The following is a 112,016-nucleotide window of genomic DNA, read 5'->3' on the forward strand; positions in this document are numbered from 1 at the left end:
CCGGCAAATTGCTGGACAACGGCAAGGGCCCGAGCCCCAAGACAGGTGAACTCGACAACCGCGGCAGCCACTTCTACCTGACCCTGTACTGGGCCCAGGAGCTGGCCGCCCAGACCGAGGACGCCGAGCTGGCGGCACGCTTCAAGCCGGTGGCCGAGGCCCTGGCCGCCAACGAAGCCAAGATCGTGGACGAGCTCAAGGCCGTGCAGGGCAAGCCGGCAGACATCGGCGGCTACTTCCTGCCGGACGATGCCAAGCTCGAGCAGGTCATGCGCCCGAGCGCCACCTTCAACCAGGTGCTGGCCTCGCTGGCGGCCTGAACGGCTTGAAAGCCGCTCGCCTGCCCGGCACGGGACGGAGGCGGAATGACCCAGGGGCGCTGCGGCGCCCCTTTTCTTTGGCGAGCCCCACACATGCACCCTGAGGCCAGCGCCTCTTCCGCCCGCGAGCATCCCTGCCGTGCGCCACGCCTGCCGGCGGGTGTGGCGGCCCATTGCGAAGACGCACGGTGGCATCGCGACCGGGTCGGTGAGGCCGGCGCCGCGGTGTACCGGGTGGCGCGGCCGGGCCGGGCCGACCTCTATCTGAAACACGGCCGCGGCGCCGTGGCCGAGGCCGTGGTGGACGAGATGGTGCGGCTGCGCTGGCTGCAAGGACACCTGCCGGTCGCGCGCCTGCTGCATTTCGAGGTGGCTGCAAGCGAGGCCTGGCTACTCACGCACGCCCTGCCCGGCCGCACCGCCTACCAGTGGCTGTGCGACGCACCGGCGCACATGCCGCAGATCGTCACCACACTGGCCCGCACCCTGGCACAGCTGCATCGCGTTCCCGTGCCGAGCTGCCCCTTCCAGGCGCCGCTCGATCAGCGCCTCGCCCACGCGCGGCAACGGCTTGACGCCGGGTTGATCGACCCGGACGACTTCGATGACGCTCGCCAGGGATGGACGCCCGCACAGGTCTGGCGCGAGTTGCAACGCCTGCGGCCGACCGGGCATGACGCGGTCGTCTGCCATGGCGACTATTCGCTGGACAACCTGTTGCTTGACGCCCAAGGCCGCCTCACCGGTCTCATCGACCTCGGCCGCCTGGGCGTGGCCGACCGCTTCCAGGACCTGGCCATCCTGTGGAACAGCCTCGGCGAGTTCGGCACTGATGCGCAGCGCCACCTCTTCTCCGCCTACGGCCTGGCGCCGCCGGATGCACGGCGACTGGACTTCTACCTCTGCCTGGACGAGTGCTTCTGAGCCTCGCTCAGCCGCCCACGCCGTCAACCACCTCGGCCGCCGCGCGGAAGGCATCCACCGCCGCCGGGAAGCCGCAGTAGACGCTCGCATGCAGGAAGACCTCCTGCAGCTCCTGCACCGTCACGCCGTTGTTCAGCGCACCGCGCACATGGGTCTTGAGCTCATGCATTCGGCCCAGGGCCACCAGCATCGACACCGTCACGATGCTGCGCGTGCGCAGGTCCAACCCTGGGCGCTGCCAGGTGTTGGCCCACGCATGCCGCGTGACGAGTTCCTGCAGCGGCTCGGTGAAGGGCGTGACCTTGGCGAGTGCGGCATCGACATAAGCATCGCCCAGCACCGCGCGACGGGTGGCCAGGCCTTGGGGGTCGAGATCCATGAGAGCTCCTCGGTTGATGCGGTTCAGCATACCGAGCGGGCGCTCGTGCGACGTTCAAAAGGCAGGAAGCCCATCGCCGTGTCCGACGATGGGCTTGCACAATGGCGTTGCGGGCACCGCCCGCCGGCCTCATTCCATGCAGTCGATCATGACCTGGCCGAAGCCCGAGCAGGAGACCTGGGTCGCGCCATCCATCAGGCGGGCGAAGTCATAGGTGACCTTCTTGCTCAGGATGGCCTTTTCCATGCTGCTGATGATGAGGTCGGCCGCCTCGGTCCAGCCCATATGGCGCAGCATCATCTCGGCGGACAGGATCTCGGAGCCCGGGTTCACGTAGTCCTTGCCGGCGTACTTGGGCGCGGTGCCGTGCGTGGCTTCGAACATGGCAATGGAGTCGCTCATGTTGGCGCCCGGCGCGATGCCGATGCCACCCACCTGGGCGGCCAGCGCGTCGGAGATGTAGTCGCCGTTGAGGTTGAGCGTGGCGATCACGCTGTACTCGGCCGGGCGCAGGATGATTTGCTGCAGGAAGGCGTCGGCGATGCTGTCCTTGATGGTGATGTCCTTGCCCGTCTTCGGGTTCTTGAACTTGCACCACGGGCCGCCGTCGATGGGCTGTGCACCAAACTCCTTCTGCGCCAAGGCATAGGCCCAGTCGCGGAAGCCGCCCTCGGTGTACTTCATGATGTTGCCCTTGTGCACGATGGTCACGCTGGGCTTGTTGTTGTCGATGGCGTACTGGATGGCCTTGCGCACCAGGCGCTCGGTGCCTTCGCGGCTGACCGGCTTCACGCCGATGCCCGAGGTCTCGGGGAAGCGGATCTTCTTGACGCCGAGCTCCTCCTGCAGGAACTTGATGAGCTTCTTGGCCTTCTCGCTCTCCGCCTCGTACTCGATGCCGGCGTAGATGTCCTCCGAGTTCTCGCGGAAGATGACCATGTCGACCTTGTGCGGCTCCTTCACGGGGCTGGGCACGCCGTCGAAGTACTGCACGGGGCGCAGGCAGACGTAGAGATCCAGCTCCTGGCGCAGCATCACGTTCAGCGAGCGGATGCCGCCGCCCACCGGCGTGGTCAGCGGGCCCTTGATGGAGACGATGTAGTCCTTCACCACCTCCAGGGTCTCGTCAGGCATCCAGACGTCGGGGCCATAGACACGCGTGGCCTTCTCGCCGGCGTAGATCTCCATCCAGTGGATCTGGCGCTGACCCGCATAGGCCTTGGCCACGGCGGCATCGACCACCTTGAGCATGACCGGCGTGATGTCGGCGCCCGTGCCGTCCCCTTCGATGTACGGAATGATGGGGTTGTGGGGCACGTTCAGGGAGAAGTCGGCGTTGGCCGTGATCTTCTGGCCGCCTTCCGGCACTTGGATGTGTTGGTACATGACAGCAGCTTTCGCAGCGAAGCGACAGAAACGAAACCCGCGAAGTTTAGGGCGCGCGCCGGGCGCTGCTCAGCACAGGAGCTGTGCCCGCTGCCACACCCCGTGGACGAGGGCCCAACCGGAGGCCGCCACCAGGCCGAGGCCTGCCAGGCGCAGGGCCGGCGAGGCATCTCCCACGCGACGGGGTAGCCGCGCAATCCACGCCGGCGCGATTGCCAAGCCCAGGGTGCCGGTGGTGGCAAACGCCGCCATGGCCAGGCCGCCACTCCAGGGCGAGTTCGACAGCGCCGACAGCAGCAGCGCGCCATGCAGCAGGCCGCAGGGCATGACCACCCAGGCCAAACCGGTCACGAAGGATCGCCCCGGCTGCGGGCGCCAGCGCACCCGTGTCAGCCACACCGGCACCTGCCCGCGCAGCAGCAGGCTCAAGCCCAGCACCAGCAGCGCCGCCTGCAACATCGCCCACAGCGGTTGAAGCACGGCGACGCCGGTCGACATCTGCGCCAGCGCCTGCGCCGACAGGGCCGCCACCACGCCAGCCGCGCTGTAGCTGACCAGTCGCCCCGCCAGCAACCGCATCTGCTGCGGACGCCCGCGGGCCGCCAGCGCACAGGGCGTGCTGCACATGAGGGCGCAGTGCGGCGCACCGGCCAGCCCCATCAGGGCGGCAGACCCGATCAGCGCAGCATCCAGCGACATCGCAACCGCGTCAGATGATCTTGGAGAAGCGCTCGCGGCTGGCGTCGGCCTGCAGGTAGCGGTCGAAGACCAAGGCCACCGCCCGGACGAAGTACCAGCCCAGCGGCGTGACCTGGATCGCGCCGGGCTCCATCACCAGCAGCCCTTGGTCCGCCAGTGGCTGAAGCCGCTCGAATTCGGGCGCGAAGTAGGTTGGCACGTCGACGAGATACGACGCCGCGATGGATTCGAACTCCACGCGGCCCTGGCACATCAGCGCCATGATGACCGCACGGCGCAGCAGGTCGTCGCGCGTCAGGGCCAGGCCGCGCTGCACGGGCAGCTGGCGTTGGCGCAGCGCGTCCTCGTACTCTTCCAGCGTCTTCGCGTTCTGGGCGTAGGTGGCGCCTACGCGGCTGATGGAGGACACGCCCAGGCCGACCAAGTCGCAGTCGGGCTGCGTGGAATAACCCTGGAAGCCGCGGTGCAGCAGCCCCTGGCGCTTGGCCACGGCCAATGGGTCTTCCGGCAGCGCGAAGTGGTCCATGCCGATGTAGGTGTACCCCTCGCCCAGCAGCGCACTGATGGCGCCGGACAGCATGGCGAGCTTGTCGCCCGCGGGCGGCAGCAGCTCGGCCACGATGCGCCGCTGCGGCTTGAAGCGCTGCGGCAGATGGGCATAGGCGTACATCGCGATGCGGTCCGGGCGCAGTTCGGCGACCTGCGCAATGGTCTGCGCAAAGCTGGCCGGCGTCTGCAGCGGCAGGCCATAGATCAGGTCGACGTTGGTGGACTGGTAGCCCAGCTCGCGCGCATCCCGCATCAGCGCGGCGACCTGCTCGAACGGCTGCACCCGGTGTACCGCCTTCTGCACGCCGGGATCGAAGTCCTGCACACCGAAGGACAGCCGGTTGAAGCCCAGCGAGCGCAGATGCGCCAGCCGCGCGGCGTCCACGGTGCGCGGGTCCACCTCCACCGACAGCTCGGCACCCGGCAGCAGCTTGAAGCGCTGGCGCAGTGCGGCCATCAACGTGGTGAGTTCGGCGTCCGACAAGAAGGTGGGCGAGCCGCCGCCCAGGTGCAGCTGCGACACCGGCGCCTGGCCCCCGATGGCCTCGGCCACCAGATCCATCTCGATCGCCAGGGCATCGAGGTAAGGCTGGGCCCGCTCGTGGTGCTTGGTGATGATCTTGTTGCAGGCGCAGTAGTAGCAGAGCTGCTCGCAGAACGGGATGTGCACGTAGACCGACAGCGGCTGCGCCGTGCCTCGCTGGCGCAGCGCCTGCAGATGCTGGCCTCCCTGGTGAGCCTCGACGAAGCGGTCGGCCGTGGGGTAGGAGGTGTAGCGCGGCCCCGCGACGTCGTGGCGGCGCAGCAGGTCGGCATCGATGGGGCGGTCGGTGACAGCAGACATGGCTGCACTGTGACGCCGGCCCTCGCCCGTGGCGTTGATCCAGGTCAAGGCCGCAGCGGGACCGGACAAGAACAATCAGCCGCATGCTGACCACCCTCCGCCCCCCCATGAGCGTGCCCATCCACCCCGACGTGCCTGCGTCCTCCTGCAGCGGCACGTTGGAGCCGCTGAAGGTCGCCTGCGCCAGTTGCAACCTGCGCGAGCTCTGCCTGCCCGTGGGCCTGAATGCGGCCGACCTGCAGCGCCTGGACGGGCTGGTCGAAAAACGCCGCAGCGTGCCGCGCGGCGACCACCTGTTCCGCAACGGCGATCGTTTCGAGGCGCTGTACGCCGTGCGCACGGGCTTCTTCAAGACCTGCGTCGGCAGCGAGGACGGCCGCGACCAGGTGACGGGCTTCCAGATGGCCGGCGAGCTGCTTGGCCTGGACGGCATCAGCAGCGACCAGCATCACTGCGACGCAGTCGCCCTGGAGGACTCGTCGGTCTGCGTCATCCAGTACCGTGACCTGGAAGAGCTGTCGCGCGAGTTCACCGTGCTGCAGCACCAGTTCCACAAGATCATGAGCCGCGAGATCGTGCGTGACCACGGCGTGATGCTGCTGCTGGGCAATATGCGCGCCGAAGAACGCCTGGCGGCTTTCCTGCTGAACCTGACCCAGCGCCTGCAGGCACGCGGCTTCTCGTCCAGCAGCCTGGTGCTGCGCATGACCCGGGAGGAGATCGGCAGCTACCTCGGGCTCAAGCTGGAAACCGTGAGCCGCACGTTCTCCAAGTTCCAGGAAGACGGTGTGCTGGATGTGAAGCAGCGGCAGATCACGGTGCTGGATCCGCAAGCCCTGCAGCGCCTGGTCTCCAACGCCGCGGGCTGAGCCAACCGGCCGGCGGAGCTGGCCTGGCCCCATGCCGACTTCGCATGCTGCACTGCAGCAGCGCGGGCGTAGGATGGGCTCATGCGTCCCCAAGTGCTCATCATCGGCTGCGGCTTCGGCGGCCTGGAAGCGGCGCGGGCTCTGGCCCATGCCGACGTCGACATCACCGTCGTCGACAAGACCAACCACCACCTCTTCCAGCCCCTGCTTTACCAGGTGGCCACCGCGGGGCTGTCGGCGCCGTCGATCGCCGCGCCCATCCGGCATCTGTTCCGTCGCCAGCGCAACGTCACGACGCTGCTGGGCGAGGTCGTCGGGCTGGATGCCCAGGCCCGCACCGCGACGCTGAAGGATGGCGCCTTGCTGCGCTGGGATCACCTCATCGTCGCTGCCGGCGCCACCCACAGCTACTTCGGCCGCGACGACTGGGCCACCTTCGCGCCAGGGCTGAAGACGCTGCAGGACGCCTTCGAGATCCGCCGCCGTGTGCTGCTGGCCTATGAGGCGGCCGAGCGGGAGGACGACCCGGCCCGGCGCGCGGCGCTGCTGCAGTTCGTGGTCGTGGGCGGCGGCCCGACCGGCGTGGAGCTGGCCGGCACGTTTGCCGAGATCGCCCGGCACACCCTGCCCGGCGAGTTCCGCCGCATCGACCCGCGCCAGGCGCGGGTGCTGCTGGTCGAAGGCAGCCCGCGCGTGCTGCAGGCCATGCCCGAGGCGCTGAGCGAGCGGGCTCGGGAGCAGCTGACCGCCCTCGGCGTGGAGGTCAAGCTGGGGGCGCGCGTCACCGGCATCGATGCCGAAGGGCTGGACATCACGACAGCCGACGGGCCGCAACGGCTGCACAGCCGCTGCGTGGTGTGGGCGGCCGGGGTGGCGGCGTCGCCGCTGGGTCGCGTGCTCGCAAGCGCCACCGGCTGCGCGCTGGACCGCGCCGGTCGCGTTGTGGTGGAGCCCGACCTGAGCCTGAAGGGCTTTGCAGCCATCCAGGTCATCGGCGACCTCGCCTCAGCCCAGAGCCATGTGCCCGGGCGCGAACCGCGCCCCGTGCCCGGGGTGTCGCCCGGGGCCAAGCAGATGGGGCGCCATGCGGCCGCCAACCTTCGGCGCACGCTGGCTGGTCAGGCCACCCTGCCCTTCCGCTATCGCGACTACGGCAACCTGGCCACCATCGGCCGCAACAGCGCGGTGGTCGACCTCGGCACGCCGGCCGGGCCGCTGCGCTTCTCAGGCTACTTCGCGTGGCTGTTCTGGCTGTTTGCCCACGTGTACTTCCTGATCGGCTTTCGCAACCGTTTCGTGGTGCTGCTGGACTGGGCCTGGGCCTACTGGACGCACGACCGGCATGCCCGGGTCGTCAGCGAGGCCAACCCGGGGCGCGACGCGCCGGTCTAGCGTCTTCCGTTGGCAAGTTGACCAGCAGCAATGCGAGGCTCGACGCCAGCGCGATCACGCCCCAGAACACGAGAAAGGCCAGCGTGTAGACCGCCTGGGACGACAGCTCCACGGGTGCTGCCCCGAACCAGCGCAGCTCACCCGGGTCCACCACCGCAAACACCAGCAGCTCCAGCACACCGGCGCTGAGGAAGGACGACCAGGCCACCGCCATCGCGAAACGCGCGATGCGCGAGGGGCCGGCCGGGCCGGTCACCGCTTGACTCCAGCCGTGCCCGTGGCGGCATGGTTGCGCGCAATCAGCGCAGGCACGTCCCCCTCCTTGGCGCGCATGTCGGCAGGCTCGACGTCGTCGGCCGAGCGGGCTGCGGTGGTGTGCAGGTCCAGCGGCGGGTCGGGGTGCTTCAAGGCCAGCGCCAGCGTGAAGAAGCTGGCCACCACGACGGCTGCAGGGCCGCCCACGACCAGCCAGACCATGGGCTCGCGCCAGGCCGGCTTGGATGTAACTGAGGTCATGCGGTTCTCCTTGCCGTTCATCGCGGCAGCATGAAGGTGGACTTTTCGACGATCGCCTCCGGGGCGCCGTCGCCGATGCGGCTGATGCGCCACTGGATGGGATGCGCACCGGGTTTGAACTGCTGGGCCGCGCTGGGCGGCAGCCTCAAGGCCACGGCCACCCAGCGGGCCTCGGCCGGGCCGAGGTCGACCGTGGTCGCCTGGCTCAGCACCAGGCCGGGCAAGCCCTCGGCCTCGATGCGGTAACGCTGCGGCGACTCGGTCGCGTTCATGACCTGCAGGCGGTAGACGTTCTCCACCCAGCCGTCTTCCACCAGCCGGGCCAGCGAAGCACGATCGCGCACCACGTCCACCCGGAAGCCATGCCGTGACGACAGGCTCCACAGCAGCGCCGAGCAGATGACGAGCAGCACCGTCGTGTAGATGATCACGCGCGGCCGCAGCACATTGCGCCAGCGCTGGGCACTGGACAGGCCCTGCTCCAGGCCGTTCTCGGTGTCGTAGCGGATGAGGCCGCGGGGCGTGCCCATCTTGTCCATCACGCCATTGCAGACGTCGATGCAGGCCGCGCAGCCGATGCATTCGTACTGCAGGCCCTTGCGGATGTCGATGCCGGTGGGGCAGACCTGCACGCAGAGTTCGCAGTCGATGCAGTCGCCCAGAGGCTCGCTGCTGGCGACGCCCTTCTTTCGCTTGGCGTTGTTGCCGCGAGGCTCGCCGCGACCGGGGTCGTAGCTGACGATGAGCGTGTCACGGTCGAACATGGCGCTCTGGAAGCGCGCATAGGGGCACATGTACTTGCAGACCTGCTCGCGCATGTAGCCGGCATTGCCGTAGGTGGCAAAGCCGTAGAACAGCACCCAGAACGTCTCCCACGGGCCGGTGCCGAGCGACAGGACCTCGGCACCCAGCGTATGGATGGGTGTGAAGTAGCCAACGAAGGTGAAGCCTGTCCAAAGCCCGATCGCGACCCACACGAGCTGCTTGCCGGCCTTGCGCCAGAGCTTGTCGAGCGACCAGGGCGCCTTGTCGAGCCGCAGCCGCGCATTGCGGTCGCCCTCGAACCAGCGCTCCACCTTCATGAAGATCTCGGTGTAGACCGTCTGCGGGCAGGCGTAGCCGCACCACAAGCGCCCGGCCACCGCGGTGAACAGGAACAGCGCATAGGCCGAGATCATCAGCAGGGCCGTGAGGTACACGAAGTCCTGCGGGTAGAGCACCAGGCCGAAGATGTAGAAGCGCCGGGCTTCCAGATCGAACAGCACGGCCTGCCGCTGGCCCCAGCTGAGCCAGGGCAGACCGTAGAACACCGCTTGAGTCAACGCGACGATGACCCAGCGCCAGCGGGCGTAGAAGCCATCCACCGAGCGGGGATGGATCTTGTCTTCCGACTTGTAGAGCCGGATGACGTGGACTGCATCACCCGTGGCGGGTGCGGAAGGGGCAGGCATGGGAGATCAGTTCGCGGCTGCGACGCCCTGCGGTTGCGACAGGCCCCAGACGTAGGCGGCCAGCACACGGATCTGCTCCGGCGTGAGGCGCTCACCGTGGGCAGGCATGACGTTGTGCTTGCCGTTGTTGACCATGGCCATCACGGCTTCCTCGCCCCAACCGTGCAGCCAGATCTTGTCGCTCAGGTTGGGCGCACCGATGGCCGGGTTGCCCTTGCCGCCAGGGCCATGGCATGCCGCGCAGACCACGAACTTCTCCTTGCCCAGCTGGGCGTAGAGCGCGTTGTGCGGGCTGCCCGACAGCGACAGTACGTAGTGCGCCACATTGCGCACGTCCTCGCTGGTGCCCACCGCCGGCGCCATGACCGGCATATTGCCCTCGCGGCCCTTGGTGATGGTCTCGACGATGGTGTCGTAGCTGCCGCCCCAGAGCCAGTCGTTGTCCGTCAGGTTGGGGAAGCCCTTGGAGCCCTTGGCGTCGGCACCGTGGCACTGCGCGCAGTTGTTGGCGAACAGGCGCTCGCCGATGGCGTGGGCCTTGGGGTCCTTGGCGAGCTGCTCAGGCGCCATGTCCTTGAAGGCGGCGTAAACCGGGGCCATCGCGGCACGGGTTGCGGCCAGTTCCTTGGCGTGCTCGCCCTCGCTCGTCCAGCCCAGCTTGCCCGCCTGGCTGCCCAGACCGGGGTAGAGGGCCAGGTAGACGCCGGCGAACACGATGGTGATGACGAACAGGCCCATCCACCACGCGGGCAGCGGGTTGTTCAGCTCACGCAGGTCTTCGTCCCAGACGTGGCCGGTGGTGTTGTCTGCCGCCATGACCTGGCGCCGGCTGGCGATCACCAGCAGGATGCCGCAGGCGATCAGGCCGCCAATCGTGACCGCGGCGATGAAGAGGGACCAGCCGCTGCTGAAGAAGTCACTCATTGCTCATCTCCTTCGAAAGGAAGGCGGGCAGCCTCGTCGAAGCGGCCACGCCAGGCCCAGGCGACGATGCCGAGGAAGACGGCCAGCGACACCAGGGTCACGGCCACACGGAGTTCGTTGATGCCCATGATTGCGGGCTCCTTACTTGTTCGCGGTGCCGAGCACCTGCAGGTAGGCCACGAGCGCATCGAGCTCGGTCTTGCCCTTCACCTCCTCAGCAGAGGCCTTCACCTCGGCGTCGGTGTAGGGCACGCCCAGGGTGCGCATGGCCGCCAGGCGGGCCGGCATGCCGGCGGCATCGACCGGCGCGCCGGCCAGCCAGGAATAGGCCGGCATGTTGGACTCGGGCACCAGGTCACGCGGGTTGTTCAGGTGGATGCGGTGCCAGTCGTCGCTGTACTTGCCCCCCACGCGGGCCAGGTCGGGGCCCGTGCGCTTGCTGCCCCACTGGAAGGGGTGGTCGTACACGAACTCACCCGCGGTGGAGTACTTGCCATAGCGCAGCGTCTCCGCGGCGAGCGGGCGGATCATCTGCGAGTGGCAGTTGTAGCAGCCCTCGCGCAGGTAGATGTCACGCCCGGCGAGCTGCAGCGCGGTGTAGGGCTTGAGGCCCGGCGCGGCCTGCGTGGTGGAGCGCTGGAAGAACAGCGGCACGATCTCGACGATGCCACCGACCATCACGGTCAGCAGCACCAGCACGATCATCAGCAGGTTGCTGGTCTCGATGCGCTGGTGGCCGGAGACGGCTTGGGAATGGTTGCTCATGAAATCTCCTTCAAGCGTGAGCCAGGGCAGGCGTGGGGATGCGCACCGCCTGTGCGCGGCCGGCCTGCACGGTCTTGATGACGTTCCAGCTCATGACCAGCATGCCGCCGAGGTACAGCAGGCCGCCGCTCAGGCGGATCACGTAGAACGGCCAGGTGGCCTTCACGCTCTCGACAAAGGTGTAGACCAGGGTGCCGTCGGGGTTGACCGCACGCCACATCAGGCCTTGCATCACACCGGCGATCCACATCGCGGCGATGTAGAGCACGATGCCCAGGGTCGCGATCCAGAAGTGCAGCTCGATGGCGCGCTTGGAGTACATCTCCGTGCGGCCGAACATGCGCGGGATCAGGTGGTAGAGCGAGCCCATCGAGATGAGGCCCACCCAGCCCAGCGCGCCGCTGTGCACGTGGCCCACCGTCCAGTCGGTGTAGTGCGACAGCGAGTTCACCGTCTTGATCGACATCATCGGGCCCTCGAAGGTGGACATGCCGTAGAACGACAGGGCCACGATGAGGAACTTCAGGATGGGGTCGTCGCGCAGCTTGTGCCAGGCGCCCGACAGCGTCATCACGCCGTTGATCATGCCGCCCCAGCTCGGCGCCAGCAGCACCAGGCTGAAGATCATGCCGATGCTCTGCGCCCAGTCCGGCAGGGCCGTGTAGTGCAGGTGGTGCGGGCCCGCCCACATGTAGGTGAAGATCAGCGCCCAGAAGTGGACGATGGACAGGCGGTAGCTGTAGACGGGGCGTTCGGCCTGCTTGGGGATGTAGTAGTACATCATCCCGAGGAAGCCCGCCGTCAGGAAGAAGCCGACCGCGTTATGGCCGTACCACCACTGCACCATCGCGTCCTGCACGCCGGCGTAGGCGGAGTAGCTCTTGGTGAGGCTGACCGGGATCTCGGCGCTGTTGACGATGTGCAGCAGGGCCACCGCAATGATGAAGGCGCCGAAGAACCAGTTGGCCACATAGATGTGCCGGATCTTGCGCGTACCCACCGAGCCGAAGAACACGACGGCATAAGCCACCCAGACGACCGCGATCAGGATGTCGATCGGCCATTCGAGTTCGGCGTATTCCTTGCCGGTGGTGTAGCCGAGCGGCAGGGAGATCGCTGCCAACAGGATGACGAGCTGCCAGCCCCAGAAGGTGAACCAGGCCAGCTTCGGCAGGAAGAGCCGCGTCTGGCCTGTGCGCTGGACGACGTGATAGGAAGTGGCGAACAGCGTGCAGCCGCCGAACGCAAAGATGACCGCATTGGTGTGCAGCGGTCGCAGGCGGCCATAGCTGAGCCAGGGAATGCCGAGGTTCAACTCGGGCCAGGCCAGTTGGGCGGCAATGATGACGCCCACCAGCATCCCCACCACACCCCACAGGACCGCTGCCAGCGCGAATGCGCGTACCGGTCCGTCCTCGTATGTCGCCCCAGTGGTGGCCAGGGCCTTTTCGTTCGCCATCGCGACTCCTTCAGTCTGATGCGAACGATTCTTCGCGCGTAGGGCGCTAGGGGCCTTGATCCTCGTCAAGCAGGATACGTTCGCCCTCTCGGGAGAGGTCCTCCAGTTGCCCGGAGTTCACAGCCCAGCCGAACACGGCCAGGATGAGCAGCACCAGCACGACGGAGAACGGGATGAGGAGATAGAGGATGTCCATATCGAAGTCGGCGTGGGTTCAGCGTTGCAGGCGCTGGGCGTTGAGCACCACCAGCAGCGAGCTGCTGGCCATGCCGATGCCGGCCGCCAGCGGCGGCAGCCAGCCGGCCAGCGCCAGCGGCACGCAGGCCAGGTTGTAGAGCGCCGCCCAGGCCAGGTTCTGGCCCAGCACGCGGCGGGTGCGGCGCGCCAAGGCCAGGGCCTGCGGCACGGCCATCAATCGGTTCGACACGAGCAGCGCATCGGCCGCGCTGCGGGCCAGCATGGCGCCCTGTCCCATCGCGATGCGCACATCGGCTGCCGCCAGCACCGGGGCATCGTTGATGCCGTCGCCCACCATCAACACGCGCTCCCCCGCGGCCTGCCAGCCGCGCACGGCGGCGAGCTTGGTGTCAGGGCTTGCGCCAGCACGCCAGTCGTCGATGCCGAGTTGCTCAGCCATGCGCGCCACCGCCACCGGCTGATCACCGGACAGGAGCCGCACCTGACGGCCCTGGGCGTGCAACGCCGCCACCGCTTCGGCGGCATCAGCGCGCGGCGCCTCTTCGAGGTCCAGCCACAGCACAGCCCCCTCGCGGCCAAAGGCCAGGCGCGCCCGCGGGTCGGGATCAGCAGACACCCAACCGGGCGAACCCAGGCGCCAGGGGCGCCCCTGCACATCCGTCGCCTGCACACCGCGGCCGGCCACTTCCTGCACATCGGCCCAGTGGGCGCCATCGCCTCCGTCGGCCAGCGCCTGCGCGTGCGGGTGCCGTGAGAAGGTGGCCAGGCCGCGAGCCAGCGCCAGCAAGGCGTCGGCATCGCCGCTGGTGCTCCAGTGCGCGCTCAGGCGCAGGCGGTCTTCACTCAGCGTGCCGGTCTTGTCGAACACCACGGTGTCGACCGTGCACAACCGCTCCAGCGCCGACAGGTCCGCCAGCAGCAGGCCACGGCGGGCCAGGGCGCCGCTGGCCGTGAGCCAGGCAGCGGGCGCCGCCAGCGTCAATGCGCAGGGGCAGGTCACGATGAGCACGGCAACGGCCACCGCCACCGCGCGGGCCGGGTCGATCCACCACCAGGCCCATCCGGCGCCGATCGCCAGCAGCAAGACGGCCGCCGTGAAACCGGCGGCCACGCGATCCAGCAGGCCATGGCCACCCGGGCGCTGGCTTTGTGCCTGCTGCATCAGCCGCACGATGCCTTGCGCCGTGGTGTCGGCGCCCACGCGCTGGACAGCCACCGTGAAGACCCCGTCCAGGCTCAGGCTGCCGGCCACCACCGCGGCACCGACGGCCTTGGCCACGGGCGCCGACTCGCCCGTCAGCAACGCCTCGTTGACCCAACCCTGGCCCGCCAGCACCGTGCCATCGGCCGCGAAGGCCTCGCCGGCCTTCACGCGGATGCGATCGCCCACGGCCAGCCGCTCGGCAGGCACTTGCTCGCTGCGGCCGTCAGGCAGCAGCCGCTCGGCGGTGGTCGGCAGGGCGCCAGCCACGGCCTCCAGCGCCTCGGCCGCTCGATGACGGGCGCCGAGCTCGAACCAGCGCGCCAGCAGCAGCAGCGCGACGAACATCGTCAGCGAGTCGAAATACACCTCGTGGCCCAGCAGCCCGCGCGGGTCGAACAGCGCACCGGTGCTCGCGACGAAGGTCACGGCAATACCCAAGGCCACCGGCACGTCCATGCCCAGCCGGCCCGCACGCAGCTGCCGCCACGCCCCGCTGAAGAAGGGCCCCGCCGAGAACACCATCACCGGCAGCGTGAGCACCCAGCACCCCCAGCGCAGCAGTTGATCGAGATCGGGCGAGAGCTCGCTGGCGGCGGCCACGTAGGCCGGCGTGGCCAGCATCATGACCTGCATCATCAGGAAGCCCGCCACGAACACGCGCCACAGCGCCTGGCGCTTCTCGCGGCGGCGCAGTTCACGCGCCGAGGCGGCCACATCGGGTGTGGCCTGGTAGCCCACGGCCTGCAGCGCCGCCAGCACCTCGGCCAAGGGCAGCCGCGAGGGCTGCCAGCGCAGGGCCAGCCGGGCAGAGGCGGCGTTGACGCTCGCCCCCTCGACACCGGGCAGGCGCCCGAGCGTGTCTTCGATGATGCCGGAGCAGGCCGCGCAATGCATGCCCGCGACCTGGAACTGCGACACGGCCACGCCACCCGGGCCATCCGGCCAGGTGGTGAAGGGGGCGAGAAGGCGCGCGTCGGCTTCGGCCGCGTGCAGCCCGAGGGGTGGAGCGCTCACGCTGGCAATCTAGCGGCGCGGGCCACGGCGCCCCATGACATGAATCAAGGCGCAGGCAATCGGCCTGCGGCAGACGCGGGAACGCATATTGCGTGCTGCCGGTCACCTGCCGCTTTACAGGAGCCTGGTCATGACGGATCTGTCGATCCCCGTGGGCGCCGCCAACGACGCCTCCACCACCGAGTTCTCTCACGTCAAGCCCGGGGACACGCCCTGGCGCAGCGACGGGCTGAGGGATTTCTTCCTCTACCGCGATCTCGGCGTGGCCGCTGCCACCCACGGCCGGGTCATCGCGCACCTTGTGAAGGCGAACATGGCCCCTGAAAAGGGCACGGGATGGCACCGACATGAGGCGGACTTCCAGATCGTCATCATGACCAAGGGCTGGGCCAAGTTCATGTATGGCGACCAGGTCACGCTGGTGGAGGCGGGCGACTGCGTGCACCAGCGTCCGGGCATCGTGCACTACCTGTTCGACTACTCGCCCGACATGGAGTACCTGGAGATCGTGTCGCCCGCCGACTTCAAGACGGTGGACGCGCCAGCCCCCTGCGAGGTGCCGGCGCCCTCGACCTGGGCGTGACCCGTTGCCCGGCGCGGCCGGGTACTCAGAAGTCCATGTCCAGCTGCTCGATCTCGTCGGGTTCCAGGCGAGCCGCGGCGATCCATTCCTGCAGCTCGGGCATGGTCATGATGGTGTCGCAGTAGGCGAGGCAGGCCGGGTTGACCGGCACGTCGTAGGTCAGGAAGCGCGTGACGACGGGCGCGAACATCGCGTCGGCCGCGCAGCGCTTCTTGCCGAACAGGAACGGGCCGCCGTAGCGGGCGAGGCACTCGCTCCAGATCTCGACGATGCGCTCGATGTCGGGCTTGGCGCCGGCCCAGATCTTGTGGCGCGGGAAGTGCGCCTTGAGGTTCATGGGCAGCGAAGCGCGCAGGTTGGCAAAGCCCGAGTTCATCTCGCCGCAGATGGCGCGGGCATGCGCGCGCGCGACCCGGTCGGCGGGCCAGAGCCCGGCCTTTGGAAAGGTCTCGGCCAGGTATTCGGCAATCGCCAGCGTGTTCCAGACCGTCACGCCCTCATGGCGCAGGCAGGGCACGAGAATGGAGGGCGCGAGCAGCAGCAACTCCTTGCGGGCGCTCTCGTCATCCGTTGGCAGCATGACCTCCTCGAAGGGCAGCGCGGCAAACCGGGTCAGCAGCCAGCCCCGCAATGACCAGGACGAGTAGTTCTTGCTGCTCAGCGTGAGCGAGGCAGCCGGCCGCGCCGCGGCGCGCGGTGCCGGGCGGGACTTGGTGACGGTGGCCGGTGTGGGCGATGCAGGCGCTGCGGCCCTGGCACCCCGCAGGCTCTTGCGGGCGGCGGGTTTGGTCGGCGTGGCAACGGGCATCAGCGTCTCCTCGGCGGTGGGTGGTGAGCCTCGTCGCAAGGCCCATGCCATGCCGCGCTGGCGCGCTCCTTGCGTTCAGTGGGCCGTCACCGCCACGCAGGAGATGCCATGTACCCCGCCTACCAGGCCCAAGCCGATCTCCTCTGGCCCCTGCGCACCCTGAACCGTCTGACCCTGCCCCTGCTGGACCAGCCCGGCCTGGACGACTTTCCCTGGCTGCCCACCCGCCCTTGGCGCGCGGCGGGCAAGGTCTTCGACCTCGCCCAGGTCACGCACACCCGGCCACCCTGGCGCATCGGCGAGGTGACCCAGGGCGGCGAGCGTTGGCCCGTCACCGAGGAAGCCGCGCTGACCACCCCCTTCGCCACCCTCCTGCGGTTTCGCAAGGACGGCGCACCCGCCCAGCCCAAGGTGCTGGTGGTGGCGCCCATGTCCGGGCACTTCGCCACGCTGCTGCGCGACACCGTGCGCACCCTGCTGCAAGACCACGACGTCTACGTGACCGACTGGCACAACGTGCGCGACGTGCCGCTGGCCGCCGGCCGCTTCGGGCTGGACGAGTACACCGGCCATCTGATCGACTTCCTCGCCGCCATCGGCCCGCAGGCCCATGTGGTGGCGGTGTGCCAGCCTTGTGTGAGCGCGCTGGTGGCGGTGTCGGTGATGGCCGAGGACGACCACCCCGCCACGCCGGCGAGCCTCACGCTGATGGCGGGCCCGATCGACTGCCGCGTCAGCCCCACGGCCGTCAACAAGCTGGCCACGAGCAAGCCGATCGACTGGTTCCGCAAGAACCTCATCAGCCATGTGCCCTGGCAGCACGCAGGTGCGGGCCGGCGCGTCTACCCGGGCTTTGTGCAACTGTCGGCCTTCATGAGCATGAACAAGGACCGGCATGCAAACGCCTTCAAGGACTACTACAAGCACATCGTCGCCGACGAGTTCGACAAGGCTGAGGTGACGCGCACCTTCTACGAGGAGTACCTCGCCGTGGCCGACCTGGCGGCTGATTTCTACCTGGAGACGGTGGAGCGCGTGTTCCAGACCTTCGACCTGCCGCGCGGCGAAATGACCTACCGGGGCCGCCGCGTGAACCCCGCCGCCATCCGCCGCACCGCGCTGCTGACCATCGAAGGCGAACGCGATGACATCTGCTCCGTCGGCCAGACCCTGGCTGCGCAGGATCTCGCCAGCAGCCTGAAGCTGTTCATGCGCACCCACTACATCCAGCCCAATGTGGGCCACTACGGCGTGTTCAGCGGACGGCGGTGGCAGCACCAGGTGTACCCGCTGGTGCGCCACGTCATTCAAGTCTCGCAATGAAAGAAGCCGGCTCGATGCCGGCTTCTTTCAGGGATTTCGGGCCGAGCGCCGGGCCGCCCCAAGCCGGCCCGCGCTGGCGATGTGCAAGCGGCTCGATGCCGCTTGCATCGGCGTCCCCTTGGGGGACCGACCAGCCTCGCCGCGTTCAGCGGGCGAGACTGGGCGAGGGGCCTCCTCGTCAGGCGAAGTTGGCTTCGGCGAACTGCCAGTTCACGAGGTTGCTCAGGAAGGTCTCCACGAACTTCGGGCGCAGGTTGCGGTAGTCGATGTAGTAGGCGTGCTCCCACACGTCGACGGTCAGCAGGGCCTTGTCGGCGGTGGTCAGCGGCGTGCCGGCGGCGCCGGTGTTGACGATGTCGACCGTGCCGTCCGCCTTCTTGACGAGCCAGGTCCAGCCGGAACCGAAGTTGCCGACGGCGCTCTTCACGAAGGCTTCCTTGAAGGCGGCGTAGCTGCCCCACTTGGCGTTGATGGCATCAGCCAGCGCACCGCTGGGTTCGCCACCGCCATTGGGCTTCATGCAGTTCCAGAAGAAGGTGTGGTTCCAGATCTGGGCGGCGTTGTTGTAGATGCCGCCGGAGCTCTTCTTGACGATCTCTTCGAGCGTCAGGGATTCGAACTCGGTGCCCTTTTGCAGGTTGTTCAGGTTCACCACGTAGGCGTTGTGGTGCTTGCCGTGGTGGAACTCCAGCGTTTCCTTGCTGTAGTGCGGGGCCAGCGAATCGATGGGGTAAGGCAGCGGGGGCAGCGTGTGTTCCATGGTGTCAACCTCGGTGATGAATGGGGGAAGAGAAACGCGGCGGATTGTAGGGAGAGCCGATCACCCCTGCGGCAATGGCCGTACCCGCAGGACTTGCATGTCGGCGCTACCGTCCGCCAGCACCGTGCGCACCTCCCGGCCGGGCGCCAACGCCGTGATCGACGTGATGGCACCGCCCTGCCCGTCGTCCAGCCAGGCATAGCCGCGGGCCAGCACGTGGTGCGGGTCCAGCGCCTGCAATCGGGCCTGCAAGGCGTCAAGCCGGCTGCGTTGGCGCAGCACGACCTCTCGCTCAGCGCGGTCCAGCCGCTGGGCGAGGTGGGCCAGGCGCTGGGCCTGCAGCTCCACCCGGCGGCGCGGCGCCGCAGCGGCACGCTGGGCCAGCAGACCGAGCAGGCGCTGCTGGCGCGCGATCAGGTCGCTTGGGCGCGACAGGCGCAGCGCCAGGCGGTCCAGCCGCTGGGCCAGCGACTGCAGGCGGTGGTCCAGCCGCAGCGCCAGCGCGCGCTCGAGGCTCGCCAGCTGGCTCAGCAGCGCGTCGCGTGCAGGCGCTGCCAGCTCCGCCGCTGCCGTCGGCGTGGGGGCTCGAAGGTCGGCCGCCAGGTCGCACAGCGTCACATCGGTTTCGTGGCCGACACCGCACACCACCGGCAACCCCGACGTGGCCACGGCTCGCACCACGCGCTCGTCATTGAAGGCCCACAGGTCTTCGAGCGAACCGCCTCCGCGCACCAGCAGCAGCACGTCCACCTCCGCGCGCTCATTGGCTGTTTGCAGCGCACGCACCAGGGCCGGGGGCGCCTCCACGCCCTGCACCGGGCTGGGGTAGACCACCACCTCCACCTGCGGCGCACGACGCGCGAGCGCCGTCAGCACGTCATGCAGCGCGGCCCCGGCCGACGAGGTGATGACGCCGATGCGCTGCGGATGCGGCGGCAGCGGCCGCTTGGCTTGCGCATCGAACAGGCCTTCGGCCGCGAGCCGCGCCCGCAGCTTCAGGAACTGCTCGTACAGCGTGCCGGCACCCGCCCGGCGCATGGCCTCGACGACGAACTGCAGCTCGCCCCGCGGCTCGTACACCGCCACGCGCCCGCGCACCTCGACCAGCACGCCCTCACCCGGCGAAAAGTCCAGCAGGGCCGCCGCTCGGCGGAACATCGCGCAGCGCAGGCTGGCCGCCTGGCCGTCAGCATCCTTCAGGCTGAAATAGCAGTGGCCACTGGCCGCACGGGTGAAACCGGCGATCTCGCCGCCCACGACGACCACCGAGAAGCGGTCCGTGAGGGTCTGAGACACCGCGGCCAGCAGCCCGGCCACGCCCCAGATCCGACGTCCCGATGCGGGTTCGCGAGGCTCAATCACGCGCAAACCCAATGCCGGCGCGGGTCGGGAAGTCCACAGCCGCGCCAATGCTTGCTTGGCGGGCCATTTCGCGCGGCAAGCGCGTCACGGCGTTGTCATGCACCCATAACCTCTTGTTTTTCAATTCGATTTCCGCTGCTCAAACTTGAGGCAAGTTGTTCAAGGCCTTGATTTGACGGCCCTCGCGGCCCACCGCCCCGAGCTTGTCAACAAAGTTATCCACAGCAACGGTGGATGGTTGTGAGCGGGCGCAACTTGGGGTGCGCCATGGGCAGACCGTGCGATTCCAGGGGCCATAATCCCGCGCACTCAGCGGCCGGTGGGCGGCCGCTCTTTCGACGGGGACGACCTTGTTTTCGATCATACAAGCCGCCGGTTGGCCGATCTGGCCCTTGCTCCTGTGCTCCGTGGTGGCCCTGGCCCTGATCATCGAACGGCTGTCGAGCCTGCGGGCCAAGCGCATCATGCCGCCGCGCCTGCTTGACGATGTGCTCAACGTGACCTCGCAGCAGCTGCCCGCGCCCGACGTCGTCGACCGCCTGGCCGAGTCGTCCATCCTGGGCGAGGTGCTGGCCTCCGGCCTGCGCGCCGTGCGCACCGAGCCTCAAATGCCCGAGGGCAAGCTGCGCCTGGTCTTCGAACTGGCCGGCCGCCGCGCGGTGCACCAGCTCGACCGCTACATGAACACCCTGGGCACGATCGCGACTGCCGCCCCGCTGCTGGGCCTGATGGGCACGGTGGTCGGCATGATCGAGATCTTCGGCAGCCAGACACCCGGCGGCAACAACCCGGCGCAGCTGGCGCATGGCATCTCGATTGCGCTCTACAACACCGCTTTCGGCCTGATGATCGCCATCCCGGCCTTGGTGGCCCACCGTTACTTCCGCGGTCGCATCGAGGAATACGTGCTGGAGCTGGAAGCCGCCGCCGACCGCTTGCTGGGCCAACTGCGCCGCTACACCGTCTGATCGCCGCCCACCCCGGATGAACTGACCCATGAGATTCCGCTCCCCGCAAAGCGAGCCGCCGGAGATCAACCTGATCCCGTTCATCGACGTGCTGCTGGTCATCCTCATCTTCCTGATGCTGTCGACGACCTACTCCAAGTTCACCGAACTGCAGATCACGCTGCCGTCGGCGGACGCCGAGAAGCTCAAGGACCGGCCGCGGGAGGTGATCGTCGGCATCGCGGCGGACGGCCGCTTCGTGGTCAACCGGCAGCCGGTGGAAGGGCGCTCGGTCGAGATCCTCGTCACGTCGCTGCGCCAGGCGTCCGGCGGCAACACCGAGGCTTCGCTGATCATCTCCGCCGACGCCGCCACCCCGCATCAGGCGGTGGTCAATGTGATGGATGCGGCACGCCGCGTGGGGCTCACGCGTGTCACCTTCGCAGCCCAGACCGACGCTCGCTGAGCGAGCGAGCCGGCGCCTGCAGGAGGAGTGGCTGACGGGCGGCGCCCTTTCGGCGAGCCTGCTGCCCCTGTCCTGGCTTTATGGGGGCCTGCTGGCCCTGCGCCGGCTGGCCTACGCGACCGGCCTGAAGCGCGTGGAACGCCTGCCCGTGCCGGTGATCGTCGTGGGCAACTGGATCGTCGGCGGCGCCGGCAAGACGCCCACCACCCTCGCCTTGCTCGAACTGCTGCGGGCGCGCGGCCTGCGGGCCGGCGTGGTGTCGCGCGGCTATGGCCGTGAAGAAGATGGCATTGGCCTGGTCACGCGGGTGTCGACCGCCCGCGAGGTCGGCGATGAACCGCTGCTGCTCCACCTGCGCGGCCGCGTACCGGTCGCCGTCGGTCGCGACCGCGTGGCGGCAGCACGCGCGCTGCTGGCGGCTGAACCCGGGCTGCAAGTGCTCGTCAGTGACGACGGCTTGCAGCACTGGCGCCTGCCGCGGCAATTGAGCGTGCTCGTGTTCGACGAACGCGGCCTGGGCAATGGCCGGCTGTTGCCGGCCGGCCCGCTGCGCCAGCCGCCGCAGCGGCTCGCGCCTCATGAGCTCGTTGTCTACAACGCGCCGCGTGCCAGCACCGCGCTGCCGGGCGCTGTCGCCGAACGGCGGCTGTCGGGCGCGGTGGCCCTGGCCGACTGGTGGGCAGGGCAGCCGGCGCGCATGGAGACCCTGCTGGCCCTGCGCAACAAGCCAGGGCTGCTGGCCGTGGCGGGTGTGGCCCGTCCGCAGCGCTTCTTCGACATGCTGGCCGGTCTGGGCCTGAACCTGCAGACACTGGCCCTGCCCGACCACGCCGACTTCGCCGCCCTGCCCTGGGCCGCCGACGTGCCCGGCATCGTGCTGACCGAGAAGGACGCGGTGAAGCTGCCGCCGTCACGTGTCGGGGACCTGCCCGTCTGGGTCGTGGCGCTAGACTTCGCGCCCGGCGCCGGCTTCGAGGCCGCGCTGGACGACCACCTCCCCACTCTTTTGCGCCGAGCCTGATGGATCAACGCCTCATCGAAATGCTGGTCTGCCCGCTGTGCAAGGGGCCGCTGACAATGCTGCGCGACGGCGAGCTGCCCGCGCTGGGCTGCCGTGCCGACCGGTTGGCCTTCCCCATCCGTGACGGCATCCCGCTGATGCTGGAAAACGAAGCCCGCCCCTGGGACCCGGACACCACCAGCACGCCGGCCCCGCTGGCGGCACCGTGACGCCCGTGAGGGTCTGAACCCGTGAGCTTCACCGTCATCATCCCGGCGCGGCTGGCCTCCACGCGGCTGCCGAACAAGCCCCTGGCCGACATCGCCGGCCTGCCCATGATCGTGCGCGTGGCGCGCCGGGCCGCCGAATCCGCCGCCGGCCGCATCGTCGTGGCCACGGACGCCCCCGAAGTCGCCGCCGCCTGTGCGGCCCACGGTGTGCAGGCCTTGATGACTCGCGCCGACCATCCCTCGGGCAGCGACCGCCTCGCGGAAGCCGTCGAGCAGCTCGGCCTCGCGGACGACGCCGCCGTGGTGAACGTGCAGGGCGACGAACCGTTGATCGCGCCCGCCATGATCGACGCCTGCGCGGCCACGCTGGCCGCCCAGCCGGACTGCGTCATGGCCACCGTGGCCCACGCCCTCACCGAGCCTTCCGAGTTTGCGAACCCGAATGTCGTCAAGCTGGTGACCGACAAGTCGGGCCGGGCGCTGTACTTCTCGCGCGCCCCCATCGCCTGGTGGCGCGACGGTGCCGGCGCGCCCAACCAGGCGCTGCGCCATGTCGGGCTGTACGCCTACCGCGCCGGCTTCCTGCGGCGCTTCCCGACGCTGGCGGTCAGCCCGCTGGAGCAGATCGAATCGCTGGAGCAGCTCCGGGTGCTGTGGCACGGCGAGCGCATCGCGGTCCATGTGAGCCAGGAACGACCGGGCCCGGGTGTCGACACGCCCGAGGATCTCGCCCGCGTCAGGCAGCTGCTTCAGGGTTGATGCCCGGGCTGGCGCGTCAGGCCAGCGAAAGTCCGCATGCGATACTCGACCGCTGACCCCGGGGCGGCGCGCTTGACCGTGACGCCCCCGCGCGAATAGTTCGAGGAGACCCATGCGATTGATCCTTCTGGGCGCCCCTGGCGCCGGCAAAGGCACCCAGGCTGCCTTCATCTGCAAGCAATACGGCATTCCGCAGATCTCCACGGGCGACATGCTGCGCGCGGCGGTCAAGGCGGGCACGCCGCTGGGCCAGCAGGCCGATGCCGTGATGAAGTCAGGCGGCCTGGTCAGTGATGACCTGATCATCGCGCTGGTGAAGGAACGCCTGGCCCAGCCCGACTGTGCTGGCGGCTTCCTGTTCGATGGCTTCCCCCGCACCATTCCGCAGGCCGACGCGATGAAGGCGGCCGGCGTGAAGCTCGACTACGTGCTTGAGATCGATGTGCCGTTCGACGCCATCATCGAGCGCATGAGCGGCCGCCGCTCGCACCCGGCATCGGGCCGCACCTATCACGTCAAGTTCAATCCGCCCAAGGTGGAAGGCGTGGACGACGTGACCGGTGAACCGCTGGTGCAGCGCGACGACGACAAGGAAGAAACGGTCAAGAAGCGCCTGGAGGTCTACTCGGCCCAGACGCGCCCGCTGGTCGACTACTACTCGCAGTGGGCCGCCACGGGCGACGCGGCGGCACCGAAGTACCGCCGCATCGAAGGCCTGGGCTCGGTCGACGACATCACGCGTCGCGCACTGACCGCGCTGAGCAGCTGACAGCCCCAGCCCCGACAAAAGCCGCGGCGCCTCGAGCCCCGCGGCTTTTTTGTCGGCCACAATTGACGTTTACGTCAATCAACCCAGGAGATCCTCATCATGGAAATCGCAGGCAAGGTGTTCATCGTCACCGGCGGCGCCTCGGGCCTCGGCGAAGGCACGGCACGCATGCTGGCCGCCCACGGCGGCAAGGTCGTCGTGGCCGACCTTCAGGCAGAGCGCGGCGAGCAAGTGGCCAAGGACATCGGCGGCGTGTTCGTCAAGTGCGACGTCAGCCAGGAAGCCGATGGCCAGGCCGTGGTGGCTGCGGCCACGGGTCTGGGCAAGCTGGTCGGTCTCGTCAATTGCGCGGGCATCGCCCCGGCGATGAAGACGGTGGGCAAGGACGGCGCGCATTCGCTCGCGGCCTTCAGCAAGACCATCACGGTCAACCTGATCGGCAGCTTCAACATGATCCGCCTCGCGGCGGAGGCCATGGCGAAGAACGAGCCGGAGTCGACCGGCGAGCGCGGCGTGCTCATCTCGACCGCCTCGGTCGCGGCGTATGACGGCCAGATCGGCCAGGCGGCCTATGCAGCCTCCAAGGGTGGCGTGGTGGGCATGACCCTGCCCATCGCCCGCGACCTGGCGCGCAACGGCATCCGCAACATGACCATCGCCCCGGGCATCTTCGGCACGCCCATGCTGTTCGGCATGCCGCAGGAGGTTCAGGATGCACTGGCGGCCAGCGTGCCCTTCCCCAGCCGCCTGGGCAAGCCGGAGGACTACGCGAAGCTGGTGCATCAGATCGTCACCAACGACATGCTCAATGGCGAAGTCATCCGGCTGGACGGCGCGATCCGTCTGGCGCCGAAGTGAGCTAAAAGGCTGCAGGGGCGCACTGCCCTGACCACGAAAAAAGAGGCCCCACGGGGCCTCTTTGTCTAGGCACGTGCCGGCTCGGGGCCGGCAAGCCTGCATCACTTCTTGGCGCTGCGCGCCTGCACCTGCCACAGGCGGGCCAGCTCGCCGGAGCCGTCCGTGCCCTTGACACCGCGCCAGGCGGCGATGGCCTTGGAGGTCTCGCCCGCGTTGTAGTAAGCCAGGCCTTGGTAGAACTTGGCATCGTCGGCGCGGGTGAAGTTGTCCTTCGCCATGCCGGCGTCGACCAGCGCGAGGCCACCGGCCTTGTCGCCCGCAAATACGCGCTGCAGGCCCAGCTTGACCAGCTCGTCGCCCGTCTTGGCGTCCTTGGCGGCCTTCTCGGCATTGGCGGCATCCGCCTTGGCTTCGTTGGACTTCTTGACCATCAAGTCCAGCAGGCGCTTGTGACGCGCACCTTCGGCACCCTGACCGAGGATGTTCGCCGACAGGCCCTGCTCGACGATCTTCTTGCCTTCGTCGGGGTAGCCCGCCTGCGCGGCCAGTTGGGCGGCTTCCATGTAGTCGTCAGCCGTCTTCAGGTTGCCCGTGGCCAGCTGCAGGCGATAGACGTCCATCGTGAATCGCGATGCGAAACCCTTCTTGCCCTGCAGGCCACCGAGCACCTGGGCCCAGAGTTCCTTGCGCGGGTAGTAGTTGAGCAGTCGCTCGACCGCATAGGACTCGGTCGCCGCATCACCCTTCTTCTGGGCGGCGTAGAGCAGGATGTTGAGCTTGTCCTGGCTCGGCGCCTTGCCGGCCTTCTCATCGGCTTGGACTTCGGCCAGGGTGTCCTTCAGGACGGCCGTCATGTCGCCCGACTTGAACTGGGCCTGCTGCTGCATCTGCTTGACCGACGCGCTGCTACCGCCTGCGGCAAAGTACTTGTTGGCCCATTCCAGCGTCTTGGCGGCGTTGCCAGCACGCAGGTAGGTGCCCGCGATGGCTTCCATGTATTGCAGCTGCTGCGGGCCGCCGAGCTTGGCCTTCAGCACCTCGAAGGAGCGAGCCATGGTGTCGGGGTCGCTGGCGCCCATGGCGGCCGAGAAGCGCACGCCTTCGATGGCGTTGTTCTCGCCGGGCGTGCGGCCACCCACGGCTTCTGCATCACGCAGCTTGGCCAGGGCTTCCTTGTACTTGCCGGCCTTGACCAGCTTGCTCGCCTCACCCAGCGGGGTGCCGACTTCCTTGCGCACGGTGTCCTGCGCAGCAGCCTGGCTCATGCCGAACTCCGCGCCGGGCGCGCCGTTCAGGGACAGGGCCAGGGCGCCAACGGCGACAGCCACGATGGATTTCAAAGCTTTCAACTTGCTCTCCTGAAAAGCAAAAACGCGCCGCCCTTTCGGGCAGCGCGCATCACAGTATCGGTGTCAGCGGTCCCGAGGTCACGTCACTTGACGTATTGCTCGTTACCGACCATGCCCATCTTCTTGACGCTGTTGCGCTGGGCCGAGGCCATCACGGCAGCCACAACCCCATAGTCCACCAGCTTGTTCGGCTTGATGTGGACTTCGGGCTGCTCACCGATCGGCTTCGAACCGATCTCCTGCATCTTGGCGTTCACGGCGTCGATGTTCGGCAGCGCGGTTTCGTCCCAGTACACGGTGCCGTCAAAGTCGATCATGACGGTGTGCACGACCGGCTCTTCAGTCGGCGGGTTCGGGCTCGGCGGCGGCATGTCGAGATTGATCGTGTGCAGCTGGATGGGGATGGTGATGATCAGCATCACCAGCAGCACCAGCATCACGTCGATCAGCGGCGTCGTGTTGACGTCCATCATGACATCGGGTTCACCGCTGCCCGAAGAACTTCCAACATTCATTCCCATGTTTGACTCCTGGGCTCAACCGCCGCGCGCAGGCGGCTCGGTGACGAAATTGATCTTCATGATGCCGGCGCGTTGGCAGGCGAAGATCACACGACCGACCGACTCGTAGCGGGACTTGTCGTCGCCGCGGATGTGCACCTCGGGCTGCGGATTCTTCACCGATTCCTTGCCGAGGCGCTTGACGAGCTCCTCCATGTCGGGAATCAGCTTGGTGTTCCAGTAGACGTCGCCGTCCTTGCTGACCGAGAGTTCGATGTTTTCCGGCTTCGTGACGCGGACGATGTTCGTCTCCTTTGGGAGATTCACAGCGATCGTCTGCGTCACCACCGGCACGGTGATGAGGAAGATGATCAGCATCACCAACATCACGTCCACGAGGGGCGTGGTGTTGATGGTTGCATTGACTTCGTCCTCGCCGGAAGCAGATCCGACGTTCATGCCCATAGCTTGAGCTCCTTATCGAGAGCGAGCCAGGACTCAGCGCTTGGCGACGGCGCGGTTGCCCATCAGGACGCCGTGCAGGTCACCGGCGAACGAACGAACCTGACCCATCACGGCCTTGTTGCGGTTGACCAGCCAGTTGTAGCCCAGCACGGCCGGCACGGCGACGACCAGACCGATGGCGGTCATGATCAGAGCGGCGCCCACGGGGCCGGCCACCTTGTCGATCGAGGCCTGACCGGCGACGCCGATGGCGGTCAGCGCGTTCAGAATGCCCCACACCGTACCGAACAGGCCGATGAAGGGAGAGGTCGAACCGACGGTCGCCAGGAAGCCCAGGCCGGCGGAGATCTTGGTGTTGACGTCAGCGACGGCGCGCTCGACGTTCATCGTGACCCAGCTGCTGTGATCGATGTTCTCGGTCAGGGCGCCTTCGTGGTGCTCCGAAGCCTCGACAGCGGCGGTGGCGATGTAGCGGAAGGCGCTTTCTTCCTTCAGGCCCTTGATGCCATCAGCCAGGCTGGGCTTCTTGAAGAAGGTGGCGCGGACTTCCTTGGCTTCGGAAGACAGCTTGCTCGTGTCCCACAGGCGCACGACCAGGATGTACCACGAACCCATGGACATGATGGCCAGGATGGCCAGCACGACCTGGTCAACCACGTTGCCGTGGGCAACGATGTTGGCCAGGCTGTAGGGGTTTTCTTGCTTGGCGGGAGCAGCAGCGGGCGCGGGGGCGGCACCTGCGTCGGCCACAGCGGCCGAGGCGGCGTCGGCCGGCTTCTGGTCTTGCGCGTGGGCGGGCGAAACAGCCAGGGTCGCGGCCATGGCGATGGCGGCCAGGAAGCCGGTGATGCGAGAAATCATGGAGTCAACTCCTAGGGAAAGATTCTGGTTTATGCGGTTCTGAATGCGCCCCGCGGGGCGCCGGGATCACAACGGAGAAGTTCTTATTCGATCTTGAACTGGAACTCCTGCTCGAACACGTGATCGCCTGGGCATTCGTAGGTGTCACGCAGTGCCGCTTCGATCGACTGGACCAGTGCGCGCTGCGCCTTGCGGTCCACACCGCCTCGCAGCGAGGTGATTTCGACGGCCGTCACGCGACCGGCCTTGACGGTGGCCACGGCCTTATAAAGGGCGTCGCCACTCCAGTTGACCGACGGCACTTCGGGCTTGCCCATCTTCGTGCAGACCATGCCGGCGGTGACCTTGCCAGCCGGCTTCGGTGCTGCGGGCGGTGCTGCCGGGGCGGGCGCCGGCTGCGGCCGGATTTCGGCCACGGCAGGCGGGGCCACCTGGGTGGACTGGATGGCCGGGGCCGGCGGCGCCGGTGCGGTCACCTGGAACTCGGGCGGCGGCACGAAGGGCGGCGGCGGCGCCTTGAGATCCGGCGGCGGAGGCACCACCTTCTCGGGCGGCGGCGGAGGCTTGACCTTCTCCTCGATCACCTTCACGTCGATCGGGCCGGTGACCTTCTTGACGAGATCCTTCGCGAGGCCGCTGGCCAGCGCGTAGATGGCCACGACGTGGATCAGGACAACGATACCGAAGCCCGTGAACCGGGACGCGCCCTGCTTCTCCTGCGCAAAATTCATGCGCGCTCCTTCTTGCAACTACAAATCACAGTCAAAGACTTCTTCTGAGGAACGTGACCACCGCCGCAGCAGGAAGTTGCGTCCCTGCCGCCAACAAGTCCCCGAAGGGCATGCATTCTAGACCGCGGAAATAACCGTTCCGCCTCGTCGAAAACACGCAGTAGGGCCAGTGTGCAAGGCTTCTTTACAGCACCTGTTCGCGCCAAAAAAAACGCCCGGTGGCCTCAGCCGTCGGGCATGCGTTTCATCGCCACGAGCCAGGCGCAGGGAAACTGCACCTCTGGCCGAACCTGGCCACGCGGCATCTTAGCCCCCCGGTTTGGGGCACTTTCCTGGGGCTAACCCGGGCAGCGGGAACAGCGCGATTACACGCATCTCGACACAAATGCAGTCGGCGCCAGAGCGCTCACGCCGCGATCAGCCATCCCGTGATGGCATTGCGCTGCCCCTGCGCGAATGGCGGCACATACGATACGAAGTGCGTTTGTGGTACCGCAAACACCGACATTGAATTGAAATGCGGGAAGAAGGTGTCGCTGACGCTGCCATCCGGACGGCCGAAATGCAGCAGGCCGCCCCAGTCCGGGCGCCATTGGCGGGTCAGATTGATCACATACGCCAACCGGCGGTTCTCGGCGTCCACATGATCATCGTGTGCCAGCAGGAAACTCCCCGGCGCGTACATCGTGGCCTGCGCGTACACGCGGTTCACCTCCGGGATGCCGGTGATGCGGCGCATGATGGACAGGAAGGCCTCGTCGGCCATGTAGCGAATGAAGCGCGCGAGCAGCCCTTCGTCACCTCGCTTCAGGGCGTCGCCGAGCGACTCGGTGTAGAAGGAGAACTGAAACTGTCGCCGCGCCACTTCGACGATGCCGTCCACGAGATAGGCGCGCTGGCTGTCGTCAAGGCTGCGTAGTTGTTCGCCGGTCAGGCGGCGATCGCCCTTGGCATCGCGATAGCACAGGCTCCAGTCGATGGCCTCGACGGCACGAGCGAGTGCCTCGGCCACCTCGGGCCTGAAGAAGTCGCGGATCAGCAGTCGGCGCTCGGCGCCGAACTCCGCATGGAGGCGGTCCAGGTCGAGTGCGGGGTTGAGGTAGTCCATGAGGGGCGCCTCTGAGAAAGAAAAAAAGCAGGCCCGAAGGCCTGCTCATTGTGGTTCGACCGGGAAGGGTCAGAACTTGTAGTTGGCGCGCACGTAGAAGCTGCGGCCCTTGACGTCGGCATAGGTCGGGTCGAAGCCGACCTGGAAGTAGTCTTCCTGCACCGTGACCGGGGGCTTCTTGTTGAGCAGGTTCAGCACGCCAGCGGTCAGGACCAGGTTCTTCACGCCCTTGTACTGGCCTTGCAGGTTCCACAGGTCGTACTTGGAGACGTGACGGACTTCGTCGTAGTCGCGGTAGCCGCTCTGGCGGAAGTAGCGAACGCCGGCCGCCCAGGCGCTGGTGTCCCAGTCGAGGCTGAAGTTCTGCTTCACGCGCACGATGGGGCCGCCGAGGTAGTACTTGCCGAGGTTGTCTTCGACGTCACCGGTGACGACGTTGGTCTCGCTGCTCTTGGTGACGATGGTCGCTTCCCAGGCGGGGGTGAAGCTGCCGAACTCGGTGCGCACGCGGTACTTGGCTGCCAGGTCGAAGCCCTGTGCCGTGGCCTGACCCACGTTCTCCAGAGAGGCCTTGACGTAGTCGAGGTAGCCCTGGGCGTTCTTGATCAGGCGGTTGGCGTAGACCGAGGAGCTGGTCGTCGGGCCGGTCTGGTTCTTGTACCAGTCCTTCAGGATGTCGTCGCCAGACAGCGACTTGATGCCGTCGGTGATCTTGATGCTGAAGTAGCCGACTTCCATCGAGAGGTCCTTCATCGGCTCGAACACGACGCCGACGGTGGCCGTCTTGGACTTCTCAGGCTTCAGGTTGCGGTTGCTGTTGTTCTGCACCGTCAGCTGCGTGTCGCAGTAGTTGGTGTTGGGCTTGGCAGCGCAACCCACGGCGGTGTTGTAGTACGGGTCGTTGAAGTTGCCGCCCGTGTTGGTCAGCGACGACGGGGCGTACAGGTTGTCCAGCGCCGGGGCGCGGAAGCCCTTGCCGTAGGAGCCGCGCACCAGCAGTTCCTTCATCGGCGTCCAGCGCAGGCCCACCTTCGGGCTGGTGGACGACAGGTTGGGCGAGCTGAAGGAGCCGTCACGCGAGGAACCCGAGGCGCCCGTGTAGCGGTCGGCACGCACGGCGGCGTTCAGTTCCAGGTTCTTGATGACGGGCAGGTTCAGCTCGGCGTACAGACCCATGGTCTTGCGTTCGCCGCTGACCTTGCCGGCCGTGCCGGAGCCACCGACGATGTCGCCGGATCCGGCGATGTCGGAGTAGCCGTCGAGGTACTTTTCCTTGCGGAGGTCCAGGCCGGCGGCCAGCGCCGCGTTGCCGCCCGGCAGCGCGAACAGCTCACGCGAGGCCGACACGTCGAAGGCATCGAGCGTGGTCTTGGACGAACGGTTGTTGCCCGACAGCTCGGCCTCCTTCAGCAGGGCCAGGCCGACGGCGTCGTTCGGGCCAAAGGGGTTGACCAGGCCGGTCTTGAGCACGCGCACCAGCTGCGTGTCGGAGAAGTTGCCGGTCAGGAAGTCTTCCTTGGCCTTGGAGGTCGCGCGCATCAGGCCGACCTTGTAGTCCCAGCCGGCCAGGGTGCCCTCGGCGCCCACCAGGGCACGGGTCATGTCGTTGGTGACCTTGGTCAGGCGCTGACCGCCGTCCACGATGCGCCAGGCGATGACGAGGTCACCGCGATAGCCTGCGCTGGAGGACGCATCCACGGCAGCGGTGGGGTAGTACTTGCCACCGGCGGGGTAGTAGTAGTCATCACGGCCCGAGGTGCTCGACGGGGTCTGCGACGAACCCAGCGTGATCTCGTTGCGCGAGTAGGACAGTTCGGCGAACAGCAGATGCTCGGCGCTCAGCTCGGCCGTGCCGCGCAGCAGACCACCGATGCGGGTGGACGCCGGCACGATGTCGATCTTGCTGGTGTAGTCGTAACGGCAGTTGGCCGAGCCCTTGAAGCTGTCCGGCGGGTTGCAGTTCGGGAAGCCGGCGACGCCCGGGATGTAGGCGCCGGTCTGCGCGTTGTAGGCGTTGGCCGGGAAGGTGTTGCCCGAGGACTTCACGACGCCCAGGTCCGGGCGATTGCCGGTCTTGGCGAAGTCACGGTCAGCCGCGCGGATCACGTCGTATTCCTGGAAGCTGAAGCTGCCGAGGATGTTGAACTTGTCCTTGGCCAGGTCGCCGAAGCCGACGCCGCCCTGGGCCGACACGACGGTGCCGCCGGTGGCCTGGGGCTGCTCGTAGCTGGCGGTGATTTCGCCGCCACGGAAGTCCTTGCGGGTGATGAAGTTGATGACGCCGCCGATGGCGTCGGAGCCATAGGTAGCCGAGGCGCCGTCACGCAGGATTTCGATGCGCTCGATGGCAGCCAGCGGGATGGCGTTCAGGTCGACGCCGGCGCCAGCGAAGGGATAGATCGCCAGCCGGCGACCGTTCAGCAGCACCAGGGTGCGCTCGCGGCCCAGGCCGCGCAGCGAGGCGCCGCTCTGGCCGGTGGCGTTGGAGTCACCGATGGACTGGCCGAGCGAGCGGCCGCCGCCGTTGTTGGAGCTCAGGCGGTCCACGAGTTCCTGCACGTTGGACGCACCGGACTTGTCGATGGATTCGCGGGTCACGATGGTCAGCGGCACCGCGGTTTCGGCATCGATGCGCTTGATGCTGGAACCGGTGATTTCGATGCGCTCCAGTTTCTGGGCGTCCTGCGCCAGCGCAGTGCCGGCGGCAACGGCCAGCACGGCGCTGGTGATGATGGTTTTCTTGAACACTGTGACTCCTTGAGGGGTGAGGCTCGCCGTGATTGGCCGGCGATGCTGGACCGGGGTGTGGTCAGCCCAAGTTCTGGGGTGGCAGGAGTTTGTGCGGGCGCAACATGGCACCAGGCCAAGGAAAGCCCCTAGGCAAGCGAGATGCCCAGATAACCCTTTGATGCGTAAAGATATTTGCCGAAACGTTGCCCCTAGGTTCAAACCCGGGGTCGTTGTCGCCACGCGACGACTTGGGCTTCAGCCGTGGCGCAAACGCGGCACCGCCGCGAGCAGGGTCTTCGTGAAATCCTCACGCGGCCGGGTGAGCACATCGTCACGCGAGCCCTGCTCGACGATGCGGCCGGCCTGCATGACGGCCACCTCGTCGGCGATGTAGTCCACCACGCCGATGTTGTGCGTGATGAAGAGATAGGCCAGGCCCTGCTCCCGCTGCAGGTCGCGCAGCAGGTTGAGGATCTGGGCTTGCACCGACACATCCAGGGCCGAGGTCGGCTCATCGCAGACGATCAGCTGCGGCTCGACCGCCAGGGCGCGCGCGATGGCGATGCGCTGGCGCTGCCCACCCGAGAACTCGTGCGGCCAGCGTTGCAGCGCATCCCGGCGCAGGCCCACCTGATCGACCAGGCGCAGCAACCGTGCCTGGCGCTGGCCGGCATCCAGGTCCGGGCGCAGCGCGATCAGCCCCTCCTCCAGCACCTCCGCCACGCGCAGGCGCGGATTCAGTGACGCGAACGGGTCCTGGAAGATGATCTGCACTTGGCGCCGCGCCTGCAGCAGGGCCTCACCGTGCAGCCCGAAAAGGTCACGCCCCTGGAAGAGCGCCTGCCCGCTTACCTCGGCCTGGCGACGCAGCAACTGCACGATGGCCTTGCCGGAGGTGGTCTTGCCGCAGCCCGACTCGCCCACCAGGGCCAACGTCTGCCCTGCTCGCAGCTGGAAGCTGACGCCGTCGACCGCGTCGAAGCGACGCGGCCCGCGATGCAGCCAAGCGCCCTTGAGCCTGAAGCGCACGCGCAAGTCGCGCACGTCCAGCAGCGGCTCACCGCCCTGCTCCGCCGCCACGCCCAGCTCAGTCGAGCGCACAGGCGGCGGCTCACCTGGCCTCGGCGCCGCGGCCTCCCCGGGCTGGCTGTAGAGCCAACAGCGCACCTGGTGCCGAGGGCCTTCCTCGGTCAGCGCGGGGGCGGCCCCGGCGCAGCGGGACAGCGCGCGGTCACAGCGCGGGGCGAAGCGGCAGCCCTCGAAGCTGAGCCACAGCGGCGGCACCGTGCCCGGGATGGCCGCCAGGGGCTCACCCCGGCGTGCCGCCTCCGGCAGGGCCTGCAGCAGCAGCCGGGCGTACGGATGCCGAGGCCGGGCGAAGAACTCGGCGGCGGGCGCCACCTCGATGATCTGGCCGGCATACATCAGCGCCACGCGGTGCGCCATGCCGCTCACCACGGCCAGGTCATGCGTGATCAGCAACACGCCCAGTTGTCGCTCCCGCTGGAGATCGCGCATGAGGTCCAGGATTTGCGCCTGGATGGTCACGTCCAGCGCCGTGGTGGGCTCGTCGGCGATCAGGTAGTCGGGCTCGGCTGCCAGCGCGATGGCGATCATCACGCGCTGCTTCTGGCCGCCGGAGAGATGAAAGGGGTAGTCGTCGATGCGCCGTTCGGGCGCCGGGATGCCCACGCGCCGCAGCCAGTCCAGCGCGCGGGCGCGTGCGGCCTTGCCCCGCAGCGGCGTGTGCGCCTCGATCGCCTCCACGATCTGGTCGCCGACACGCATGACCGGGTTCAGGCTGGTGGCAGGCTCCTGGAAGATCATCGCCACACGCCCGCCGCGCACCTCGCGCATGCGGCCCTCGGGCAAGGCCAGCAGCGACTGGCCCTCCAGCCGCACGGAGCCGCCGGCATAGCGGCCGTTCTCGGGCAGCAGCCGCATCAGCGCCAGCGCGGTCATGCTCTTGCCGCAGCCACTCTCGCCCACCAGCGCGAAGGTCTCGCCGCGCGACAGGGCCAGCGCCAGGCCATCCAAGGCTTTCACGAGGCCAGCCTCTGCCTGGAGGTGCACCTGCAGGTCGTCGATCTCAAGCATCGGAACTCCTGCGGCGCAGCAGCGGGCGGGGACGGCTGGCGCGGGACTTGGGATCGAAGGCGTCCCGCACGCCATCGGCAAACAGATTGGCGGCCAGCACCAGGCTCACCATGAAGCCAAAGGCCGCCGCAAAGCTCCACCACACCACCGGCTCGCGCGACATCTCCACGCGGGCCAGGTTGATCATGCCGCCGAAGCTGTTCATCAGCGGGTCCACGCCCACGCCGATGTAGGTCAGCACGGCCTCGTACAGGATGAGCTCCGAGAAGCTCAGCACCACCGTGATCAGCACCAGGTGCATGACGTTGGGCACGATGTGCCGCGCCATGATGCGCAGGTCGCTCACGCCGAAGGCCGCCGCCGCCTGCACGTAATCCAACTCCCTCACCTTCAGCGTCTCGGCACGTACCAGGCGGCACAGGCCCGCCCAGCCGGTCAGGCCGAGGATGAGGCAGAGCATCAGCATCTTCAGGTCCGACCGCTCCGCCGCGGTCTCGAACAGCTCGGGGTTCTTGTCGAGAAAGACCTGGACCATCAGCACACAGGCCGCGATCAGCAGGACGTTGGGCACCGAGCTGAGCGTTGTGTAGATGTACTGGATGACCTCGTCGACCCAGCCTTTGTAGTAGCCCGCCAGTACACCCAGCAGCAGCGCCAGCGGCAAGGTGGCCAGCGTGGCCAGCGCGCCGATGACGAAGGCGGTGCGGATGCTTTTGAGGGCCTGCACCAGCACGTCGTTGCCGGTGCGGTCCGTGCCGAAGACGTGATAGTGCGGCATGAGCGCGATGACCGGCCCGGCCAGCAGCATCACGACGGCCAGCGTCAGCAGGACGGCGCGCAGCGGGTAGACGGTGCGGTCTGTCGCCAGGTCGGCCAGGGCCGCGCCCCAGCCGCCGTGGGCACGTGCCAGCAGCACGGCCGCAAGCGCCACCAGCAGCAGGGCCGCCAAAACACCGCCCGCGACGCCCACGCCCGCGCGCAGGAGGACATCGGCGGCCCAGTCGCGCGCCGGGTCCGCCAGGTGCGCGCCGCCGAACTGCAGGCGCGGGAAGTCCCGCTGCACCTGACCCTGCGCATCGACGAGGCTCTCCTTGCTGAAGCCGTGCGTGCCCAGCGGCAGCGAGTAGCTCACCTCGCGCATGGCGAGCTGCCGGGCCAGCAGCAGGTCCAGCACCGACACCGTGCGGGTGTCGTAGATCGTCTCGCCGCTGCTCGATGGCAGTGCCTGGCGCAAGTGCAGGCTGTCGAGCAGCGTGACGCCCAGGAACAGAGCCATGACCACACCCGCGCAAGCGGCCACCGGGTCGCGGGCCACCCGCGCCCAGTTGGCTCGCAGATGCACCTGTCGTCGCACCCGCCAGGCATAGGCCAGGCCCGCGGCGGCCATCAGCCACAGCGCCAGGTCGGTCCACAGCAGCACCGGCTTCATGACAGCCTCACCCGCGGGTCCACCCAGGTGTAGGCGATGTCCATCAGCGCATTGCTCGCGATGTAGAGCACGGCACCGAGGAAGACCATGCTGCGCACGATGGCGAAGTCCTGCCCCGTGATCGCCTCGATGACGAAGGCGCCCAGGCCCGGGATGCCGAAGAAGCTCTCGAACACCAGGCTGCCCAGAAAGACATACGGCAGGTAGCTGCCCGCGCTCGTGATGATGGGGATGAGCGCATTGCGCAGCACGTGCCGCCGCAGCACCTGCCCCTCGGACAGGCCCTTGGCCCGGGCGGTGCGCACATAGTCCTTGCCCATCTCCTCCAGGAACATGGCGCGGTACAGCCGCGCCTCGCCCCCGAGTCGGCTCAGCAGCGACAGTCCGATGGGCAGCAGCAGGAACTTCACCGCGTCCAGCCCGGGCGCGAAGCCGTTCATCGGCACCAGCCGGAGCACCCGTGCGAACAGGTACTGCCCGACGATGATGTAGAACAGGCTGCTGATCGACAGCATCAGCACGCACAGCACCACGCCCCAGAAGTCGATGCGGCTGTGGCGGAAGAACACCAGCAGCAGCGCAAACGCCACGCTGACGATGACCTGCAGGATGAACAGCGGCAGGGCCAGCTGCAGGCTCACGCCCATGCGGGTCTTGATCTCGTGCCCGATGTTGACGGCCTGGCGCGCATCGCTCTTGCCGAACTCCAGGGCAAACAGGCTCACCGAACGCTCCCACAGGATGGTGTGGGTCAGCCGCTCCGCGCCTTGCCGGCTGGCGTCGTAGTACAGCGGTTTGTCATAGCCGCGCTCGGTCTTCCACTGCTCGATCTGGGCCTGCGTGACGCGCTTGCCGCCAATGTTCAGCCGCGCCATGTCGTCAGGCGTATTCACCGAGAAGAACAGCACGAAGGTGAACAGGTTGACCCCCACCAGGATGGCCAGCCCGTACAGCAGGCGGCGCAGCACGAAGCGCGTCATCAGCGCCCTCCCCCGAGCGCCGTGGCCGTCTCGCGGGCCCGCCAGGCCCGGCGCGTGGCCACGCCGATGGCCAGGCCGCCGGCGGCCAGCGCCAGCAGCGGCCACCACACCGGCTGGTTCCAGGCCGCGATGCTCCGCGCGCGGTCCTGCACGTCCACCCGCAGGTAGCGCGCGCGGTCCCGCACCACCACGCCGGGCTTGCCGTTGTGCACCCAGCGCTGGAACGCCAGCCCCGAGTAGCTCCAGAACCCCCAGGCCCAGGGCGCATCCTGGCGAACGATGTCGTTCATGCGCGCCATCACGGCCGCCTTCTCGGGGCCGTCTTCCAGCGACTGCAGCCGCTTGAACAGGCGGTCGAACTCCGGGTTGCTGTAGTTGGCCACGTTCTCGCCTTCGTGCAGGCTCTTGCTGTTCGGCCCGTAGAGCAGGAACAGGAAGTTCTCGGCGTCGGGGTAGTCGGCAAACCAGCCCCACCAGAAGATCTGGTGCTTGCCCTTGAGCACCTTCTCCTGGAACTGGTTGAAGTCGGTGGCGCGCACATCCAGCTGGATGCCCAGCTTGGCGAACTGCCGCACCAGCCAGTCGTTCTCGGCCTTCAGTTCCGGCGTTACCACCCGCTGGAAGTCGTAGTTCAGCACCAGGGGCTTGCCGGTCTTGGCGTCGCGTCCGCCGGGGTAGCCGGCCTCGTCCATCAGGCGCATCGCGTCTTCCAGCGGCCGGCGGACCGGTCGGCCGTTGACGAGTCGATGCGTGACCGGGTTGAACTCGCCGGGCTGGCCCTCCTTCGACCCGAACACCCCGGGCGGGATGATGCCGTGCGCCGCATCGCCGCCCTTGGCGCGGAAGATGCGGCCATAGCCTTCTTCCCAGTCGATGGCGATGGAGATGGCCTGGCGCAAGGCCCGGTTGCGGCGCTGCTGCTCGGGTGTGTCACCACGGCCCACCACCGGGTCCAGCCAGTTGAAGCCGAGGTACCAGTTGGTGATGTCCACATCCATGGGCAACTGGAAACCGCGTTCCTTGAAGAAGGCCTTCACCTCGTCGGAGTCGTCGCGGTCCACGCCGAGGTTCACACCCCAGTCGGCGCGGTCCATCTCCGGCAAGTCAAGGTAGCCCTGCTTGAACATCTCCTTGATGGGCAGCTCTTCCTTCACGTTCACCGCCACCACCTTGTCCACGAAGGGCAGGCGCTTGCCGCAATCATCCAGCCGGCCCGCCTCGCGGTCACCCGGGCTGCCATCGCAGGGATAGGTGTCGACGCGGTAGTTGGGGTTGCGGCTCATCACATGCCGCCGGTCCTGCACCGACTCGGTCATCATGAAAGGCCCGCTGCCCACCGGCCATTGGTTCCAGCCCAGGCCGTTGGCGGCCATGCCGGGCTGGGCGTAGAAGGCATCCACCTCCCAGGGAATGGCAGACAGGAAATTGGTGGCCAGCCAGTACTGCCACTGCGGGTAGCGGCCTTTCAGGCGGATGCGCAGCAGGTGGTCATTCACGGCCTCGGCGCCAGCCAGGGGCCAGCGGCGCAGGTCCAGGAAAGGCTTGTCGGCCAAGGTCTGCGGCAGGCCGGCGAGCTGCTTCTCGCTCTCGCGGCGCAGCAGGGCCATGTAGTCGCGCAGGCCGATCACATGCTCCGAGAACACCGCCGCCAGGGGCGCCTCCACGCGCGGGCTGGCGTGGCGCTTGAGCGCGTAGACGAAGTCTTCGGCCACCACCTCGCGGGTGCCGAGCTGGGCGAAGTCGAAAGGGCTGCGCTTGTCGCCGAGTTCGCCTGGCTTCAGGTGGTGGTAGCGGTACTGGCCCTGTGCATCCTTCGCGAAAGCGGGGTGGGGTGACCACTTCAAGCCCGGCCGGATCTCGATGTCGTACACCGCCTGCGCGATCTGGTCGTCCGGTGCGTCATCGGGCAGCCGGCGCCCCTGGGCGTCCAGGAAATAGGGGGTGGCCAGGGCCGCCGCCGCACGCGGGATGAGGGTGTAGGGCCGCTTGAGCGGGTGGTAGCCGTACGGCGGCTCGGTGATTTCGTAGGTGAAGGTGCTCTCGGGCGCGGTGTAGGACGAGGTCGGGTCCAGATAGCGCGGGGAGCGTTCCCGGAAGGCCATGTACAGCGCGTTCTCGCGCTCGGCCCCGGCGGGATGCGGGCTGTTGTTGCAGCCGACCAGCAGACCCAGCGCCAGCGCGCCCAAAGCCCCCTTGATCCAACCGCTCACCGACAACACCACGCCAACCCTTCACCTTCAGAAAGACACACGCCCCGGCATGGACCGGGGCGCGGCGCAAATCATAGAGGCGGGAAGCTCGCTTCACCGCCGCCAAGCTGTCGCCCGCCGGCTGTGAAAACCCGGGGTGTCTTCAGTGATGGGCGTGGTCGTGATCGTGCGCGTGGTGGTGCGCCAGGCGCGCATCCGACTGCCAGCCCAGGATGGCCTCGCGGCCCTGCACGAACATCTCGACCGTCGCCCCCACCGGCAGGCAGACCTTGGTGCGGATATGGCCGAAGGGCAGCCCCGTCAGCACCGGCGTGCGGGTGCGCGAGCGCAACGCGCCCACGGCGTCCTTGATGCCGTAGCCGCGGTCCAGCGGCGACTTGGCCGCACCGCTGAAATCGCCCAGCAGCACGGCCGCCTGCGCATCGATGACGCCGGCCTGCTGCAGCTGCAGCAGCATGCGCTCCACGCGGTAAGGATGCTCGTTGATGTCTTCCAGGAAGAGCACGCCGCCCTTCACCTTGGGCCAGTGCGGCGTGCCCAGCAGCGAGCACAGCACCGTGAGGTTGCCGCCCCACAGCCGGCCGCGCACCTCCAGGCCATCGAACTCGGCCGTCGGCGCGCGAAAGCCCACCGCCTCCAGTGCGCCGCTCATGGCCTCCAGGAAGCAGTCGCGCGTCACCTCGTCGACGCCGCCGTCGGCCTCGCTGCGGCCGAAGTCGTCACACGCCAGCGGGCCGGCCCACATCGACAGGCCCTTCTTGCGGGCGATCAGGCCGTTCTGCAGCGCGGTCAGGTCGCTGTAGCCCACCCAGCGGGTGCCGTGCTCGATGCTGCGCGCGACGCGATCCCAGTCGATCTGGTCGAGCAGCCGGGTCATGCCATAGCCACCGCGGGTGGCCAGGGCGACGGACGGCGCGGCATCGGCCACGCGATGCAGCGCAGCGAGCCGGGTGGCGTCATCGCCCGCAAAGCGCTGATGGCGGGCCAGCGCATCGGCATCCACGGTCACGTCGAAGCCCAGCTGCCCGAGGCGGCGCGCCGCGCGCTTGAGGTTCTCGGCCTTGGCCAGGGCGCCCGCGGGCGTGAACAGCGTCAGGGAGGTCATCAGGTGTCGTCCAGGTGCGTGGCTTCGCCGGTCGGGATCAGCCCTTGGCGCTCGGCGCGCCGCGCGCGGGCGGCCTCGCGGCGCTCGTTGAAGAAGTCGCGCAACAGCTGGGCCGAGGCCTCGGCCATGAGGCCGCCCTCGATGCGCGTGTGGTGATTGAGTTGCGGCTGGCCGAACAGGTCGATGACCGATCCAGCCACGCCCGTCTTGGGGTCGCGGGTGGCGAACACCACGCGCTTGAACCGGGCATGCATCAACGCCATGGCGCACATCGCGCAAGGCTCCAGCGTCACGTACAGCTCGCACTCGGGCAGCCGGTAGTTCTCCAGCAGCGTGGCGGCATGGCGCAGGGCCACGATCTCAGCATGGGCCGTGGGGTCATGGGTGGTGATCGGCCGGTTGTAGCCGGTCGCGATCACCTGGCCACCGCGCGTGATGACCGCGCCCACGGGCACCTCGCCCACGAGCCAGGCGTTGTGGGCCTGGTCCAGCGCAAGCCGCATCGCGTACTCATCCGCGGGCGTGAAAAGAGGCTCGTTCATCAGGGGCGGCAGTGTACCCATGGCATGCTTTCGCCCATGACGGATCTGGCCCTCCACGCGCTTGGCGAAGCAGCCCTGTGCTGCACCCTGCCCGCGCCCGTGACGCTGGAGCAGCAGCAACGCCTGTGGCAACTCGCCGCCGCACTGGCCCGGCGGGCCGACGTGCGCGACATCACGCCCGGGATGAACAACCTCACCTTCGGCTTCGACCCACTGCGCACCGATCCGGCCACCCTCGAAGCGGCGGTGCAAGGCCTTTGGGCCGCACCCGCCCGCGCCCGCGCCCTGGGTCGCCGGGTGGACATCCCGGTGCACTACGGCGGCGACGATGGCCCGGACCTTGCCGATGTCGCCCGCCACTGCGGCCTGTCGACCGACGACGTGGTGAGGCGGCACACGGCGGCCGAATACGTCGTGTACTTCATCGGCTTCCAGCCCGGCTTTGCCTACCTGGGCGGGCTGGACGAATCGCTGCACACACCCCGCCGTGCCGAGCCGCGGGTGGCCGTGCCGGCGGGCAGCGTGGGCATCGGCGGCGCGCAGACGGGCATCTATCCGCTGGTCACGCCAGGCGGCTGGCAGTTGATTGGCCGCACCGCCCTGCCCTTGTTCGACCCCACCGCCGAGCCGCCCACGCGCCTGGCGCCGGGCGACCGGGTGCGCTTCGTGGCCATGCCGTCATGATCGAGCTGCTCAAGGCCGGGCCGTTGACCACCGTGCAGGACCTGGGCCGCATGGCCTGGCGTGACCGCGGCATCAGCCGTTGCGGCGCGCTCGACGACCTGGCCCTGTGCCAGGCCAATCTGCTGGTGGGCAACGATGTCGGGGCGGCGGGGCTGGAGTTCACCCTGGGCCCAGCCCTGCTGCGACTGCAGGCCGACGGCTGGCTGGCCCTGACCGGCACTGACAGCCCGGCAGCGCTCGATGGCCAGCCGGTGCGCCCCGGCTGGCGCACCCGCGTGCAAGCCGGCCAGGTCCTGAAGATCGCCGCCCCGCGCGAGCGCATGCGAACGGTGCTGGCCGTCAGCGGCGGCATCGATGTGCCACTGGCCCTGGGCTCGCGCAGCACCGATCTGAAGGCAGGATTCGGCGGCCTGAACGGCCGCGCCTTGAGGGACGGCGACCAGCTCCCCTGGCACCCGCCGCCCGTTCAGCACCATGCGGCCCCACGCCAGATCGGCCTGAGACCGCCCTCCTGGACGGCTGAGGTACGCGTGCTGCCCGGCCCGGAGCATGACCAGTTCACGCTGCAGGCCCGGCAGGCGCTGTTCGAAGCCGACTGGACACTCACCCCCCAGAGCAACCGCATGGGCTTTCGCTTCGCCGGCCCGGTGCTCGCGCGGGCTGCTGGCGGCGACCTGCCCTCGCACGGGGTGCTGCCCGGCGTCATCCAGGTGCCGCCCTCGGGCCAGCCCATCGTGCTGCTGGCCGATGCGCAGACGACCGGCGGCTACCCCAAGATCGGCGTGGTCATCCGCGCCGACCTCTGGAAGCTCGCACAGCTGCGCCTGGGTGGCACGCTGCGCTTCCTGCCCTGCACCCGCGAGGAGGCCGTCGCCGCGCTGCGCGACCGCGAGGCCGAACTCGACGCCTTGAAAGTGGCCCTATGCCTATCGACCTGAATGCCGATCTCGGTGAAGGCGCGCCCGACGACGCCGAGCTGCTCGCCCTCGTCACGTCTGCCAACATCGCCTGCGGCTGGCATGCCGGTGACGCCCGGCTGATGCAGGCCGCCGTCCGCGCGGCCCTGGCCCGCGGGGTGGCCATCGGCGCGCATCCGAGCTACCCCGACCGCGAGAACTTCGGCCGCAGCGAGATGAACCTGTCGCCCGACGACGTACGCGCCGACGTGATCTACCAGGTCGGCGCCCTCGCGGCGCTCGTGCACGCGGCGGGCGGCCAGCTGCATCACGTCAAGCCGCATGGCGCGCTCTATAACCAGGCCGCGCGGGACCCCTCGCTGGCGGACGCCATCGTCGACGCCGTGCGCGCGGTGGACCCGAGCCTTGCCATCTACGGTCTGGCCGGTGGCGAACTGCTGCAGGCCGCCGAGCGTGCAGGCCTGCGCGCGGTCGCGGAGGTCTTCGCAGACCGTGGCTACCGGGCCGATGGCAGCCTCGTGCCGCGCAGCCAGCCCGGCGCCCTGATCCATGACACCGGCGAGGCCGTGGCGCGCAGCCTGCGCATGGTGCAGGAAGGCGTGGTGCAGGCCGTCACCGGCGAGACCGTGCCGATTCAGGCCCAGACCCTGTGCCTGCATGGCGACGGCCCACACGCCCTGGCCTTTGCCCGCGCGCTGCGCCAGGCGCTGACCTCGGCCGGCATCACGCTTCAGCCCTGAAGAACGACCATGACCCTGCCTGCAACCGTCTCGCTGTGGCCGCTGATCGGCGTGGCCGTCGTCATCGTCGGCTTCGTACTGCGCTTCAACCCCATCGTGGTGGTCACGGTGGCTGGCCTGGCCACCGGCCTGGCGGCCAAGCTGCCGCCCGACCTCATCCTCGCCAAGCTCGGCACCGGCTTCGTGAAGACGCGCAACCTGCCCCTCACGCTGCTGCTGCCGCTGCCCGTCATCGGCCTGCTGGAGCGGCACGGCCTGCGCGAGCGGGCCCAGGCCTGGATTGCCGGCATCCGGTCGGCCACCGCAGGGCGGCTGCTCATCGTCTACCTGTTCATCCGCGAGTCCGCCGCGGCCATGGGCCTCACGCTGGTGGGCGGCCACGCCCCGATGGTGCGCCCACTGGTCGCCCCCATGACCGAGGCCGCCGCGGAGCAGACCCACGGCCCGCTGCCCCCGGCCGTGCGCGACCGCCTGAAGGCCCTCGCCGCCGCGACCGACAACGTGGGCCTGTTCTTCGGCGAGGACATCTTCGTGGCCTTCGGCTCCATCGTGCTGATGCAAACCTTCCTGGCCGAGAACGGCATCGTCACCGACCCGCTGCACATCGCGCTGTGGGGCATCCCGACGGCGATTGCCGCCTTCGTGATCCACGCGGCCCGGCTGCTGCGGCTGGACCGGCAACTGCCCGCGCTCATCGCGCGCGAGGGCGCCAAGGCTGCGCCATGACGGCTCTGCTCACGCTCGACCATCTCTACCTGCTCACCGGCGCCGCCCTGCTGGCCGTGGCCGCCTTGGCCTGCGCGGACCGGGCCAACCCGCGGCGCTGGAGCAGTGGGTTGTTCTGGGCGCTGTGGGCCGTCATCTACCTGGCCGGCGACGTGCTGCCGGCGGTCGTCAACGGCCTCATCGTGCTGATGCTCGCCGCGCTGGGCGGCCTGGGCGGGGTATCGCTCGGCCGGCACGGCACGCGCAGCGTGGAGCAGCGCCAGGCCAGCGCGGCACGGCATGGCAACCGGCTCTTCCTGCCCATCCTGGCCATCTCGGCCACGGCCCTGGCTGGCAGCCTCACGCTGAAGGACGTGAGCGCCTTCGGCCACCTGCTGGTAGACCCGAAAAGCGTCACCCTGGCCAGCGTCGGGCTGGGCGCGTTGGTGGGCCTGGCTGCGGCGCTCTGGATGACGCGGGAGCGACCGATGCAAGTGCTGCACGAGTCGCGCCGGCTGCTGGAGATCATGGGGCCGGCGGTCATCCTGCCGCAGATGCTCGCCACGCTCGGCCTGCTGTTCACCGATGCCGGCGTCGGCCGCGCGGTGGCGGCAATCGCAACCCAGACCCTGCCCGTGGACAGCGCCTGGCTGGCTGCGGCGGCCTACGGCCTGGGCATGGCGGCCTTCACCATGGTCATGGGCAATGCCTTCGCCGCGTTCCCGGTGATGACCGCGGGCATCGGCATTCCCATCCTCGTGGGGCTGCACCATGGCAACCCGGCCGTAATGGCCGCCATCGGCATGTTCTGCGGCTACTGCGGCACCTTGATGACGCCCATGGCCGCCAACTTCAATGTCATCCCGGCGGCGCTGCTGGAGCTGAAAGACCGCAACGCCGTCATCCGGGCCCAGTGGCCGACCGCGTTGATGCTGCTGGCCGTGAACATCGTGTTGCTGCGCGTGTTCATGTGACGGACCTCCAGGACGATCTCTTCGGCCAGGCGCCGCGGCCGGCGGCTCGGCCCCAAGGCGTGCAGCCCGTGCCCGCCAGCGACGACGACCGGGCGCTGGCGGCACGCCTGTCGCCGCATGTGCACCTGGGTACGTCGACCTGGAGCTATCCCGGCTGGCAGGGCCTGGTGTGGGCGGGCCGGCACAGCGAGAGCCTGCTGTCGCGCAGCGGGCTGCCGGCCTATGCGGCGCATCCGCTGCTGCGGGCCGTGGGCATCGACCGCGGCTTATACCGGCCGCTTGCCGCAAGCGACTTCCAACGCCATGCGGAACAGGTGCCACCCGGCTTCCGGTTCACGGTCAAGGCACCGAGCCTCGTGACCGACGCCGTGCTGCGCCAGGAAGAGGGCCGCGGGCAGCAGCCCAACCCACTCTTTCTGGACCCGTCGGTGGCGCAGTCAGACTTCATCGAGCCCGCGGTGGAGGGACTGGGCGCCACGGTGGGCGCGCTGGTCTTCCAGATCAGTCCGCTGCCGGCGGCCAGACTGGCGGCGATGAACGAGCAGTTCGACCGTTTGCACAGGCTGTTGCTTGCCCTGCCCCGCTTGCCGCACGGTGTGGTGGCCGTCGAGGTGCGCGACGCCGCATGGCTGACGCCTGAGCTGACCGCGCTGCTGCGCGACACCGGCGCACGCTACTGCCTGGGCTTGCATCCCAAGCTGCCGCCGCTGCAAGAGCAGCTGCCCTTGTTGCGAGCCCTGTGGCCCGGTGCCCTGGTCGTGCGCTGGAACCTCAACCGGCTGCACGGCCCCTACGGCTATGAAACGGCCGAGAAGCGCTACGGCGAGTTCAACCGCCTGATGGACCCCGACCCGCAGACCCGGGCGGAGCTCGCCCGCATCATCCGCGGCACGACCGGCGCAGGCCAGGACGCCTTCGTCACCATCTCCAACAAGGCCGAGGGCTCCGCACCCCTGAGCGTGCGCGCCCTGGCCCAGGCCATCACCGGCGACGCGCCCGGCGGTTGACCTTGCCGGGCGTGGCCGGCTCGGCATCCGGCAGATTGCCGCCTTCGGCCTCCCAGCGGCTCACCTCATCATGGTGTTGCCGGCCTTCGTGGCGCAGGCGCCGTACCCGCTGCTGGCGGCCCAAGTGCTGGACGACGGTGGCTGCCAAAGCCGACGTGGCCAGCAGCGCAATCAGGGACTTGATCATGGCAATGCTCCTTGCTGATGCGACAGCATGGCCGCCGCGCAAGGCCAGCGCCGTCAGCGCAGCGCCGCCGCACGTGTAGGAAGCAGCCTCGGGCGCGGCACCAGGCTCACTGCGTCGCCGAGGCGGCAGCCTCCGCCGCGCGACGGGCCGCATCGTCGAGGTTGCCCTGCACCTGGCGCCCCACATCCTGCGGTCGCGGCATGGCGCCGCCGGTGGCCGGGGAGCTGGCCGCATCGGGCGCAGCCGGCCTGAGCGCGGCCGTCTGCTTCTTGGCCAGGGACAGCACGATGGCCGCAACGATCACCAGGGCGAGGAGGCTGAAGGCAGCACGCATGTTGGAAAGAGTCACGGTTGAAAGGCTGCAAAGCATAAGCCGGGTGCCACAGGCGCCCGGCTGCGAGCCTCCCACCGGCCACGTCGCCCCCGCATCCCCGTGAACTGCGTCCAGCCACGAGAAAGCCCGCCGGAGGCGGGCTCTCGTGTTGCAAGCCTGGGCTACAGCCCAGCGCCTCGGGGGCCCATCACTGGGCCGTCAGGCTGATGTCGTCGAGCACGAAGGACGTCTGCAGCGAGCTGTCCTCGGTGGCCAGGAACTTCAACGTGATCGTCTTGCCGACATAGGCGCTGAGGTCGATCGTCTTCAGCACGTAGCCGGTGGCGGCGTTCGCGTTGGAGTAGGTGGCGACCGTCGTGGTGGTCGATCCACTGACCACCTGCACCTTGAGGGTGTCGTAGGCCGTCGTGCCGGTCTCGGCGGTGTCGATGTGCAGGTAGAACGACAGCGTCGCCTTCGTCGCGCCCGGCGGCACGGTCACCCCCTGCGAGACCGTGTCGGAATGGCTGCTGCCATAGCCGCCCAGCCACGCGAACCAAGTGCCTGCGTGGGAGGACTCGCCGCTGCAACCGCTGCCGCCATTGCTGCACAAGGTGCCGGTGCTCATCGTCCACGGCGTCGCGCTGCCGGTCTCGAAGCCGCCGTTGGCCAGCAACTGGCTCGCGCCGCTGGTCACGGTGACCGCATGCGTCACGGAGGCGGTCTTGCCGCCGCTGTCCCCGACAGTTTCCGTCACGTTGTAGGTGCCGGCCGCCGCGTAGGTGTGCGAGGGACTGGTGGCGGTGGAGGTGCCGCCATCGCCGAAGGTCCAGCTGTGGCTCGTGATGCTCGCGCCGCTGATGGTGTCGCTGGAACCATCCGTGAAGTTGACCGTCAGGCCGCTGCTCGCTGACGTGAAGGCCGCTGTCAGGCTGCCCGTGCTGCCACCGCCAAAGGCCGAGGCGAAGTTGGCAATGTTCAGGCTGCCGTAGCCGGTGGTGTAGTCCCAGCCCGACTTGGCGCTGTAGCCGCCATTGCTGCCTGAGGTCACGTCATGGAACCAGCTGGGGTTGGATGCTGCGCCCTGATAGATCGTCTGTGCGGGGAAAGGCAGGCCATTCGCGTTGGCCGACTGCAGCCGCGAATACAGGCCCGTGAAGATCGGTGCTGCGAGGCTGGTGCCGCCAATCGTGCTGTTGCTGCCGTTGATCAGCACCTGCGCGCCGCTGTTGGGCGAAGCATCGAAGGCGATGTCCGGGGTGCCGCGCATGGTGGACGTGCCCAGCACGCCGGACGACTTCTGCCAACTCGGCGCCGACTCTGTCAGGCTCGGCCCCCCCCCGGTGCCGCCGGAGGCCGACTGCGGGCACGTGGAAGGACCCGTGCAACTCCACACCGTTTCGCTGACCCAGCTGCCACCGCTGGAGGACAAGGTGGTCCCGCCGATGGACATCACATACGGCGACACCGACGGGTAGCTGGCCGAGTTGGTGCTGCCGCCGCACTCGTACGAGCCCGAATCGCCGGAGGAGACCGAGAACGTCTGGCCCTGGGCCACGGCGCTTTGGAAGATCTGGTCATTGGAGGCCATGATGCCGGAGCTCTTGGCGTCGTTCTCGCACTCACCGAGCGAAACGTTGATGACCTTGGCCTTGTTGTCGCTGATGATGCGGTTGTAGACCGCTGTCAGCGCCGAATCGCTCAGGTCGGTGCCGGCGTACAGCAGCATCGACTTGATCGTGCCCCCGGCCGCGGCCAGCGCCACCTGCGAGTCCATGTTCCATTCGTCCGTGCCGGAGGTGTCGGTACCGGCGGTGCCGACTGTCACCACGCTGACCGGCGGCGTCGGATAGCCCGCGTTGCTCGCAAAGCTGCGCAGATCGGTCACTGTCTGCGACACATTGCCGGCAGTGACGATGGCGATGGTGGCATTGGTGGCGGAGGGAAAGCCGGACGCACCATAGATGCTGGCGAACTGGGTCGGGCTCACGGCCTGCACGGTCTGCGTGGTGGCGTTCGGTCGCACCAAGGTCTTGTGATGCAGGTGCACCGTCTGCAAGCCATGCACTGCGAGGATCTTGTCGCTGAGTTCGCTCGGGATCTGGGCCGTGCTGGTATTGGCGTAGGCCGTACGTTGACCGACGCTGTAGAAGTGGAGCTCGGTCTTGAAGGCTGACTTGACCGCCGCATGGGTGCCGTCGGCCGTGACCAGCAACTTGTTCGGCGCGACCTCGATGTTCGTGAAGCCGGCCTGCCGCAGGTGGGCGACCACGGCCTGCACTTGATCGGCCGATGGCGCAAAGCGCTGCTGGAAGTCTGCCGCGGACAGCGGCGCCGCCCGGCCGGCCATGATCTGGCTGGTGAGCTGATCCAGCGCGGCGCGGTTCTGCAGCTTGAGGCTGACGGCGACATGGACCTGGTTGTAGTCGCCCATCACACCCATGTGGGTGCCCTCGCGGATCTCTGGCGCCTCGCTCTTGGTCATGGCCCAGGTCTGCGCCGCCTGTGCGCCGCCGGCAGCGGCGGCCATCAGCGTGGCCAGCAGCCAACCCCTGGGCCAGCCAGGTCGAGCAGCGCCGGCAGAGCGCACCGCCGCCGCCTGCTTGATGGCCTGAGGGGTGCGGCGATTGATCCGCTTGGGGAAGTGATCCATGGCTTGATAACTCCGAAAATGCTTTGACAAAGGAGGACCAGCACCCGGCACCTGGACAGCGCGAGCGTCAATCAAGTTGTGGGAGACGAATACCGATCCAACGACGCCACGCTCCTTGTGAGGCGAGGCGCAGCGGATGCTAGGAATGCCCCCCGAACCTACACATGCGTGTTCTCTCGTCGCCTGCGCCTGCGACAAGCTTGTAAAGACAAGTGAAGACAGCCGACCGACAGGTTAGGGCCCGACTTGCACTGAGCCTTCTCAACGCTTTCGCCAGGCCCACAGATCGCCGCCAGAGGGCTTGCCACCGCACCATCAGCCCGCCAGACGCAAAAAAGCCGCCGGCGCGCTTAACGCTTCCGGCGGCTGGTCGCCTGTCGGCTGACTTTCAGGGTGTTGCGTCGGTGTCGATGGTCAGATCAGTTCATCGGACGGGGCTGCGTACTCAACGCAGCCGCACGTCACTCCCACTCGATCGTTGCCGGCGGCTTGCTGCTCACGTCATAGGTCACCCGGTTGATGCCGCGTACCTCGTTGATGATGCGCCCCGAGGTGCGTTTGAGCATCGAGTAAGGCAGCTCGGCCCAGTCGGCAGTCATGAAGTCACTGGTCTGCACGGCGCGCAGCGCCACGACGTAGTCGTAGGTGCGGCCGTCGCCCATCACGCCCACGCTCTTGACCGGCAGGAAGACGGCGAAGGCCTGGGAGGTCAGGTCATACCAGCTCTTGCCGGTGGCCGGGTCGATGGTGTTGCGCAGCTCTTCGATGAAGATCGCGTCGGCCCGGCGCAGCAGGTCGGCGTAGGTCTTCTTGACCTCGCCGAGGATGCGCACGCCCAGGCCCGGTCCGGGGAAGGGGTGGCGGTAGACCATCTCGGGCGGCAGCCCCAGGGCCACGCCCAGCGCCCTCACCTCGTCCTTGAACAGTTCGCGCAGCGGCTCCAGCAGCTTCAGGCCGAGCTGCTCGGGCAGGCCGCCCACGTTGTGGTGGCTCTTGATGGTGGTGGCCTTCTTGGTCTTGGTGCCGCCGCTTTCCACCACGTCCGGATAGATCGTGCCTTGCGCCAGGTACGTCGCGCCCTTGTGGCCACCGTCGCCCGCCTTGAGCTTGGCGGCCTCCGCCTTGAAGACGTCGACGAACAGGCGGCCGATGATCTTGCGCTTCTGCTCGGGGTCGGTCACGCCGGCCAGCTCGCCCAGGAACAGGTCGCTCGCGTCGACACGGATGACCTTGGCGTGCAGCTTGCCGGCGAACATGTCCATGACCATGTCGCCCTCGTTCAGGCGCAGCAGGCCGTGGTCCACGAAGACGCAGGTCAGCTGGTCACCGATGGCGCGGTGGATGAGCGCCGCGGCCACCGACGAATCCACGCCGCCAGACAGGCCGAGGATGACCTCTTCGTCGCCAACCTGGGCGCGGATCTTCTCGACCGCCTCGGCGATGTAGTCGCCCATGATCCAGTCGCCCTTGCAACCGGCGATGTCTCGCACGAAGCGGCGCAGCAGCGCCTCGCCCTGCTGGGTGTGCGTGACTTCAGGGTGGAACTGCACGGCGTAGAGGCCACGTGACTCGTCGGCCATGCCGGCGATCGGGCAGCTCGGCGTGGAGGCCATCAGCTTGAAACCCGGCGGCAGCGCGGTGACCTTGTCGCCGTGGCTCATCCAGACCTTGAGCATGCCGTGGCCCTCGGCGGTGGCGAAGTCCTGCAGGCCGTCGAGCAGCTTGGTGTGACCATGGGCGCGCACCTCGGCATAGCCGAACTCGCGGTGGTCGCTCCATTCGACCTTGCCCCCCAGTTGCACGGCCATCGTCTGCATGCCGTAGCAGATGCCCAGCACCGGCACGCCGAGATCCCACACGGCCTGCGGGGCGCGCAGCTCGTGGTCTTCATAGGTGGAGGCGTGGCTGCCGCTCAGGATGATGGCCTTGGGCGCGAACGCCTTGATGAAGTCGTCCGACACGTCGTTCGGGTGGATTTCGCAATAGACCGACGCATCACGCACCCGGCGGGCGATGAGCTGGGTGACCTGGGAGCCGAAGTCGAGGACGAGGACCTTGTCGTGATGCATGGTGAACTCAGGCAGTTTGCAAAGCGGTGCGCTGGCCGCGGAAGAAGCGGTAAGCGACGAGGAGGCCGACCCCTTGCAGGGCGGCGCAGGTGTAGAAGGGCAGACCCATCAGCGGGTCGGTGGCCGGGCGGTGTGCGACCCAGCCCAGCAGCGTCAGGCCGAGCACCGGGGCCACGACTGCCATCAGGCTGTTGAGCGACGACACCGCACCCATGGCCTGGCCCTGGTGGCTGCCGCCGGCCGCGTTGGAGATGAGGCTCTGCACCGCAGCCGTGGCCACGCCGCCGAGCAGGTTGAAGGCGATGACGGCGTACATCATCCAGCCTTCGCTCGCGAGGCCCCAGCCGAGGTAGGCCGCCGAGGCCGACGCCATACCGATGAGCGCCAGGCGCTGCGGGCTGAAGCGCGCCAGCAGCGGCCGCAGCAGCACGCCCTGGCTGATGACTGACACGATGCCCACGGCGAACAGCGACCAGCTGACCTCCAGCGGCCCCCAGCCGAACTTGAACTTGGTGTAGAGCACCCAGGTGGTGTGCAGCATGAACTGCGCGAGCGACGCCAGCGCAATGACAAACACCAGCGGCCCCACGCCCTTCAAGGCGGCCAGGCCGCGCAGTGCGGAAACCGGGTTGGCCTTCTTCCAGTCGAAGGCGCTGCGCCGTTCACGCGGCAGCGACTCGGGCAGCACGAAGAAGCCGTAGCACCAGTTCAGGATGGCCATGGAGCCGGCTGCGAAGAAAGGCCAGTGGATGTCGAAATGCCCCAGCCAGCCCCCGATGACGGGGCCAAGGATGAAGCCCAGGCCGAACATCGCGCCAAGCTGGCCGAATCGGCGGGCACGGTCCTCCGGCGCGGTGATGTCGGCCACGTAGGCGTTGGCAATCGCGATGTTCGCCTGCATGGCGCCCGAGAACAGGCGCACCACCACCAGCATCCACAGGGCGGTAGCCATGGCCGTGACGAAGAAGCTCAGCGCCAGGCCCGCGAAACCGATCAACAGCACGGGGCGGCGCCCAAAGCGGTCGGACAGCGCGCCCAGCACCGGCGAGCCGATGAAGTTGGCCACGCCGAAGGCCATCGTGACCAGCAGGAATGCCGAGGTCTGCTCGTCGTTGCCCTGGGTGAAGGTGCCCACGATATGCGGCAGCACCGGCACCATCAGGCCGATGGAGATCATGTCGATCAGCACGGCGGCCATGATGAAACCCATGGCGGGGGCGCGTTTCGGGGAGGAACTCATCGGGTTGGCAGAAAAGAGAAACGGGGCGATCTGACGTCGCCCCGTTGCCTGCGGTCTCAGCTCACTCGCTGCGGTAGTTGGGTGCTTCCTTCGTGATCTGCACGTCGTGGACATGGCTCTCGCGCATGCCTGCCGTCGTGATCTCGACGAACTCGGCCTTGTTCTGCATCTCGGCGATGGTGCCGCAGCCGCAGTAGTGCATGGACGCCTTCAGGCCGCCAGCCATCTGGAAGATGACCTGCACGACCGACCCCTTGTAGGGCACCTGCCCTTCGATGCCTTCCGGCACCAGCTTGGAGGTGTTGGGGTTGTTGCCCGTCTCGGCCTGGAAGTAACGGTCGGCGCTGCCCTTGGCCATGGCGCCCATCGAGCCCATGCCGCGGTAGCTCTTGAAAGTGCGGCCCTGGTAGAGGATGGTCTCGCCCGGCGCTTCTTCGGTGCCGGCAAAGGCGCCGCCCATCATGACGGTGTCGGCGCCAGCCGCGATGGCCTTGGCCACGTCGCCGGAGTAGCGGATGCCGCCGTCGGCAATGACTGGCACGCCGGTGCCCTTGAGCGCCGTCACGACGTTGTCGATGGCGGTGATCTGCGGCACGCCGACGCCCGCGACGATGCGGGTCGTACAGATGGAGCCGGGGCCGATGCCGACCTTGACGCCGTCCGCCCCGGCTTCGACCAGTGCCAGCGCAGCGGCACCAGTGGCGATGTTGCCGCCAATGACGTCGACCTGCGGGTAGGCGCGCTTGACCCAGCGCACCCGCTCCAGCACGCCGGCGCTGTGGCCGTGGGCGGTGTCGACGATGATGGCGTCGACTCCGGCGCGCACCAGCAGCTCGACGCGCTGTTCCGTGTCTTCACCGAAACCGACCGCGGCGCCGACGCGCAGGCCGCCGTGGCTGTCACGCGCCGCGTTGGGGAAGCTGGTCTGCTTGGTGATGTCCTTGACGGTCATCAGGCCCCGCAGCTCGAAGGCGTCGTTGATGACGACCACGCGCTCAAGCTTGTGCTTGTGCATCAGCGCCTTGGCTTCTTCAAGTGACGCGCCTTCGCGCACGGTGATGAGCTTCTCGGCCGGCGTCATGATCTCGCGGACCTTGGCGTCCATGCGGGTCTCGAAGCGCAGGTCCCGGCCGGTGACGATGCCGACCACCTTCTTGCCTTCGACGACCGGGAAGCCCGAGAAGCCGTGCAGGCGGGTCAGCTCGACCGCGTCGCGCACGGGGGCGTCGGGAGAGATCGTCAGGGGCTCGCGCACCACGCCGCTCTCATAGCGCTTGACCCGGGCCACCTCGCGCGCCTGCGCTTCAGCGGACAGGTTTTTGTGCACGATGCCGATGCCACCCTCCTGCGCGATGGCAATCGCCAGGCGCGCTTCGGTGACGGTGTCCATGGCGGCGGACACCAGCGGCAGGTTCAGGGGGATGTTGCGCGACAGACGGGTCGCAAGGCTGGTGTCGCGGGGCAACACCTGGGAGAACGCTGGCACCAACAACACATCGTCGAAGGTGAGCGCTTTGCCGAGAAGGCGCATGAGGAAAGCTCCAGAGGAGGGTAGGAACAGTCCATTGCTGGACCATTCCCCCCTAAGAACCGGACTTGCGACTTTCACCGCATCCGGCTCAAGCACAACAAAGTGTGCGGGTTCGGGGAGCACGTGATTGTATCAGTGCCCCCTCTCCCGTACCTAAGCCTCATTCAGAGGCCGGCTTTGCAACTGTCAGACCCAAGGCATGCAGTTGGTTGTGACACACCGGATGCAGGAGCACCCGGTTTGCTAGCGCGTCCGACCCGCCCTTCCCTCGCGGAACGAGGTGATGGTCGTGCCAGCCGGTCGCTTCGGTGATGGCTTCGCCACAGCGTTGGCAGTTGCCATGCTGGGACGCGAACAACGTCGCCCATTGCTTGCGATACGCCATGCTCTTCAGCAGGCGCTGCCCGCGCAGGTCTTCGCCATACGCTTCCCACGTCGGGTCGAAGGGGTTGTAAGCCCCTTTGACCTTCAGATGCCTGACGATCTCCGTATCAGCGAGCCGATACAGACGCCGCCACTGCGGTTCACCATCCGCACCAACAGTCCGCGACGCGAACTCGGTGCGGCCCTCGATGATTGGCCAGTACTTCTTGGCCAGCCATGCGTGGGTCTTCTTTGGATGCCTGCGGCGTGCCCAACGCGTCAACCGCCACCACAGCAGCGAGTCGAGTTTGTTGAACGTCTCCTTGGCGACCACCGGTTGGTGGTACTGAGCCCAACCCCGAAGGACCGGATTCAGCAGCTTGATGAGATCCACCTGCGTCACTTCCTTGTGGTCGTTCACGAGTCCTCGCACCTTGTCGTAGAACGCCTTTACGTTCTTGCGACTCGGCTTGATGAGTAACACTTCCCTGTACTTGCGGAAGTTCCATCCGAGGAAATCGAATCCCTCATCGATGTGCGTGACTCGCGTCTTCGCCGGTGATAGCCGCAATCCCCGTTGTGCGAGAAATGCTTCTACCCACGGCCGGACTTCGCCTTCCAGCACGTCTTTCGACGCGCAAGTGATGACGAAGTCGTCGGCGTACCGGACCACACCGATTCGGAGTTTCGGTACCTTCGACGTCCCCAGCTTTGCACCGAGGTGCGCCACCAGATCAGTTTCCAGCCCGTTGAGCGCCACATTTGCCAGGGTTGGCGAAATGATGCCCCCTTGCGGGGTGCCCGCATCTGTTGCTGCCAGCTGGCCCTTGTAGACCACTCCTGCTTTCAACCACTTGCTGAGGATTGCTTTATCCATACGGGCATGGCGCACCAGCCACTCGTGGTTGATATGGTCGAAACAGCCTTCGATGTCCGCTTCCAACACCCATTTGGCCGAGGCCTTGCGGGACAGGAGGATGAACAACTGGCTCATGGCATCGGCCGTCGAGCGATTGGACCGAAAGCCGTAGCTGTTCGGGTCGCTCTGCGACTCCACGACGGGCTCCAGACTCAGCAGGTGGAGTGCCTGCATTGCCCGATCTTTCATCGTCGGAATGCCCAACGGGCGTTCCTTGCCATTTGCCTTAGGGATATAGACCCGCCTCAACGGCAGCGGTCGATATCCCCGTGACTGCTTCAACATGCTGACAGCCTCCCATTTGCAGGGCGGCGTATCCCAGAGCTCGCGGTCGACGCCTGCCGTCCGCTTGCCTTGATTTTCAGTCACTCGTCTGACCGCCAGTGCCCTGGCAGCAAACGAGCGGGTCAGCGACCGTTGCAGGGTTTTGACCCTGCGCCAGTCACCAGCCTGTGTTGCCTTCGCGATCTTGAACTGCGTCGTTCTCACGTTCCGCATGACCTTCTGCCAATCGATGGCGTGCCAGTCAGTGGGTCCGTGCGAGGACGCAGAACCATCGTTGCCGATGATCTCTTCCATGCTTTCCTCGTAGGTTGGTAGCCCATTGAGCAAACGCACTGAACCCCGGAGGGCTGGCGCGCAGCCCTTGGGCGGACTTAGAACTCAACAACCGGCTCGCGACGGTTGCACCAAACGGAAGTGGGCCTGCTTTCGCAGCGGGGCATTGCCCCTATCCCGGCCATTACAACCGGGCGTTCGCTTTTTCCGTCATCCCATACCCCCTCACCCAACAGGTCGCCTTACGGCTTCCCTGCCCTTGCGCCGTGACGCGTGGGCGAGTGATGGGGCTTACCACGTTCCCTGGAATACCGATCAGCGTTGTGTGCCGATCTGTCCGGTTAGGGTCTGTCTTTCTTGCGACTGCGCAATGGTGATGTGCTCCCTTTTGCGACGAGAGCATCCGGCAGCGTGCCTTTTGGCTCTGGCCTATCAGCAGGTTTGGCCAGTCAATGCTTACGCAAGTTCAATCGACAGTTCACGTGTGTTACCCATGCGGAACTAGCCTAGCCCCTTCTCCGCCGTCCTGCTGGCAGATTCCACCGACCCGCCTCACGGCGGATCAATGCCACGAGATCGTGGGGGACATTGTTGGGCGGGCTTCACACAGGCTCGTTACCGATCCTGCATGCCACCGTAGGCTACTGCTGATCACACAGCAGGTCATGGCATTCCGCTCCCGCGGACGCATGACAAGGCAAACCAGAGTTGATCACCTGATGACGAACACACCGATAGGTGTCACGACCTGCACACTAGGTTGCAAGGAGGCGGAATCAGAGTTCTGATCCCGTGATGCGCGCGGTCAGACACTCGTGGTGTCTTGGAGCGCGTGTTTCCTCAGTTGTCCGCAGAGACCTGCGGATTCCCGTGCGTGCGCCCTGACCGGCGTCAGAGCGAATCGTCATAAGAGCCATCGGCTCCCGAACGCCAGAGGCGTGCTAATGAAAGGCCACCATCAAAGTGGCAAAGGTGACACGAAACGTGTCGCACCGCAAAGCGGCATTATACGGAAGGCGTCACCGCTACACTGAACCCATGCGTCACAAGCCCCTGCTCATCGCCCTGGTCGGCCTGGTCCTGGCTGCTTCTGCCCATGCCCAATGGAAATGGCGCGACGCCAAAGGCAACGTCCAGTACAGCGACATGCCGCCGCCTGCCGGCACGCCGGAGAAGGACATCCTGCAACGCCCTCCCGGCGCCCGGCCGACCATCGTGGTGAGCCCGCCGCCCGGCCCGGCCAGCGCCGCCCCGGCGCCCGCCAAGGCCGCGAGCGCGCCGTCCAAGGCCGAACAGGAGGCCGCGGCCCGCCAGAAGCGCGAGCAGGACGGCGCCGCCGCCAAGCAAAAGGAAGAAGAGCAGCGCATCGCCGCCATCCGGCGCGACAACTGCGCCCGCGCACAGTCCAACATGCGCGAGCTGCAAAGCGGCGCCCGCTTGACCCGCACGAATGAAAAGGGCGAGCGCGTCTTCCTGGACGAAGCCCAGATCGCCGCCGAAGTCGCACGCACGCGCGACACCATCACCAGCGAATGCCGCTGAGCGCCGCCAGCGCCCTCGCCAACTAAGTCGCACGATCGAGCCGCCCCATCCTCCGAGTGCGGGGGATGCGGCTGCACCGCAGCTGCGCTTCGCCCGATATCCTGCCGGGTTATCACTGAACGGCTGACGTCACCCGCCGCCCACCCGGCGCGGGTCGTTTCGGCCGCATGACAGCCGCCCGAGGGAGCATGAGGGAAGCATCGACAACAACAAGCTGGCCGCGCTGGCTGGAAATCTGCCTGGTGCTGGGCAGTCTCGTGGCCTTCGCCGTCTGGTCCTACCTGCGCGCGCCGGTGGGTGGCGACTTCGCCTGGAGCGATGCACCGCGGCATGCGCTCAACGGCATCTTCGTGCATGACCTGGTGGCCCATCTGGGCGAGGGGGATCCTCGTGCCTACGCCGTGGACTACTACCTCCGCTACCCGGCGCTGACCATCCTCTTCTACCCGCCGCTGTTCTCCGGTGTGCTGGCCATCGCCTACGAGCTGTTCGGCTTCTCGCACCAGGTGGCCCAGGCGACAGTGCTCAGCTTTGCCGTCGTGCTCGGCGGCTTCACCTACCTGCTCGCCAGGCGCTGGATGAGCCAGGGGTTCGCGCTGGCAGCCGCCCTGCTGCTGGTGGGAGCGCCCGAACTCACGGTCTGGTCGCGCCAGGTCATGCTGGACCTGCCGACCTACGCCTGGCTGGTGGGCTCGGCCTGGTGCTTCACCGGCTGGCTCCAGCAACAGCGCCCGCGCCAGCTCTATGGCACCGCCGTGCTGGTGGTGCTCGCGCTCTACACCAAGCAGACGCCGCTGTTCATCTTTCCTGCGATGCTCGCCGGGCTGCTGGCGGGCCCCGGCCTGGCCGTGCTGCGCCGTCGCCACGTCTGGGTGACGGTGCTGTTGATGATGGTCGCGCTGATTCCCCTGGTGGTGCTGCAGCTCAAGTTCGGCCAGGTCAACTCCGCCTCGGCCATCGGCAGCGCCCGGGCGGACCTGTCGCGGCTGACCCTGGCCGCCTGGACCTACTACCTCGAGATCATGCCGAGCCAGCTCGGCTGGCCCACGCTGGTGCTGGCGGGTGTCTACCTGGTGGGCGCTGCCGTGCGGCCGTCCTGGCGCCTGCCGCGGCCCATCATGGTCTACCTGCTGTCCTGGCTGGTGCTCGGCTACCTGATGTTCTCGTTCATCATGGTCCGTGAGCCGCGCCATGACCTGATGGTGCTGATGCCGCTGGCCCTGTTCGCCGCCCTCGCGTTGCAACGCCTCGCCGAAGGCTGGCTGTCGGGGCGTGCCTATGCGGCCGCGATGACGGCGGTGCCGGTGCTGTGCTTCGCGCACGCCGGCGCCGAGCTCGAAATCCACCCCGTGCAGTACGTCGACGGCTATGCCCAGGCCGTGAACTACGTGATCGAGCGAGCGCCCGCGAACAGCGTGGTGATGTTTTCTGGCAATCGGGATGGCACCTTCATCTTCGACGTTCGGGCCTCCAAGCGCACCGACCTGGCCATCGCCCGGGCCGACAAGATGCTCTTCCGCGTCGCCATCGAGCGCGAACGCGGCATCGAGGATCGCGGGGTCGACACCGCGCAGCTGCGACAACGCTTCGTGGACCACGGCATCCGCTACCTGGTCTACGACCCGGACTTCTGGCAGGACCAGCCCTCCATGGCCGCCCTGCGCAGCCTGCTGGCCGACAAATCCAGCTTCACGCTGGAAGAGACCTTCCAGCTCCGGGCGAACTTCAACAACCAGGACAAGCGCCTGCAGATCTACCGCTTCGAAGGCGAACTGCGCAATCCGCCACTGCCGCTGAGCGCCGAACTCGTCGGTGTCGGCATGAAGCTGCAGAAGTAAGGCTCGCCCGCCTCGCCCTCCTCCGCAAAACCCCTCTTCCGCAGGCCCACATGACGTCCCCTCGCCCTCCTGCCGTGCAGTTGTCCATCGTCATCCCGACGTTCAATGAGCGCGGCAACATTGCCGAGCTCGTGCGGCGCATCGACAACTGCATGGGCGACACGCCCTGGGAAGTCGTCTATGTCGACGACAACTCGCCCGACGGCACCGCCGCCGCCGTGCGCGAGCTGGCGCAGACCGACGGCCGGGTTCGCCTGGTGCACCGCATCGGCCGCCGCGGCCTGTCCAGCGCCTGCATCGAAGGCATGCTGGCATCGACCGCCCCCTTCATCGCCGTGATGGACGCCGACCTGCAGCACGACGAAACCCTGCTGCCCCACATGCTGGCCGCGCTGCGCAACGACGGCCTGGACGTTGTGGTCGGCAGCCGCCACGCCGACGGTGGCAGCCTGGGCGACTGGGACGCGGGCCGCGCCAAGATCAGCGACGTCGCCACGCGCCTGGCCAAGCTCGTCACCCAAGCCGAGCTGCGGGACCCGATGAGCGGCTTCTTCATGCTGCGCCGCGAGGTGCTGTACGAAGCCATGCCCAAGCTGTCGGCCATCGGCTTCAAGATCCTGCTGGACATCTTCGCCTCCGTGCCGCGCCCGCTGAAGTTCAAGGAGCTGGGCTACACCTTCCGCAACCGCTTCTCGGGCGAGAGCAAGCTGGACTCCATGGTGGCCTGGGAGTACCTGATGATGCTGCTGGACAAGCGCGTCGGCCACATCGTGCCGGTGCGCTTCGTGCCGTTCGCCGCCATCGGTGCGGCCGGCGTGGTGGTCCACATGATCGTGCTGTGGCTGATGTTCAAGTCCATGGGCCAGAGCTTCGCGGCCGGCCAGACGCTGGCCACGCTGATCGCGATGACCGCGAACTTCTTCTTCAACAACGCCTTCACCTACCGCGACCGTCGCCTGAAGGGCTGGGGCCTGCTGCGCGGCTGGTTGTCGTTCACGCTGGCCTGCTCGCTCGGCGCCGTGGCCAACGTGGGCATCGCCACCTACCTGTTCCGCGAAAACACGGCGGACTGGGCGCTGGCCGCGCTGTCGGGCATCGTGGTGGGCGCGGTCTGGAACTACGCAGTCACGTCGGTCTACACCTGGGGCAAGCCCAAGGCCGCCTGAGGGCTGAAGGCGGCCCACCGGGGCAGCGCAGGCTCAGCCCGGCCGGTGCCGGGAGACGATGCGCTGACCCCGCTTGGCATAGCGCAGTCGCCGCGCCTCCTTCGGGTCGACCGTCAGTGGGCGGTAGACCTCGATGCGATCCCGCTCGCGCAGCGGCGTGTCCAGCGGACGCGGGCGACCCCAGATCCCCACGCGCAAGGCGTCAAGCGGCAGGGTCTGGTCGGCCATGAAGTCGCTGCAGCCCGCCAGTGCCGCGCCCAGTGTCACCCCCTCGGGCAACGCCAGCCAGCGATGCTGCACATCGCCGGCCGCCGGGCTCCAGACGAGTTCAACCCGCACCGTGCAGCCGCTCCGCGCGTTGCACGAAGCTGTCGACAAAGGTGTTGGCGATGCGGTCAAACACAGGGCTGACCACCGCTTCCAGCGCGGTGCTGCTGAAGGCGTAGTTCAGCTCGAAGGCGATCTTGCAGGCCGTGGGCTCGCCCTGGGTGCCGGGCTTGTTCAACGGCAGGAACTCCCACAGGCCGTCCAGCCGCGAGAACGGGCCGTCGACCAGCTCCATGCGCACGCTGCGATCGGCCTCGTTGCGGTTGCGCGTGGTGAAGGCGTGCTTGACGCCGGCATAGGCCAGGTGCAGCCGCGCGGTGACCGAATCGCCTTCACGGGCCAGCACCTCGACCTTGTTGCACCACGGCAGGAACTCCGGATAGCGCTCCACCTGGGTCACCAACTCATACATCTCGTGCGGCGTGTGCCAGAGCAGCACGGACTTCTTGACCTGCTTCATAGAATGCCGGGATTGTAAGAAGGGCATGAGCCCCCACATTTCCGTCCATGTCTATCGCCGAGAACCGCCGCGCCCGCTACGACTACCACATCGAGGAACAGTTCGAGGCCGGCGTCGTGCTGTCCGGCTGGGAGATCAAGGCGATCCGCGCCGGCCAGGTGCAGCTGACCGACGGCTACGTGCTGATCCGTGATGGCGAGCTCTACCTGATCGGCTGCCGCATCAATGCGCTGCGCAGCGCTTCCACGCACGTCAACCCCGAAGCCGACCGCACCAAGAAGCTGCTGATGCACAAGGCCGAGATCAAGCGCCTGATCGGCAAGGTCGAGCAGCGTGGCTTCACCCTCGTGCCGCTGAACCTGCACTACAAGGGTGGCCGCGTGAAGGCCGACATCGCACTCGCCAAGGGCAAGGCCCAGCACGACAAGCGCGAGACCGAGAAGAAGCGGGACTGGGAGCGCGAGAAGGGCCAGCTGATGCGGCACAAGGTGTCTAGCAAGGGCTAAGCCAGCACCTGCAGCGCCTGCTCGATGTCGGCCCGCAGGTCGGCCGCATCTTCCAGGCCGATCGCAAAGCGCACCAGCGTGCGGCCCTCGAAGGGCAATGGCAGGTTGCGGCTGCGGCTCATGTCGTAGGGCACCGCCAGACTCATCGGGCCGGCCCACGAATAGCCGATGCCGAAGAGCTGCAGCGCGTCAACGAAGGCGTCCACCTGCCTGGCGCTGTACGTCGGCTTGAAGACGACCGAGAACAGGCAGGCCGCCGCCTTGCCGCCCACGGCCAGCCAATGCTGGTGACCGGGCGAGCCGGGCAACGCCGGATGGAATACCTTCGCCACCTCGGGCCTGCCGGCCATCCAGCTGGCGAGCTGGCGCGTGACGCGGTCCTGCGCCTCATAGCGCAGCGGCATCGTCGGCAGGCCGCGCAGCACCATCTCGACGTCGTTCTGCCCCAGGCCGTAGCCGAGATGCTCGTGGGCATGGTTGAGGCGGTCATGCAAGGCGCGGTCGCGGGTGCAGACCGACCCCATCAGCACATCCGCCCCACCGCTGGGGTATTTGGTCAGGGCCTGCATGACGATGTCGGCGCCCAGGCCCGGATGCGTGTCGGGCGCCGGCTCGAAGCCGTTGAAGGCCAGGCCCGCGCCCCAGGTGTTGTCCAGGGCCGTGGTCACCCCGCGCGCGCGGCAGGCGGCCAGTGTGCCGAGCAGGTCAGGGAACTCCAATGTGATCGAGCCGGCGGCCTCCAGCCAGACCAGCTTGGTGTTGTCGCGCAGCTCGGGCACGGTCAGGGGGTCGTAGAAGCGGTGCGTCACGCCCCACTGCGGCAGCCATGATTCGGTCAGATAGCGGTTCTGGCCATAGACGTTGTCAGGCACCAAAACCTCGTCGCCTGGACGCAGGATGGCCAGCGACGGCAACGTCACGGCCGCCAGACCGCTGGGCACGAGCAGGCAGTACTCGGCATGCTCCAGCGTCGCCAGGCGAGCCGCCAGCGTGTAGCTGGTGGGCGTGCCATGCAGGCCGTAGCGGTAGGTCAGGCCGTCGCGCGGCCGGGGCTTGTGCAGGTCGGCCGTGTCCTTGAAGAGCACGGTCGAGGCCTTGGCCACGGGCACCGGCACCGCCTCCCAGCCCTCCGGGGCGCGGTACGGATGATGGATCAGCGTGGTGGCCGGGCCCCGCGTCACACGAGGCTCCCGACGAGGTCATGGCCGTCGGCCGCCACGATGCGCACGCGCACGAAGTCCCCCACCTTCATCGTCTTGCTGGCCTTCTCGGGCGGCAGGATCTTGACGGTGCCGTCGATCTCCGGCGCGTCGGCATACGAGCGCCCCACCCCGCCCTTGCGGCCCAGCGCGGGGGCCGAGTCCACCAGCACCTGCATGGTCTGGCCCACGCGGGCCTGCAGCTTGGCGGCCGACACGGCTTCAGCCACCGCCATGAAGCGCGCGCGGCGCTCCTCGCGCACCGCATCGGGCAGCGCGCCGGGGATGTCGTTGGCACTGGCGCCTTCCACGGGGGAGTAGGCGAAACAGCCGGCACGGTCGATCTTGGCTTCCTGCATGAAGTCCAGCAGGTACTGGAACTCTTCTTCCGTTTCGCCGGGGAAGCCGGCGATGAAGGTCGAGCGGATCACCAGCTCCGGGCAGGCCTCGCGCCAGCGCAGGATGCGCTCCATGTTCTTCTCGCCGTTGGCGGGGCGCTTCATGCGCTTGAGCACATCCGGGTGGGCGTGCTGGAAGGGCACGTCCAGGTAAGGCAGCACCAGGCCTTGGGCCATCAGCGGCAGCACCTCGTCCACATGCGGGTAGGGGTAGACGTAGTGCAGGCGCACCCAGGCGCCATACGGCTTGGCGATCTCGCCCAGGTGCGCGACCAGGTCCAGCATCTTGGTCTTGACCGGCTTGCCATCCCAGAAGCCGGTGCGGTACTTCACATCCACGCCGTAGGCCGAGGTGTCCTGGCTGATGACCAGCAGCTCCTTGACCCCGCTCTCGAACAGCGCGCGGGCCTCGTTCAGCACGTCGCCGATCGGGCGCGAGACCAGGTCGCCGCGCATGCTCGGGATGATGCAGAACGAGCAGCGGTGGTTGCAGCCCTCGCTGATCTTCAAGTAGGCGTAGTGCTTGGGCGTGAGCTTGATGCCGTAGCTCGGCACCAGGTCGACGAAAGGATCGTGGGGCTTGGGCACATGGGTGTGCACCGCGTCCATGACCTCCTGCGTGGCATGCGGGCCGGTGACGGCCAGCACGCTGGGGTGGATCTCGCGCACCAGGCTGCCGGCGTCGCTGCTGCTGGCGCCCGCTTTGGCGCCGAGGCAGCCGGTCACGATGACCTTGCCGTTCTCGGCCAGGGCCTCGCCGATGGTGTCCAGGCTCTCCTTGACGGCGTCGTCGATGAAGCCGCAGGTGTTGACGATCACCAGGTCAGCCCCGGCGAAGGTCTTGGACGTTTCGTAGCCCTCGGCGCGGAGCTGGGTGAGGATCAGCTCGCTGTCAGTCAGTGCCTTGGGGCAGCCGAGGCTGACGAAGCCGATCTTCGGGACGGAGGTGGTCGTGTCGTTCATCGCCGTATTTTCGGCGATGTCACGGGCCGGCTACTTCTTGGGGCCGAACGGGAACATCACACCTGCGTTCTTGAGCTGTTCCTGCCACTGGTTCATCAGGTTCTTGGACTGCTCGGCGTAGCCGCCCATCAAGCCCGTCCAGGCCTCGGGCGTGAAGGGCATGCCGGGCGTCTGCTCGGTGAAGCGCTGCTGCATGTCCGTGAAGGCCTGCATCTGCCGCTCCAGCAGCCCGCCCATCACGCCCTGCATGGCGTGGCCATAGAAGCGAATGATCTGGGCCAGCGAGCTGGTGGAGAACATCGGCACGCCGCCGGTCTCCTCCTCCAGGATGATCTGCAGCAGGATGGAACGGGTCAGGTCCTCCTGCGTCTTGGCGTCGTGCACCTCGAAGTCGACACCGTCCAGCACCATGCGCTTCACGTCGGCCAACGTGATGTAGCTGCTGGTCTGGGTGTCGTACAGGCGGCGGTTGGGGTACTTCTTCAGAATGCGCAGGCCGGGCTTGGCGTCGCCGGTCTGGTCAGTCGTCGGTGCCGCTTTCTTGCGGGCTGTCGCCATGCGGGAGTCTCCTGTGCAGTGCAGCAAATTCTAGGCAGACCCTGACGCCCTCTTCGGACGGGTTTACCTGGGGACGGCTGCGCCCCCGCGCCCGACCGGTGACAGGGGCAAGCGCACCCGGGCGTCCAGCCCCGCCAAACGGTCGCCCGCCAGCCGGTTGCTCAGCTCGATCTGCCCGCCCAGGGACAGCACCAGTGCCTGGCAGATGGCCAGACCCAGGCCCGAGCCCTTGCCCGACTCACCCGCGGCAAACGGCAGGAAGAGCCGCTGCTGTTGCGCCGGTGTGAGCCCCGGGCCGCCATCGGCGATGACGAGCTGTGCCCAACCGGCCTCGGTGGTCAGATCAATGCCCAGGCGCGCGCCAGCCGGGGTGTGCTGGATGGCGTTGTGCAGCAGGTTGCGCGTGAGTTCCCGCAGCGCCCATTCATGGCTTTCGATGGCGGCGGGCTCGGTGTGGATGTCGAAATCCAGCGCCTGCTTGGCGATCAACGGCGCCAGGTCCAGCGCCACGGCGCGCACGATCTCGGCCCAATCCTGCACCGGCATGGCCTCGCCCTGCTGGCGCATCTGCTCGGCGCGCGCCAGTGCCAGCATCTGGTTGGCCAGCTGGGTGGCCCGCGCCACGGTGGTGTCGATCTCCGCCAGCGCTTGCAGGGGCTCCACGTCGCCCTGTCGCGCCGACTGCACCTGGACCTTCAGCACGGCCAGCGGCGTGCGCAGTTGGTGGGACGCATCGCGCACGAACCGCTTCTGGTGCTCCAGCAGCCGGGACTGGCGCGCCAGCGCATCGTTGCTGGCCTGCACCAGCGGCACCAGCTCGGCCGGCATGTCGGGCGCCTGCAAGGGGCTGAGGTCGTCGGCGTCGCGCGCCTGCAAGGCGGCACTCAGCTCGCGCACCGGTCGCGTGGCCCGCTGCACCACGGCCCAGACGACGATGGCGATCACGGCCAGCAGCGCGGCCTGGCGCCACAGGGTATGCAGCAGCAGTTGGCGTGCCAGCCCACGCCGCAGCGCGAGCGTCTCGGCCACCTGGATGGTTGCGAGGCCCAGGCCATCCTGGCCGGACACCGGCTGCAGCAGCACCGCTACCCGCACCAGCTCGCCGCGATAGACATCGTCGTAGAAATGCACCAGCGCGGCGTACGTGCTCTGGTCAGGCAGACGGCCTTGCCAGCTCGGCAGGTCGTCATACCCCGACACCATCTCGCCCTGAAAGCCCAGCACCTTGAAGTAGAGCTGGCTGCGGTTGTCGGCCTCGAAGGCCTCCAGCGCCGCGTAGGGCACGGTGGCGACGAGGCGCGGCCGGTCGCCGCTGCCGTCCACGCCCAGCAGTTCGCCAATCGCCTTGGCCGAGGCGAGCAGTGTGCGGTCGTAGGCGGTATCGGCGGCCTGGAGCGAGTCACGGTACAGGCTCACCGTGTTGATGGCGACGATGAGCCCGACGGGCAGCAGGATGCCCCACAGCAGCCGCGCCCGCATCGACAACCGGGCCCAGCGCTGCTGCAGGCGCCGCTCAGTCATCCGGCTGCAGCAGGTAGCCCAGGCCCCGCAGCGTCACCAGCTTGGCCTCGGTGACCGCGAGGCGCTTGCGCAGGCGGTAGGCGACCACCTCGATGGCGTCCGGACTGGCGTCGGCCGCGTCGGCGAAGACGATCTCGAAGAGCCGCTCCTTGGCCACGGCCTGGCCCGGGCGCACCAGCAGCGCCCGCAGCAGCGCCGCCTCGCGAGGCGGCAGGTCCAGGGGCTGGCCCTGGTGGTAGACCGCGCCACTGTCGGGGTCCACGCGCAGGCCGCAGAAGCTCGGCGCAGCCACGGGCCGGGCCGCCTCGCTGGCCTGCCCCTGGCGGCGGACCAGCGCGCGGATGCGGGCCTCCAGCTCGTCCAGGTCGAAAGGCTTGGGCAGGTAGTCGTCAGCCCCGGTGTTCAAGCCCAGGATCTTGTCGCCCAGCGTGCCGCGGGCGGTGATGATGATGACGGGCGTCGTCAGCCCCTCGGCGCGCGCCTGGGCCAGTACATCCAGGCCGTCCTGGCCGGGCATGGAGAGGTCCAGCAGCACCACGTCGGGCAGCGCCGCGCGCCAGCGGTTCAGGGCCTTGGCGCCGTCGTCGCAGATACCGACGCGAAAGCCGCGACGCTCGAACGAGCGCTGCAGCGTCGTCTGCATGGCGGCGTTGTCTTCGATGACCAGGAGCTTCATGCAATCAGGCTAGCACCCGCACCGCCGCCCACCGCCCCTCAGGTTTACCCGAGGATGGCGGACAGCGGTTTGACAGCCTCGGCCGCCAGCATGCGGGCACAGGCCGGCGGCTCGCCGTCCAACAAGACCCACACGGAGACACCCATGCGTCGCGACACCTTCCTCAAGTCCCTGGCAGCCCTGGCCGCCGCTGGCAGCTGGCCGCTCACGAGCCACGCCAGTGGCGCGCCGATGAAGATGATGATCCCCGCCAACCCAGGCGGCGGCTGGGACACCACAGGCCGCGCCATCGGCAAGGCCTTGCAGGACGCGGGCCTGGCCAGCAGCGTGCAGTACGAAAACAAGGGCGGCGCCGCTGGCGCGCTGGGCCTGGCCCAATTCGTCAATGCCAGCAAGGGCGACCCGAATGCACTGATGGTGATGGGCGCCGTCATGCTGGGCGGCATCATCACCGGCAAGCCGCCGGTGAGCCTGTCGCAGGCCACCCCGATTGCGCGACTGATCAGCGAATACAACGTCTACGTCGTGCACGGCGCGTCGCCGATCAAGTCGATGAAAGACGTCATCGAGCAACTCAAGAAAGACCCGGGCAGCGTCAAGTGGGGCGGTGGCTCGCGCGGTTCGACCGAGCACATCGCCGCCGCCATGATCGCCCGCGAAGTGGGCGTCGACGCGGCCAAGATCAACTACGTGCCTTTCCGCGGCGGCGGCGAAGCCACGGCCGCCATCCTCGGCGGCAACGTGACCGTGGGTGGCAGCGGCTTCAGCGAGTTCCAGCCCTACCTGGAGAGCGGCAAGATGCGCGCCCTGGCCGTCACCTCGCCCCAGCGCATCAAGGGGCTGGACGCGCCCACGCTGAAGGAGCTGGGCATCAGCGTCGAGATCGGCAACTGGCGCGGCGTCTATGCGCCGCCGGGCATCACCCCTGAGCAGCGCAAGGCCCTGACCGACAAGGTCGTGCAGGCCACCAAGAGCAAGAGCTGGGCGGAGTCGCTCGAGAAGAACGGCTGGACGCCCGCCTTGCTGGCTGGGCCGCAGTTCGACGAGTTCGTCGACCGCGAGTTCGCGGCGCTGCGCGCCATCATGGTCAAGTCCGGCATGATCTGAGCGCGCGATGAGCAGCACTCCTTCTGCAGCCAGCCAGGCGCTGGTGGGCGCGGGCGTCCTCGTCGTGGGCGCGGTCATGGCGTACGGCGCCACCTTCATTTCGTCGGACGCCGGTTATGCCGGCGTCGGGCCCAACGCCCTGCCCTGGCTGGTGTCGGTGGTGCTGATGATCTGCGGCGCCTGGCTGGTGTGGGAAGCCCGCAGCGGCGGCTACCGCGAGATGGAAGCCCCATCCGGCGCGCCGCGTGCCGACTGGCACGCGGTCGCCTGGGTGATCGCGGGCATCGTGGCCAACGCCAGCCTCATCACTACGGTCGGGTTCATCCTGTCCTGCGCCTTGTGCTTCGGGTTGGCAGTACGCGGCCTGCGCCTGGCCGAAGGTCGCCCGGGCGGCGGTTTGCGTCGCACGGTGATCGATGGCGCCACCGGCATGGCCATCGCCGCGCCCGTGTTCTGGATGTTCACCCAGCTGCTCGCCATCAACCTGCCGGGCCTCACGGCCAGCGGCTGGTTGTGAGGAGGCCTGCGCCATGATGGACCTCTGGAATCAACTGCTCGGCGGCTTTGCGACGGCGGCCACGCCCATCAACCTGCTGTGGGCCTTCCTCGGCTGCGTCATCGGCACCGGCATCGGTGTGCTGCCGGGCCTGGGCCCGGCGGTCACGGTCGCCATGCTGCTGCCCATCACGTCGCAGGTGGAGCCCACCGCCTCGATGATCTTCTTCGCCGGCATCTACTACGGCGCCATGTACGGCGGCTCCACCACCTCCATCCTGCTGAACACGCCCGGAGAAACCGGCACGATGGTGACCGCGCTGGAAGGCTTCAAGATGGCCAAGAACGGCCGGGCGGGCGCCGCCCTGGCCACGGCCGCCATCGGCTCCTTCGTGGCCGGCACCATCGCCACCGTGCTGGTGACGCTGTTCGCGCCGGTCGTGGCCGACTTCGCCGTGACCCTCGGGCCGCCCGAGTACTTCCTGCTGATGCTGCTGGCCTTCACCACCGTGAGCGCGGTGCTGGGCAAGAGCACCCTGCGTGGCATGACGTCGCTCTTCATCGGCCTGGCGCTCGGCCTGGTGGGGCTGGACCAGATCACCGGCCAGGTGCGCTACACCGGCGGCGTGCCGGAGTTCATGGACGGCATCGAGACCGTGCTCGTCGCTGTGGGCCTGTTCGCGGTCGGCGAGACGCTCTACATGGCGCTGTACGAAGGTCGCAGCACGCAAGACCTCAACAAGCTCAGCAGCGTGCACATGACGCGCACCGAGTGGAAGCGCTCCTGGCCCGCCTGGCTGCGCGGCACCTTCATCGGCTTCCCGTTCGGCACCATCCCGGCGGGCGGCTCGGAGATCCCGACCTTCCTGAGCTATGCCACCGAACGCAAGCTGAGCCCGCACAAGGCCGAGTTCGGCAGCAGCGGCGCCATCGAAGGCGTGGCCGGCCCCGAAGCGGCCAACAACGCGGCCGTCACGGCCACCCTCGTGCCGCTGCTGACGCTGGGCATCCCGACCTCGGTGACGGCAGCCATCCTGCTGTCGGCGCTGCAGAACTACGGCATCCAGGCCGGGCCGCAGCTGTTCACCACGTCGTCCACGCTCGTCTGGGCGCTGATCGCCTCGCTGTACATCGGCAACGTCATGCTGCTGGTGCTGAACCTGCCGCTCGTGGGCCTGTGGGTGAAGCTGCTCAAGATCCCCCGCCCGCAGCTGTATGCAGGCATCCTGATCTTCGCCACGGTCGGCGTCTACGGCATGCGCCAGAGCGCCTTCGACCTCTTCCTGATGCTCGGCCTGGGGCTGATGGGTGTGGTGATGCGGCGCTTCGACTTCCCGACGGCGCCAGTGGTCGTGGGCATGATCCTCGGGCCGCTGGCGGAAGCGCAGGGGCGCAACGCGCTGTCGATCGGCAGCGGCCACTGGAGCGTCTTCATCGAGCGCCCGCTGAGCGTGGGCCTGCTGGCGGTGCTGGCCGCTGTGCTGCTGGTGCCCCGGCTGTGGCGATGGTGGGCGCATCGGCGCCGTTGACCCGCTCGCCACCTTCGCCGCGCCGCCCGCGAGTTCGCCAGGAACCGCGGGCGGTGTCGCTTTGGATACCACTCGGTGCGCCAAAGCCAGACTGCAGGCAAAGAAAAAGCCCCCGAATCTTTTGACTCGGGGGCTTCCAATCTTCAGAATTTTGGTAGGCGCGATTGGATTCGAACCAACGACCCCCACCATGTCAAGGTGGTGCTCTAACCAACTGAGCTACGCGCCTGAAGAGCTGCGCACTATAGCATGGATTTTTCGGGCCTGTCCAATTTCACTTCCGGCGCGCTGAACGCACGCCGGAGATGCCGCAGAGCTCGCGCAGCACCTTGGCCAGCTTCGAGGCATCCGACAGCTCCAGCGTGAAGCTCATCCACGCCGTGTCGCCACCGCCCGCGCGCGGCTTCACGGCGCCGGGCTTCATTGACTGCGTGTTGACCGCGACCACGTTCATCTTCTCCTTCGCGAAGACTTCCAGCACATCGCGCAGCAGGCCCTGGCGGTCACCGGCCTCGACGAGCACATCCACCGGGTAGACCGGCGCGTTCTTCAACGCCGCGTCGCCGCCGCCCCATGCCACCGCAATCACGCGCTCGGGCGAGCGACGCTTCATCTCGGCGAGGTTGCTGCAGTCGCTGCGATGGATGGCCACGCCCTTGCCTCGCGTGACGAAACCCTCAATGGCATCCGGCGGCGCCGGGCGGCAGCAGCGCGACAGCGTGGTCAGCAGCGAGTCGATGCCCACCACCAGCACGCCGCCCCGTGCACCGCTCGTGGCGCTGCGGGTGTGCTTCTGCGCGAGCAGCTCGTTCTCGTCGGCCACCGGCTCGGGGGGGCGCAGCAGCAGCTCGATGTTGCGCAGCGAGTATTCATCCTTGCCCACCACCTCGAAGAGCGCCTCCGCGCCCTTGAAGCCGAGCCTCGCTGCGAGTTCATCGAGCTTGAGCGCCGTCTTGCCCTCGCGCTGCAGCAGCTTCTCGACCAGCTCTCGCCCCTTGGCGATGGTCTGCGCCTGCTGCAGCGCATTGAACCAAGCCCTCACCTTCGCCCGCGAGCGCTGGCTCTGCAGGTAGCCGAGCTCCGGGTTGATCCAGTCCAGCGACGGCCCGCCCTCCTTGGCCGCGATGATTTCCACCGTCTGCCCGCTCTTCAGCGGCGTGTTCAGCGGCAGCATCTGCCCGTCGATGCGCGCGCCGCGGCAGCGGTGGCCGAGGTCGGTGTGCACGGCGTAGGCAAAGTCCACCGGTGTGGCGCCGGCCGCCAGCTCCACGATGGTGGCCTGCGGCGTGAACACGTAGATGCGGTCGTCGAAATCCGGACCGCCTTCGGCCTGCGCGGTGTCGCGCTCCCAGGCGAGCAGCTGGTTGAGCACCGCGCGGCGCGCACGCGCCACCTGCTCCTCGAACTCGCCCGCTGCGGTCACGCCCGCATAACCGCGCGCGCCGGCCTCCTTGTAGGCCCAGTGCGCCGCCACACCATGTTCGGCGTGCTCGTGCATCTCGCGCGTGCGGATCTGCACTTCCATCGCCCGGCCATCCGGCCCAAGCACGACGGTGTGCAGCGACTGGTAGCCGTTGGGCTTGGGCTTGGCGATGTAGTCGTCGAACTCGCCAGGCACCGGCGTGTACAGCTCATGCAGCCGCGCCAGCACCGCGTAACAGTCGGCCACGCTCGGCACGATGACGCGCAGCGCGCGCAGGTCGAACACCCGCTCCAGCGGCAGCGCCTTGCCGAGCATCTTTTTGTGGATGCTGTAGAGGTGCTTGGGGCGCCCCTGCACCTCAGCGCTGATGCCCTGGGCCTGCAGATCGGCCTGCACCGCGGCGCGCGCAGCCTCCACACCCTGCTCGCGCTCCATGCGCTTTTCGTGCAGGGCCTTGGCCAGCGCCTTGTAGGCCTCGGGCTCGCGAAAACGGAAGGCCAGGTCTTCCAGTTCCCACTTGATCTGCCAGATGCCGAGCCGGTTGGCCAGGGGCGCGAACACGGCCTGCGATTCCTCGGCCAGCGCCTGCGGGCAAGGGTGCTTGCTGGCGGCATGCCAGCGCAGCGTCTGCAGGCGCGACGCCAGGCGCAGCAGCACCACGCGCAGGTCACGCGAGAAGGCCAGCAGCATCTTGCGCACGCGCTCGGTCTGCTCGGCGCGCTGGTCGGTCTTCTTGTCGGCCGTCAGCTTCGCGTCCCGCGTGGCGCGTTGCAGTTGCACCAGGCGCCGCGTGTGGGTCACGAGGCTCGCATAGCTGTCGCCAAAGGCCTTGGCGACGATTTCCTCGGGCTTGTTGAGGAAGTCCGCCGCATAGACGAGGTAGGCCGCTGCCTGCAGCTCCTGCGCCGCACCGACGCCGTGCAGGATGGCGGCCACACCGTCGGCATGGGCGAGCGCGTTCTCGCCGGTGTCCAGCAGTTCGCCCGACAACAGGGGTTCAGCAAAGGCTCGGGCGCGTACCACCTCGGCCTGGGAGTGGGCAGTGCCGGCATCCAGCAGCGCCACGATGGGCGCGGTGGCCGCGCCCTCGGCCATCAAGCCGGTCTTCATGGACTCAGAAATTCCCTCACGATCGACACCTGATCATCGTGGATCAGCGTCGGAGCATGGCCCACGCCGGGCAGTTCCACCAGCCGGGCGTGCGGGCCGCGCTGGGTCATGGCGCGCGCGGTCTCGGCGGTCAGCAGGTCGGAGTCGGCGCCGCGGATCAGCAGCGTCGGGCAACGCAACTGGTCATAGGCAGCCCACAGCGCCGCCTCACCCGCCGCCACCAATTCGGGCGTGATGGCCGCAAACGGCAGCGCAATGGCGGGGTCGTAGTGCAGTCGCCATTCATCGCCGTCAGCCGCAAACATCGGCGTGGACAGCGCCACCCATTCCTCATCGCTGTGCGGGCCGAAGCCTGCCGAGATGCCGCGCAGGTAGGCCGCGCCCTCGGCCACGGAAGCAAACCGCGGCGCCTTGCCAAGATAAGTACCGATGCGCTGCAGGGCCTCGAAGCGGATGGCCGGGCCCACATCGTTCAGCACCAGGCGCCGGATGGGGCTGGGCACGCCATCCGGGCGGGGCAAAGCGGCCAGGCCCAGGCCGATCAGCCCGCCCATGGAGGTGCCGACCCAGTCGACCTGGGGCACGTCCAGCCGCGCCAGCAGCGCCACCATGTCGGCCACATAGCCCGGCACCTGATAGCCGGCCGGCTGGCGCAGCCAGTCGGACTGACCGCGCCCGACCACGTCGGGGCAGATCACACGGTAGTGGCTGGACATCGCCCTCGCCAGGGCGTCGAAATCGCGCCCCTGACGCGACAACCCGTGCACACACACCAGCACCGGCGCGTCGGCGGCCGGGCCGGCCCACTCCCAGTAGGCCATGCGGTGCAGGCCAGTGGCGTCCAGGCAATTGAGATGGCGGAGTTGGGGCTGGGTCATGGTTCAATCCTCGCAAGCCCTCCCAGGCCTGCGCGCACGGCGCGGCGCCGAGGGCACGTCGGATCATCGTAGCAACCCAAGAGGACCCCTCCATGTTGAAAGGCAAGACCGCCCTCGTTACCGGCTCCACCAGCGGCATCGGGCTGGGCATCGCGCTGGAACTGGCCCGCCAGGGCGCCAGCATCATCCTCAATGGCTTCGGCGACGCTGACGGCCCCAAGGCCGAAGTGGCGGCCCTGGGCGTGAAGGTCGGCTACCACGGCGCTGACATGAGCAAGCCCGACGACATCGCCGCCATGGTGGCCTATGCGCAGGCCGAGTTCGGGGGCATCGACATCCTGGTCAACAACGCCGGCATCCAGCATGTGGCGCCGGTGCAGGACTTCCCGGTCGAGAAATGGGACGCCATCATCGCCATCAACCTCAGCTCGGCCTTCCACACCACACGCCTGGCACTGCCGGGCATGCTGGCCAAGGGCTGGGGCCGCATCATCAACATCGCCTCGGCCCACGGGCTGGTCGCGTCGGCGCAGAAGTCGGCCTATGTGGCGGCCAAGCACGGCCTGGTGGGCTTCACCAAGAGCGTAGCGCTTGAAACCGCCACCACCGGCGTGACGGCCAATGCCATCTGCCCGGGCTGGGTGCTGACGCCGCTGGTGCAAAAGCAGGTCGACGCCCTGGCCGCCAAGGATGGCGTCGACAACGACGAGGCCAAGCGCCGGCTGCTGGCCGAGAAGCAGCCGTCGCTGCAGTTCACCACGCCGGCCGAGCTCGGCGCACTCGCCGTGTTCCTGTGCTCGGACGCCGCCATCAACGTGCGCGGCCAGGCCTGGGCGATGGACGGCGGCTGGACCGCCGTCTGAGCCCCTTCACTTCGCGAGCAGCACCGATCCGCTGACGCTCACCGTCACGGTCGCCTTGCCGGCTTCGGTCGGCAGGGCCTCATCGGCGCCCATGCCCGCGCGCATGGCCTTCATCATCATCGGGCGCTGCGGGCCGGCTTCATCGCTGCTGATGCTCACGTCACCCAGCACGTAGCTGCCGTAGCCGAACTGGCGCGCGTAGTCGCCCGCCTTGGTGCGGTAGCGGCTGATGGCTTGGGCCGTGATGTCGGCCTCGGCCTTCTCACGGGCCTCGCGAGACAGGCTGTAGCCCACCCGGGCGATCGTCAGGCTCGTGATGCGCCCGGTCAGCTGAGCGATGGTGGCCGCGTCGCGTCCTTCCACGATCAGTTCCGCGCTGCCCTGCCAACCGTTGAGCTTGCCGGTCTTGGGATCATTGCGCGGGTACAGCGAAAAGCTGCCCGTCTGCAACTCCACTTGGCCCGGCTTGGCCACCTTGCGGGCTTCGGCCAGCGCCGCGTCCAGCGCCTGCTTCAGGGCGGTCTGCACGCTGCCGGCATCCGCCCCCTCGCGCGAGGTGGAGAAGGTGACGCCGAGCACGTCGCGCGTCACTTCGGCGCTGGCGCTGGCGGACAAGGTGAGCCGCTCGCGCGGCAGCGTGTCAGCGCCCGCCGGGGTGGCAAGCACAAGGGCCAGAGAACTCAAAGCAAGCAGGTCACGCATGGGAATCTCTCAATACAAGGAGGGAAAGCCCAGCTTAAGCCCACCAGTTGGCAACGAGCTGTAACCGCTGCGCCCTGTCCTACAAAACCGGGTTTCAAACCTGCTCACAATGGCGCTGTTACAAATTCAGGAACCGCGATGAACAGCAGCGCGACACCCCGTCCCAACCGCATTCTTGTCGTCGATGACGACGCACGCATCCGCGACTTGCTCCGGCGTTATCTGACGCAGGAAGGCTTCGAGGTGCTGCTGGCCGAAGACAGCCGCGCCCTGAACAAGCAGCTGACCCGCGAGACGGTGGACCTCATCGTGCTCGACCTGATGCTGCCCGGCGAAGATGGCCTGACCATCTGCCGCCGCCTGCGGGCCGCCAACGACAGCACGCCCATCATCATGCTCACCGCCAAGGTGGAAGACGTGGACCGCATCGTGGGCCTCGAAGTGGGCGCCGACGACTACCTGGCCAAGCCCTTCAACCCGCGCGAGCTGCTGGCCCGCATCAATGCAGTGCTGCGCCGCCGCCCGCCGCCGGAAGCCCCGGGTGCGCCGAGCAAGGAGCCGATGACGGTCACCTTCGGGCCGTTCGAGTTTGACCTGGCCCTGCGCCGCCTGACCAAGAACGGCGAGCAGCTGCCGCTGACCACCGGCGAGTTCTCGATGCTCAAGACCCTGGTGCGCCACCCGCGCCAGCCGCTGTCGCGTGACAAGCTGGCCCAGCTCGCCCGCGGCCGTGAATTCGAGCCCTTCGACCGCAGCCTGGACGTGCAGATCTCGCGCCTGCGCAAGATGCTGGAAGCCGACCCGGCCCAGCCGCGCTACATCCAGACCGTGTGGGGCGTGGGCTACGTGTTCGTGCCCGACGAGAATACGTGAGCCCCTCGCCCCGCCTTGCCCCGCTGCAGGCGGGCAAGACGGGTCGCTACCCCGTGGGCACGGCGATGCCTGCCGGCTGAACCGCCAGGCCCATCGCCCCCCGCGGGCCAGCTTGGGGCGGCCCGGCGCTCGGCCCGAACACAACTCGACTGATCCATGCCTCGCCCGCAACTCGCGCTCAACCTCTTCTGGCGCACCTTCGCCTGGCTCGCCCTGCTGCTGGCCGGTGCGGTGCTGGCCTGGCAATACACCTTCAAGCTGCTGGAGGCCCAGCCGCGCGCGCTCGAATCCGCCGAGCAGCTCGCCGGGCTGGTGAAGCTCAGCCGCATCGCGCTGGAGCACACCGACCCGATCAACCGGGTCGCGGTCATCAGCTCCATGTCCCGCGGCGACACGGTGCAGGTGCGCGTGGCCGAGACCAGCGACCGCTGGCTGCCCTACGACACCAGCCCCTTTGCCACCCAGTTGGCATCCGAGCTGCGCAGCACGCTCGGACCCGACACCGTGGTGGCCCGCAGCGTCAACGACACGCCCGGGCTCTGGGTGCGCTACGTGGTGGGGGAAGACGCCTTCTGGCTCAAGACCACGCCCACGCCGCTGTCCATCTCGCTGAACAGCAACTGGTGGTGGGTGGTCATCGCGCTGCTGGCCACCGTGGTGGGTTCGGCATTGATCGCGCGGCTGATCAACCAGCCCCTGCGCGAGCTGGCGGAAGCCGCCGGCCGCATCCGTGATGGCGAGTACGACTCGCGGCTGGACGAGAACACCATGACCAGCGAGATCCGCGAGGTCAACATGGGCTTCAACCGCATGGCGCGCGAACTGGCCAAGCTGGAAGAAGACCGTGCGGTGATGCTGGCCGGCATCTCCCACGACCTGCGCACGCCGTTGGCCCGGCTGCGCCTGGAAACGGAGATGAGCGTCAATGACGAGCAGGCGCGTCACTTCATGGCGCAGGACATCGATCAGCTCGACGCCATCATCAGCAAGTTCATGGACTATGCGCGGCCCAACGAGACCCAGCTGCGCGAGACCAAGCTCATCGACATCGTCGAGCGGGAGGTCCAGGGCTTCCGCGACCCCGACCAGATCCGCTTCCGCGTGCAGGTCAGCGAGGCGCTGAAGGTCTTCGTGGACGACACCGAGCTCGGCCGCGTGCTGCTCAACCTCTTCGAGAACGCCCGCCGCTACGGGCACCAGCCCGGCGAACCGGCGCGTGTGGACGTGAGCGCCACACGCCAGGGCTCCTGGGTGGAGCTGCGCGTGCGCGACCACGGCCCCGGCGTGCCGCCCGACCGGCTGCAGCGCCTCACGACGCCGTTCTACCGCGGTGACGCCGCCCGCACCGCCGCCAGTGGCGCCGGCCTTGGCTTGGCCATCGTGGAGAAGTCGGTGCAGCGGCTGGGTGGCCAGCTGTCCATCAGCAACTCGCCCGAAGGCGGCCTGCTGACGGTGCTCAAGCTGCAGGCCAGCTGAACGGGCTCAGAGGGCAGCCAGCAGGCACACGGCCCGCGCCTCGATGGCGCGGCCTTCGCCCACCGGGCCCATCTTCTCGGCCGTCTTGGCCTTCACGTTGACCTGGCCCACGGCCACGCCCATGACCTCGGCCAGGCGCTCGCGCATGGCCAGGATGTGCGGCGCCATCTTGGGCGCCTGGGCGACGATGGTGGTGTCCAGGTTCACCAGCTGCCAGCCGGCCTCGCGCACCCGCCGGTAGGCCTCGGCGAGCAGCACCATGGAGTCGGCGCCCTTGAACTCGGCCGCCGTGTCGGGAAACAGCTTGCCGATGTCGCCCAGGGCGGCGGCGCCCAGCAGCGCGTCGGTGATGGCATGCGCCAGGGCATCGGCGTCCGAGTGGCCCAGCAGGCCGTGGGTATGCGGGATGGTGATGCCGCCCAGGATGAGCGGACGGCCGGTGACGAGTTGGTGGGTGTCCCAGCCTTCGCCGATACGCAGGGCAGGAAGGACGGAGGCGGCATTCATGCGCAGGATTGTCGGCGCAAAGGTCACGGTGCCGCGCTAACCTACCGCCATGCCCGTGTCGAGCCTCGCGCGCCCTGCCCTGCTGCTGTGCCTGACGGCGGCCACCGCTGTCACCGCGGCGCCGCTGCCAACACTCAAGCTGCTGGTGTTCCCGGCGCCGGGGCTGTTCGATGTGCAGGACGATGGACGCATCGCAGGGCCCGGCGGCGCCCTGCTGGTCAAGATCGGCCGGGCCAGTGCGGTGACCTTCGAGACCCAGAGCCTGCCCATTCCGCGCGCCTGGCACACCATCCAGGCGACGCCGCAAAGCTGCGTGGTCGGCATGAGCCGCACGCCAGACCGGGAGGGCCGCTTCCAGTGGGTGGCGCCGATCTCCCGGGCCGATTTCATCGTCTATGGCCGGCCCGACTCCCCCGCGCTGGCGCCCGAGCTGTCTGCGCTGCGGGGCCGCGCCGTGGTGGTGCTGCGCGAGACGGTGCCGGCCAACCAGTTGCGTGATCTGGGCGTCCCCGCCCAGGAGGTCAGCAGCCCGGCCATCGCCCTGCGCATGCTGCAGGCTGGCCGGGTGGACTATTGGTATGTGCACCAGCTGCTGGCCGAGCCGGCTGCCAGCGCCGCGGGCGGGCCGGCGCTCAAGCCGTTATTCACCACGTCGCGCCATGACGGCTATCTCGCCTGCAACCTCGAAGTGCCCGCCGCCACGGTGGAGCAGTTGAGGCAGGCCCTGCAACGGCTGCGCCGCAATGGTGACCTGGCTGAGTTCGGGCTGCGCTGAGGTCAACGTCCCCTGCTATGGTGCCGCGCCATGCGCCGCACCGCCCTGCTCCACTGCCTCGCCTCCGCCTTGTCTGCCACCCTGGCCCTGATCACCTGCATCGGGGCGCTGGCCCAGACCCCGCCCGCCTCCGCGCCAGCGGCCCCCACTCCCACGGCCCGCCCCAAGATCGGCCTGGTGCTCTCCGGCGGCGGCGCGCGGGGGCTGGCCCACATCGGCGTACTGCGCGTGCTGGAGGAGATGAAGGTGCCGGTGGACCTGATCGTCGGCACCAGCATGGGCGCCGTGGTGGGCGGCGCCTACGCCTCGGGGCGCAGCGTGGACGAGCTCGAAGCCCTGGTGAAAAGCGCCAACTGGAATGCCATCCTGGCCGACCGCCCCGCGCGTGACCGCCTGTCCATCCGCCGCCGCGAAGACGACGAGCGCCTGCCCTCGCGTATCGAGTTCGGCTTCAACCTCGCCCGCGGCGCCATGCTGCCCGGGGGCGCGGCGGGCAATGGTCAACTGGAGGCGACGCTGTCGTCCCTGCTGCCCGCCACCCGCACCGACGACCCGCTGCGCAAGCTGCCCATCCCCTTCCGCGCCGTGGCCACCGACCTGCTCTCGGGCGCGATGCTCGACCAGGCCGACACACCGCTCTTTGAAGCCCTGCGCGCGTCGATGGCGGTGCCCGGCGTGTTTGCGCCGCTGCGCGTCAACGGCCGGCCTCGCGTGGACGGCGGCCTGGTGCGCAACCTGCCCATCGACCTGGCGCGGCAGCTGGGCGCCGACATCATCATCGCGGTCAACGTGGGCACGCCGCTGCTTGAAGATCGCGAGATCACCAGCGCGGTGATGGTGGCCAACCAGATGCTGCAGATCCTGACGGAGCAGAACGTGCAGCGCTCCCTGCGCGAGCTGCGCCCGCAGGACATCATCATCGACCCCGACCTGCCCGGCATGGGCTTCATGGACTTCCAGCGTGCCGATGAAGCCATGGCCACCGGGCGCCGCGCCGCCCTCGCCGCCAGCGAGCGCCTCGCCGCGCTCGCCGCCCCGGCGGACGCCGCCCGGCTGCAGGCGCGTCGTTTGAACCTGCCGGAAGAGTCGCCGGGCGCCCTGCCGTTAGGCGAACTCAGCTTCAGCGGCATGCACCGGGTCAACGCGGAGGCGCTGCGCGCCGAACTCGGCCTGACGCCCGGCACGCCCATCGGCCGCCCCGAGCTCGCCCGCGCCGTCGAGCGGCTGGACGGCATGGGTGACTTCGACCGCATCGAGACCGATGTCGACGACCGCGACGGTCGCCGTGACGTCGCCTTCAAGCTGACCGAGGCCGACTGGGCCCCGAGCCGCATCCGCCTCGGCCTGGAGCTCTACAGCAACTTCGCCGATGCCAGCAGCTACTCGCTCGTGGCCATGCACGTCGCCAACTGGCTCAACCCGTGGGGCGCCGAGCTGCGCAGCGTGGCCCGCATCGGCTCGGCACGCGGCCTGAACACCGAGTTCTACCAACCGCTGGGCCCGGGCTCGCGCTGGTTCGCCAGCGCCAAGCTCAGCTACGAGGCGGGGGCCAACGATGTGTTCTCCCAGGGGCAGCGCGCGCTGCGTCTGTCGAGCAGCCTGACCAGCGCCCAGCTTGAACTCGGCCATCGGGTCGCCGGCCTGGGCGACCTGCGCTTGGGCGTCGGCCAGCTGCGCGCCAGCAACGAGATCGTCGTGCCCGTGATCCCGGGGCGCGGTCCGCAATCGCAGTCCTACACCCAGAGCTATCTGGAGCTGCACACCGACACCCTGGACTCCCTGGCCTTCCCGAGCCGCGGGCAATGGACCACGGCGCGCATCGAATGGCTGCGCCCACGCGGCGAGAGCCCGGTCATCAACGCGTCCCTGCTCGGCCTGGGCGCCTTCCGCCTGGGCGACTGGGCGGGCCAGCTCTACGGCGAGGTGGCCCACGCGGAGCGCGGCCAGACCCGGTCGCTCGGCGGCTACCTGCGCCTGTCCGGCACACCCGACGGCTCGCTGACCGGCGAGAACATGGTGCTGGCCCGCGTGGTGATGGCGCGCCGCATCGGCGAAATGCCGGTCGGCCTGGGCGGCGCGGTGCGGGTGGGCTTCTCACTGGAGACCGGCGCCGTCAGCCCGGGCGCCGGCCTGCGCCTGGCCAACCTGCCCCGCGAGGGCTGGAAGCAGGCCGTCAGCGGCTTCCTGAGCGTGGACACCCGCTTCGGCCCGTTCTTCCTGGCCCTGGGCAGCACGCGGGGCGGGGATACCTCGGCCTATCTGCTGCTCGGGCCGACCTGGTAGAGGCAGCGCGCCGCCAGCTCGAAATCCTCCGGCCAGGTCACCTTGAAGTTGGCCATCGACGCGCGCACCAGCCGGGGCGCCAGGCCCAGGGCCTCGATGGCGCTGGCTTCGTCGGTGGCCGCGGCGCCCAGGGCCAGCAGCGCGCGCTCGACCAGGCCGAGGCGGAACATCTGCGGGGTCTGGGCGGCCCATTTGTCGCGGCGGTCGACGGTGGCGGTGACGCGGGCGTCGGCGTCGCCGGCCTTGAGCGTGTCAGCCACCGGCTGCGCGAGCAGGCCGCCGACCGGGTCGTGCTGGCAGGCGTCGATCAAGGCGTCGACCCAGGCCGGCTGAAGCAGGCAGCGGGCCGCGTCGTGCACCAACACCCAGTCGTCTTCTTCCGCGCCGCGGCGGCGCAGCTCGGCCAGGCCGCCGAGCACGCTCTCGGCGCGGCTGGCGCCGCCGACCCGCGCCACCCAGGCGCGGCAATCGGGCAGCGCGGCCTCGAAGCGGTCGTCGGACGGCGACAGCACCACCAGCGTCTGCGCCAGGCGAGGCACCGCGGCCAGCGCCGCCAGCGTGTGGGCCAGCATGGGCCGGCCGGCAATCTCGACGTACTGCTTGGGCTGGCCGGCGCCGGAGCGTTCACCCACGCCGGCCGCGGGCACGAGGGCAAAGAAGCGGGGGGAAATCATCCCCGGCATTGTCGGCGCGACGTCAGGTGTCGTGGCCGGGGTTCTGCCGGGCCAGCCGGCGCAGCAGGCCAGGCCAGGCGAGCGACGCGCCGGAGCCGCGCATGACCTTGTCGCTCTGCGCGCGGATGCCGGCCAGGATGGACGCCGGGATCTCGATCAGCGGGCCGCCGCCGGCCTGGGCTGCGATCTGGATCTCGCAGGCGCGCTGCAGCATGAACATCTTCAAGAAGGTGTCGGCCGCGCTGTGGCCCAGGGTCAGCAGCCCGTGGTTGCGCAGCATCATCAGCGAGGTGCGGCCGAGGTCAGCCACCAGGCGCACCTTCTCCTCGGGGTTGAGGGCGACGCCTTCGTAGTCGTGATAGCTCAGCGACGCGAGCGGGAAGAGGCTGTGCTGCGAGATCGGGCGCAGCCCGTCACGCTGGGCGCTGACCGCCACGCCGGCCACGGTGTGCAGGTGCATGACGAAGAGCGCATCCTCACGCGCCTCGTGCACCGCGCTGTGGATGATGAAGCCGGCGGGGTTCACGTCGTAGTCGCTCGGCGCAACCTTCTCGCCGGCGCGGTCGACCTTCACGAGGCTGCTGGCCGTGATCTCCTCGAACATCATCCCGTAGGGGTTGATCAGGAAGTGGTGGTCCGGCCCCGGCACGCGGGCCGAGATGTGCGTGAAGATGAGGTCGTCCCAGCCGTGCAACGCGGCCAGACGGTACAGCGCCGCGAGGTCGCAGCGGGTGGTCCATTCCTCGGGGCTCATGTCGGTGGGCGCCATGGCTTGTCTCCTTGCTCGAATGAGCCCCAGCATAGGCCGGTGCGGGGCACTGAGCTGTCGCCTGCGCGCCTGCGGGGACAATCGGCGGGCCATGCTGATCTCCGACCTCCGCCAGCGCCTGCGCGCGCTGGGCGCCAACCCCGCCCATGAAAGCCGCGTGCTGCGCCTGTGGCTGCACAGCCTGCCCTTGACGGGCGGCAAGCGGCCACTGGAAGGCTGGCTGCCCAAGGCCGTGCTCGAAGCGCTGCCGGGCCTGATGGCTGACCTCGACGGGCTGGTGGCTCTGCGTAGCGAGCACCCCGGCAGCGATGGCGTGTCGGCCCGGCTGCTGCTCGGGCTGACCGATGGCCAGACCGTGGAGACGGTGCTGCTGCCCCGCGACGGCGTCTGCGTGTCGAGCCAGGTCGGCTGCGCGGTGGGCTGTGCCTTTTGCATGACGGGCACCGAGGGCCTGATCCGCCAGGTGGGCAGCGCCGAGATCGTGGCCCAGGTGGTGATGGCAAGGCGCAAGAACGCCCGGCTGAAGAAGGTGGTGTTCATGGGCATGGGCGAGCCCTCGCACAACCTGGCCAACGTGATGGACGCGATCACGCTGCTGGGCCGCGAGGGTGGCTTCGCGCACAAGCAGCTGGTGTTCTCCACCGTGGGCGACGAGCGCGCGTTTGCGGCCTTGAATGCCGCCGAGGTCAAGCCGGCGCTGGCGCTATCGCTGCACACCAGCGATGCCGACAAGCGGGCCGAGCTGCTGCCGCGAGCGCCGCGCATCGCGCCGCAAGACCTCGTCGACGCTGCCGATGCCTACGCCCGCGCCAGCGGCTACCCCATCCAGTACCAGTGGACGTTGCTGGACGGCGTGAACGACGGCCCCGAAGAACTCGACGGCATCGTGCGGCTGCTGCAGGGCCGCTACGGGCTGCTGAACATGATTCCCTTCAACAGCGCGCCGGGGCTGCCTTTCATGCGCCCCAGCTGGGACCGCGCCCGCGCCATCGCCGCCGAGCTGAGCCGCCGCGGCGTGTTGACCAAGCTGCGCGACTCCGCCGGCCAGGAGGTGGACGGCGGCTGCGGCCAGCTGCGCGCCCGCGAGGCCGTCGGCCGGCCCGCGAAGGTCGTGAGGATTCACGCGCCGGGCCGGTAACCTGACACCTCATTCGGCGACAGGATCGCTCGGTTACACACGCAGAATCCCCTCCGCCGGCCCCAGGGCCGCCGTCAGAAGAACGCTCAACCCGGAGGAGACATGACCCCAGCCCAGCGGCTCGCTCAACGCACGCGCCTCGCCCTCCTGATCGCCGCCTCGGCGCTCAGCCTGCAGGCCTCGGCCGGCACCACGGTCAACAAGTTCGAGCCCACCGCGCAGCTCGGCGGCAGCACGCTGCAACTCAACGGCAAGGGCACCCGCGTGCGCCTGGTGTTCAAGGCCTACGACATGGGGCTGTACACCACCAAGCGGGTCAGCACGCCGGCCGAGCTGCTGGCCCTGCCCGGCCCGAAGCGCCTGCACTTCATCGCACTGCGCGAGCTGCCCGGCACCGAGCTCGGCCGGCTCTTCCTGCGCGGCATGGGCGACAACACGCCCAGCGCCCAGATGACGCGGCACGCACTCGCGACCACCCGCCTGATCGAGATCTTTTCGGGCAAGCCCAAGCTGATGCCGGGCGACACCTTCGCGATGGACTTCGTGCCGGGCAAGGGCACGCAGTTCTACATCCAGGGCCAGCCCCAAGGCGCGCCGGTGGGTGACGACGAGTTCTTCACCCTCGTGCTGCGCATCTGGTTCGGCGACTCGCCAGCCGACATCCCGCTGCGCGATGCGCTGCTGGATGGCCTCACGGGCTGAGGCCCGCGCGATTCGTTTCTAGAATCCGCGGCCATGCGCCGCTGGTTCATCGCCCTGCTGACCCTGTTCGTCGCCGCCCAGATGTCCTGGGCGGGTGCGGCGCTGTGCTGTGTGGCTGAACTCCCGGGGCAGCCGGCCAGCGGCTCGGGCCTCATCGTCTCGGAGCAGGCGCATGCCCCGGCCGGCGCAGCCCACGCGGCCTGCGAGACCGCGCACTGCCATTGCCACCACGCCGGCTGCGCCACGCCGGTGGCCGAGGCCCCCCTGCCGGCGCGCCCGCTGCTGCCCGGCCCTGAGCAGCAGACCGCGGCACGCCTGAAGTCCCACATCCCACCTGGGCTCGAACGCCCCAACTGGCTGCGCGCCTGATCCGGCGCGCCGCTCCTTCTCCGCTTCTGCCTGAAGCCGCACCCCGAGGTGCCGGCCGCGCCGAACCGTCCGTCGTTGTTTCAACTTCCGGAGCGTTCGATGCGAACTCCCTTTCGATTCCCGCGCACGTGGCCTGCGCTGTGCCTGGCGCTCACCCCTGGCCTGGCTGCTGCCCTGACCCTGACCGAGGCGCAGGCCTTGGCCCTCACGCACAACCCCAGCCTGGCCCAGGCACGGCTGGCCCTGCAGGCGCAGCAGGCGGCTGAACGGCAGGCCGGTGCACGGCCCAACCCCGAACTCGGCCTGCAGGTCGAGGACATTCGGGCCGCCACCCGCACCAGCACCGTCCAGCTGGCACAGACCTTCGAACTCGGCGGCAAGCGGGAAGCCCGTGTCGCCGCGGCGGCGCTGGCCCGCGAACAGGCCAGCGTGGCACTCGCCGGCCGCGAGGCCGAGTTGCAGGCCGAGGTGGCCGCGGCCTTTCACGGCCTGCTCGGCGCCCAGGCGCAGCGTCAACAGGCCGAGGTCACGCGAGACCTCGGCCGGCGCGCTCGCGCCGCGGCTCAGCTGCGCCTGCAGGCCGGCAAGGTGCCACCGCTTGAAGCGGCCCGTGCAGCGGTCGCCGAGGCCTCGGCCCAGGCCGACCTCGCCCAGGCGGAACGCGAGCTGCACCTGGCCCAGGCGCGGCTCATCGCCCTAGGCATTCCTGAAACACAGGCGGCCAGCAGCGCCCAGGGTGATGTCGCGGTCCTGCCGCCGGTGCCCGACGAGCGCCGACTGGCCGAACGGCTGGCCGACGCGCCGGCCGTGCGCCTTGCCCGGCTGGAGATCGCCCGCCACCAGGCCCTCAGCGCGGGCGAGCGCGCCCGGCGCGTGCCCGACCTCACCGTGACTGTCGGTGCCAAGCGCGACGCCGAGCTGGGCCGTACGCAGGCCGTCATCGGCCTGTCGCTGCCGTTGCCCGTCAACGACCGCAACACGGGGGCCCTGCTCGAAGCCCTGCGGCGCGAAGACCAGGCCCGCGAGGCCCTCACCGCGACCCAGCGCCAGCTTCAGCTCGACGTGGCCGAGGCACGCTCGCAATGGCAGCTCAGCCGCGACCAGGCCCAGCTGCTGGGCGACGAGGCCCTGCCTGCCGCGCAGACCGCCTACGACACGGCCCTGCGCGGCTTCGAGCTGGGCAAGTTCAGCTTCCTCGACGTGCTGGACGCCCAGCGCACGCTGGCCCAGCTGCGCCGCGAACGGCTGCAGCACCTCACCCAGGCCCACCGAGCCGCGGCCACGCTGGCCCGGCTGCTCGGCCGCCCCGTCACCCTGGACACCTCGGAGTCCTGAGCCATGAACACCAAGATTTCCATAGCCGCCGTCATCGCGGCCGGCCTGCTGCTGGGCGCCTTCATCCTGCGGGGCCACAAGCCCGGCGAAGCCGCCCATGGCGACGACCATGACCATGCCGCCGAAGCCCCGGCCGCCGCAGCCTCGGCAACCGCCACCACCACCGCCACCGTCGCCGCGCCGCGCACCCGCTTCAGCGACGAGCAACTGCGCCACAACGGGGTGCTGCTGGCGACAGCGGGCCCCGCGCGGCTGCAAGGCCAGCTGCAGCTGCTCGGCGAAGTGGCCCTCAACCAGGACCGCCACCTGAGTCTCACCGCCCGGCTTGCGGGCCGCGTGGAAGCCGTGCACGCCAGCGCCGGTGACCGTGTACAGCGCGGCCAGCTGCTGGCCGTCATCAGCAGCCCGGCGCTGGCCGACCAGCGTGCCGAGCTGCTGGCCGCCCGTCAGCGGCTTGCGCTGGCCCAGGCCACGCATGAGCGCGAGAAGCGCCTGTGGGAAGAAAGGATCTCGGCCGAACAGGACTACCTTGCCGCGCGCCAGGCCTGGCAGGAAGCCGACATCACGGCGCAGGCCGCGCAGCAGAAGCTGGCGGCACTCGGCGCCGCCCCGGCGACCGACGCGCAAGGCCTGGCACGGCTCGAGATCCGCGCACCGATCGCGGGTGCCATCGTCGACCGCAAGATCACCGTCGGCGACGTGATGCAGGCCGACGCGCCGGCCTTCCAGCTGGCAGACCTCAGCACGGTGTGGGTGGAACTGGCCGTCCCCGCCCGCGAGCTGCCGCACTTGCAGGAGGGCATGACGGCCCGTGTGCGGGCCAGCGCCTTCGAGGCAGAGGCCGACGCCCGCCTGGCCTACATCGGCTCGCTCATCGGCGCCCAGAGCCGCAGCGCGGTGGCGCGGCTGGTGCTGCCCAACCCGCGGGGCCTGTGGCGTCCGGGGCTGCCGGTCACCGTCGCCTTGCGAGCCGAGCCTGCCAACGTGCCGGTGGCCGTGCCGCTGGAGGCCTTGCAAACGCTGGACGATGCGCCGGTGGTGTTCGTGCGACAGGGCCAGACCTTTGAAGCCCGCCGCGTCGAGACCGGCCGCCGTGACGACCGCCAGGTCGAGATCCTGACGGGCCTGCGCGCCGGTGAACGCTTTGCCGCACGCAACAGCTTCGTCGTCAAGGCCGACCTGGGCAAGGCGGCGGCCGAGCATGCGCACTGACCGGAGGCCCACCATGTTCGACCGACTCATCCAGACCGCCGTCCTCCAACGCTGGGCCGTGATGGCCGGCGTGCTCGCCATCGCCGCGCTCGGCGTGTTCAGCCTGCTGCGCCTGCCCATCGACGCGGTGCCCGACATCACCAATGTGCAGGTCCAGATCAACACGCCGGCACCGGGCTATTCGCCGCTGGAAGCCGAGCAGCGCGTCAGCTTTGCGGTGGAGACGGCCATGGCCGGCCTGCCGCGCCTCACGCAGACCCGCTCGCTGTCGCGCTACGGCCTGTCGCAGGTGACCGTGGTGTTCCAGGACGGCACCGACCTCTACTTCGCCCGGCAGCTCGTGAACGAGCGGCTGCTGCAGGCCCAGGCCGCGCTGCCAGCGGGGCTCACACCGATGCTCGGGCCGATTGCCACCGGGCTGGGCGAGATCAGCATGTGGACGGTGGAAGCCAAGCCCGGCGCCCTCAAGCCCGACGGCAAGCCCTACACGCCGGCCGACCTGCGCGAGATCCAGGACTGGATCGTCAAGCCGCAGCTGCGCACGGTGCCCGGCGTGACCGAGATCAACACCATCGGCGGCGAGGCCAAGGCCTACCAGGTGGCGCCCTGGCCCGACCGGCTGGCCGCCCATGGGTTGACGCTGGCGGACTTGGTGCAGGCGCTGGAGCGCAACAACGCCAACGTCGGCGCGGGCTACATCGAGCGGCGCGGCGAGCAGGTGCTGGTGCGGGTGCCGGGCCAGGTCGCCGGGCTCGACGACATCGGCCGCATCGTCATCACCCAGGCCGGCGGCGCGCCGGTGCGGGTGAGCGATGTGGCCGATGTCGGCTTCGGCCAGGAGCTGCGCAGCGGAGCGGCCACCGAGAACGGCCGCGAGGTGGTGCTGGGCACCGTCTTCATGCTGATGGGCGAGAACAGCCGCGAGGTGTCCAGCGCCGTCAATGCACGGCTGGCGCAGATCAACCGCAGCCTGCCCGAGGGCGTCATCGTGCAGACGGTCTACGACCGCACCACGCTGATCAACAAGGCCATTGCCACGGTGCGCACCAACCTGCTCGAAGGCGCGCTGCTGGTGATCGCGGTGCTGTTCGCCTTCCTGGGCAATCTGCGGGCGGCGGTCATCACGGCGGCCGTCATTCCGCTGTCGATGCTGTTCACCTTCAGCGGCATGGTGGCCCACCGGGTCAGCGCCAACCTGATGAGCCTGGGCGCGCTGGACTTCGGGATCATCGTGGACGGAGCGGTCGTCATTGTGGAGAACTGCGTGCGCCGCCTCGCCCATGCGCAGGCTGCCGCCGGCCGGGCGCTGACCCGCGAGGAGCGATTCAGCGAGGTATTCGCCGCCGCCCGCGAGGCGCGCCGGCCGCTGCTGTACGGCCAGCTCATCATCATGGTGGTCTACCTGCCGATCTTTGCGCTCGGCGGCGTGGAGGGGAAGATGTTCCATCCCATGGCCTTCACCGTGGTCCTGGCCCTGCTGGGCGCCATGCTGCTGTCGGTCACCTTCGTGCCGGCGGCCGTGGCGCTGTGGATGCATGGCCCCGTGGCAGAGCGCGAGAACCGCCTGATGGCCTGGGCACGCCGCAGCTACGCGCCCGTGCTCGCGCGCGCGCTGGCACAACCGGCGCTGGTTGCCGCGGTGGCTGCCGTCGCACTCGCGCTGAGCCTGCTGATGGCCAGCCGCCTGGGCAGCGAGTTCGTGCCCGGCCTGGACGAAGGCGACGTGGCGGTGCATGCGCTGCGCATCCCGGGCACCTCACTGACGCAGTCGGTGGACATGCAGCAGGAGTTGGAACGTACGCTGCTGCAGGCGCCCGAAGTGGCGCGGGTGTTCTCCAAGATCGGCACGGCCGAGATCGCCAGCGACCCCATGCCACCGAACGTGGCCGACACCTTCGTGATGCTCAAGCCGCGCCGCGAATGGCCCGACCCACGCCTGCCCTCGGCCGCCCTGGTCGAGAAGCTGCAGGCGCTCGCCAACGAGGTGCCGGGCAACAACTACGAGTTCACCCAGCCCATCCAGATGCGCTTCAACGAGCTGATCTCCGGCGTCCGCAGCGACGTGGCGGTCAAGGTATTCGGTGACGACATGGCCACGATGGAAGCCACGGCCGACCGCATCGCCGATGTGCTGGGCACCGTGGGTGGCGCGGCAGACGTGAAGGTCGAGCAGACCAGCGGCCTGCCGGTGCTCACGCTGCTGCTGGACCGCCCCGCCCTGGCGCGCCTGGGGCTGAGCGTGGCCGACGTCCAGCAGACGGTGGCGGCTGCGGTGGGTGGCCAGCCCGCCGGCACCGTGTTCGAAGGCGACCGGCGCTTCGAGCTGCAGGTGCGCCTGCCCGAGGTGCTGCGCAGCGACCTGCAGGCCCTGGGCCGGCTGCCCTTGCGGCTGCCCGGCGGCGGCCATGTGCAGCTGGGCGAGGTGGCGCGCTTCGAGCAGGCACCCGGCCCCAACCAGATCAGCCGCGAGGACGGCAAGCGCCGCGTGGTGGTGACGGCCAATGTGCGCGGCCGCGACATCGGCAGCTTCGTGGCCGAGGCACAAGCCCGGCTGGCGCGCGAGGTCACCGTGCCGCCCGGCTACTGGACGAGCTGGGGCGGCAGCTTCGAGCAACTGCAGTCGGCCACCGCACGGCTGAAGCTCGTGGTGCCGGCGGCCCTGGCCCTGGTGCTGGCCTTGCTGGTCGCGATGTTCGGCAACCTGCGAGACGGGCTGCTGGTGTTCACCGGCGTGCCGTTTGCACTGACGGGCGGCGTCGCGGCACTCTGGTTGCGCGACATGCCCCTGTCCATCTCGGCCGGCGTGGGGTTCATCGCGCTGTCAGGCGTGGCCGTGCTCAACGGCCTGGTGATGATCGCCTTCATCCGCCAGCTGCGCGAGCAGGGCCGGACGCTGGACGAGGCCGTCTACGAAGGCGCACTGGCGCGCTTGCGGCCAGTGCTGATGACGGCCCTGGTGGCGGCGCTGGGTTTCGTGCCGATGGCGCTCGCCACGGGCACGGGCGCAGAGGTGCAGCGACCGCTGGCCACGGTGGTGATCGGCGGCATCGTGTCGTCCACGGCACTGACGCTGCTCGTGCTGCCGCTGCTGTACCGCCGGGCCCACGTCCGGGCGGACAGCCGGGCTTCAACTGCTGCGGTAGGCGTCGGCGTCCAGGCCTAGGCGGCGGATGCGATCGTGCAGGGTCTTGCGAGCCAGGCCCAGCCGCTCACCGGCGCGGGCGATGTTGCCACCGCACTCGGTCAGCGCCTGCACGATCCATTGCCGCTCGACGGCCGCGAGCGCCTCGTCCAGCGGGAGCGTGGGCAGCTCGGCCAGTGGCTGGGTTGCGGACGACGCCACGGGCGGGCTGTCGGGCACCAGGCCCAGCACCCAGCGCTCGGCGAAGTTGCGCAGTTCGCGCACATTGCCGGGCCAGTCGCGCGCCTGCCAGGCGGACATCTGCGCCGCCGTCCACGCCGGCACCGGGCGCTGCAGCCGCTCGGCCGCCTGGGCACAGAAATGGCTCAGCAGCCGCGGGATGTCCTCCCGGCGCTGGCGCAGCGGCAGCAGCTCGATGCTGGCCACGTCCAGGCGGTAGAACAGGTCCTCCCGGAAGCGCCCCTGCGCGGCCAACGCGAGCAAGTCGACCTTGGTGGCCGCCACGATGCGGCAAGCCAGCGGCACGGCCGTGTTGGCGCCCAGCCGCTCGACGCTGCGCTCCTGCAGCACCCGCAGCATCTTGACCTGCAGGGCCATGGGCATGGACTCGATCTCGTCCAGGAACACCGTGCCCTCGCCGGCGAACTCCAGCTTGCCGATGCGCCGCTTGGCCGCGCCGGTGTAGGCCCCGGCCTCGGCGCCGAAGATCTCCGACTCGAACACGCTCTCGGGCAGCGCACCGCAGTTGATGGCGACAAAAGCGCCCCGCCCGCCACCGGCGGCATGCAGAGCGCGGGCCACCACCTCCTTGCCGGCACCCGTCTCGCCGTGGATGAGCACATCCACCCGCGCCGGGCCCAGCGTGCCGATCAGCGTGCGCACCTGCTCCATCGCGGCGCTCGCGCCGAGCAGGCCATCCGCCGGGCCTTCGCCGAGCTGGGCCTTCAGGCGCCGGTTCTCCAGCACCAGGCGGCGCTGCGCGAGGGCGCGGCGCACCACCTCCACCAGATGCTCGGCCGAGAACGGCTTCTCGATGAAGTCCCAGGCGCCATCGCGCATGGCCTCGACCGCCATGCCGATGTCGCCATGGCCGGTGACGAGGATGACCGGCAGCTCCGGGTCCTGCTCGCGCAAGGTCTGCAGCAGCGCCAGGCCGCTGTCGCCCGGCAATTGAACGTCGCAGACCACCACGCCCGCAAAGGCAGGCGTCAGCCAGCGGCGCGCAGCCTCGGCCGAATCAACGCCCTGCGTACCCAACCCGGCGAGCTTGAGGCTTTGCAGGGTGGCCAGGCGCACATGCTCGTCGTCTTCGACCAGCAGCACATCGGTGAGGGAGCTCATGGCGAAATTGTCGTTCCCGACGGGGCCAGCGGCAGGCGCAGGCAGAACTGCGCGCCACCCTCCGGCCGGTTGCTGCCCTGCAGACTGCCGCCCAAGGCATTGGCGATCGAGGCGGAGATGGACAGCCCCAGGCCGAGGCCGTCGCCACGCCGCTTGGTGGTGAAGAAGGGCTCGAACAGTCGGGCCAACACCTCGTCGCTCAGGCCCGGGCCGCTATCGGTCACCCGCAACAGCGCGGTCGGGCCGAAGACTTCGGCGCTGAGCGTGACCGTGCCGCCGCCCTGCTCCGCGCTGGCATCGATGCCGTTGCGCAGCAGGTTGACCAGCACCTGCTCGATGCGCACCTGCTGCCCCATCACGGCCAGCCCCTCGGGCACCGGCTCGCAAACCAGCGCCACCCGCTGCCGCCGCGCCTCGGCGCCGACCAGCGCCATGGCCGCCTGGAAAGCCGCGGCCACCGGCACCGGCTGCACCCGCAGCTCGTCGCGCCGCGCAAAGCCCTTGAGCTGGGCCACGATGGCCGCAATGCGCTGGGTGAGCTGGTCGATGGCCACGAGGTTGCCCTCGGCGTCTTCCTGCATGCCGCGCTGCAGGAAGACGCGCGCGTTGTCATTGAGCGCCCGCAGCGCCGCCAGCGGCTGGTTGATCTCGTGGGTGATGCTGGCCGCCATCTGGCCCAGCACGGCCAGCTTGCCGGCCTGCACGAGGTCGTCCTGCGTGGCCCGCAACGCCAGTTCCGTGCGGTGCAGCTCGTCCACGCGGGCCTGCAGCTCCCGGGTGCGCTCGGCGATGCGGGCCTCCAGGCTGTCGTGCGCGGCACGCAATTCGCCCTGGGCGGCCAGTCGCTCGCGGGCGCGGCGGCGGCGCAATTGCGCGTAGGCCAGGGCCAGCAACAGCGAGACCCAGGCCAGCGCCGCCGCCCAGGCTCGGCCGGCTGCGATCTGCTCCGCCCCGCGGATTTCGGTCAGGGACAACAGCTGCCAGCCGCGGCCGTCCACTGCCTGCTCCGTGAGCAGCGCACGCAGCGGGGCATCGGCCGTGCCCACGCGCTCGACCCGCCACGTGCTGGACAGGCGCGACGCGGCACGAACCAGCGGTGTCAGGGGCAGGTCGCCGTATTGCTGCGTCGCCTGCAGCTCATCGCGAGCCGCCGCCGACAAGGGCGCCAGCGTGCGGTACTTCCATTCCGACCGGCTGGCCAGGAACACCACGCCGCGCGCGTCCGCCAGCATCAGCTCACCCGCGCTGCGCGCCCAGTTGGCCTCCATCTCGTCCAGCGACACCTTCAGCACCACCACACCGGCCGCCCCGCCATTCAGGCGGTGCGCGATGAAGTAGCCCGGCGTGCCGGTGGTGGAGCCCCGGGCGTAGAAGTGACCGCTGCCGCTGCGCATCGCGTCGCGGAAGTACGGCCGGTAGGCGTAGTTCTGGCCGACGAAGGTCTGTGCGTCCTGCCAGTTGCTGGAGGCCAGGGTCAGGCCCTGGGCGTCAACCAGGAAGATGGCCGCCGCCGCAGCATCGCGCGCCACGCCTTCGAGCAGCGCGTTCACCTCTGCCACACGGGCCGCCGATGTCGGCTGGGCCAGCAGGCCGGCCAGCGCGGGGTGACGAGCCAGCACCTGGGGCACGGCCTCGTACTTGTCGAGGGCGCCGGTGAGCTCATGCGCCACGAAGCGCAGGTGGCGCTGGGCTTCGTCCTGCGTCTGCGCCAGCGCCACGTCCAGCGACACCCGCCAGGCGGCAAACGCCAGGCCCAGGCCGCCGATCACCACCGCCAGCAGCAGGGCGACCGTGCGGCGCCACCGAGGTGTGCGCAACGCGCTCACGGCCGCCCGCTGCAGGCCCGCGGGCACGCAGTCAGCCAAGCCTCAAGACTCGGCATCGATCCTCGAATGCTTGCGGGTGTCACGCATCAACAGGTAGACAAGCAGGGAGCAGGCAATCACCGCGGTAGCGTACCAATAGAAGCCGCTTTCCATGCCCGCCTGCTTGAACCACAGGGCAACGTACTCGGCACTGCCGCCGAACACCGACACCGCAATCGCATAAGGCACGCCCACGCCCGTGGCACGGATGGAGGCCGGGAAGAGCTCGGCCTTCACCACCGCATTGATGGAGGTGTAGCCGCTGACGATGAGCCAGGCGCAGGCAATCAGGCCGAAGGCCTCCCACGGGCCCTGGGCGTGGCGGATGGCGGTCAGCAGCGGCACCGTGAATAGGGTGCCGAGGATGGCGAAGCCCAGCAGCAGCGGCTTGCGACCGATGCGGTCAGACAGCGCGCCATAGACCGGCTGCAGCAGCGCGGCGAACACGAGGCTCGCGGCCGACACCGCGGTGGTCTGCGCATCGGTCAGGCCGACCGACAGCTTCAGGAACTTCTGCATGTAGGTGGTGTAGACGTAGAAGGCCAGCGTGCCACCCATGGTCAGGCCGATCACGATCAGGCATTCACGCGGATGCTGCAACAGCAGCTTGAAGCCGCCCATGCGGTCCTTGCCCTGGCTGCGCTGCTTCTCGAAGGCCTGCGTCTCGGGCAGGTCCGACCGCATGATGAGGGCGACCACGGCCAGGGCGGCACCGATGAAGAACGGGATGCGCCAGCCCCAGGCCTTCAGCTCGGCGGCGTCCAGCACGAAGTTCTGCAGCACGAGCAGCACGACCAGCGCGGTGAGCTGGCCGCCGATCAACGTCACGTACTGGAAGCTGGAATAGAAGCCCCGGTGGCGCGACGTGGCCATCTCGGACAGGTAGGTGGCGCTGGACCCGTACTCACCGCCCAGGCTCAGACCCTGCAGCAGCCGGGCCACCAGCAGCAGGATGGGCGCCCAGACGCCCACGGCGGCATAGGTGGGCGCGCAGGCGATCATCAGCGAGCCGCCGCACATCAGCAGCACCGACAGCATCAGCGCGCGGCGGCGGCCGTGGCGGTCGCCGATGTAGCCGAACAGCAGGCCGCCGATGGGCCGGATGAAGAAGCCGAGCGCGAAGATGGCGGCGGTCGACAGCGACTGCGCGACCGGGTCGCTGGACGGGAAGAATGACGACGCGAAGTACAGCGAGAAGGCCGCGTAGCAGTAGAAGTCGTACCACTCGACGAGGTTGCCGATGGAGCCGACGAAGATGGCCTTGACGCGCTTGAACTCGATGGGATCGGATGCAGCCGCGGCGGGGCGCACCGAAGCGGGGGGAAGGGTCGCCGACATGATGTCTCCTGGGTTGTGTGCCCCAGGACAGAGCAGATCCCGTGCCATGCCGGTGCGCAGCGCCCGCGGCCCGTCACCAAGGGGAGGCGCGGGGCGAAGCGCCGCCGGTCATGGCGGCTCCCCGCCGCTGCAGCGGCGGCTTTCCGCCGCCGCAACGACCGATCAGAGGCGCAGCTCGATGCGGGCCATGTCGAAGCGGGTCGCCTCGCCGTCCTGCCGCACGCTGACCACGCGGAAGTTGCGCGCCGTGCCGACGCGGTACTCGAAGTCGCCCGCCTTGGGGGCGTTGTCGCAGCGCAGGCGCTCATCCTCCTTGGGCGGCTTCACGCGGGCGGCGGGGTCTCGACAGTCCAGCACGGCGCCATAACGCGCCAGCTCCTTGGCATAGAACGCTGCCACCGCCGCCGGACTGCTGGCCACGCGGTACTTGAGCGCATGGATCTGCAGGCCGAAGGCGCCAACCCAGGCACCGAGGCTGGCGCCGGGCTTGTCGTCCTTGCTCTCGGTGAAGGCAACCGCACCGCTGAACACCGGCAGCCCGACATCGGCCGGCGTGGTGCGGGAGTTGGCCTGCAGGCCGGCGCTGAAGCCACCGTCTTCACCGGCATGGGCGGTGGCAAGCGTCAGGGTCGCCAGGGCGGCGACGGCCAGCCGTCGGAGGGGAAACGTGCGCGAGGTCATCAAGGTCTCCTGGCAGTGGTGATGGCGGCAGCCTACGCAGGCCCCGCTCGGCCTGCGAGGGTGCTGCGACTGGCTGCGCAGCGGGCGGCACAGGCTGCGCACGCCGCGGACGGACCGCAAGCGGATGGCGCCGGCTGGACTTCAAACGTGGGGGACCGGCCGCCAAACCCCCAGCTTGCGGGGCGCATGCACGGTGGCCAAGCCAGACAATCCATGGGTCGCCACCTGCCACTCGCACGTCATGTCCCTGCCCCGCCGCCTCGCCCTGTCACTCGCCTTCTGTGCAACCGCGGCCTCTGCCCAGAACCTGTTGACCAACCCCGGCGCTGAAGCCGGCAGCCTGGCGGGCTGGACCCCGGGTGGCACGGCCAGCGTCAGGGTGGACGACGGCAGCTTCAACAGCAACATCAAGCCCTTCGAAGGCAGCTACGCCTTTGTCGGCGGCAACGGCCTCTACGGCTCACTCACACAGACCGTGACCCTGGGCGCCCTGGCGGCCGGCAGCCTGGCCAACGTGTCGTTCTGGGAGCAGGGCCTGAACCAAGGCAATCCCAGTGACCATGCCTACGTGTCGCTCAGCTTCCTGGACGCGGGCAACACCGTGCTTCAGTCGGTCTCGACCCCCATCGTCGACTCGCACCTCGGCAGCTGGCAGCAGTACAGCGGCAGCTTCGCCATCCCGGTCGGCACCGTCGCGATCGCCTACACGATGAATTTCCAGCGCGCAGCCGGCTCTGATCTGGATGCCTACATCGACGCCAATGTGCTGACCGTGACCGCGGTGCCAGAACCGGCCGCTGCACTCATGCTGGCGGGCGGCCTGCTGCTGATGCCGCTGCTCAAGCGCCGTCGCGACTGAGCGGCCACGCATGCAGACAGGCCCGCCGAAGCGGGCCTTTTTCATGCAGCCGCCCCTCAACCGCGACGTTCGCGCACCCAGGCCTGCACCAGCTCGCGCAGCACGGGCAGCGGCACCTGGCCTGCGGTCAGCACGACGCGGTGGAAGCCCTTGATGTCGAACTTGCTGCCCAGGGCCGCCGTGGCCTCGGCGCGCAGCTTCGTGATTTCGAGCTGGCCGATCTTGTAGCCCAGGGCCTGGCCGGGCCAGACGATGTAACGCTCGACCTCCGACTCGACGTCACTCTCGGCCATGGAGGAGTTGTCGAGCATGTACTTGATGGCCTGCTCGCGCGTCCAGCCCTTGTGGTGCAGCCCGGTGTCGACCACCAGGCGCATCGCGCGCAGCTGCTCGTCGGACAGGCGCCCATACCACTGGTAGGGGTCGGTGAAGAGACCGAGCTCCTTGCCCAGGCTCTCGGCATACAGCGCCCAGCCCTCGACGTAGGCCACGTAGAAGCTGCCGTAGCGGCGGAACTTGGGCAGGCTCTGGTCTTCCTGCGCGATGGACACCTGGAAGTGGTGCCCCGGCGAGGCCTCGTGCAGCGACAGGGTCTCCATGCCAAAGATGGGCTGGGCCTTGAGGTTGTAGGTGTTCACATAGAACACCCCGGGGCGCGAGCCGTCGGAAGACGGGTTCTGGTACGAGGCGCCGGCCGCGCTCTGCGCGCGGAAGGCCTCCACCTCGCGCACTTCGTAGTCGGCCTTGGGCGCAATGTCGAACAGCTTGGGCGTGAGGCCGTTGATCTTCTTCTGCAGGTCACGGTAGCCGGCCAGCAGGTCTTCCGGCTTGGTGAAGTAGAACTTGGGGTCGTCCTGCAGATGCTTGAAGAAGGCCTTCAGGTCGCCCTGGAAACCCACCTGCTGGCGCACGGCTTCCATCTCGCCCAGGATGCGCTTGACTTCCTTCAGCCCGATCTCGTGGATCTGGTCAGGCGTGAGAGCCACCGTGGTGGACTGGCGCACCCGCCAGGCATACCAGGCCTTGCCATCGGGCAGAGCCGACCACGCCGTGCTGGTGCGGGCCTTGGGCGTGTACTCGTCACGCACGAAGGCCAGCAGCCGGGCGTAGGCCGGCAGCACCTGGGTCGAGAGCAGCTCGCGCATCCGCGCGGTGAGGCGCTCGCGATCGGCGGCGGGCACGCTGTCGGGGAAGTTCTTGATCGGGCCCCAGAAGAGGCTCTTCTCGGGCTCGCTCACCGCCAGCGACTGCAGCTGCGGCAGCACCTTCTCCATCACGGCCCGCGGCTGCGTGACGCCGGCCTTGAGGCCCTCGCGCATGTTGGCGATGGTGCCGTCGAAGATGGGCACGGCCAGCGTCAGGCGCTTGAGCCAGTCGTCATAGTCCTTGGTGTTGCGAAACGGCTGGATGGACTGCCCGGTGCCCATCTGCGCCAGGAAGCTCGGCAGGCCGCCGATCTGGCTGATGGGCTGCATCCAGTCGGGGAAGCGCTCGCCAGCCAGCGCCTGCTCCAGGTCGAGCTTGAGGATGCTGTACGAAACCTGGTCCTTGGGCGCCAGTTGTGTCTTCTTGAAACCCGCCAGTTCCTTCAGGCTGCGACGCAGCTCCTGCTTCTCGCTGGCCCGCCAGGCGGCGGTCGTGGTGTCGTTGAGGCGGTCGTTGTAGCGGGGGTCGCCCAGCGAGGTGGCCAGCACCGGCTGGCGTTCCAGCGTGCGTTCCCACTGGGCCTCCAGCCATTGGTGGAATCGCTCGCTCTCGGTCGTGGTGGCCCACGCAGGCAGGGCGAGGGCCGACGAGGCGGCAATCAGGCTGAGGACGTGGCGGCGGTGCATGGCATTCCCGGATGTGCGATGCCCGTGATGCTAGCGATGCCCCCGCAACCCAGCCAAAGGACATGCTTCCCTAGAATGCGTGCAGCCCCGCTTCCGGGGCTGTTGTCGTTTGTAGGTCCGCATGTCTCTGCCCTCGCTGCCGGCGATTGCACCCGGCAAGAAGTTCACCCACCCCCGGCCGCTCGGTTCGGCGGATGCCCTGCTGCTCGCGCGCTTCGTGCAGCAGCAGCGCGACGCCGGACGGCTGGCCGCCATCTTCACCGCCGAGCCGGGCGACACCCAGCGCCTGGAAGACGAGCTCAAGTTCTTCGCGCCGGAGCTGAAGGTCGCCGTCTTCCCGGACTGGGAGACCCTGCCCTACGACAGCTTCAGCCCGCACCAGGACCTGATCTCCGAGCGGCTGGCCACGCTGTGGGAACTGCTGCAGGCGAAGAAGTCCAAGACCATCGACGTGGTGTTGATGCCGGCGTCCACCGCGCTCACGCGGCTGGCGCCGCCGAGCTTCCTGGCCGGCACCACCTTCAACTTCAAGCAGAAGCAGCGGCTGGATGAAGCCTCCCTGCGGTCGCAGCTGACATTGGCCGGCTACACGAACGTCAGCCAGGTGGTGCAACCCGGCGAGTACGCGGTGCGCGGCGGGCTGATCGATCTCTTCCCGATGGGCTCGGCCGTGCCCTACCGCGTGGACCTGTTCGGCGACGAGGTGGACTCCATCCGCGTGTTCGACCCCGACAGCCAGCGCAGCCTCTACCCCGTGCCCGATGTGCGCCTGCTGCCCGGGCGCGAGTTCCCGATGGACGAGGCCGCGCGCAAGGCCTTCCGCAACCGCTGGCGCGAGAAGATGGACGGCGACCCGAGCAAGTCGCGCATCTACCGCGACATCGGCGACGGCATTGCGTCGGGCGGCATTGAGTACTACCTGCCCATCTTCTTCGAGCAGACCGCGACCGTCTTCGACTATCTCGGCGCCGAGGCGGGGCTCGCTCTGCACGGCGAAGTGGACGAAGCCATCCAGCGCTTCTGGACCGACACCAAGGAGCGCCATCGCTTCCTGCAGCACGACCCTGAGCGCCCGCTGCTGCCGCCGCAGGAGATCTTCCTGACGGGCGAAGACTTCTTCGGCCTCACCAAGCCGCATGCGGTGCTGTCGGTGCGCGGTGCCGAGCCGGTGGACTTCGCCCGCCCGCTGCCCGACATCAGCGTGGAGCGCGGCGTGCAGGAGCCGTTGGCCCGGCTGGAGGCGCACCTCAAGAACACGCCGCACCGTGTGCTGCTGCTGGCCGAAAGCGATGGTCGCCGCGAAAGCCTGCTGGAGCAGCTTCGCGACCACAAGATCGACCCGCCGTCGGTCAAGGACCTGGCCGAGTTCTGGGCCAGCGATGAAAAGTACGCCATCACGGCTGCGCCGCTGGCCAGTGGGTTCTTCTGGGTCGACCCAGAGCACCCGGTCCAGCTCATCACCGAGACGGAGCTCTTCGCGACCACGCCCACCACGCGGCGGCGGCGCAAGCAGGAGCAGGTCAGCGACGTCAATGCGCTCATCAAGGACCTTTCCGAGCTGAAGGTGGGCGACCCGGTCGTTCACATCAACCACGGCATCGGGCGCTACCAGGGCCTCGTGAACATTGACCTCGGCGACGGTCAGAAGAGCGAGTTCCTGCACCTCGAATACGCGGACAAGGCCACGCTGTATGTGCCGGTCGCCCAGCTGCACCTGATCGGCCGCTACACCGGCGTGTCGGCCGAAGAAGCGCCGCTGCACAAGCTCGGCTCTGGCCAGTGGGAGAAGGCCAAGCGCAAGGCCGCCGAGCAGGTGCGCGACACGGCGGCCGAGCTGCTCAACCTCTATGCCCGCCGCGCCGCCCGCGAGGGCCATGCTTTCCGCTACTCGGGCCACGACTACGAGGCCTTTGCGGCGAGCTTCGGCTTCGAGGAAACGCCGGACCAGCGCGCCGCCATCCACGCCGTCATCCAGGACATGATCTCCCCGAAGCCGATGGACCGCCTGGTCTGCGGCGACGTGGGCTTCGGCAAGACCGAGGTCGCCTTGCGCGCGGCGTTTGTTGCGGTGATGGGCGGCAAGCAGGTGGCCATCCTCGCGCCCACGACGCTGCTGGCCGAGCAGCACTACCAGAACATCGCCGACCGCTTCGGCGCCTGGCCGGTGAAGGTGGCCGAGATGAGCCGCTTCCGTTCCGCCAAGGAGATCAAGGCCGCGATGGAGGGCATTGCCGACGGCTCCATCGACATCGTCGTGGGCACGCACAAGCTGCTGTCCAGCGAGGTGAAGTTCAATCGCCTCGGCCTGCTCGTCATCGACGAAGAACACCGCTTCGGTGTGCGCCACAAGGAGGCCATGAAGGCCATGCGCGCCGAGGTGGACGTGCTGACGCTGACCGCCACGCCCATCCCGCGCACGCTGGGCATGGCGTTGGAAGGCCTGCGCGACCTGTCGGTGATCGCCACCGCGCCGCAGCGGCGCCTGGCCATCAAGACCTTCGTGCGCGCCGAGAGCAGCGGCACCATCCGCGAGGCCGTGCTGCGCGAATTGAAGCGCGGCGGTCAGGTCTACTTCCTGCACAACGAGGTCGACACCATCGAGAACCGCCGCCAGAAGCTCGAAGAGCTGCTGCCGGAGGCGCGCATCGTCGTGGCCCACGGCCAGATGCCCGAGCGCGAGCTGGAGCGGGTCATGCGCGAGTTCGTGCAGGGCAAGCACAACCTGCTGCTGTGCTCGACCATCATCGAGACCGGCATCGACGTGCCGAGTGCCAACACCATCGTCATCAGCCGCGCCGACAAGTTCGGCCTGGCCCAGTTGCACCAGCTCCGCGGCCGCGTGGGCCGCAGCCACCACCAGGCCTATGCCTACCTGATGGTGCCCGACATCCAGGGCCTGACCAAGCAGGCCACGCAGCGCCTGGACGCCATCCAGGCCATGGAGGAACTCGGCTCGGGCTTCTACCTCGCGATGCACGACCTGGAGATCCGCGGCGCGGGCGAGATGCTGGGCGAGAACCAGAGCGGCAACATGATGGAGGTGGGCTTCCAGCTCTACAACGACATGCTCGCCGAAGCCGTGCGCTCGCTGAAGGCTGGCCGGGAGCCCGACCTCCTGTCGCCGTTTGCCGCCACCACCGAGATCAACCTGCACGCCCCCGCGCTGCTGCCCGACGCCTACTGCGGCGACGTGCAGGTGCGCCTGAGTCTGTACAAGCGCCTGGCCACGGCCGAGAAGTCGGAGCAGATCGACGCCATGCTGGAGGAAATCACCGACCGCTTCGGCAAGCTGCCCACGCAAGGCCAGACCCTCTTCGACACCCACCGCCTGCGCGTGCTGGCCAAGCCCTATGGCGTCATCAAGGTCGACGCCTCGCCGGCCATCATCAACCTGAACTTCCGCCCCAACCCGCCGATCGACCCGATGCGCGTCATCGAGCTGGTGCAGAAGAACCGCAACATCAAGCTGGTGGGCAACGAGAAACTGCGCATCGAGAAGGCCCTCTCCAGCCCGCAGGACCGCGCCCAGGCGGTGCGGGAGGTGCTGCGGCTGCTGGGGCAGCCGGTCAAGGTCTGATCACGTCCATCCACAATCCCGCCATGCCCACGCCCTCCACTCCTGCTGCCGCCGGCCTCGTGCTGCGCGACGGCCCTGCCCTGCCGCCCCTGTCCCACTTCAAGCTCGCCGCTTTCGACATGGACTCGACGCTCATCAGCATCGAGTGCATCGACGAGATCGCGGCCCTGGCGGGCAAGGGCGAGCAGGTGGCCGCCATCACCGAGGCCGCGATGCGCGGCGAGATCACGGATTTCCGCGACAGCCTGCAGCGCCGGCTGGCCCTGCTGGCCGGTGTGCCGGCGACCGTGCTGGACCGGGTGCTGGCCGAGCGGCTGACCTTCAATCCGGGTGCTCGCGAACTGTGTGCCGCGCTGAAGGCGGCGGGGCTGACGCTGGTGCTGGTGTCCGGCGGCTTCACCTTCTTCACGCGCTACGTGGCGGCCGAGCTCGGCATGGACTTCGTGCGCAGCAACGAGCTGGAGATCGCCGATGGCGCCCTGACCGGGCGCGTGGTCATGCAGGACTGGGGCGACATCTGCGACGGCGAGCAAAAGCGCCTGATGCTGCTGCAGTGCTGTGCCGCCATCGGCTGCCAGCCGCATGAAGCCATCGCGGTCGGCGACGGCGCCAACGACCTGCCGATGATGGGCGCAGCCGGCCTGTCCGTGGCCTATCACGCCAAGCCGCGGGTGCGCGAGCAGGCGCGCATCGCCATCAACGAGGGCGGGCTGGACCGCCTGCTCGAGCTGCTGAAGTAGGCCTCAGCCGCGCAGCCCCCGGCGGCGGGCCACGCCCGCGACCACCCCAAGCCCCGCCAACAACAGCGCCAGGCTTTGCGGCTCGGGCACGGCTGAGACGGCCAGCACGTCGGACACGATGGGCAGCGAGTTGGAGCCGGCCACCGTCGTCCAGTTGGCGTTGCTGCCCAGGGCGGTCTGCAGGCCAGCCAGCGTGGTGAAGGGCGCGTCAGCCGTCGACACCTGGGCGCTGAACTGGGTGTAGCGGGTGGCCGTGGTGGCATCGACCTTGAACTCCCGCAGCTGGATGCCCGACAGGCCGGTGGCCGCCGTCGGATTGTCCGAGCTGGTGTAGCTGCCGCGGTTGGAGATGGCCCCGAGGAAGGTGATTTGCCCCGGCTGGTAGTTGGTGGCATAGCTCGCCGCCTGGAAGGCATAGAGGATGTCGCCACTGCTGGAGATGTTGGACACCTGACCGTTGAGGTTGGTCACGGTGCCGTTGGCCGTGCCGCCGGCCGCCCCGGACTTGGCCGCGTACTGGCCACTGGTGCCCGTGCCCAGCAAGGCCACCGACGTGCCGGCTGCCACGGCCGAGCTGGCCGTCCAGGACCAGAAGGCTTCCGAGGTTGTCGAGAAGACGCCGGCCGAGGTCGGCGTCTGCAGCACGTTGGTGTCGGTGAAGTAGATCGTCGTGCCCGACGCGAGGTCGACGAAAGTCACAAAGGACCAACCGCCCACCGTGGTGTTCACGTTCAGGCCGGTGAAGGCGAAGTCGCCATTGGCGAGTGCAGTGCCAGCCGCCTGGGCATGGCCGAGGGTGGCGGTGGCCAGGGCGAGCAGGGTCAGGGTCTTGCGCATGGAGGTCTCCAGAAATTGGTGAGGTTCAGCGGGCGCGGCGGCGCAGGGCCGCCAGCGTCAGCAGGCCAGGGATGAACAGCAGACCGGCGGCCGGCTCGGGCACGGCGGCCGAGGTGAGCAGCAGGTTGTCCAGCGACACGCCGTAGTAGCTGTCGCGGTGGGTCAGTGAGAAGCCGGCGATGTCGGCCACGCCGTCGTTGCGGGCGAAGGCGTAGCGACCGTCGGTGCGGCCCGACAGGTCCACCGTCTCGATGAGGCTGCCGTCAGCACGGTAGAGCTGCAGGGTGATGGCGCCCCCGTCGGCATCGCGCAACTGAAAGCCCAGGGCCGACACCGGCGAGGCGAAGCGGGCCGACAGCGCGCCGAAGCCGCTGGGGTCGCTGCCATCGCTGTTCTGCGGCCCGATGCCGAAGATCGCAGCGCCGTCGGTGTCGCCGTAGTGGTAGACACCGAGGTTGGCGCCGATCGCACCGGGCAGCAGCGTGAGGCCCGCCAGTGGCGCGCCAAAGCTCAGGTCGTCGAACCAGTCCTGCGCGATCGCGCCCGGCCGCGGCGCCTTCGCCACCGCCAGCTCCTGACCGTCGAAGCGCTCGCCGAACTGCACGCCGCCGCTGGTCAGGAGGCCGTCGATCACGGCGCCGTCCGCCAGTTCGCTGAAGGTGATGGGCGCGCCAACGAGGGTGGCGTAGCCCACCTCGGTCGTGGCACCGGCCTGCGCGGCGCTCACGCCCAGGGCGAGCAGCAGGGCCGAAAGGGCCGTTGTTGTGAAGTGCATCAAAGTCTCCCGCATCACTGACCGCCCACGACGGTCACGTTGTCGAAATCGGCCGTCACGGTCGCGCTGTTGCTGCCGGAGGACAGGGCCAGGCCGACGAAGAGGCTGGGTGTGCTGACGGTCAGGTTGGTGGTTTCCGACCAGCTCACGCCATCGCTCGACGCGGCGGAATAGACCGCATTGCCGCGCCGCTCCACCCGCACCCACACCGGCAGCGTCGAGCTGGAGAAGCCGCTGAGGTTGGATTTGTTGTTGCCGTTGATGGCCGCGCGGATGGCGCCTGTGGACGAGTAGCGCGCCGTCCACGCATAGGCCGGCGTGCCGCTGAGGCTGGTCATGGCGACCACGCCGGCGCGGGCGGCATCGGCATTGCCGCCCTGGGCCACCACCCGGGCGGTGAAGACGAAGTTGCCGGTCAGCTCGCGGTACTTCAGGTTGAACGCGTAGGGGCTGCTGGTGTTGATGACGCCGGCCCCGGACAGCGTGTAGGTGCCTGTGGCGGGGTTGTAGGTGGCCGGCGGCACGGGCGCGGTGACCAGCGGGCTCAGCACCAGCTCGTTGCCGCCGTTGACGCTGCACGGCAGGGTCGGCGTGCAAGCGGTGTCGGGGATGGTCGGCGCCGGATTGGGCGAAGGGCTGGGCGCCGGCGTGGGGCTCGGCGCCGGTGTGGGTGATGGGCTGGGTGCGGGCGTAGGGCTGGGCGCAGGCGCGCCCGGCAGGGGCGCCGGTACAGGCCCTTGCACCGCGAACAGGCCGACCCGCCCTGCCCCGGCGCCCGACTGCACCGCCGCGCGCGCGGCATCGGCCGTGCGCAGCGTGTAGGCATACGGCGGCACCCAGTTCTGCTTCACCGGCAGGCTGTCGCAGCCCTGCAGCTCGATGTCGATGACGCCCGCCATGGGTTTGCCGAGGTCGTCCTTGTCGCTGATGAAGCGATGGCCCGAGCTGCGCAGGGAGATGGCGTCCTTGCCGCCGATCAACTTGCCGCAGACCTCCTTGGGCTTCAAGCCGGTGAACTCGTAGAAGTTGTTCTCGACGAGCACGTCGGACTGGTAGCGCACGTCCAGGCCGGAGCCGAACTTCATGTCGGAGTCGCTGGTGGTGGTGCTGCCGGTGACGAGGTTGTTGTACATGTGCAGCTGGCCAAAGCGCACCAGCGGCAGCCGGCTGTAGGCGTAGTTCCACCAGTTGCCGGTCAGGGTCACGTGCAAGCGGCCCGCGTCGCTCCAGGCGCGGCCCGAGTCGCCATTGCCGATCAGCGTGGTCTTGTGATGCTTGCTGAACACGCTGTTGGAGATGGTCACGTAGTCGCTGCCGCGCACCACGTCCAGCGCGCCGTCGTGGCGGGTGTCGCTGGCCAGCGAGTCGGGCGTGTCGCCGTCGCTGATGGTGACGTGGTCGATCCAGATCTGCTGGCCGCGCGAGATGGTCAGCCCGTCCATGTAGGCGTTGTCGCTGTCCTCGGGGTTCACGTCCCAGGGCGTGTCGATGGCCAGGTTGCGCAGGATGATGTTGCGCGTCCAGGTCGGGAAGGCCTCGGGGTCCCTGCCGGCGGCGACCCAGGCCTTGAAATCGGCCTCGGCGCCGGCCGCGGTCGTCGCGGCCTCGGTGCCGATCAGGATCTGCGTGCCGGTGATGCGCGCCGGGCGGCCGTTGCTGTCGTTGATGCCCACCAGCGTCGTGTTGGACGGGATGGAGAAGCTGCCGCCGTTCTTCTGGTCGAGGAACCCGGTGTACTCCTCGAACACCGTGTTGTTGTCGCGCCAGCGGAAGTCGATGTGGCCGACGATGCGGATGATCTTGGGCTCGTTCTTGGCCTCGCGCAGCGCTGCCAGCAACTGCTCCTTGTTGAACACGGTGTAGATGCGGTTGGCTGCGGCCGACGAGCCGCCGGTGACGCGCACCTTGCCGGCACGCGACTGGCCGTGCCAGCCGATATCGGGCGCCACCTCGCGCTCGAAGGTGAGCTGGCCACCGGTGGAGTCGACGGTCGCGAACTGCCAGGCCGGCAGCTTGGGCGCGGGCCGGTAGTTGGCCGGGTTGTGCAGGCCACTCAGGGTGGTGGGCGCGGCATAGCTGCGATTGCCGATGTCGAACAGCAACGGCGCACTGGGGTCGGTCAGCGTGAGGGCGTCGATCACCGGCGCCGGGGCCGGCGTGATGGGGCGGGGGTCTCGCGCGGCCTGGGCCTTGGCCAGCGCGGTGGGCTCGGCCTCGGCAGCAGCCGCCTGGCGGCTGGCAGTCGGCAGGTCGGCGATCTGGCTGGCCCCTTGGGGCGTGACCAGGGGGACGGGTGCCGGCTGGCCGCCACCGCAGGCCGCGAGGCCGAGCGAGATGGACGACGCCAGCAGGCCCAGCCTGGGCTTGCGTGCAGTCATGGTCTTGTCTCCAGGGCGCGCTCTGTCGGCGCGCGAATCAGTGAGGGGTCGCGGCCGCCGCTGGGCGGATCGCTCACCACAGGCAGGCGCAGGCCCACCCGGCCGCGCGCCCGTCAGGGGTTCGCGGCTTGGAACGACGTCATCAGTGGCGGGTACTCGGCGGCAGGCCGAAGAGGGGTGCAGCCGCCCGTGCGGCACCGGCTCGCAAGGGCATCTGGAGGCAAGGTGCGCGCAGCAGGCGCAGCACCCCCGCGTCGGCTGTCGGACGCTCGGCCACCCGGTGGTGATCGATGCGCGGCCGGCTCAGCGAGCGGTTGGAACAGTGTTTCGGTTTTACGCTAACCGGTCAACGCCGGGCATACCCTCAGAACGAGGGACGACGACTCAGGCCGGCGGAATCACCCGCACGCGCTGCCCGGCGAACTCGACCACCTGGCCGGCCCGCATCTTGGCGGTCTTGCGCAGCTCGGTCTGGCCATCCACCTGCACCTGGCCATCAGCAATGAGGGCGCGGGCCTGACCGCCGCTGTCGGCGAGGCCCGTGGCCTTCAGGAGTTTGTCGAGTTCGATGTACTCGCCGCGGAGGTGGAGATCGATGTCAGGCATGGCGCGATTGTCGCCCCATGCCCGGCCACCATCACTGCGGCAGGCGGCGGCGCCACAGCAGGCCGATGACGCCCAGGCCGCCCAGCAGCAGCAAGGCGCTGCCCGGCTCCGGCACCGGCGGCGTGAAGCCGCCGCCGTTGTTGCCGAAGTCCCAGTTGGTGTTGGGGTCGTCTGCGGTCGCCGAGTTCACCACGTTGCCGAACAGCTGGGCGGTCGTGCCCAGGCCGGCCTCCTGTGCGCCCGACAGCAGCGTGGCGCCGAAGGGCAGCTCCAGGTAGGTGATCTTGCCCGTGTTGAAGAAGTCCACCGACCCGTTGACCGAGCTATAGGCCCACTGGTTGCCCGTCAGGTTGAAGGTCGTGCCGTACTGGAAGAGCAGCTTTTTGTAGACGGTGCGCGAGCCCGTCCAGGTGGGGTCGTTGGACCAGGTGCTGACGCCGAAGCTGCTGGAGTAGCTCACGCCGGCCAGGTCGGTGAAGGAGGTGCTGATGGTGCCGTAGGCGGAACCGTCGCCCGGGAAGCTGCCGTCCAGCGTGAAGCCGACGATGACCGCGCCATAGCTGCCGGCCGGCCGCTGCGCGGTGGCGTTGATCTTCAGCTCCTGGCTCCAATAGGCGTTGGACTGGGCCGTGACCCAGCTGTTCGGCGCGGCGTCAGGCTGGCCGCTGGCATTGAGCGTGGATGTGGCGATCGCGGTTTTCAGGTTCAGCCCCAGCACCTGGGCCTGCCCCGTGTAGCTGAAGCTGTACTGGCCAGAGGCGGTGATGATGTCGTAGATGGGATCGACGCCTGGCGTGCCGCCGCTGGGCACGAGATAGCTCTTTTGTGCCACCGGGGTGCCGAGCCCCGGCAAGCCGGGCTGCCAGTAGGCGTAGTCGGACGGGCCGTTGATGGTGAAGTTCACGTCACCGAGCAAGGGGCTGGTGACGCTGGCATTGATCCAGCCGTTCACCGAACTCGAGGCGCTGAAGCTCAACGCGAGCGCAGACGACGTGGCCAGGCTGCAGCCCAGTGCCGCCGCCGCAGGCAGAACGGTGGCCCGAAGGCGGGAGGAGAAGACGGACATGACGAGCTCCTTGGACAAGACACCCGCATCGTGTCGCTGCGCGCGGCAATGCGCAGCCCCGCTCTGTCACCTGTATCAGGGAGGGCCGCGGGGTTCATCCGTAAGCCCGCGAGCCAGCACCCCCTCAGGCCCGGGGACGGGGCCTGTGGCGATGTCCGGTTTTGCGAAAACGCGCCGCCGGGCTCACGACCGGCGCAAGGCCGCCTCGCGGATGGCGGTCAGCGTCGAGCGCGAGGTGCTCACATCCGACGACAGCCGCAGATGCAGCAGCGCCGGCCGCCCCGCAGCCACGGCCGCCTGCAGCGCCGGGCCAACCTCCTCCGTGCGCTCAGCCTTGAAGGCGACAAAGCCAAAGGCCTCGGCCAGCTTGGCGAAGTCAGGGTTGAACAGGTCGCTGCCGGAGACGCGCCCCGGGTACTCGCGCTCCTGGTGCATGCGGATGGTGCCGTAGGTGCCGTTGTCCACCACCACCACCAGCAGCTTCTTGGCGCCGTAGCCCGTGGCCGTGGCCAGCTCCTGCCCGGTCATCAGGAAGTCGCCGTCGCCCGCGATGTTGACCACCCAGCGGTCTTGCAACAGGGCTGCTGCAACGGCCGCCGGCACGCCGTAGCCCATGGCGCCCGAGGTGGGTGCAAGCTGCGTCTTGCCGAAGCGATGCAGGCCGGTGTAGCGATGGAAGCGGTGCAGCCAGCCGCTGTAGTTGCCGGCGCCGTTGGTGAAGATGGTGCCCTCGGGCAGTTGCGCGTCGATCAGGCGGATGACCTCGGCCATGTCCAGCGGCGACACCGGCGTGGGCTCGAGGTTGGCGCGGTAGTCGGCGTTGGCGGCCTGCGTCCAGTCGCGCCAGGGCACAGCCGCCGGCGCGGCCAGCGCGGCCAGTGCCGGTGCGGCCTGGCTCATGCTCGCGTTGATCAGCAATTCACCCGTGTACACGCGCCCCAACTCCTCCGCACCCGCATGGATGTGGATGAGCTGCTGCGCCGGCCGCGGCGCCTGCAGCAGGGTGTAGCCGCCGGTCGTCATCTCGCCCAGGCGCGGGCCGATGGCGAGGACGAGGTCCGCATCCTTCACCCGCGCGGCCAACTTGGGATTGATGCCGATGCCCACGTCGCCTGCGTAATTGGGGTGGGCGTTGTCGAACAGATCCTGGAAGCGGAACGCGCAGCCCACCGGCAGCTGCCATGCCTCCGCAAACCGCTGCAGGGCCGCCGTGGCGTCAGGCGTCCACCCCCCGCCGCCGGCAATCACCAGCGGGCGCTGCGCGGCGGCCAGGCGCTCGCGCAGCTCGGCCAGCGCGGCCGGCGTCGGTGCGGCTTCTGCCGGCCGAGCGGGCGCCACCACGGGCGCCGTGATCGGCTTGGTCAGCATGTCCTCGGGCAGCACCAGCACCACCGGGCCGGGGCGGCCCTGCATCGCGGTGTGGAAGGCCCGCGCCACGTACTCGGGCAGGCGCTCGGCGTCATGCACCTCGCCCACCCACTTGGCCATGCCCAGCGTGCCCGGGCCGAACATCTGGCGGTAGTCGACCTCCTGGAAAGCCTCGCGGTCACGCTGATCGCTGGCCACCTGGCCGATGAAGAGGATCATCGGCGTGCTGTCCTGGAAGGCGGTGTGCAGGCCGATGCTCGCGTTGGTGGCGCCCGGCCCGCGGGTGACGAAGCAGATGCCGGGCCGCCCCGTCAGCTTGCCCTGCGCCTCGGCCATGAAGGCCGCCCCACCCTCCTGCCGGCAGGCCACGAAGCGGATCTGCTCGCGGTACTCATGAAAGCCGTCGAGCACGGCGAGGAAGCTCTCGCCGGGCACGCCGAACGCGATATCGACGCCCTGGGCAATGAGGGCCTCCACCAGCCGGTGGCCGGCCAGCACGGGGGTTGCAGCTTGTCTAGTCATGTGCGGCACTTTAGCCGCCCCGAGCGCTTGGCCGGATCAGCGCGGCCCCTCGATCTGGCGCTGCATGATCTTGTCGCGCAGGGTGTCGTCGCGGGTGATGTCGAGCGCCTTGTGCAGCGCCGTGGGGCCGCTGGCGGCCTCGGAAGGCTTGGGGCTCGGTGGAGCGGCCACCACGGTGACGGTGCCGCCGGTCACCGCCTTGACCTGCGCACCGGCGGGGCACTCGACGTTGGAATAGGTCACCTCGCCGCCCTTGACGCATTTGCGCAGCGGCCCCGCCTTGGCGCTGCCGCTCGGTGCGGTTGCGTCGCTGGCGGGCTGCGGCAGGCTTTGCTCGGTCGCCGCCCTCATCCAGGCTTGCAGGCGAGCGCGCTCATGCCAGCCTGCACCGATCACGGCGATCAGCAGACAGACAGCAATCAGACCTCGTATCGACATGGGTCACCCGCGCACCTGGAGATGGGCGGCGACTGTAGCCGCCCCGCGCGCAGGCGCGACTACGCGGCCGCCAGCGTCGTGCGCCGTGACAGCCCCAGGCCCACGAGGCCGGCCGAGGCAATGCCCATCAGCAAGGCCAGCGCCGATCCCGCGAACACGCCGCGCGGCATGCCGTGGTCGAGGATGGCACCGAACACCGGTGCAGCAATCGCAAAGCCGATGTCCAGGCCCGAATACACCGTGCCGTAGACGCGCCCCGTGGCGCCGGGTGGCGCGGCGCGCTTGATGAGCATGTCACGCGAGGGGCCGGCCAGGCCGGTGCCGAAGCCCGCCAGCGCCGCCACCGCCGCGGCCGCGCCGCCGGGCAGCCAGCCCGTGGCCGTGACGAGCAGCAGCGCAGCCGCCAGCGCCATGGCCCAGCCGATGGTGCGCTCCAGCCGCTCTGCCCGCGCCACCAGGAAGCCGCCACACACCATGCCCGCCGCGCCCGCCAGCATGTAGCCGGTGACCACATAGGCCGTCTGCGACAACGGCAGGCCGTAGATCTGATGCAGCGCCGGGCTGGCAAAGCTCTGGATGGCCGACAAGGCCGCCGTGCTCCAGAAGAAGAACGAGAAGCACAGCCACACCGAGGGCAGCTTCAGGAAGGCCATCGGATGCTCTTGCGCCGCGCCGGCCGGTGACTTGGCATGGCCCCAGCTGCCCTGGCGGTCGTCGATGGCCGCGCGCTGCCAGAACAGCAGCCCCATCACGGCCAGTGCGACCAGCGCCGTGCCGAGGTAGGCCAGCCGCCAGTTGCCGGTCGCCTCGGCAATGCCGATGGAAAACACCGGCGCCACCGCCCAGCCCAGGTTGCCGCTGATGCCGTGCACCGAGAACGCATGGCCCAGGCGCGCCTGAGAGACCCGCTTGTTCAGGATGGTGAAGTCAGCCGGGTGGAACGGCGCATTGCCCACGCCGGCCAGCGCCGCCGCCAGCATCAGGCCTCCAAAGCCCTGGGCCAGGCCGGCCGCGACCGACGCCAGAAAAAAACTCGCCATCGCGGCGAACAGCACCGGCCGCGCACCCACGCGATCGACGATGAAGCCGGACAGCGCCTGCCCGGCGCCCGAGATGACGAAGAAGGTCGTGACCAGCAGGCCGAGCTCCGAGTAGCTCAGTCCGAACGCCTGGATGAAGGCCGGGAAGAGCGGCGGCAGCAGCATGTGGAAGAAATGCGAGCTGCCGTGGGCGACGCCGATGGTGGAGATGGTCGTCACGTCGCGGCGGCGTTGACGCGCGGCGTCGAGGGAGGAGGCGAGAGCCGTGTTCATGACGCTGGATTCTGGGCACGCGCCCCGCGGCGCGGTTACGATGATTCGTCAAGTTCTGTCGATTTCGCGCCAATGCCCGCCTCGGTCCACCGCCGCGCCAACGCGCCCGCCCCCGCCGCACCCGTCGTGCGCAGCGGCACCAGCCAGCCGTCTTACCAACCCGAACGCTACGCCCCGAGTGCGCAGCGTCCGCTGCGCGCCAAGTCGCGGCTGCTGGAGCACCTGGCCGACATCCAGCC

General features: G+C 68.7%; 103 protein-coding genes and 1 tRNA gene (2 of these 104 cut by a window edge). 41 read left to right on the top strand and 63 right to left on the bottom strand.

Annotated elements, in window-relative coordinates; genetic code table 11:
• Positions 1-320, top strand: the end of a protein-coding gene (locus CDO81_RS10675) for an NADP-dependent isocitrate dehydrogenase (protein ID WP_088483195.1). 1,918 nt of this gene lie to the left of the window's left edge; 320 of the gene's 2,238 nt are visible here — the last part of the coding sequence; its start codon lies beyond the left edge, outside the window; the stop codon is at positions 318-320.
• A gap of 93 nt (positions 321-413) precedes the next feature.
• The gene (locus CDO81_RS10680; RefSeq protein ID WP_088483196.1) at positions 414-1,244 is read left to right on the top strand and encodes an APH(3') family aminoglycoside O-phosphotransferase; all 831 of its coding nucleotides are present in this window, start codon (positions 414-416) and stop codon (positions 1,242-1,244) included.
• Positions 1,245-1,251: 7 nt separating this feature from the next.
• Here CDO81_RS10680 and CDO81_RS10685 read toward each other — a convergent pair whose 3' ends face one another.
• From CDO81_RS10685 to hemN, 4 genes are all read right to left on the bottom strand, one after another.
• Positions 1,252-1,623: a carboxymuconolactone decarboxylase family protein gene (locus CDO81_RS10685; protein WP_088483347.1), complete on the bottom strand. Its 372-nt coding sequence runs from the start codon at positions 1,621-1,623 to the stop codon at positions 1,252-1,254.
• A gap of 129 nt (positions 1,624-1,752) precedes the next feature.
• Positions 1,753-3,009, bottom strand: coding sequence for an NADP-dependent isocitrate dehydrogenase (gene icd, locus CDO81_RS10690; RefSeq protein WP_088483197.1), 1,257 nt, complete (start codon positions 3,007-3,009; stop codon positions 1,753-1,755).
• Between the two features lie 69 nt (positions 3,010-3,078).
• On the bottom strand, positions 3,079-3,708 hold the full coding sequence (locus CDO81_RS10695) for a sulfite exporter TauE/SafE family protein (RefSeq protein ID WP_088483198.1): 630 nt from the start codon (positions 3,706-3,708) through the stop codon (positions 3,079-3,081).
• Positions 3,709-3,718: 10 nt separating this feature from the next.
• Entirely contained in the window at positions 3,719-5,101 is a 1,383-nt protein-coding gene (gene hemN / locus CDO81_RS10700; RefSeq protein WP_088483348.1) for an oxygen-independent coproporphyrinogen III oxidase, read from the bottom strand.
• Positions 5,102-5,208: 107 nt separating this feature from the next.
• On the opposite strand from hemN, the gene fnr reads away from it, so the two are divergent.
• Together fnr and CDO81_RS10710 are read left to right on the top strand one after the other, a co-directional pair.
• Positions 5,209-5,970: a fumarate/nitrate reduction transcriptional regulator Fnr gene (fnr, locus tag CDO81_RS10705; RefSeq protein WP_088483349.1), complete on the top strand. Its 762-nt coding sequence runs from the start codon at positions 5,209-5,211 to the stop codon at positions 5,968-5,970.
• Between the two features lie 81 nt (positions 5,971-6,051).
• Complete coding sequence (locus CDO81_RS10710) at positions 6,052-7,362, top strand: NAD(P)/FAD-dependent oxidoreductase (protein WP_088483199.1); 1,311 nt, start codon at positions 6,052-6,054, stop codon at positions 7,360-7,362.
• Here the strand turns inward: CDO81_RS10710 and CDO81_RS10715 are convergent.
• Genes CDO81_RS10715 through CDO81_RS10755 form a run of 9 tightly spaced genes read right to left on the bottom strand, consistent with a single transcriptional unit; the run spans position 7,325 to position 14,893 of the window.
• On the bottom strand, positions 7,325-7,618 hold the full coding sequence (locus CDO81_RS10715) for a hypothetical protein (protein ID WP_338139969.1): 294 nt from the start codon (positions 7,616-7,618) through the stop codon (positions 7,325-7,327). The two genes, CDO81_RS10710 and CDO81_RS10715, sit on opposite strands and share 38 nt — an antisense overlap.
• Entirely contained in the window at positions 7,615-7,878 is a 264-nt protein-coding gene (locus CDO81_RS10720; RefSeq protein WP_088483351.1) for a hypothetical protein, read from the bottom strand. Before CDO81_RS10720 ends, CDO81_RS10715 begins: the two co-directional genes overlap by 4 nt.
• Before the next feature lie 17 nt (positions 7,879-7,895).
• Positions 7,896-9,329: a cytochrome c oxidase accessory protein CcoG gene (gene ccoG, locus CDO81_RS10725; RefSeq protein WP_088483200.1), complete on the bottom strand. Its 1,434-nt coding sequence runs from the start codon at positions 9,327-9,329 to the stop codon at positions 7,896-7,898.
• Positions 9,330-9,335: 6 nt separating this feature from the next.
• Entirely contained in the window at positions 9,336-10,253 is a 918-nt protein-coding gene (gene ccoP / locus CDO81_RS10730; RefSeq protein ID WP_088483201.1) for a cytochrome-c oxidase, cbb3-type subunit III, read from the bottom strand.
• Complete coding sequence (locus tag CDO81_RS10735; RefSeq protein ID WP_088483202.1) at positions 10,250-10,381, bottom strand: cbb3-type cytochrome oxidase subunit 3; 132 nt, start codon at positions 10,379-10,381, stop codon at positions 10,250-10,252. Before CDO81_RS10735 ends, ccoP begins: the two co-directional genes overlap by 4 nt.
• A 13-nt stretch (positions 10,382-10,394) precedes the next feature.
• Entirely contained in the window at positions 10,395-11,018 is a 624-nt protein-coding gene (gene ccoO, locus CDO81_RS10740; RefSeq protein WP_088483203.1) for a cytochrome-c oxidase, cbb3-type subunit II, read from the bottom strand.
• Between the two features lie 10 nt (positions 11,019-11,028).
• A complete protein-coding gene (gene ccoN, locus CDO81_RS10745) occupies positions 11,029-12,477 on the bottom strand; it encodes a cytochrome-c oxidase, cbb3-type subunit I (RefSeq protein ID WP_088483204.1) in 1,449 nt (482 codons plus the stop codon).
• A gap of 46 nt (positions 12,478-12,523) precedes the next feature.
• Positions 12,524-12,673 carry a cbb3-type cytochrome oxidase assembly protein CcoS gene (gene ccoS, locus CDO81_RS10750; RefSeq protein WP_088483205.1) on the bottom strand — a complete coding sequence of 50 codons (150 nt, stop codon included), beginning with the start codon at positions 12,671-12,673 and terminating at the stop codon, positions 12,524-12,526.
• 18 nt (positions 12,674-12,691) lie between these two features.
• On the bottom strand, positions 12,692-14,893 hold the full coding sequence (locus tag CDO81_RS10755) for a heavy metal translocating P-type ATPase (protein WP_088483206.1): 2,202 nt from the start codon (positions 14,891-14,893) through the stop codon (positions 12,692-12,694).
• A 130-nt stretch (positions 14,894-15,023) separates the two neighbouring features.
• On the opposite strand from CDO81_RS10755, the gene CDO81_RS10760 reads away from it, so the two are divergent.
• Positions 15,024-15,476, top strand: coding sequence for a cupin domain-containing protein (locus CDO81_RS10760; protein ID WP_088483207.1), 453 nt, complete (start codon positions 15,024-15,026; stop codon positions 15,474-15,476).
• A 25-nt stretch (positions 15,477-15,501) separates the two neighbouring features.
• Here CDO81_RS10760 and CDO81_RS10765 read toward each other — a convergent pair whose 3' ends face one another.
• Positions 15,502-16,284 carry a glutathione S-transferase family protein gene (locus CDO81_RS10765; RefSeq protein ID WP_088483208.1) on the bottom strand — a complete coding sequence of 261 codons (783 nt, stop codon included), beginning with the start codon at positions 16,282-16,284 and terminating at the stop codon, positions 15,502-15,504.
• Between the two features lie 108 nt (positions 16,285-16,392).
• On the opposite strand from CDO81_RS10765, the gene CDO81_RS10770 reads away from it, so the two are divergent.
• A complete protein-coding gene (locus CDO81_RS10770) occupies positions 16,393-17,607 on the top strand; it encodes a polyhydroxyalkanoate depolymerase (RefSeq protein ID WP_088483209.1) in 1,215 nt (404 codons plus the stop codon).
• A gap of 178 nt (positions 17,608-17,785) precedes the next feature.
• Here the strand turns inward: CDO81_RS10770 and CDO81_RS28775 are convergent, their stop codons facing one another.
• Both CDO81_RS28775 and xseA read right to left on the bottom strand, forming a co-directional pair.
• Positions 17,786-18,367: a superoxide dismutase gene (locus tag CDO81_RS28775; protein WP_241516951.1), complete on the bottom strand. Its 582-nt coding sequence runs from the start codon at positions 18,365-18,367 to the stop codon at positions 17,786-17,788.
• A 60-nt stretch (positions 18,368-18,427) separates the two neighbouring features.
• Positions 18,428-19,693: an exodeoxyribonuclease VII large subunit gene (gene xseA, locus CDO81_RS10775; RefSeq protein WP_420893051.1), complete on the bottom strand. Its 1,266-nt coding sequence runs from the start codon at positions 19,691-19,693 to the stop codon at positions 18,428-18,430.
• A 386-nt stretch (positions 19,694-20,079) separates the two neighbouring features.
• On the opposite strand from xseA, the gene CDO81_RS10780 reads away from it, so the two are divergent.
• The 7 genes from CDO81_RS10780 to CDO81_RS10810 all read left to right on the top strand — a co-directional run bounded on the left by CDO81_RS10780 (position 20,080) and on the right by CDO81_RS10810 (position 24,758).
• Entirely contained in the window at positions 20,080-20,697 is a 618-nt protein-coding gene (locus CDO81_RS10780) for a MotA/TolQ/ExbB proton channel family protein (RefSeq protein WP_088483210.1), read from the top strand.
• Between the two features lie 28 nt (positions 20,698-20,725).
• A complete protein-coding gene (locus tag CDO81_RS10785) occupies positions 20,726-21,142 on the top strand; it encodes an ExbD/TolR family protein (protein ID WP_088483211.1) in 417 nt (138 codons plus the stop codon).
• Positions 21,108-22,163 (top strand): tetraacyldisaccharide 4'-kinase, encoded by a 1,056-nt coding sequence (gene lpxK, locus CDO81_RS10790; RefSeq protein WP_241516953.1) that lies wholly within the window; start codon positions 21,108-21,110, stop codon positions 22,161-22,163. Before CDO81_RS10785 ends, lpxK begins: the two co-directional genes overlap by 35 nt.
• Positions 22,163-22,372, top strand: a complete 210-nt coding sequence (locus tag CDO81_RS10795; RefSeq protein ID WP_088483213.1) for a Trm112 family protein — start codon at positions 22,163-22,165, stop codon at positions 22,370-22,372. The genes lpxK and CDO81_RS10795 overlap by 1 nt, the downstream gene beginning before the upstream one ends.
• A gap of 21 nt (positions 22,373-22,393) precedes the next feature.
• Positions 22,394-23,131, top strand: a complete 738-nt coding sequence (kdsB, locus tag CDO81_RS10800; RefSeq protein ID WP_088483214.1) for a 3-deoxy-manno-octulosonate cytidylyltransferase — start codon at positions 22,394-22,396, stop codon at positions 23,129-23,131.
• A gap of 112 nt (positions 23,132-23,243) precedes the next feature.
• Positions 23,244-23,900 carry an adenylate kinase gene (gene adk / locus CDO81_RS10805; protein ID WP_088483215.1) on the top strand — a complete coding sequence of 219 codons (657 nt, stop codon included), beginning with the start codon at positions 23,244-23,246 and terminating at the stop codon, positions 23,898-23,900.
• Positions 23,901-23,999: 99 nt separating this feature from the next.
• A complete protein-coding gene (locus CDO81_RS10810; protein ID WP_088483216.1) occupies positions 24,000-24,758 on the top strand; it encodes a 3-hydroxyacyl-CoA dehydrogenase in 759 nt (252 codons plus the stop codon).
• 101 nt (positions 24,759-24,859) lie between these two features.
• On the opposite strand, the gene CDO81_RS10815 is transcribed toward CDO81_RS10810, so the two are convergent.
• The 13 genes from CDO81_RS10815 to tadA all read right to left on the bottom strand — a co-directional run bounded on the left by CDO81_RS10815 (position 24,860) and on the right by tadA (position 40,865).
• Positions 24,860-26,107, bottom strand: a complete 1,248-nt coding sequence (locus CDO81_RS10815; RefSeq protein WP_144397212.1) for a hypothetical protein — start codon at positions 26,105-26,107, stop codon at positions 24,860-24,862.
• An 83-nt stretch (positions 26,108-26,190) separates the two neighbouring features.
• Complete coding sequence (locus tag CDO81_RS10820; RefSeq protein WP_193466495.1) at positions 26,191-26,628, bottom strand: ExbD/TolR family protein; 438 nt, start codon at positions 26,626-26,628, stop codon at positions 26,191-26,193.
• 15 nt (positions 26,629-26,643) lie between these two features.
• Complete coding sequence (locus tag CDO81_RS10825) at positions 26,644-27,072, bottom strand: ExbD/TolR family protein (RefSeq protein ID WP_088483219.1); 429 nt, start codon at positions 27,070-27,072, stop codon at positions 26,644-26,646.
• 33 nt (positions 27,073-27,105) lie between these two features.
• Positions 27,106-27,933, bottom strand: a complete 828-nt coding sequence (locus tag CDO81_RS10830; RefSeq protein WP_088483220.1) for a MotA/TolQ/ExbB proton channel family protein — start codon at positions 27,931-27,933, stop codon at positions 27,106-27,108.
• Positions 27,934-28,016: 83 nt separating this feature from the next.
• Positions 28,017-28,664: an energy transducer TonB gene (locus CDO81_RS29115; RefSeq protein WP_088483221.1), complete on the bottom strand. Its 648-nt coding sequence runs from the start codon at positions 28,662-28,664 to the stop codon at positions 28,017-28,019.
• A 406-nt stretch (positions 28,665-29,070) separates the two neighbouring features.
• Positions 29,071-29,772, bottom strand: coding sequence for a 2OG-Fe(II) oxygenase (locus tag CDO81_RS10840; protein ID WP_088483222.1), 702 nt, complete (start codon positions 29,770-29,772; stop codon positions 29,071-29,073).
• 69 nt (positions 29,773-29,841) lie between these two features.
• A complete protein-coding gene (locus CDO81_RS10845; protein WP_158218241.1) occupies positions 29,842-32,520 on the bottom strand; it encodes a TonB-dependent receptor in 2,679 nt (892 codons plus the stop codon).
• A gap of 237 nt (positions 32,521-32,757) precedes the next feature.
• Positions 32,758-34,599 (bottom strand): ABC transporter ATP-binding protein, encoded by a 1,842-nt coding sequence (locus tag CDO81_RS10850; protein WP_088483224.1) that lies wholly within the window; start codon positions 34,597-34,599, stop codon positions 32,758-32,760.
• Positions 34,592-36,028, bottom strand: a complete 1,437-nt coding sequence (locus CDO81_RS10855) for an ABC transporter permease (protein ID WP_088483225.1) — start codon at positions 36,026-36,028, stop codon at positions 34,592-34,594. The genes CDO81_RS10850 and CDO81_RS10855 overlap by 8 nt, the downstream gene beginning before the upstream one ends.
• Positions 36,025-37,008: an ABC transporter permease gene (locus CDO81_RS10860; protein ID WP_088483226.1), complete on the bottom strand. Its 984-nt coding sequence runs from the start codon at positions 37,006-37,008 to the stop codon at positions 36,025-36,027. Before CDO81_RS10860 ends, CDO81_RS10855 begins: the two co-directional genes overlap by 4 nt.
• A complete protein-coding gene (locus CDO81_RS10865; protein ID WP_241516954.1) occupies positions 37,008-39,218 on the bottom strand; it encodes an ABC transporter substrate-binding protein in 2,211 nt (736 codons plus the stop codon). Before CDO81_RS10865 ends, CDO81_RS10860 begins: the two co-directional genes overlap by 1 nt.
• A gap of 142 nt (positions 39,219-39,360) precedes the next feature.
• Positions 39,361-40,323 (bottom strand): LD-carboxypeptidase, encoded by a 963-nt coding sequence (locus CDO81_RS10870; RefSeq protein ID WP_088483227.1) that lies wholly within the window; start codon positions 40,321-40,323, stop codon positions 39,361-39,363.
• Positions 40,323-40,865: a tRNA adenosine(34) deaminase TadA gene (tadA, locus tag CDO81_RS10875; protein ID WP_088483353.1), complete on the bottom strand. Its 543-nt coding sequence runs from the start codon at positions 40,863-40,865 to the stop codon at positions 40,323-40,325. The genes CDO81_RS10870 and tadA overlap by 1 nt, the downstream gene beginning before the upstream one ends.
• A gap of 36 nt (positions 40,866-40,901) precedes the next feature.
• Between tadA and pxpB the strand changes: the two genes are divergently transcribed.
• Genes pxpB through CDO81_RS10905 form a run of 6 tightly spaced genes read left to right on the top strand, consistent with a single transcriptional unit; the run spans position 40,902 to position 45,892 of the window.
• Positions 40,902-41,549 (top strand): 5-oxoprolinase subunit PxpB, encoded by a 648-nt coding sequence (gene pxpB, locus CDO81_RS10880; protein ID WP_088483354.1) that lies wholly within the window; start codon positions 40,902-40,904, stop codon positions 41,547-41,549.
• Positions 41,546-42,487 carry a 5-oxoprolinase subunit C family protein gene (locus tag CDO81_RS10885; RefSeq protein ID WP_088483228.1) on the top strand — a complete coding sequence of 314 codons (942 nt, stop codon included), beginning with the start codon at positions 41,546-41,548 and terminating at the stop codon, positions 42,485-42,487. The genes pxpB and CDO81_RS10885 overlap by 4 nt, the downstream gene beginning before the upstream one ends.
• On the top strand, positions 42,472-43,206 hold the full coding sequence (gene pxpA / locus CDO81_RS10890) for a 5-oxoprolinase subunit PxpA (RefSeq protein WP_088483229.1): 735 nt from the start codon (positions 42,472-42,474) through the stop codon (positions 43,204-43,206). Before CDO81_RS10885 ends, pxpA begins: the two co-directional genes overlap by 16 nt.
• A gap of 15 nt (positions 43,207-43,221) precedes the next feature.
• Entirely contained in the window at positions 43,222-43,932 is a 711-nt protein-coding gene (locus CDO81_RS10895; protein ID WP_088483355.1) for a DUF969 domain-containing protein, read from the top strand.
• A complete protein-coding gene (locus CDO81_RS10900; protein ID WP_088483230.1) occupies positions 43,929-44,885 on the top strand; it encodes a DUF979 domain-containing protein in 957 nt (318 codons plus the stop codon). Before CDO81_RS10895 ends, CDO81_RS10900 begins: the two co-directional genes overlap by 4 nt.
• Entirely contained in the window at positions 44,882-45,892 is a 1,011-nt protein-coding gene (locus CDO81_RS10905) for a DUF72 domain-containing protein (protein ID WP_088483231.1), read from the top strand. Before CDO81_RS10900 ends, CDO81_RS10905 begins: the two co-directional genes overlap by 4 nt.
• Here the strand turns inward: CDO81_RS10905 and CDO81_RS10910 are convergent.
• The 7 genes from CDO81_RS10910 to ltrA all read right to left on the bottom strand — a co-directional run bounded on the left by CDO81_RS10910 (position 45,867) and on the right by ltrA (position 55,746).
• A complete protein-coding gene (locus tag CDO81_RS10910) occupies positions 45,867-46,079 on the bottom strand; it encodes a hypothetical protein (RefSeq protein WP_088483232.1) in 213 nt (70 codons plus the stop codon). The two genes, CDO81_RS10905 and CDO81_RS10910, sit on opposite strands and share 26 nt — an antisense overlap.
• A 106-nt stretch (positions 46,080-46,185) precedes the next feature.
• Positions 46,186-46,428, bottom strand: coding sequence for a hypothetical protein (locus CDO81_RS10915; protein WP_158218242.1), 243 nt, complete (start codon positions 46,426-46,428; stop codon positions 46,186-46,188).
• 172 nt (positions 46,429-46,600) lie between these two features.
• A complete protein-coding gene (locus CDO81_RS10920; RefSeq protein ID WP_088483234.1) occupies positions 46,601-49,045 on the bottom strand; it encodes a protease pro-enzyme activation domain-containing protein in 2,445 nt (814 codons plus the stop codon).
• 461 nt (positions 49,046-49,506) lie between these two features.
• Positions 49,507-51,114, bottom strand: a complete 1,608-nt coding sequence (guaA, locus tag CDO81_RS10925; protein ID WP_088483235.1) for a glutamine-hydrolyzing GMP synthase — start codon at positions 51,112-51,114, stop codon at positions 49,507-49,509.
• A 7-nt stretch (positions 51,115-51,121) separates the two neighbouring features.
• Positions 51,122-52,324 carry a TCR/Tet family MFS transporter gene (locus CDO81_RS10930; RefSeq protein ID WP_168928264.1) on the bottom strand — a complete coding sequence of 401 codons (1,203 nt, stop codon included), beginning with the start codon at positions 52,322-52,324 and terminating at the stop codon, positions 51,122-51,124.
• Positions 52,325-52,415: 91 nt separating this feature from the next.
• Positions 52,416-53,885: an IMP dehydrogenase gene (gene guaB / locus CDO81_RS10935; protein ID WP_088483237.1), complete on the bottom strand. Its 1,470-nt coding sequence runs from the start codon at positions 53,883-53,885 to the stop codon at positions 52,416-52,418.
• A 160-nt stretch (positions 53,886-54,045) separates the two neighbouring features.
• Positions 54,046-55,746 carry a group II intron reverse transcriptase/maturase gene (gene ltrA / locus CDO81_RS10940; protein ID WP_088483238.1) on the bottom strand — a complete coding sequence of 567 codons (1,701 nt, stop codon included), beginning with the start codon at positions 55,744-55,746 and terminating at the stop codon, positions 54,046-54,048.
• Positions 55,747-56,763: 1,017 nt separating this feature from the next.
• Here ltrA and CDO81_RS10945 point away from each other — a divergent pair.
• The 3 genes from CDO81_RS10945 to CDO81_RS10955 all read left to right on the top strand — a co-directional run bounded on the left by CDO81_RS10945 (position 56,764) and on the right by CDO81_RS10955 (position 60,271).
• Positions 56,764-57,267: a DUF4124 domain-containing protein gene (locus CDO81_RS10945; protein ID WP_088483239.1), complete on the top strand. Its 504-nt coding sequence runs from the start codon at positions 56,764-56,766 to the stop codon at positions 57,265-57,267.
• Between the two features lie 188 nt (positions 57,268-57,455).
• Positions 57,456-59,105 carry an ArnT family glycosyltransferase gene (locus CDO81_RS10950; RefSeq protein WP_158218243.1) on the top strand — a complete coding sequence of 550 codons (1,650 nt, stop codon included), beginning with the start codon at positions 57,456-57,458 and terminating at the stop codon, positions 59,103-59,105.
• Between the two features lie 50 nt (positions 59,106-59,155).
• Positions 59,156-60,271 carry a glycosyltransferase family 2 protein gene (locus CDO81_RS10955; protein WP_088483241.1) on the top strand — a complete coding sequence of 372 codons (1,116 nt, stop codon included), beginning with the start codon at positions 59,156-59,158 and terminating at the stop codon, positions 60,269-60,271.
• A 33-nt stretch (positions 60,272-60,304) separates the two neighbouring features.
• Here the strand turns inward: CDO81_RS10955 and CDO81_RS10960 are convergent, their stop codons facing one another.
• On the bottom strand, positions 60,305-60,610 hold the full coding sequence (locus CDO81_RS10960; RefSeq protein ID WP_088483242.1) for an RnfH family protein: 306 nt from the start codon (positions 60,608-60,610) through the stop codon (positions 60,305-60,307).
• Positions 60,600-61,058 carry a type II toxin-antitoxin system RatA family toxin gene (locus CDO81_RS10965; protein WP_088483243.1) on the bottom strand — a complete coding sequence of 153 codons (459 nt, stop codon included), beginning with the start codon at positions 61,056-61,058 and terminating at the stop codon, positions 60,600-60,602. The genes CDO81_RS10960 and CDO81_RS10965 overlap by 11 nt, the downstream gene beginning before the upstream one ends.
• A 47-nt stretch (positions 61,059-61,105) precedes the next feature.
• Between CDO81_RS10965 and smpB the strand changes: the two genes are divergently transcribed.
• Positions 61,106-61,564 carry an SsrA-binding protein SmpB gene (gene smpB / locus CDO81_RS10970; RefSeq protein WP_088483244.1) on the top strand — a complete coding sequence of 153 codons (459 nt, stop codon included), beginning with the start codon at positions 61,106-61,108 and terminating at the stop codon, positions 61,562-61,564.
• Here the strand turns inward: smpB and CDO81_RS10975 are convergent.
• From CDO81_RS10975 to CDO81_RS10995, 5 genes are all read right to left on the bottom strand, one after another.
• Positions 61,561-62,745 (bottom strand): PLP-dependent transferase, encoded by a 1,185-nt coding sequence (locus CDO81_RS10975; RefSeq protein ID WP_088483245.1) that lies wholly within the window; start codon positions 62,743-62,745, stop codon positions 61,561-61,563. The two genes, smpB and CDO81_RS10975, sit on opposite strands and share 4 nt — an antisense overlap.
• Entirely contained in the window at positions 62,742-64,124 is a 1,383-nt protein-coding gene (gene rimO / locus CDO81_RS10980; protein ID WP_088483246.1) for a 30S ribosomal protein S12 methylthiotransferase RimO, read from the bottom strand. Before rimO ends, CDO81_RS10975 begins: the two co-directional genes overlap by 4 nt.
• A gap of 30 nt (positions 64,125-64,154) precedes the next feature.
• On the bottom strand, positions 64,155-64,682 hold the full coding sequence (gene phaR, locus CDO81_RS10985) for a polyhydroxyalkanoate synthesis repressor PhaR (protein WP_088483247.1): 528 nt from the start codon (positions 64,680-64,682) through the stop codon (positions 64,155-64,157).
• A 63-nt stretch (positions 64,683-64,745) separates the two neighbouring features.
• Positions 64,746-66,203 carry a sensor histidine kinase gene (locus tag CDO81_RS10990; protein ID WP_088483248.1) on the bottom strand — a complete coding sequence of 486 codons (1,458 nt, stop codon included), beginning with the start codon at positions 66,201-66,203 and terminating at the stop codon, positions 64,746-64,748.
• Complete coding sequence (locus CDO81_RS10995) at positions 66,196-66,879, bottom strand: response regulator transcription factor (RefSeq protein ID WP_088483249.1); 684 nt, start codon at positions 66,877-66,879, stop codon at positions 66,196-66,198. Before CDO81_RS10995 ends, CDO81_RS10990 begins: the two co-directional genes overlap by 8 nt.
• Positions 66,880-67,023: 144 nt before the next feature.
• Between CDO81_RS10995 and CDO81_RS11000 the strand changes: the two genes are divergently transcribed.
• Genes CDO81_RS11000 through CDO81_RS11010 form a run of 3 tightly spaced genes read left to right on the top strand, consistent with a single transcriptional unit; the run spans position 67,024 to position 70,010 of the window.
• Complete coding sequence (locus CDO81_RS11000) at positions 67,024-67,986, top strand: Bug family tripartite tricarboxylate transporter substrate binding protein (protein ID WP_088483250.1); 963 nt, start codon at positions 67,024-67,026, stop codon at positions 67,984-67,986.
• Positions 67,987-67,993: 7 nt separating this feature from the next.
• Positions 67,994-68,503, top strand: a complete 510-nt coding sequence (locus CDO81_RS11005) for a tripartite tricarboxylate transporter TctB family protein (protein WP_088483251.1) — start codon at positions 67,994-67,996, stop codon at positions 68,501-68,503.
• A 16-nt stretch (positions 68,504-68,519) separates the two neighbouring features.
• Positions 68,520-70,010 carry a tripartite tricarboxylate transporter permease gene (locus tag CDO81_RS11010; protein ID WP_088483356.1) on the top strand — a complete coding sequence of 497 codons (1,491 nt, stop codon included), beginning with the start codon at positions 68,520-68,522 and terminating at the stop codon, positions 70,008-70,010.
• Between the two features lie 152 nt (positions 70,011-70,162).
• Here the strand turns inward: CDO81_RS11010 and CDO81_RS11015 are convergent.
• The 3 genes from CDO81_RS11015 to CDO81_RS11025 all read right to left on the bottom strand — a co-directional run bounded on the left by CDO81_RS11015 (position 70,163) and on the right by CDO81_RS11025 (position 73,421).
• A tRNA-Val gene (locus tag CDO81_RS11015) sits at positions 70,163-70,239 on the bottom strand.
• Between the two features lie 45 nt (positions 70,240-70,284).
• Complete coding sequence (locus CDO81_RS11020) at positions 70,285-72,543, bottom strand: RelA/SpoT family protein (RefSeq protein ID WP_088483252.1); 2,259 nt, start codon at positions 72,541-72,543, stop codon at positions 70,285-70,287.
• The gene (locus CDO81_RS11025) at positions 72,540-73,421 is read right to left on the bottom strand and encodes an alpha/beta fold hydrolase (RefSeq protein WP_088483253.1); all 882 of its coding nucleotides are present in this window, start codon (positions 73,419-73,421) and stop codon (positions 72,540-72,542) included. Before CDO81_RS11025 ends, CDO81_RS11020 begins: the two co-directional genes overlap by 4 nt.
• A 92-nt stretch (positions 73,422-73,513) precedes the next feature.
• Here CDO81_RS11025 and CDO81_RS11030 point away from each other — a divergent pair, with 92 nt between their 5' ends.
• A complete protein-coding gene (locus tag CDO81_RS11030) occupies positions 73,514-74,284 on the top strand; it encodes a 3-hydroxybutyrate dehydrogenase (RefSeq protein ID WP_088483254.1) in 771 nt (256 codons plus the stop codon).
• A gap of 6 nt (positions 74,285-74,290) precedes the next feature.
• Here the strand turns inward: CDO81_RS11030 and CDO81_RS11035 are convergent, their stop codons facing one another.
• Positions 74,291-74,986, bottom strand: coding sequence for an SIMPL domain-containing protein (locus CDO81_RS11035; protein ID WP_088483255.1), 696 nt, complete (start codon positions 74,984-74,986; stop codon positions 74,291-74,293).
• A gap of 138 nt (positions 74,987-75,124) precedes the next feature.
• Between CDO81_RS11035 and ompR the strand changes: the two genes are divergently transcribed.
• Together ompR and CDO81_RS11045 are read left to right on the top strand one after the other, a co-directional pair.
• On the top strand, positions 75,125-75,859 hold the full coding sequence (gene ompR, locus CDO81_RS11040; protein WP_088483256.1) for an osmolarity response regulator transcription factor OmpR: 735 nt from the start codon (positions 75,125-75,127) through the stop codon (positions 75,857-75,859).
• A 156-nt stretch (positions 75,860-76,015) separates the two neighbouring features.
• On the top strand, positions 76,016-77,335 hold the full coding sequence (locus CDO81_RS11045) for an ATP-binding protein (RefSeq protein WP_088483257.1): 1,320 nt from the start codon (positions 76,016-76,018) through the stop codon (positions 77,333-77,335).
• 6 nt (positions 77,336-77,341) lie between these two features.
• Here the strand turns inward: CDO81_RS11045 and ispF are convergent, their stop codons facing one another.
• Positions 77,342-77,842: a 2-C-methyl-D-erythritol 2,4-cyclodiphosphate synthase gene (gene ispF / locus CDO81_RS11050; protein ID WP_088483258.1), complete on the bottom strand. Its 501-nt coding sequence runs from the start codon at positions 77,840-77,842 to the stop codon at positions 77,342-77,344.
• A 49-nt stretch (positions 77,843-77,891) separates the two neighbouring features.
• Between ispF and CDO81_RS11055 the strand changes: the two genes are divergently transcribed.
• The gene (locus CDO81_RS11055; protein ID WP_088483259.1) at positions 77,892-78,617 is read left to right on the top strand and encodes a substrate-binding periplasmic protein; all 726 of its coding nucleotides are present in this window, start codon (positions 77,892-77,894) and stop codon (positions 78,615-78,617) included.
• Positions 78,618-78,647: 30 nt separating this feature from the next.
• Positions 78,648-80,900 (top strand): patatin-like phospholipase family protein, encoded by a 2,253-nt coding sequence (locus CDO81_RS11060; protein WP_088483260.1) that lies wholly within the window; start codon positions 78,648-78,650, stop codon positions 80,898-80,900.
• Here CDO81_RS11060 and ispD read toward each other — a convergent pair.
• Positions 80,873-81,583: a 2-C-methyl-D-erythritol 4-phosphate cytidylyltransferase gene (gene ispD, locus CDO81_RS11065; protein ID WP_420893047.1), complete on the bottom strand. Its 711-nt coding sequence runs from the start codon at positions 81,581-81,583 to the stop codon at positions 80,873-80,875. The genes CDO81_RS11060 and ispD overlap by 28 nt on opposite strands.
• Positions 81,584-81,596: 13 nt before the next feature.
• Positions 81,597-82,343 (bottom strand): class II aldolase/adducin family protein, encoded by a 747-nt coding sequence (locus tag CDO81_RS11070; protein ID WP_088483262.1) that lies wholly within the window; start codon positions 82,341-82,343, stop codon positions 81,597-81,599.
• A gap of 91 nt (positions 82,344-82,434) precedes the next feature.
• On the opposite strand from CDO81_RS11070, the gene CDO81_RS11075 reads away from it, so the two are divergent.
• From CDO81_RS11075 to CDO81_RS11100, 6 genes are all read left to right on the top strand, one after another.
• A complete protein-coding gene (locus CDO81_RS11075) occupies positions 82,435-83,481 on the top strand; it encodes an RNA methyltransferase (protein WP_088483263.1) in 1,047 nt (348 codons plus the stop codon).
• A gap of 102 nt (positions 83,482-83,583) precedes the next feature.
• On the top strand, positions 83,584-84,183 hold the full coding sequence (locus tag CDO81_RS11080; RefSeq protein ID WP_088483264.1) for a chalcone isomerase family protein: 600 nt from the start codon (positions 83,584-83,586) through the stop codon (positions 84,181-84,183).
• Positions 84,184-84,216: 33 nt separating this feature from the next.
• Positions 84,217-84,552 (top strand): hypothetical protein, encoded by a 336-nt coding sequence (locus CDO81_RS11085; protein WP_088483265.1) that lies wholly within the window; start codon positions 84,217-84,219, stop codon positions 84,550-84,552.
• Positions 84,553-84,651: 99 nt separating this feature from the next.
• Complete coding sequence (locus CDO81_RS11090; RefSeq protein ID WP_088483266.1) at positions 84,652-85,887, top strand: TolC family protein; 1,236 nt, start codon at positions 84,652-84,654, stop codon at positions 85,885-85,887.
• Positions 85,888-85,890: 3 nt separating this feature from the next.
• On the top strand, positions 85,891-87,099 hold the full coding sequence (locus tag CDO81_RS11095; RefSeq protein WP_088483267.1) for an efflux RND transporter periplasmic adaptor subunit: 1,209 nt from the start codon (positions 85,891-85,893) through the stop codon (positions 87,097-87,099).
• A gap of 13 nt (positions 87,100-87,112) precedes the next feature.
• Complete coding sequence (locus CDO81_RS11100; protein WP_088483268.1) at positions 87,113-90,262, top strand: efflux RND transporter permease subunit; 3,150 nt, start codon at positions 87,113-87,115, stop codon at positions 90,260-90,262.
• On the opposite strand, the gene CDO81_RS11105 is transcribed toward CDO81_RS11100, so the two are convergent.
• From CDO81_RS11105 to CDO81_RS11120, 4 genes are all read right to left on the bottom strand, one after another.
• Positions 90,227-91,582: a sigma-54-dependent transcriptional regulator gene (locus CDO81_RS11105; protein ID WP_088483269.1), complete on the bottom strand. Its 1,356-nt coding sequence runs from the start codon at positions 91,580-91,582 to the stop codon at positions 90,227-90,229. The genes CDO81_RS11100 and CDO81_RS11105 overlap by 36 nt on opposite strands.
• Positions 91,579-93,408, bottom strand: a complete 1,830-nt coding sequence (locus tag CDO81_RS11110) for a sensor histidine kinase (RefSeq protein ID WP_158218244.1) — start codon at positions 93,406-93,408, stop codon at positions 91,579-91,581. The genes CDO81_RS11105 and CDO81_RS11110 overlap by 4 nt, the downstream gene beginning before the upstream one ends.
• A 42-nt stretch (positions 93,409-93,450) precedes the next feature.
• Positions 93,451-94,785 carry an MFS transporter gene (locus tag CDO81_RS11115; protein WP_088483271.1) on the bottom strand — a complete coding sequence of 445 codons (1,335 nt, stop codon included), beginning with the start codon at positions 94,783-94,785 and terminating at the stop codon, positions 93,451-93,453.
• A 162-nt stretch (positions 94,786-94,947) separates the two neighbouring features.
• On the bottom strand, positions 94,948-95,466 hold the full coding sequence (locus CDO81_RS11120) for a hypothetical protein (protein WP_088483272.1): 519 nt from the start codon (positions 95,464-95,466) through the stop codon (positions 94,948-94,950).
• A gap of 241 nt (positions 95,467-95,707) precedes the next feature.
• Between CDO81_RS11120 and CDO81_RS11125 the strand changes: the two genes are divergently transcribed.
• Positions 95,708-96,325 (top strand): carbohydrate binding domain-containing protein, encoded by a 618-nt coding sequence (locus CDO81_RS11125; protein WP_088483273.1) that lies wholly within the window; start codon positions 95,708-95,710, stop codon positions 96,323-96,325.
• Positions 96,326-96,381: 56 nt separating this feature from the next.
• On the opposite strand, the gene CDO81_RS11130 is transcribed toward CDO81_RS11125, so the two are convergent.
• Positions 96,382-98,157: a DUF885 domain-containing protein gene (locus CDO81_RS11130; protein WP_088483274.1), complete on the bottom strand. Its 1,776-nt coding sequence runs from the start codon at positions 98,155-98,157 to the stop codon at positions 96,382-96,384.
• A gap of 121 nt (positions 98,158-98,278) precedes the next feature.
• Between CDO81_RS11130 and mfd the strand changes: the two genes are divergently transcribed.
• Both mfd and serB read left to right on the top strand, forming a co-directional pair.
• Positions 98,279-101,734 (top strand): transcription-repair coupling factor, encoded by a 3,456-nt coding sequence (gene mfd / locus CDO81_RS11135; protein WP_088483275.1) that lies wholly within the window; start codon positions 98,279-98,281, stop codon positions 101,732-101,734.
• Between the two features lie 23 nt (positions 101,735-101,757).
• Positions 101,758-102,474 (top strand): phosphoserine phosphatase SerB, encoded by a 717-nt coding sequence (gene serB / locus CDO81_RS11140; protein WP_088483276.1) that lies wholly within the window; start codon positions 101,758-101,760, stop codon positions 102,472-102,474.
• A 3-nt stretch (positions 102,475-102,477) separates the two neighbouring features.
• Here serB and CDO81_RS11145 read toward each other — a convergent pair whose 3' ends face one another.
• From CDO81_RS11145 to CDO81_RS11180, 8 genes are all read right to left on the bottom strand, one after another.
• The gene (locus CDO81_RS11145) at positions 102,478-103,311 is read right to left on the bottom strand and encodes a PEP-CTERM sorting domain-containing protein (RefSeq protein WP_088483277.1); all 834 of its coding nucleotides are present in this window, start codon (positions 103,309-103,311) and stop codon (positions 102,478-102,480) included.
• Positions 103,312-103,336: 25 nt separating this feature from the next.
• A complete protein-coding gene (locus CDO81_RS11150) occupies positions 103,337-104,086 on the bottom strand; it encodes a hypothetical protein (protein ID WP_088483278.1) in 750 nt (249 codons plus the stop codon).
• A 14-nt stretch (positions 104,087-104,100) separates the two neighbouring features.
• Positions 104,101-106,464 (bottom strand): pectate lyase family protein, encoded by a 2,364-nt coding sequence (locus CDO81_RS11155; protein WP_241516955.1) that lies wholly within the window; start codon positions 106,462-106,464, stop codon positions 104,101-104,103.
• Between the two features lie 384 nt (positions 106,465-106,848).
• Positions 106,849-107,070, bottom strand: coding sequence for an RNA-binding S4 domain-containing protein (locus tag CDO81_RS11160; RefSeq protein WP_088483279.1), 222 nt, complete (start codon positions 107,068-107,070; stop codon positions 106,849-106,851).
• A 31-nt stretch (positions 107,071-107,101) separates the two neighbouring features.
• A complete protein-coding gene (locus CDO81_RS11165; protein ID WP_144397213.1) occupies positions 107,102-108,136 on the bottom strand; it encodes a PEP-CTERM sorting domain-containing protein in 1,035 nt (344 codons plus the stop codon).
• 183 nt (positions 108,137-108,319) lie between these two features.
• The gene (locus CDO81_RS11170; protein WP_088483281.1) at positions 108,320-110,026 is read right to left on the bottom strand and encodes a thiamine pyrophosphate-binding protein; all 1,707 of its coding nucleotides are present in this window, start codon (positions 110,024-110,026) and stop codon (positions 108,320-108,322) included.
• Positions 110,027-110,062: 36 nt separating this feature from the next.
• A complete protein-coding gene (locus CDO81_RS11175) occupies positions 110,063-110,464 on the bottom strand; it encodes a hypothetical protein (RefSeq protein WP_144397214.1) in 402 nt (133 codons plus the stop codon).
• A gap of 59 nt (positions 110,465-110,523) precedes the next feature.
• The gene (locus tag CDO81_RS11180; protein ID WP_088483283.1) at positions 110,524-111,777 is read right to left on the bottom strand and encodes an MFS transporter; all 1,254 of its coding nucleotides are present in this window, start codon (positions 111,775-111,777) and stop codon (positions 110,524-110,526) included.
• A gap of 72 nt (positions 111,778-111,849) precedes the next feature.
• On the opposite strand from CDO81_RS11180, the gene CDO81_RS11185 reads away from it, so the two are divergent.
• On the top strand, positions 111,850-112,016 hold the beginning of the coding sequence (locus CDO81_RS11185; protein ID WP_088483284.1) for an AraC family transcriptional regulator. It continues 697 nt past the right edge of the window; 167 of the gene's 864 nt are visible here — the first part of the coding sequence; the start codon lies at positions 111,850-111,852; its stop codon lies beyond the right edge, outside the window.

Source organism: Roseateles puraquae (assembly GCF_002205845.1).
Taxonomy (GTDB): Bacteria; Pseudomonadota; Gammaproteobacteria; order Burkholderiales; family Burkholderiaceae_C; genus Pelomonas; species Pelomonas puraquae.

Bases quoted from the DNA above. Each gene is read 5' to 3' on its own strand.
- CDO81_RS10680 (WP_088483196.1), top strand. From the start codon at position 414: ATGCACCCTGAGGCCAGCGCCTCTTCCGCCCGCGAGCATCCCTGCCGT.
- CDO81_RS10685 (WP_088483347.1), bottom strand. From the start codon at position 1,623: ATGGATCTCGACCCCCAAGGCCTGGCCACCCGTCGCGCGGTGCTGGGC.
- icd (WP_088483197.1), bottom strand. From the start codon at position 3,009: ATGTACCAACACATCCAAGTGCCGGAAGGCGGCCAGAAGATCACGGCC.
- CDO81_RS10695 (WP_088483198.1), bottom strand. From the start codon at position 3,708: ATGTCGCTGGATGCTGCGCTGATCGGGTCTGCCGCCCTGATGGGGCTG.
- hemN (WP_088483348.1), bottom strand. From the start codon at position 5,101: ATGTCTGCTGTCACCGACCGCCCCATCGATGCCGACCTGCTGCGCCGC.
- fnr (WP_088483349.1), top strand. From the start codon at position 5,209: ATGAGCGTGCCCATCCACCCCGACGTGCCTGCGTCCTCCTGCAGCGGC.
- CDO81_RS10710 (WP_088483199.1), top strand. From the start codon at position 6,052: ATGCGTCCCCAAGTGCTCATCATCGGCTGCGGCTTCGGCGGCCTGGAA.
- CDO81_RS10720 (WP_088483351.1), bottom strand. From the start codon at position 7,878: ATGACCTCAGTTACATCCAAGCCGGCCTGGCGCGAGCCCATGGTCTGG.
- ccoG (WP_088483200.1), bottom strand. From the start codon at position 9,329: ATGCCTGCCCCTTCCGCACCCGCCACGGGTGATGCAGTCCACGTCATC.
- ccoP (WP_088483201.1), bottom strand. From the start codon at position 10,253: ATGAGTGACTTCTTCAGCAGCGGCTGGTCCCTCTTCATCGCCGCGGTC.
- CDO81_RS10735 (WP_088483202.1), bottom strand. From the start codon at position 10,381: ATGGGCATCAACGAACTCCGTGTGGCCGTGACCCTGGTGTCGCTGGCC.
- ccoO (WP_088483203.1), bottom strand. From the start codon at position 11,018: ATGAGCAACCATTCCCAAGCCGTCTCCGGCCACCAGCGCATCGAGACC.
- ccoN (WP_088483204.1), bottom strand. From the start codon at position 12,477: ATGGCGAACGAAAAGGCCCTGGCCACCACTGGGGCGACATACGAGGAC.
- ccoS (WP_088483205.1), bottom strand. From the start codon at position 12,673: ATGGACATCCTCTATCTCCTCATCCCGTTCTCCGTCGTGCTGGTGCTG.
- CDO81_RS10760 (WP_088483207.1), top strand. From the start codon at position 15,024: ATGACGGATCTGTCGATCCCCGTGGGCGCCGCCAACGACGCCTCCACC.
- CDO81_RS10765 (WP_088483208.1), bottom strand. From the start codon at position 16,284: ATGCCCGTTGCCACGCCGACCAAACCCGCCGCCCGCAAGAGCCTGCGG.
- CDO81_RS10770 (WP_088483209.1), top strand. From the start codon at position 16,393: ATGTACCCCGCCTACCAGGCCCAAGCCGATCTCCTCTGGCCCCTGCGC.
- CDO81_RS28775 (WP_241516951.1), bottom strand. From the start codon at position 18,367: ATGGAACACACGCTGCCCCCGCTGCCTTACCCCATCGATTCGCTGGCC.
- CDO81_RS10785 (WP_088483211.1), top strand. From the start codon at position 20,726: ATGAGATTCCGCTCCCCGCAAAGCGAGCCGCCGGAGATCAACCTGATC.
- CDO81_RS10795 (WP_088483213.1), top strand. From the start codon at position 22,163: ATGGATCAACGCCTCATCGAAATGCTGGTCTGCCCGCTGTGCAAGGGG.
- adk (WP_088483215.1), top strand. From the start codon at position 23,244: ATGCGATTGATCCTTCTGGGCGCCCCTGGCGCCGGCAAAGGCACCCAG.
- CDO81_RS10810 (WP_088483216.1), top strand. From the start codon at position 24,000: ATGGAAATCGCAGGCAAGGTGTTCATCGTCACCGGCGGCGCCTCGGGC.
- CDO81_RS10820 (WP_193466495.1), bottom strand. From the start codon at position 26,628: ATGGGAATGAATGTTGGAAGTTCTTCGGGCAGCGGTGAACCCGATGTC.
- CDO81_RS10825 (WP_088483219.1), bottom strand. From the start codon at position 27,072: ATGGGCATGAACGTCGGATCTGCTTCCGGCGAGGACGAAGTCAATGCA.
- CDO81_RS10830 (WP_088483220.1), bottom strand. From the start codon at position 27,933: ATGATTTCTCGCATCACCGGCTTCCTGGCCGCCATCGCCATGGCCGCG.
- CDO81_RS29115 (WP_088483221.1), bottom strand. From the start codon at position 28,664: ATGAATTTTGCGCAGGAGAAGCAGGGCGCGTCCCGGTTCACGGGCTTC.
- CDO81_RS10840 (WP_088483222.1), bottom strand. From the start codon at position 29,772: ATGGACTACCTCAACCCCGCACTCGACCTGGACCGCCTCCATGCGGAG.
- CDO81_RS10850 (WP_088483224.1), bottom strand. From the start codon at position 34,599: ATGCTTGAGATCGACGACCTGCAGGTGCACCTCCAGGCAGAGGCTGGC.
- CDO81_RS10855 (WP_088483225.1), bottom strand. From the start codon at position 36,028: ATGAAGCCGGTGCTGCTGTGGACCGACCTGGCGCTGTGGCTGATGGCC.
- CDO81_RS10860 (WP_088483226.1), bottom strand. From the start codon at position 37,008: ATGACGCGCTTCGTGCTGCGCCGCCTGCTGTACGGGCTGGCCATCCTG.
- CDO81_RS10870 (WP_088483227.1), bottom strand. From the start codon at position 40,323: ATGACCTCCCTGACGCTGTTCACGCCCGCGGGCGCCCTGGCCAAGGCC.
- tadA (WP_088483353.1), bottom strand. From the start codon at position 40,865: ATGAACGAGCCTCTTTTCACGCCCGCGGATGAGTACGCGATGCGGCTT.
- pxpB (WP_088483354.1), top strand. From the start codon at position 40,902: ATGACGGATCTGGCCCTCCACGCGCTTGGCGAAGCAGCCCTGTGCTGC.
- CDO81_RS10885 (WP_088483228.1), top strand. From the start codon at position 41,546: ATGATCGAGCTGCTCAAGGCCGGGCCGTTGACCACCGTGCAGGACCTG.
- pxpA (WP_088483229.1), top strand. From the start codon at position 42,472: ATGCCTATCGACCTGAATGCCGATCTCGGTGAAGGCGCGCCCGACGAC.
- CDO81_RS10900 (WP_088483230.1), top strand. From the start codon at position 43,929: ATGACGGCTCTGCTCACGCTCGACCATCTCTACCTGCTCACCGGCGCC.
- CDO81_RS10910 (WP_088483232.1), bottom strand. From the start codon at position 46,079: ATGATCAAGTCCCTGATTGCGCTGCTGGCCACGTCGGCTTTGGCAGCC.
- CDO81_RS10920 (WP_088483234.1), bottom strand. From the start codon at position 49,045: ATGGATCACTTCCCCAAGCGGATCAATCGCCGCACCCCTCAGGCCATC.
- guaA (WP_088483235.1), bottom strand. From the start codon at position 51,114: ATGCATCACGACAAGGTCCTCGTCCTCGACTTCGGCTCCCAGGTCACC.
- CDO81_RS10930 (WP_168928264.1), bottom strand. From the start codon at position 52,324: ATGGGTTTCATCATGGCCGCCGTGCTGATCGACATGATCTCCATCGGC.
- guaB (WP_088483237.1), bottom strand. From the start codon at position 53,885: ATGCGCCTTCTCGGCAAAGCGCTCACCTTCGACGATGTGTTGTTGGTG.
- ltrA (WP_088483238.1), bottom strand. From the start codon at position 55,746: ATGGAAGAGATCATCGGCAACGATGGTTCTGCGTCCTCGCACGGACCC.
- CDO81_RS10945 (WP_088483239.1), top strand. From the start codon at position 56,764: ATGCGTCACAAGCCCCTGCTCATCGCCCTGGTCGGCCTGGTCCTGGCT.
- CDO81_RS10950 (WP_158218243.1), top strand. From the start codon at position 57,456: ATGAGGGAAGCATCGACAACAACAAGCTGGCCGCGCTGGCTGGAAATC.
- CDO81_RS10955 (WP_088483241.1), top strand. From the start codon at position 59,156: ATGACGTCCCCTCGCCCTCCTGCCGTGCAGTTGTCCATCGTCATCCCG.
- CDO81_RS10965 (WP_088483243.1), bottom strand. From the start codon at position 61,058: ATGAAGCAGGTCAAGAAGTCCGTGCTGCTCTGGCACACGCCGCACGAG.
- smpB (WP_088483244.1), top strand. From the start codon at position 61,106: ATGTCTATCGCCGAGAACCGCCGCGCCCGCTACGACTACCACATCGAG.
- rimO (WP_088483246.1), bottom strand. From the start codon at position 64,124: ATGAACGACACGACCACCTCCGTCCCGAAGATCGGCTTCGTCAGCCTC.
- phaR (WP_088483247.1), bottom strand. From the start codon at position 64,682: ATGGCGACAGCCCGCAAGAAAGCGGCACCGACGACTGACCAGACCGGC.
- CDO81_RS10990 (WP_088483248.1), bottom strand. From the start codon at position 66,203: ATGACTGAGCGGCGCCTGCAGCAGCGCTGGGCCCGGTTGTCGATGCGG.
- CDO81_RS10995 (WP_088483249.1), bottom strand. From the start codon at position 66,879: ATGAAGCTCCTGGTCATCGAAGACAACGCCGCCATGCAGACGACGCTG.
- CDO81_RS11000 (WP_088483250.1), top strand. From the start codon at position 67,024: ATGCGTCGCGACACCTTCCTCAAGTCCCTGGCAGCCCTGGCCGCCGCT.
- CDO81_RS11005 (WP_088483251.1), top strand. From the start codon at position 67,994: ATGAGCAGCACTCCTTCTGCAGCCAGCCAGGCGCTGGTGGGCGCGGGC.
- CDO81_RS11010 (WP_088483356.1), top strand. From the start codon at position 68,520: ATGGACCTCTGGAATCAACTGCTCGGCGGCTTTGCGACGGCGGCCACG.
- CDO81_RS11020 (WP_088483252.1), bottom strand. From the start codon at position 72,543: ATGAAGACCGGCTTGATGGCCGAGGGCGCGGCCACCGCGCCCATCGTG.
- CDO81_RS11025 (WP_088483253.1), bottom strand. From the start codon at position 73,421: ATGACCCAGCCCCAACTCCGCCATCTCAATTGCCTGGACGCCACTGGC.
- CDO81_RS11030 (WP_088483254.1), top strand. From the start codon at position 73,514: ATGTTGAAAGGCAAGACCGCCCTCGTTACCGGCTCCACCAGCGGCATC.
- CDO81_RS11035 (WP_088483255.1), bottom strand. From the start codon at position 74,986: ATGCGTGACCTGCTTGCTTTGAGTTCTCTGGCCCTTGTGCTTGCCACC.
- ompR (WP_088483256.1), top strand. From the start codon at position 75,125: ATGAACAGCAGCGCGACACCCCGTCCCAACCGCATTCTTGTCGTCGAT.
- CDO81_RS11045 (WP_088483257.1), top strand. From the start codon at position 76,016: ATGCCTCGCCCGCAACTCGCGCTCAACCTCTTCTGGCGCACCTTCGCC.
- ispF (WP_088483258.1), bottom strand. From the start codon at position 77,842: ATGAATGCCGCCTCCGTCCTTCCTGCCCTGCGTATCGGCGAAGGCTGG.
- CDO81_RS11055 (WP_088483259.1), top strand. From the start codon at position 77,892: ATGCCCGTGTCGAGCCTCGCGCGCCCTGCCCTGCTGCTGTGCCTGACG.
- CDO81_RS11060 (WP_088483260.1), top strand. From the start codon at position 78,648: ATGCGCCGCACCGCCCTGCTCCACTGCCTCGCCTCCGCCTTGTCTGCC.
- ispD (WP_420893047.1), bottom strand. From the start codon at position 81,583: ATGCCGGGGATGATTTCCCCCCGCTTCTTTGCCCTCGTGCCCGCGGCC.
- CDO81_RS11070 (WP_088483262.1), bottom strand. From the start codon at position 82,343: ATGGCGCCCACCGACATGAGCCCCGAGGAATGGACCACCCGCTGCGAC.
- CDO81_RS11075 (WP_088483263.1), top strand. From the start codon at position 82,435: ATGCTGATCTCCGACCTCCGCCAGCGCCTGCGCGCGCTGGGCGCCAAC.
- CDO81_RS11080 (WP_088483264.1), top strand. From the start codon at position 83,584: ATGACCCCAGCCCAGCGGCTCGCTCAACGCACGCGCCTCGCCCTCCTG.
- CDO81_RS11085 (WP_088483265.1), top strand. From the start codon at position 84,217: ATGCGCCGCTGGTTCATCGCCCTGCTGACCCTGTTCGTCGCCGCCCAG.
- CDO81_RS11090 (WP_088483266.1), top strand. From the start codon at position 84,652: ATGCGAACTCCCTTTCGATTCCCGCGCACGTGGCCTGCGCTGTGCCTG.
- CDO81_RS11095 (WP_088483267.1), top strand. From the start codon at position 85,891: ATGAACACCAAGATTTCCATAGCCGCCGTCATCGCGGCCGGCCTGCTG.
- CDO81_RS11100 (WP_088483268.1), top strand. From the start codon at position 87,113: ATGTTCGACCGACTCATCCAGACCGCCGTCCTCCAACGCTGGGCCGTG.
- CDO81_RS11105 (WP_088483269.1), bottom strand. From the start codon at position 91,582: ATGAGCTCCCTCACCGATGTGCTGCTGGTCGAAGACGACGAGCATGTG.
- CDO81_RS11115 (WP_088483271.1), bottom strand. From the start codon at position 94,785: ATGTCGGCGACCCTTCCCCCCGCTTCGGTGCGCCCCGCCGCGGCTGCA.
- CDO81_RS11120 (WP_088483272.1), bottom strand. From the start codon at position 95,466: ATGACCTCGCGCACGTTTCCCCTCCGACGGCTGGCCGTCGCCGCCCTG.
- CDO81_RS11125 (WP_088483273.1), top strand. From the start codon at position 95,708: ATGTCCCTGCCCCGCCGCCTCGCCCTGTCACTCGCCTTCTGTGCAACC.
- CDO81_RS11130 (WP_088483274.1), bottom strand. From the start codon at position 98,157: ATGCACCGCCGCCACGTCCTCAGCCTGATTGCCGCCTCGTCGGCCCTC.
- mfd (WP_088483275.1), top strand. From the start codon at position 98,279: ATGTCTCTGCCCTCGCTGCCGGCGATTGCACCCGGCAAGAAGTTCACC.
- serB (WP_088483276.1), top strand. From the start codon at position 101,758: ATGCCCACGCCCTCCACTCCTGCTGCCGCCGGCCTCGTGCTGCGCGAC.
- CDO81_RS11145 (WP_088483277.1), bottom strand. From the start codon at position 103,311: ATGCGCAAGACCCTGACCCTGCTCGCCCTGGCCACCGCCACCCTCGGC.
- CDO81_RS11150 (WP_088483278.1), bottom strand. From the start codon at position 104,086: ATGCACTTCACAACAACGGCCCTTTCGGCCCTGCTGCTCGCCCTGGGC.
- CDO81_RS11155 (WP_241516955.1), bottom strand. From the start codon at position 106,464: ATGACTGCACGCAAGCCCAGGCTGGGCCTGCTGGCGTCGTCCATCTCG.
- CDO81_RS11160 (WP_088483279.1), bottom strand. From the start codon at position 107,070: ATGCCTGACATCGATCTCCACCTCCGCGGCGAGTACATCGAACTCGAC.
- CDO81_RS11165 (WP_144397213.1), bottom strand. From the start codon at position 108,136: ATGTCCGTCTTCTCCTCCCGCCTTCGGGCCACCGTTCTGCCTGCGGCG.
- CDO81_RS11170 (WP_088483281.1), bottom strand. From the start codon at position 110,026: ATGACTAGACAAGCTGCAACCCCCGTGCTGGCCGGCCACCGGCTGGTG.
- CDO81_RS11175 (WP_144397214.1), bottom strand. From the start codon at position 110,464: ATGTCGATACGAGGTCTGATTGCTGTCTGTCTGCTGATCGCCGTGATC.
- CDO81_RS11180 (WP_088483283.1), bottom strand. From the start codon at position 111,777: ATGAACACGGCTCTCGCCTCCTCCCTCGACGCCGCGCGTCAACGCCGC.